General features: G+C 59.0%; 119 protein-coding genes, 1 tRNA gene and 6 pseudogenes (1 of these 126 running past the window's edge). 57 read left to right on the top strand and 69 right to left on the bottom strand.

The window, feature by feature from the left end; translation table 11 throughout:
• The 3 genes and pseudogenes from GE543_RS27925 to GE543_RS15085 all read right to left on the bottom strand — a co-directional run.
• Positions 1–137 (bottom strand): annotated as a pseudogene (locus GE543_RS27925) (HAMP domain-containing protein) (its annotated part extends 34 nt beyond the left edge of the window); the annotation flags it as partial.
• A 1,167-nt stretch (positions 138–1,304) separates the two neighbouring features.
• Positions 1,305–2,141 (bottom strand): DUF1206 domain-containing protein, encoded by an 837-nt coding sequence (locus GE543_RS15090; protein ID WP_003423890.1) that lies wholly within the window; start codon positions 2,139–2,141, stop codon positions 1,305–1,307.
• Positions 2,142–2,249: 108 nt separating this feature from the next.
• Positions 2,250–3,350, bottom strand: coding sequence for an SMP-30/gluconolactonase/LRE family protein (locus tag GE543_RS15085; protein ID WP_153221771.1), 1,101 nt, complete (start codon positions 3,348–3,350; stop codon positions 2,250–2,252).
• Positions 3,351–3,540: 190 nt separating this feature from the next.
• On the opposite strand from GE543_RS15085, the gene GE543_RS15080 reads away from it, so the two are divergent.
• The 3 genes from GE543_RS15080 to GE543_RS15070 all read left to right on the top strand — a co-directional run bounded on the left by GE543_RS15080 (position 3,541) and on the right by GE543_RS15070 (position 5,456).
• Positions 3,541–3,912, top strand: coding sequence for a hypothetical protein (locus GE543_RS15080; RefSeq protein WP_004410727.1), 372 nt, complete (start codon positions 3,541–3,543; stop codon positions 3,910–3,912).
• A 2-nt stretch (positions 3,913–3,914) separates the two neighbouring features.
• Positions 3,915–4,097, top strand: a complete 183-nt coding sequence (locus tag GE543_RS15075) for a DUF1289 domain-containing protein (RefSeq protein ID WP_003315517.1) — start codon at positions 3,915–3,917, stop codon at positions 4,095–4,097.
• 105 nt (positions 4,098–4,202) lie between these two features.
• Positions 4,203–5,456 (top strand): MFS transporter, encoded by a 1,254-nt coding sequence (locus GE543_RS15070; protein WP_004410725.1) that lies wholly within the window; start codon positions 4,203–4,205, stop codon positions 5,454–5,456.
• Positions 5,457–5,462: 6 nt separating this feature from the next.
• On the opposite strand, the gene GE543_RS15065 is transcribed toward GE543_RS15070, so the two are convergent.
• The gene (locus GE543_RS15065) at positions 5,463–6,212 is read right to left on the bottom strand and encodes a carbon-nitrogen hydrolase family protein (RefSeq protein WP_153221770.1); all 750 of its coding nucleotides are present in this window, start codon (positions 6,210–6,212) and stop codon (positions 5,463–5,465) included.
• A 161-nt stretch (positions 6,213–6,373) separates the two neighbouring features.
• Between GE543_RS15065 and GE543_RS15060 the strand changes: the two genes are divergently transcribed.
• From GE543_RS15060 to GE543_RS27915, 11 genes and pseudogenes are all read left to right on the top strand, one after another.
• Positions 6,374–7,675: an Nramp family divalent metal transporter gene (locus GE543_RS15060; protein ID WP_100072004.1), complete on the top strand. Its 1,302-nt coding sequence runs from the start codon at positions 6,374–6,376 to the stop codon at positions 7,673–7,675.
• 184 nt (positions 7,676–7,859) lie between these two features.
• Positions 7,860–9,971 carry a TonB-dependent siderophore receptor gene (locus GE543_RS15055; RefSeq protein WP_153221769.1) on the top strand — a complete coding sequence of 704 codons (2,112 nt, stop codon included), beginning with the start codon at positions 7,860–7,862 and terminating at the stop codon, positions 9,969–9,971.
• Positions 9,972–10,024: 53 nt separating this feature from the next.
• On the top strand, positions 10,025–10,753 hold the full coding sequence (locus GE543_RS15050; RefSeq protein WP_153221768.1) for a DUF4198 domain-containing protein: 729 nt from the start codon (positions 10,025–10,027) through the stop codon (positions 10,751–10,753).
• A 277-nt stretch (positions 10,754–11,030) separates the two neighbouring features.
• Complete coding sequence (gene purU, locus GE543_RS15045) at positions 11,031–11,897, top strand: formyltetrahydrofolate deformylase (protein ID WP_003346974.1); 867 nt, start codon at positions 11,031–11,033, stop codon at positions 11,895–11,897.
• The gene (gene folD / locus GE543_RS15040) at positions 11,894–12,796 is read left to right on the top strand and encodes a bifunctional methylenetetrahydrofolate dehydrogenase/methenyltetrahydrofolate cyclohydrolase FolD (protein ID WP_153221767.1); all 903 of its coding nucleotides are present in this window, start codon (positions 11,894–11,896) and stop codon (positions 12,794–12,796) included. Before purU ends, folD begins: the two co-directional genes overlap by 4 nt.
• Complete coding sequence (locus GE543_RS15035; protein WP_003423862.1) at positions 12,778–14,019, top strand: FAD-dependent oxidoreductase; 1,242 nt, start codon at positions 12,778–12,780, stop codon at positions 14,017–14,019. The genes folD and GE543_RS15035 overlap by 19 nt, the downstream gene beginning before the upstream one ends.
• A gap of 13 nt (positions 14,020–14,032) precedes the next feature.
• Positions 14,033–14,338 carry a sarcosine oxidase subunit delta gene (locus GE543_RS15030; protein WP_003396121.1) on the top strand — a complete coding sequence of 102 codons (306 nt, stop codon included), beginning with the start codon at positions 14,033–14,035 and terminating at the stop codon, positions 14,336–14,338.
• A complete protein-coding gene (locus tag GE543_RS15025) occupies positions 14,335–17,241 on the top strand; it encodes a 2Fe-2S iron-sulfur cluster-binding protein (protein WP_153221766.1) in 2,907 nt (968 codons plus the stop codon). Before GE543_RS15030 ends, GE543_RS15025 begins: the two co-directional genes overlap by 4 nt.
• 3 nt (positions 17,242–17,244) lie before the next feature.
• Positions 17,245–17,817 carry a sarcosine oxidase subunit gamma gene (locus GE543_RS15020; RefSeq protein ID WP_153221765.1) on the top strand — a complete coding sequence of 191 codons (573 nt, stop codon included), beginning with the start codon at positions 17,245–17,247 and terminating at the stop codon, positions 17,815–17,817.
• Between the two features lie 214 nt (positions 17,818–18,031).
• Positions 18,032–19,114 (top strand): annotated as a pseudogene (locus tag GE543_RS27920) (cache domain-containing protein); the annotation flags it as partial.
• A gap of 90 nt (positions 19,115–19,204) precedes the next feature.
• Positions 19,205–19,972 carry a methyl-accepting chemotaxis protein gene (locus GE543_RS27915; RefSeq protein WP_370683535.1) on the top strand — a complete coding sequence of 256 codons (768 nt, stop codon included), beginning with the start codon at positions 19,205–19,207 and terminating at the stop codon, positions 19,970–19,972.
• 104 nt (positions 19,973–20,076) lie between these two features.
• Here GE543_RS27915 and GE543_RS15010 read toward each other — a convergent pair.
• A pseudogene (locus GE543_RS15010) lies at positions 20,077–20,967 on the bottom strand (LysR family transcriptional regulator).
• A 108-nt stretch (positions 20,968–21,075) separates the two neighbouring features.
• Between GE543_RS15010 and GE543_RS15005 the strand changes: the two are divergent.
• Both GE543_RS15005 and GE543_RS15000 read left to right on the top strand, forming a co-directional pair.
• Complete coding sequence (locus GE543_RS15005) at positions 21,076–21,951, top strand: MBL fold metallo-hydrolase (RefSeq protein ID WP_153221763.1); 876 nt, start codon at positions 21,076–21,078, stop codon at positions 21,949–21,951.
• A gap of 122 nt (positions 21,952–22,073) precedes the next feature.
• Positions 22,074–22,472, top strand: a complete 399-nt coding sequence (locus tag GE543_RS15000; RefSeq protein WP_003319635.1) for a hypothetical protein — start codon at positions 22,074–22,076, stop codon at positions 22,470–22,472.
• A gap of 87 nt (positions 22,473–22,559) precedes the next feature.
• Here the strand turns inward: GE543_RS15000 and GE543_RS27475 are convergent, their stop codons facing one another.
• From GE543_RS27475 to GE543_RS27905, 4 genes and pseudogenes are all read right to left on the bottom strand, one after another.
• Complete coding sequence (locus GE543_RS27475; protein ID WP_003315538.1) at positions 22,560–22,685, bottom strand: hypothetical protein; 126 nt, start codon at positions 22,683–22,685, stop codon at positions 22,560–22,562.
• Between the two features lie 55 nt (positions 22,686–22,740).
• Complete coding sequence (locus GE543_RS14990) at positions 22,741–24,228, bottom strand: chemotaxis protein CheW (RefSeq protein ID WP_153221762.1); 1,488 nt, start codon at positions 24,226–24,228, stop codon at positions 22,741–22,743.
• A pseudogene (locus tag GE543_RS27910) lies at positions 24,225–24,692 on the bottom strand (methyl-accepting chemotaxis protein); the annotation flags it as partial. The pseudogene GE543_RS27910 and the gene GE543_RS14990, both read right to left, overlap by 4 nt.
• 207 nt (positions 24,693–24,899) lie before the next feature.
• A pseudogene (locus GE543_RS27905) lies at positions 24,900–26,264 on the bottom strand (PAS domain S-box protein); the annotation flags it as partial.
• Positions 26,265–27,188: 924 nt separating this feature from the next.
• Between GE543_RS27905 and GE543_RS14980 the strand changes: the two are divergent.
• The 3 genes from GE543_RS14980 to GE543_RS14970 all read left to right on the top strand — a co-directional run bounded on the left by GE543_RS14980 (position 27,189) and on the right by GE543_RS14970 (position 30,542).
• Positions 27,189–28,535: an LLM class flavin-dependent oxidoreductase gene (locus GE543_RS14980; RefSeq protein ID WP_004410692.1), complete on the top strand. Its 1,347-nt coding sequence runs from the start codon at positions 27,189–27,191 to the stop codon at positions 28,533–28,535.
• Positions 28,532–29,491, top strand: a complete 960-nt coding sequence (locus GE543_RS14975) for a D-isomer specific 2-hydroxyacid dehydrogenase family protein (RefSeq protein WP_153221760.1) — start codon at positions 28,532–28,534, stop codon at positions 29,489–29,491. Before GE543_RS14980 ends, GE543_RS14975 begins: the two co-directional genes overlap by 4 nt.
• A gap of 76 nt (positions 29,492–29,567) precedes the next feature.
• Positions 29,568–30,542, top strand: coding sequence for an aliphatic sulfonate ABC transporter substrate-binding protein (locus GE543_RS14970; RefSeq protein WP_004410690.1), 975 nt, complete (start codon positions 29,568–29,570; stop codon positions 30,540–30,542).
• A gap of 60 nt (positions 30,543–30,602) precedes the next feature.
• Here GE543_RS14970 and GE543_RS14965 read toward each other — a convergent pair whose 3' ends face one another.
• The 3 genes from GE543_RS14965 to GE543_RS14955 all read right to left on the bottom strand — a co-directional run bounded on the left by GE543_RS14965 (position 30,603) and on the right by GE543_RS14955 (position 34,138).
• The gene (locus GE543_RS14965) at positions 30,603–32,138 is read right to left on the bottom strand and encodes an amidase (protein WP_153221759.1); all 1,536 of its coding nucleotides are present in this window, start codon (positions 32,136–32,138) and stop codon (positions 30,603–30,605) included.
• 222 nt (positions 32,139–32,360) lie between these two features.
• Positions 32,361–32,993 (bottom strand): ANTAR domain-containing response regulator, encoded by a 633-nt coding sequence (locus GE543_RS14960; protein WP_003407311.1) that lies wholly within the window; start codon positions 32,991–32,993, stop codon positions 32,361–32,363.
• Positions 32,990–34,138, bottom strand: a complete 1,149-nt coding sequence (locus GE543_RS14955; RefSeq protein ID WP_003407312.1) for a transporter substrate-binding domain-containing protein — start codon at positions 34,136–34,138, stop codon at positions 32,990–32,992. Before GE543_RS14955 ends, GE543_RS14960 begins: the two co-directional genes overlap by 4 nt.
• Positions 34,139–34,979: 841 nt before the next feature.
• Here GE543_RS14955 and urtA point away from each other — a divergent pair.
• From urtA to GE543_RS14900, 11 genes are all read left to right on the top strand, one after another.
• Entirely contained in the window at positions 34,980–36,161 is a 1,182-nt protein-coding gene (gene urtA / locus GE543_RS14950) for an urea ABC transporter substrate-binding protein (protein ID WP_153221757.1), read from the top strand.
• A gap of 66 nt (positions 36,162–36,227) precedes the next feature.
• Entirely contained in the window at positions 36,228–37,130 is a 903-nt protein-coding gene (gene urtB, locus GE543_RS14945) for an urea ABC transporter permease subunit UrtB (RefSeq protein ID WP_003407314.1), read from the top strand.
• 1 nt (position 37,131) lies between these two features.
• Entirely contained in the window at positions 37,132–38,274 is a 1,143-nt protein-coding gene (urtC, locus tag GE543_RS14940) for an urea ABC transporter permease subunit UrtC (RefSeq protein ID WP_153221755.1), read from the top strand.
• Positions 38,271–39,008: an urea ABC transporter ATP-binding protein UrtD gene (gene urtD / locus GE543_RS14935; RefSeq protein ID WP_153221753.1), complete on the top strand. Its 738-nt coding sequence runs from the start codon at positions 38,271–38,273 to the stop codon at positions 39,006–39,008. Before urtC ends, urtD begins: the two co-directional genes overlap by 4 nt.
• A gap of 2 nt (positions 39,009–39,010) precedes the next feature.
• Positions 39,011–39,700 carry an urea ABC transporter ATP-binding subunit UrtE gene (gene urtE, locus GE543_RS14930; protein ID WP_003432976.1) on the top strand — a complete coding sequence of 230 codons (690 nt, stop codon included), beginning with the start codon at positions 39,011–39,013 and terminating at the stop codon, positions 39,698–39,700.
• A 22-nt stretch (positions 39,701–39,722) separates the two neighbouring features.
• A complete protein-coding gene (ureE, locus tag GE543_RS14925) occupies positions 39,723–40,163 on the top strand; it encodes an urease accessory protein UreE (RefSeq protein ID WP_153221752.1) in 441 nt (146 codons plus the stop codon).
• A complete protein-coding gene (locus GE543_RS14920; protein ID WP_153221750.1) occupies positions 40,160–40,891 on the top strand; it encodes an urease accessory protein UreF in 732 nt (243 codons plus the stop codon). Before ureE ends, GE543_RS14920 begins: the two co-directional genes overlap by 4 nt.
• A gap of 33 nt (positions 40,892–40,924) precedes the next feature.
• Complete coding sequence (locus GE543_RS14915; RefSeq protein WP_046235907.1) at positions 40,925–41,620, top strand: urease subunit beta; 696 nt, start codon at positions 40,925–40,927, stop codon at positions 41,618–41,620.
• Positions 41,621–41,623: 3 nt separating this feature from the next.
• On the top strand, positions 41,624–43,336 hold the full coding sequence (gene ureC, locus GE543_RS14910; protein ID WP_153221748.1) for an urease subunit alpha: 1,713 nt from the start codon (positions 41,624–41,626) through the stop codon (positions 43,334–43,336).
• Between the two features lie 27 nt (positions 43,337–43,363).
• On the top strand, positions 43,364–44,035 hold the full coding sequence (gene ureG / locus GE543_RS14905; RefSeq protein WP_153221746.1) for an urease accessory protein UreG: 672 nt from the start codon (positions 43,364–43,366) through the stop codon (positions 44,033–44,035).
• On the top strand, positions 44,032–44,889 hold the full coding sequence (locus GE543_RS14900; RefSeq protein ID WP_060409724.1) for an urease accessory protein UreD: 858 nt from the start codon (positions 44,032–44,034) through the stop codon (positions 44,887–44,889). The genes ureG and GE543_RS14900 overlap by 4 nt, the downstream gene beginning before the upstream one ends.
• A 225-nt stretch (positions 44,890–45,114) precedes the next feature.
• On the opposite strand, the gene GE543_RS14895 is transcribed toward GE543_RS14900, so the two are convergent.
• The 3 genes from GE543_RS14895 to GE543_RS14885 form a co-directional block, all read right to left on the bottom strand.
• The gene (locus GE543_RS14895) at positions 45,115–48,228 is read right to left on the bottom strand and encodes an efflux RND transporter permease subunit (RefSeq protein WP_060409725.1); all 3,114 of its coding nucleotides are present in this window, start codon (positions 48,226–48,228) and stop codon (positions 45,115–45,117) included.
• The gene (locus tag GE543_RS14890) at positions 48,225–49,328 is read right to left on the bottom strand and encodes an efflux RND transporter periplasmic adaptor subunit (RefSeq protein WP_011267493.1); all 1,104 of its coding nucleotides are present in this window, start codon (positions 49,326–49,328) and stop codon (positions 48,225–48,227) included. The genes GE543_RS14895 and GE543_RS14890 overlap by 4 nt, the downstream gene beginning before the upstream one ends.
• A gap of 77 nt (positions 49,329–49,405) precedes the next feature.
• Positions 49,406–50,020 (bottom strand): TetR/AcrR family transcriptional regulator, encoded by a 615-nt coding sequence (locus GE543_RS14885; RefSeq protein ID WP_024641382.1) that lies wholly within the window; start codon positions 50,018–50,020, stop codon positions 49,406–49,408.
• An 87-nt stretch (positions 50,021–50,107) separates the two neighbouring features.
• Between GE543_RS14885 and GE543_RS14880 the strand changes: the two genes are divergently transcribed.
• Complete coding sequence (locus GE543_RS14880) at positions 50,108–51,580, top strand: efflux transporter outer membrane subunit (RefSeq protein WP_058399461.1); 1,473 nt, start codon at positions 50,108–50,110, stop codon at positions 51,578–51,580.
• Between the two features lie 38 nt (positions 51,581–51,618).
• On the opposite strand, the gene GE543_RS14875 is transcribed toward GE543_RS14880, so the two are convergent.
• On the bottom strand, positions 51,619–52,710 hold the full coding sequence (locus GE543_RS14875) for an NADH:flavin oxidoreductase/NADH oxidase (protein ID WP_024641380.1): 1,092 nt from the start codon (positions 52,708–52,710) through the stop codon (positions 51,619–51,621).
• A 59-nt stretch (positions 52,711–52,769) separates the two neighbouring features.
• Here GE543_RS14875 and GE543_RS14870 point away from each other — a divergent pair, with 59 nt between their 5' ends.
• A complete protein-coding gene (locus GE543_RS14870; protein ID WP_024641379.1) occupies positions 52,770–53,105 on the top strand; it encodes a helix-turn-helix transcriptional regulator in 336 nt (111 codons plus the stop codon).
• 198 nt (positions 53,106–53,303) lie between these two features.
• On the opposite strand, the gene GE543_RS14865 is transcribed toward GE543_RS14870, so the two are convergent.
• The 12 genes from GE543_RS14865 to GE543_RS14810 form a co-directional block, all read right to left on the bottom strand.
• Positions 53,304–53,936, bottom strand: coding sequence for a methyl-accepting chemotaxis protein (locus tag GE543_RS14865; protein ID WP_024641378.1), 633 nt, complete (start codon positions 53,934–53,936; stop codon positions 53,304–53,306).
• Between the two features lie 9 nt (positions 53,937–53,945).
• Entirely contained in the window at positions 53,946–54,446 is a 501-nt protein-coding gene (locus GE543_RS14860; protein WP_024641377.1) for a phage tail tube protein, read from the bottom strand.
• 63 nt (positions 54,447–54,509) lie between these two features.
• Entirely contained in the window at positions 54,510–54,878 is a 369-nt protein-coding gene (locus tag GE543_RS14855; protein ID WP_058822654.1) for a DUF3168 domain-containing protein, read from the bottom strand.
• Complete coding sequence (locus GE543_RS14850) at positions 54,878–55,363, bottom strand: HK97-gp10 family putative phage morphogenesis protein (protein WP_058822655.1); 486 nt, start codon at positions 55,361–55,363, stop codon at positions 54,878–54,880. Before GE543_RS14850 ends, GE543_RS14855 begins: the two co-directional genes overlap by 1 nt.
• Entirely contained in the window at positions 55,356–55,694 is a 339-nt protein-coding gene (locus GE543_RS14845) for a phage head closure protein (RefSeq protein WP_046832802.1), read from the bottom strand. The genes GE543_RS14850 and GE543_RS14845 overlap by 8 nt, the downstream gene beginning before the upstream one ends.
• On the bottom strand, positions 55,694–56,143 hold the full coding sequence (locus GE543_RS14840) for a head-tail connector protein (protein WP_032607791.1): 450 nt from the start codon (positions 56,141–56,143) through the stop codon (positions 55,694–55,696). Before GE543_RS14840 ends, GE543_RS14845 begins: the two co-directional genes overlap by 1 nt.
• Positions 56,028–57,185 carry a phage major capsid protein gene (locus GE543_RS27470; RefSeq protein WP_256664767.1) on the bottom strand — a complete coding sequence of 386 codons (1,158 nt, stop codon included), beginning with the start codon at positions 57,183–57,185 and terminating at the stop codon, positions 56,028–56,030. Before GE543_RS27470 ends, GE543_RS14840 begins: the two co-directional genes overlap by 116 nt.
• The gene (locus tag GE543_RS27900; RefSeq protein WP_080392446.1) at positions 57,186–57,494 is read right to left on the bottom strand and encodes a phage terminase small subunit P27 family; all 309 of its coding nucleotides are present in this window, start codon (positions 57,492–57,494) and stop codon (positions 57,186–57,188) included. It lies immediately after the preceding gene.
• Positions 57,495–57,503: 9 nt separating this feature from the next.
• Positions 57,504–57,671 carry a hypothetical protein gene (locus tag GE543_RS27895; protein ID WP_235595631.1) on the bottom strand — a complete coding sequence of 56 codons (168 nt, stop codon included), beginning with the start codon at positions 57,669–57,671 and terminating at the stop codon, positions 57,504–57,506.
• A gap of 167 nt (positions 57,672–57,838) precedes the next feature.
• The gene (locus GE543_RS14820; RefSeq protein ID WP_024639056.1) at positions 57,839–58,234 is read right to left on the bottom strand and encodes an HNH endonuclease; all 396 of its coding nucleotides are present in this window, start codon (positions 58,232–58,234) and stop codon (positions 57,839–57,841) included.
• A complete protein-coding gene (locus GE543_RS14815; protein ID WP_024639055.1) occupies positions 58,225–58,584 on the bottom strand; it encodes a hypothetical protein in 360 nt (119 codons plus the stop codon). Before GE543_RS14815 ends, GE543_RS14820 begins: the two co-directional genes overlap by 10 nt.
• Positions 58,585–59,049: 465 nt before the next feature.
• On the bottom strand, positions 59,050–59,448 hold the full coding sequence (locus tag GE543_RS14810) for a hypothetical protein (protein ID WP_152532979.1): 399 nt from the start codon (positions 59,446–59,448) through the stop codon (positions 59,050–59,052).
• A gap of 81 nt (positions 59,449–59,529) precedes the next feature.
• On the opposite strand from GE543_RS14810, the pseudogene GE543_RS27890 reads away from it, so the two are divergent.
• Together GE543_RS27890 and GE543_RS27885 are read left to right on the top strand one after the other, a co-directional pair.
• Positions 59,530–60,300 (top strand): annotated as a pseudogene (locus GE543_RS27890) (MCP four helix bundle domain-containing protein); the annotation flags it as partial.
• Complete coding sequence (locus GE543_RS27885; protein WP_371834300.1) at positions 60,274–61,155, top strand: methyl-accepting chemotaxis protein; 882 nt, start codon at positions 60,274–60,276, stop codon at positions 61,153–61,155. The pseudogene GE543_RS27890 and the gene GE543_RS27885, both read left to right, overlap by 27 nt.
• A 28-nt stretch (positions 61,156–61,183) precedes the next feature.
• Here the strand turns inward: GE543_RS27885 and GE543_RS14800 are convergent, their stop codons facing one another.
• The 7 genes from GE543_RS14800 to GE543_RS14770 all read right to left on the bottom strand — a co-directional run bounded on the left by GE543_RS14800 (position 61,184) and on the right by GE543_RS14770 (position 64,870).
• Positions 61,184–61,603 carry a hypothetical protein gene (locus GE543_RS14800; RefSeq protein WP_024639052.1) on the bottom strand — a complete coding sequence of 140 codons (420 nt, stop codon included), beginning with the start codon at positions 61,601–61,603 and terminating at the stop codon, positions 61,184–61,186.
• Complete coding sequence (locus GE543_RS14795) at positions 61,600–61,923, bottom strand: phage holin, lambda family (protein ID WP_024639051.1); 324 nt, start codon at positions 61,921–61,923, stop codon at positions 61,600–61,602. Before GE543_RS14795 ends, GE543_RS14800 begins: the two co-directional genes overlap by 4 nt.
• Before the next feature lie 98 nt (positions 61,924–62,021).
• Positions 62,022–62,531 carry a hypothetical protein gene (locus GE543_RS14790; RefSeq protein WP_024639050.1) on the bottom strand — a complete coding sequence of 170 codons (510 nt, stop codon included), beginning with the start codon at positions 62,529–62,531 and terminating at the stop codon, positions 62,022–62,024.
• Positions 62,532–62,651: 120 nt separating this feature from the next.
• Positions 62,652–63,038 carry an antiterminator Q family protein gene (locus GE543_RS14785; protein ID WP_024639049.1) on the bottom strand — a complete coding sequence of 129 codons (387 nt, stop codon included), beginning with the start codon at positions 63,036–63,038 and terminating at the stop codon, positions 62,652–62,654.
• A 2-nt stretch (positions 63,039–63,040) separates the two neighbouring features.
• Positions 63,041–63,361 carry a hypothetical protein gene (locus tag GE543_RS14780; RefSeq protein ID WP_024639048.1) on the bottom strand — a complete coding sequence of 107 codons (321 nt, stop codon included), beginning with the start codon at positions 63,359–63,361 and terminating at the stop codon, positions 63,041–63,043.
• A complete protein-coding gene (locus GE543_RS14775) occupies positions 63,358–63,573 on the bottom strand; it encodes a hypothetical protein (protein ID WP_024639047.1) in 216 nt (71 codons plus the stop codon). The genes GE543_RS14780 and GE543_RS14775 overlap by 4 nt, the downstream gene beginning before the upstream one ends.
• Positions 63,574–63,589: 16 nt before the next feature.
• Positions 63,590–64,870, bottom strand: a complete 1,281-nt coding sequence (locus tag GE543_RS14770; RefSeq protein ID WP_058822656.1) for a site-specific integrase — start codon at positions 64,868–64,870, stop codon at positions 63,590–63,592.
• A 734-nt stretch (positions 64,871–65,604) separates the two neighbouring features.
• On the opposite strand from GE543_RS14770, the gene GE543_RS14765 reads away from it, so the two are divergent.
• From GE543_RS14765 to GE543_RS14755, 3 genes are read left to right on the top strand one after another with little or no spacing between them, the layout of a single operon-like run.
• Entirely contained in the window at positions 65,605–65,943 is a 339-nt protein-coding gene (locus GE543_RS14765; protein ID WP_024639031.1) for a hypothetical protein, read from the top strand.
• Complete coding sequence (locus tag GE543_RS14760; RefSeq protein ID WP_058822657.1) at positions 65,943–66,530, top strand: hypothetical protein; 588 nt, start codon at positions 65,943–65,945, stop codon at positions 66,528–66,530. The genes GE543_RS14765 and GE543_RS14760 overlap by 1 nt, the downstream gene beginning before the upstream one ends.
• Positions 66,527–66,805: a hypothetical protein gene (locus GE543_RS14755; RefSeq protein ID WP_024639029.1), complete on the top strand. Its 279-nt coding sequence runs from the start codon at positions 66,527–66,529 to the stop codon at positions 66,803–66,805. Before GE543_RS14760 ends, GE543_RS14755 begins: the two co-directional genes overlap by 4 nt.
• A gap of 26 nt (positions 66,806–66,831) precedes the next feature.
• Here GE543_RS14755 and GE543_RS14750 read toward each other — a convergent pair whose 3' ends face one another.
• Entirely contained in the window at positions 66,832–67,026 is a 195-nt protein-coding gene (locus GE543_RS14750; protein ID WP_024639028.1) for a hypothetical protein, read from the bottom strand.
• A 107-nt stretch (positions 67,027–67,133) separates the two neighbouring features.
• Here GE543_RS14750 and GE543_RS14745 point away from each other — a divergent pair, with 107 nt between their 5' ends.
• Entirely contained in the window at positions 67,134–67,541 is a 408-nt protein-coding gene (locus tag GE543_RS14745) for a hypothetical protein (protein ID WP_024639027.1), read from the top strand.
• A gap of 92 nt (positions 67,542–67,633) precedes the next feature.
• Positions 67,634–68,410 carry a DUF2786 domain-containing protein gene (locus tag GE543_RS14740; protein ID WP_024641930.1) on the top strand — a complete coding sequence of 259 codons (777 nt, stop codon included), beginning with the start codon at positions 67,634–67,636 and terminating at the stop codon, positions 68,408–68,410.
• A 68-nt stretch (positions 68,411–68,478) separates the two neighbouring features.
• Here the strand turns inward: GE543_RS14740 and GE543_RS14735 are convergent, their stop codons facing one another.
• Both GE543_RS14735 and GE543_RS14730 read right to left on the bottom strand, forming a co-directional pair.
• Positions 68,479–68,667 carry a hypothetical protein gene (locus GE543_RS14735; RefSeq protein ID WP_024639025.1) on the bottom strand — a complete coding sequence of 63 codons (189 nt, stop codon included), beginning with the start codon at positions 68,665–68,667 and terminating at the stop codon, positions 68,479–68,481.
• A gap of 758 nt (positions 68,668–69,425) precedes the next feature.
• Positions 69,426–69,665: a hypothetical protein gene (locus tag GE543_RS14730; protein ID WP_080267047.1), complete on the bottom strand. Its 240-nt coding sequence runs from the start codon at positions 69,663–69,665 to the stop codon at positions 69,426–69,428.
• Between the two features lie 277 nt (positions 69,666–69,942).
• Between GE543_RS14730 and GE543_RS14725 the strand changes: the two genes are divergently transcribed.
• Complete coding sequence (locus GE543_RS14725; RefSeq protein WP_024641929.1) at positions 69,943–70,587, top strand: hypothetical protein; 645 nt, start codon at positions 69,943–69,945, stop codon at positions 70,585–70,587.
• A 39-nt stretch (positions 70,588–70,626) separates the two neighbouring features.
• On the opposite strand, the gene GE543_RS14720 is transcribed toward GE543_RS14725, so the two are convergent.
• Both GE543_RS14720 and GE543_RS14715 read right to left on the bottom strand, forming a co-directional pair.
• Positions 70,627–70,845 carry a hypothetical protein gene (locus GE543_RS14720; RefSeq protein ID WP_024641928.1) on the bottom strand — a complete coding sequence of 73 codons (219 nt, stop codon included), beginning with the start codon at positions 70,843–70,845 and terminating at the stop codon, positions 70,627–70,629.
• Between the two features lie 384 nt (positions 70,846–71,229).
• Positions 71,230–71,442 (bottom strand): hypothetical protein, encoded by a 213-nt coding sequence (locus tag GE543_RS14715; protein WP_058823047.1) that lies wholly within the window; start codon positions 71,440–71,442, stop codon positions 71,230–71,232.
• Positions 71,443–71,566: 124 nt separating this feature from the next.
• On the opposite strand from GE543_RS14715, the gene GE543_RS14710 reads away from it, so the two are divergent.
• From GE543_RS14710 to GE543_RS14695, 4 genes are all read left to right on the top strand, one after another.
• Positions 71,567–72,064: a hypothetical protein gene (locus tag GE543_RS14710; protein ID WP_060400720.1), complete on the top strand. Its 498-nt coding sequence runs from the start codon at positions 71,567–71,569 to the stop codon at positions 72,062–72,064.
• An 84-nt stretch (positions 72,065–72,148) separates the two neighbouring features.
• A complete protein-coding gene (locus GE543_RS14705; RefSeq protein WP_024641927.1) occupies positions 72,149–72,340 on the top strand; it encodes a hypothetical protein in 192 nt (63 codons plus the stop codon).
• A 38-nt stretch (positions 72,341–72,378) separates the two neighbouring features.
• A complete protein-coding gene (locus GE543_RS14700; RefSeq protein WP_024641926.1) occupies positions 72,379–72,591 on the top strand; it encodes a hypothetical protein in 213 nt (70 codons plus the stop codon).
• Positions 72,591–73,703 carry a tyrosine-type recombinase/integrase gene (locus GE543_RS14695; protein ID WP_024641925.1) on the top strand — a complete coding sequence of 371 codons (1,113 nt, stop codon included), beginning with the start codon at positions 72,591–72,593 and terminating at the stop codon, positions 73,701–73,703. Before GE543_RS14700 ends, GE543_RS14695 begins: the two co-directional genes overlap by 1 nt.
• Positions 73,704–73,791: 88 nt before the next feature.
• On the opposite strand, the gene GE543_RS14690 is transcribed toward GE543_RS14695, so the two are convergent.
• The 9 genes from GE543_RS14690 to thrS all read right to left on the bottom strand — a co-directional run bounded on the left by GE543_RS14690 (position 73,792) and on the right by thrS (position 81,241).
• Positions 73,792–73,868, bottom strand: a tRNA-Pro gene (locus GE543_RS14690).
• 88 nt (positions 73,869–73,956) lie between these two features.
• A complete protein-coding gene (locus GE543_RS14685; RefSeq protein ID WP_004408375.1) occupies positions 73,957–74,313 on the bottom strand; it encodes a MerR family transcriptional regulator in 357 nt (118 codons plus the stop codon).
• Entirely contained in the window at positions 74,294–74,596 is a 303-nt protein-coding gene (gene ihfA, locus GE543_RS14680; protein ID WP_002553164.1) for an integration host factor subunit alpha, read from the bottom strand. The genes GE543_RS14685 and ihfA overlap by 20 nt, the downstream gene beginning before the upstream one ends.
• A gap of 3 nt (positions 74,597–74,599) precedes the next feature.
• Complete coding sequence (gene pheT, locus GE543_RS14675; RefSeq protein ID WP_060400722.1) at positions 74,600–76,978, bottom strand: phenylalanine--tRNA ligase subunit beta; 2,379 nt, start codon at positions 76,976–76,978, stop codon at positions 74,600–74,602.
• A gap of 27 nt (positions 76,979–77,005) precedes the next feature.
• The gene (pheS, locus tag GE543_RS14670) at positions 77,006–78,022 is read right to left on the bottom strand and encodes a phenylalanine--tRNA ligase subunit alpha (RefSeq protein ID WP_003367019.1); all 1,017 of its coding nucleotides are present in this window, start codon (positions 78,020–78,022) and stop codon (positions 77,006–77,008) included.
• 104 nt (positions 78,023–78,126) lie between these two features.
• Positions 78,127–78,483 (bottom strand): 50S ribosomal protein L20, encoded by a 357-nt coding sequence (rplT, locus tag GE543_RS14665; protein WP_002553161.1) that lies wholly within the window; start codon positions 78,481–78,483, stop codon positions 78,127–78,129.
• 29 nt (positions 78,484–78,512) lie between these two features.
• Positions 78,513–78,707 (bottom strand): 50S ribosomal protein L35, encoded by a 195-nt coding sequence (gene rpmI, locus GE543_RS14660; RefSeq protein WP_002553160.1) that lies wholly within the window; start codon positions 78,705–78,707, stop codon positions 78,513–78,515.
• Between the two features lie 60 nt (positions 78,708–78,767).
• Positions 78,768–79,319: a translation initiation factor IF-3 gene (infC, locus tag GE543_RS14655; protein WP_170846037.1), complete on the bottom strand. Its 552-nt coding sequence runs from the start codon at positions 79,317–79,319 to the stop codon at positions 78,768–78,770.
• Entirely contained in the window at positions 79,319–81,241 is a 1,923-nt protein-coding gene (thrS, locus tag GE543_RS14650; RefSeq protein WP_004408427.1) for a threonine--tRNA ligase, read from the bottom strand. The genes infC and thrS overlap by 1 nt, the downstream gene beginning before the upstream one ends.
• Positions 81,242–81,590: 349 nt before the next feature.
• Here thrS and GE543_RS14645 point away from each other — a divergent pair, with 349 nt between their 5' ends.
• Both GE543_RS14645 and GE543_RS14640 read left to right on the top strand, forming a co-directional pair.
• Positions 81,591–81,896: a hypothetical protein gene (locus GE543_RS14645; protein ID WP_011267469.1), complete on the top strand. Its 306-nt coding sequence runs from the start codon at positions 81,591–81,593 to the stop codon at positions 81,894–81,896.
• Positions 81,897–82,191: 295 nt separating this feature from the next.
• A complete protein-coding gene (locus tag GE543_RS14640; protein WP_003315566.1) occupies positions 82,192–82,404 on the top strand; it encodes a cold-shock protein in 213 nt (70 codons plus the stop codon).
• Between the two features lie 63 nt (positions 82,405–82,467).
• Here GE543_RS14640 and GE543_RS14635 read toward each other — a convergent pair whose 3' ends face one another.
• A complete protein-coding gene (locus tag GE543_RS14635) occupies positions 82,468–82,809 on the bottom strand; it encodes a lipoprotein (RefSeq protein ID WP_011267468.1) in 342 nt (113 codons plus the stop codon).
• 309 nt (positions 82,810–83,118) lie between these two features.
• Here GE543_RS14635 and GE543_RS14630 point away from each other — a divergent pair, with 309 nt between their 5' ends.
• Positions 83,119–83,313, top strand: a complete 195-nt coding sequence (locus GE543_RS14630) for a hypothetical protein (RefSeq protein WP_011267467.1) — start codon at positions 83,119–83,121, stop codon at positions 83,311–83,313.
• A gap of 22 nt (positions 83,314–83,335) precedes the next feature.
• On the opposite strand, the gene GE543_RS14625 is transcribed toward GE543_RS14630, so the two are convergent.
• The 8 genes from GE543_RS14625 to GE543_RS14590 all read right to left on the bottom strand — a co-directional run bounded on the left by GE543_RS14625 (position 83,336) and on the right by GE543_RS14590 (position 90,728).
• Positions 83,336–84,361 carry a nucleoside hydrolase gene (locus GE543_RS14625; RefSeq protein ID WP_153221745.1) on the bottom strand — a complete coding sequence of 342 codons (1,026 nt, stop codon included), beginning with the start codon at positions 84,359–84,361 and terminating at the stop codon, positions 83,336–83,338.
• A gap of 23 nt (positions 84,362–84,384) precedes the next feature.
• Entirely contained in the window at positions 84,385–84,789 is a 405-nt protein-coding gene (gene rbsD / locus GE543_RS14620) for a D-ribose pyranase (protein ID WP_003320864.1), read from the bottom strand.
• Complete coding sequence (gene rbsK, locus GE543_RS14615; RefSeq protein WP_153221743.1) at positions 84,786–85,706, bottom strand: ribokinase; 921 nt, start codon at positions 85,704–85,706, stop codon at positions 84,786–84,788. The genes rbsD and rbsK overlap by 4 nt, the downstream gene beginning before the upstream one ends.
• Positions 85,707–85,736: 30 nt before the next feature.
• On the bottom strand, positions 85,737–86,753 hold the full coding sequence (locus GE543_RS14610; protein WP_153221741.1) for a LacI family DNA-binding transcriptional regulator: 1,017 nt from the start codon (positions 86,751–86,753) through the stop codon (positions 85,737–85,739).
• A gap of 1 nt (position 86,754) precedes the next feature.
• A complete protein-coding gene (locus GE543_RS14605) occupies positions 86,755–87,747 on the bottom strand; it encodes an ABC transporter permease (protein ID WP_003416223.1) in 993 nt (330 codons plus the stop codon).
• Positions 87,744–89,297, bottom strand: a complete 1,554-nt coding sequence (locus GE543_RS14600) for a sugar ABC transporter ATP-binding protein (RefSeq protein WP_153221739.1) — start codon at positions 89,295–89,297, stop codon at positions 87,744–87,746. The genes GE543_RS14605 and GE543_RS14600 overlap by 4 nt, the downstream gene beginning before the upstream one ends.
• Positions 89,298–89,350: 53 nt before the next feature.
• Positions 89,351–90,310: a sugar ABC transporter substrate-binding protein gene (locus GE543_RS14595; protein ID WP_153221738.1), complete on the bottom strand. Its 960-nt coding sequence runs from the start codon at positions 90,308–90,310 to the stop codon at positions 89,351–89,353.
• A 193-nt stretch (positions 90,311–90,503) separates the two neighbouring features.
• Positions 90,504–90,728 (bottom strand): YgdI/YgdR family lipoprotein, encoded by a 225-nt coding sequence (locus GE543_RS14590; protein ID WP_003315580.1) that lies wholly within the window; start codon positions 90,726–90,728, stop codon positions 90,504–90,506.
• 139 nt (positions 90,729–90,867) lie between these two features.
• Here GE543_RS14590 and GE543_RS14585 point away from each other — a divergent pair, with 139 nt between their 5' ends.
• From GE543_RS14585 to GE543_RS14575, 3 genes are all read left to right on the top strand, one after another.
• Positions 90,868–91,119, top strand: a complete 252-nt coding sequence (locus GE543_RS14585; protein ID WP_003416220.1) for a DUF1654 domain-containing protein — start codon at positions 90,868–90,870, stop codon at positions 91,117–91,119.
• 4 nt (positions 91,120–91,123) lie between these two features.
• Complete coding sequence (locus GE543_RS14580) at positions 91,124–91,825, top strand: endonuclease (protein WP_003416219.1); 702 nt, start codon at positions 91,124–91,126, stop codon at positions 91,823–91,825.
• 223 nt (positions 91,826–92,048) lie between these two features.
• Positions 92,049–92,285, top strand: a complete 237-nt coding sequence (locus GE543_RS14575; protein ID WP_032698234.1) for a DUF6555 family protein — start codon at positions 92,049–92,051, stop codon at positions 92,283–92,285.
• A gap of 74 nt (positions 92,286–92,359) precedes the next feature.
• Here the strand turns inward: GE543_RS14575 and map are convergent, their stop codons facing one another.
• The 4 genes from map to GE543_RS14555 form a co-directional block, all read right to left on the bottom strand.
• Positions 92,360–93,151: a type I methionyl aminopeptidase gene (map, locus tag GE543_RS14570; RefSeq protein ID WP_153221736.1), complete on the bottom strand. Its 792-nt coding sequence runs from the start codon at positions 93,149–93,151 to the stop codon at positions 92,360–92,362.
• Positions 93,148–93,405 carry a ParD-like family protein gene (locus tag GE543_RS14565; protein WP_003346037.1) on the bottom strand — a complete coding sequence of 86 codons (258 nt, stop codon included), beginning with the start codon at positions 93,403–93,405 and terminating at the stop codon, positions 93,148–93,150. The genes map and GE543_RS14565 overlap by 4 nt, the downstream gene beginning before the upstream one ends.
• An 87-nt stretch (positions 93,406–93,492) precedes the next feature.
• Complete coding sequence (locus GE543_RS14560) at positions 93,493–93,690, bottom strand: hypothetical protein (RefSeq protein ID WP_003416217.1); 198 nt, start codon at positions 93,688–93,690, stop codon at positions 93,493–93,495.
• Positions 93,691–93,791: 101 nt separating this feature from the next.
• A complete protein-coding gene (locus GE543_RS14555) occupies positions 93,792–94,823 on the bottom strand; it encodes an Ldh family oxidoreductase (RefSeq protein WP_153221735.1) in 1,032 nt (343 codons plus the stop codon).
• Positions 94,824–95,094: 271 nt separating this feature from the next.
• Between GE543_RS14555 and GE543_RS14550 the strand changes: the two genes are divergently transcribed.
• Together GE543_RS14550 and GE543_RS14545 are read left to right on the top strand one after the other, a co-directional pair.
• Positions 95,095–96,123 (top strand): FecR family protein, encoded by a 1,029-nt coding sequence (locus GE543_RS14550; RefSeq protein ID WP_153221734.1) that lies wholly within the window; start codon positions 95,095–95,097, stop codon positions 96,121–96,123.
• A 225-nt stretch (positions 96,124–96,348) separates the two neighbouring features.
• A complete protein-coding gene (locus tag GE543_RS14545; protein WP_003416214.1) occupies positions 96,349–96,741 on the top strand; it encodes a hypothetical protein in 393 nt (130 codons plus the stop codon).
• A 33-nt stretch (positions 96,742–96,774) separates the two neighbouring features.
• On the opposite strand, the gene GE543_RS14540 is transcribed toward GE543_RS14545, so the two are convergent.
• Positions 96,775–96,963, bottom strand: a complete 189-nt coding sequence (locus GE543_RS14540) for a hypothetical protein (protein WP_003393013.1) — start codon at positions 96,961–96,963, stop codon at positions 96,775–96,777.
• 244 nt (positions 96,964–97,207) lie between these two features.
• Here GE543_RS14540 and GE543_RS14535 point away from each other — a divergent pair, with 244 nt between their 5' ends.
• A complete protein-coding gene (locus tag GE543_RS14535) occupies positions 97,208–99,016 on the top strand; it encodes a monovalent cation:proton antiporter-2 (CPA2) family protein (protein WP_153221733.1) in 1,809 nt (602 codons plus the stop codon).
• 37 nt (positions 99,017–99,053) lie between these two features.
• Here the strand turns inward: GE543_RS14535 and GE543_RS14530 are convergent, their stop codons facing one another.
• The 3 genes from GE543_RS14530 to moaB form a co-directional block, all read right to left on the bottom strand.
• Positions 99,054–99,980, bottom strand: coding sequence for a glycosyltransferase family 2 protein (locus tag GE543_RS14530; RefSeq protein WP_153221732.1), 927 nt, complete (start codon positions 99,978–99,980; stop codon positions 99,054–99,056).
• A gap of 89 nt (positions 99,981–100,069) precedes the next feature.
• Entirely contained in the window at positions 100,070–101,281 is a 1,212-nt protein-coding gene (glp, locus tag GE543_RS14525; protein WP_046269857.1) for a gephyrin-like molybdotransferase Glp, read from the bottom strand.
• A gap of 6 nt (positions 101,282–101,287) precedes the next feature.
• The gene (gene moaB / locus GE543_RS14520; protein WP_002553131.1) at positions 101,288–101,827 is read right to left on the bottom strand and encodes a molybdenum cofactor biosynthesis protein B; all 540 of its coding nucleotides are present in this window, start codon (positions 101,825–101,827) and stop codon (positions 101,288–101,290) included.
• 75 nt (positions 101,828–101,902) lie between these two features.
• Between moaB and mobA the strand changes: the two genes are divergently transcribed.
• On the top strand, positions 101,903–102,508 hold the full coding sequence (gene mobA / locus GE543_RS14515) for a molybdenum cofactor guanylyltransferase MobA (protein WP_153221731.1): 606 nt from the start codon (positions 101,903–101,905) through the stop codon (positions 102,506–102,508).
• A 96-nt stretch (positions 102,509–102,604) separates the two neighbouring features.
• Positions 102,605–102,829, top strand: coding sequence for a YgdI/YgdR family lipoprotein (locus GE543_RS14510; RefSeq protein WP_003315600.1), 225 nt, complete (start codon positions 102,605–102,607; stop codon positions 102,827–102,829).
• Positions 102,830–102,906: 77 nt separating this feature from the next.
• Here GE543_RS14510 and GE543_RS14505 read toward each other — a convergent pair whose 3' ends face one another.
• Positions 102,907–103,797: a pseudouridine synthase gene (locus GE543_RS14505; protein WP_057405613.1), complete on the bottom strand. Its 891-nt coding sequence runs from the start codon at positions 103,795–103,797 to the stop codon at positions 102,907–102,909.
• A gap of 184 nt (positions 103,798–103,981) precedes the next feature.
• Here GE543_RS14505 and GE543_RS14500 point away from each other — a divergent pair, with 184 nt between their 5' ends.
• Positions 103,982–104,836: a shikimate dehydrogenase gene (locus GE543_RS14500; protein ID WP_153221730.1), complete on the top strand. Its 855-nt coding sequence runs from the start codon at positions 103,982–103,984 to the stop codon at positions 104,834–104,836.
• A gap of 3 nt (positions 104,837–104,839) precedes the next feature.
• On the opposite strand, the gene GE543_RS14495 is transcribed toward GE543_RS14500, so the two are convergent.
• Positions 104,840–105,496 (bottom strand): TetR/AcrR family transcriptional regulator, encoded by a 657-nt coding sequence (locus GE543_RS14495; RefSeq protein WP_003416207.1) that lies wholly within the window; start codon positions 105,494–105,496, stop codon positions 104,840–104,842.
• Between the two features lie 107 nt (positions 105,497–105,603).
• Positions 105,604–107,511: a 3-dehydroshikimate dehydratase QuiC gene (gene quiC / locus GE543_RS14490; RefSeq protein WP_003433018.1), complete on the bottom strand. Its 1,908-nt coding sequence runs from the start codon at positions 107,509–107,511 to the stop codon at positions 105,604–105,606.
• Between the two features lie 617 nt (positions 107,512–108,128).
• Between quiC and GE543_RS14485 the strand changes: the two genes are divergently transcribed.
• Positions 108,129–109,457, top strand: a complete 1,329-nt coding sequence (locus GE543_RS14485) for an MFS transporter (RefSeq protein ID WP_153221729.1) — start codon at positions 108,129–108,131, stop codon at positions 109,455–109,457.
• Positions 109,458–109,793: the final 336 nt, after the last annotated feature.

Here is a 109,793-nt window from a genome sequence, read left to right as displayed (position 1 = left end):
CCAAACTCATCGCGGCGGCTGACGTCGAAACGTACCCGCATGTCGCCACTGGTGAGCGTCTTCAAAACCTCGCGAAACGCAGCCAGAGGGCGACGCAGGCTGAAGGCGACCCATGTGCCGATGATCGCTGCCGCCATGACGGCCAGCAGGCAGGCGATCAGCAACAGGCTGAGGCTTGTGGCAATGGTCGAGTCCGCCCCGGCCTTGGCCTCGTTGGCCACCGCCAGTGACTGATTGCCGAACTCGCCAATCTTGCCCAGCGTTGCCTGAAGACGGGTTTCCGCTGCCTGGCGCTGTTTGTCGACCTGCTCGGCGAGTGCCGCTTCCTGCCTGTAGGCCTGATAAACGCCGTCGCTGCCGGTCAGATCGTTAAGCAGGCGGTTGACCATCACGCCGGCAATCCGGCCAGCACGCGGGTCGGCTGCGATGAGCTCCCGTGTGCGGGTGCTGATCACCTCATCCTGCAGGTTGAGCACGCGCTGCAAGGTCTGAATATTCGGTGTGGCGGCATGGGCAGCCAGACCGTCGTAGGATTTGCCGACCTCCAGTAGCAGCTTTTCCCCCGCTGCCACCGTCTCGGCGGAGCCGGCGTTGCGCTCGCGGGCAATATAGTCACGAAGATAACCGGTCAGTTGCGCGCCCTGACTGCTGCTGTAGCCCTGTAACACTCGACTCTGAAGTGCCTGCAGAACGTGCTGGCGGTGGCTGGCGATCAGGGTCTGCGCCTGCTCGGCATAAGCAGCACTCAGTTGGCGTTGCTGGTTCAGGTTGTCGCGCAGTTCGGCACGATCGCCAATATAGGCAGGCGTGCTATCAAGCAGCTGATTGAACCGGGTCATGCTGTCGTTGAAGGGCTGTTTGCCATCGTCGATCTGTTTGGGATCAGTACTGACCAGAATCCCGAGCAATGCCTGGTTGGCGCGCAGCACATGCACGTAAAGCTCGCTCGCCGCCCTGCTCAACGGTGCGGACTGCCCTGTAATAACGCTGATCCGATCACTTATGGAATGGGTGCTTTGATAGCTGATACCTGCCATGGCGAGCAGCAGTACCACCAGCACAGCAAATCCACCGATCACTCGCTGAAGAATGGTCATGGCTATCCTCTTTTATTTTTATTGCGCTGAATCTGATCCGGGCCCGCGTGGAGAACGTCAGTCCGGAAAATGATCGCAACACTAAAGAGAATGTCGGCCGCGCCAAGGGCGACTTGAGACGTAGATCACATTATTTTTACTGGCAGGCGCCACTAAAGGACTGCCTGACCTGAGACGTCACGCAGCCCTCTGCCAGAATACGGGCGATCAGCGGAAATGACGCGCCACAGCCTCCGGCGCATCAGGCACGTCCATATTGATCCGGCGCCAGGCCGCCTGGGCGAAGCTGTACACCGAAAACGCAATCAGCCCAAGTGCCACGATCAGCAATACCAGGCCGCCTGCGGGCAGATCCTGCAAACCGTTGAGCGCATCTTTCATGCCAGGCGGGTGCATGGCCTGATAACTGGAACCGCTGACCGCCAGTAACACGGCGATTTCGATGAACGCCACGCCGCGGGCGATCAGGCCGAAGCGCGAGACAGGACGCACGTATTTCATGACGTCTTCGTCGGCCTCGAAATACTTCTCGAAGGACGCCTTGTAGCCCTTGATTATGTGCACAATGCCCAGCCCCAGGGGCACCAGGGCGACCACATAGACCAGCAGATTGGAATGATCCCAGGACAAAATGGCTGCCAGCAGGTCCTTGGCCTGCCCGCCGTCCGATGAGCCGCCGGAGCTCTTCAGCCCACTGACCAGCAGGCCCAGGGCAAAGAACGCCAGTGCGCCGTACGTAAAGCCGCCCACCAAAAGGCCGCCGCGAATCACCAGCCCCTTGAATTCGCGGCCATGGTGGTCAACGTCCCGGGTAGCCTGCAAGACACGCCATGCCGCGAACGCCAGCAGGCCGACGATCACCACCCCGACCAGAACACCGCCGAAAGGCTGGCTCAACAGCGCTTCAAGACTGCTGTGGCTGTCGGCCGGCTGCGAGGAGCCCTGCGCCGCCAGTACCGCGAACAGACCGATAATCAGATAAACAACACCACGGGCGGCATAACCGCCTCGTGCAAGTAGAACAAGGCCGCGTTGCGCCGACATAAATAACTATCCCTGAAAGTAATTACAGGAACAGACCGGGCACGGCCCGAGGGGTTCGACCCGATTGACGACGCGTCGTGTCATGCGCCGTCATCGGGTCACGCGCCGTCAGGCAAACGTAGCACCGCGCGCGTTCACGAACACCGAATAAAGCGAATGGCTGCTGGCCATGAACAGCCGATTGCCCTCTCGCCCGCCGAAGCAGATATTGGCGCAGCGTTCGGGCAGGCTGATGTGGCCGATGGCCTTGCCTTGAGGGTTGAACACTCGCACGCCGTCGAGTTTCTCCATATCCGCTTTGGGATCACCGTTACCGCCCCAGCCGCACCACAGATTGCCGCTCTCGTCGCACTTGATGCCGTCTATCGCCGCGTAGTCCAGGCCTTCGACAAGCTTGCGCCGCTCGCCCAGCGTGCCATCTTCCTTGACCGCTATAGCCCAGATAAGGCCATTGGGTTTGGCCCGCCCTTCGACCACATACAAGGTTTTCTCGTCCGGCGAAAAGCACAGGCCGTTCGGACCTGCCAGATCATCGATCACTCTGGAGACCTTGCCGTTCGAGGGGTCTATGCGATAGACGCCGAAAGGTTGCTCCTGCTTGACCTTTTGACCTTCGTAGTTGCTTTCGGCCTGGAAGGTGGGATCGGTGAACCAGATAGACCCATCACGTTTGCAGGCGATGTCGTTGGGCGAATTGAAAGGTTTGCCCTCGAAGCTGTCGGCCAGCACGGTGATCCGCCCGTTGTACTCGGTACGCGTTACCCGCCGCCCCTCATTGGTCGTGCTGGAGCCCTCACAAACCAGCAGCCTGCCCTGACGGTCGCGACACATGCCATTGGAAAAGTTCGAGTGCTCGCGGTACACCGACAGCTCACCCGTCACCTCGTCCCAGCGCATGATGCGATTATTGGCGATATCGCTGACCAGCAAGTAGCGCCCGTCACCGATCCACACCGGCCCTTCGGCCCAGCGCATGCCGCTGGCCAGCTTCTCGACGCTGGCATTGAATATTCGTATGTCGGTAAAGCTGTCATCCAGCACACGGACCAAAGGGTCGGGGTAGCGTTGGGTCAGCGGCTGAGCGCTGGAAAGACGCGGCAATGCGCCGATGGCGGCAACGGTTGCGGAAACGGCCAGTGACTGCTTGAGAAAGCCCCTGCGGCTGTGATCGGGTGTATTGCCTGACGATGAGAATTCCATGATGAGCATCCATTATCTTTATTATAGGAAAAGCGCCCGCCTTGCGGCCGCACGTCATCCTACAAGATACCGCTGGATGGCTTGAATAATGGCCGTGTGCGATCAGACTTCGCCTGCAGATATACCGTCTCCCATGCTTCGACACACACTCGCGATAAGGTATCTTGCGCCACTCCTTTTCAACGACCCAAGGCCCCCCATGCCATCCAGCAAACGCGAACAGGCCCACACAGATCGGCGTCTGGTGAGCGCACTGACGAACGCCTGCGAGACCGCCAAGGCCGAGATGCCGGGTTTCTGCTGGCTGACTCATGAAGTCGATTACGCAGCATTCCCGGCCAGCCTGCAGGTGGTGTGGGTGTTTGATACGCTGGCTGACAAGAACGCTGCGCTGCAGCGCGGGTTGGACAAGCGCATGATCGGTCTCACGGTAGAGGCACTTGACGATGCTCAGGTCAGCCTGTCGAATGCAGCGGCGCATGTGCATGTCGACTGCGAAGAGCAGTGCCTGCGCGAGAACGCGGGCGACTGGCAGCAGCGCATCAAACGCAAATACGCCAGACGAGGTTGAGCATGGCCAAGGACATCGAAAACCCGTGCATTTCCGTGTGCCAGCTCAGCGGCGATCTGTGCGTGAGCTGCGGGCGTACCAAGGACGATATTCGCAAGTGGAAGCGTATGAAACGGCCTGAAAAGATGGCAGCCGTGCAACGCGCGACCCAGCGACTGAAAAGCCTGCAGAAAAAGAGCATTTGAAGCCTAAATTTCATCTTGGGTGCGGAAACTTCTTTAAAACGGCCCGGGTCAGTATTACCCGTGACTCGGTTGCCTGGAGTCGGACGAATTACAGGAACTTCACTCTTGGTCAGTCATGCAGATCGCCGCAACACCCTTTCACTGGACAGTCTGAATTTCTTCCTTGCCGATGTGCGCGATGGCCTGGGACCGTATCTGGCGATCTATCTACTGGCGGTGCACAAATGGGACCCGGCCAGCATCGGCGTGGTGATGACCATTGCCGGCATTGCCGGGCTGCTGACCCAGACACCTGCCGGGGCGCTGATCGACCGCACGCCCTACAAGCGCGCCATGATCGGCGTGGCGGCCTTGTTGGTGACGCTGAGTTGCCTGATTCTGCCCTTTACTTCGTCTTTTTCCGTGGTCGCCCTGACCCAGGCGTTGAGCAGCATTGCGGCCTCGGTATTTGCACCGGCCATCGCGGCCATTTCGCTGGGCATCACCGGGCCCAAAGCGTTTACCCGCCGTACCGGGCGCAACGAAACGTTCAATCACGCAGGTAATGCCTGCGCAGCCCTTCTGGCTGGCGGCTTCGCCTATCTATTCGGCCCTATCGCGGTGTTTTACCTGATGGCGGCCATGGCGCTGGCGAGCATTGTCGCGGTCAGCTTCGTTTCCGCAGATGCCATCGATCACGACGTGGCTCGGGGTTTCGACGCCAGCCACGACGTCAGTGGTCATCAACCGTCAGGCCTTTCTGCGCTGTTGAGCAATAAACCGCTGCTGATGTTCGGTATCTGCTGCGCGCTGTTCCATCTGGCCAATGCGGCAATGCTGCCGCTGGTGAGTCAGAAGCTGTCACAGATCAACATGCAGATGGCCACACCGCTGACCTCGGCGTGCATCGTCGCGGCCCAACTGGTGATGGTGCCTGCCGCGCTGCTGGTAGGCATGAAAGCGGATGTCTGGGGGCGCAAGCCGCTGCTGCTGGCCGGCTTTCTGTTCTTGCCGATTCGCGGTGTGCTGTACACCCTTTCCGATGATCCCTATTGGCTGGTGGCGGTGCAGATGCTCGACGGCATCGGCGCTGGCCTATTCGGTGCCCTGTTCCCATTGATGGTCAAGGACCTCACTCAAGGCAGCGGGCGTTTCAACGTGAGTCTGGGTGCGCTGTCCACGCTGTTCGGACTGGGTGCAGCGCTGAGCAACAGCCTGGCGGGTTTTGTCGTGCATGCAGCAGGTTACAGCGCGGCATTTCTGACCCTCGCCGGTGTAGCAGCGGTAGCGTTCTGTCTGTTGTGGCTGGCTGTGCCAGAGACCCTTTCGCGCTCGCATAACGAAACCGGGCTCAAACCGGACAATGCAGTAGGCGCGTGAAACGTCTTAGCCCACTGTAACTGCTCTGACCCGCCAGCCCTCGCGCTGGCGAGTCGCGACTACCAGACCACCTCCTTCACCCTCCATCCCGCCAACCCAACGCCCTGCCTCGTCCCACAGACCACTGCGCCCCGCCGACTGCCAGCCGCCAGTCGGCCCGCCATGATTGGCCATCAACACCGGCAGCGAGTGGCGGCGGGCATGCCCCGAAAGCAGTCCGGCATCGTATTCATAGCCTCCCGGCGAGATCAGCACACTGGCTGCGTACACCCAGGATCCGCCTTGCGCCATGCGTTGCGCGTGCTCGGCGTGGGCGAAGTCTGCACACACGCACAGACCGATCCGCTGCTGATCAACTGGCAGATAGCAGTCCTCGCTGCCGGCACTGAACACGACGTCTTCGCCGGGGTGCAGGTGTTGCTTGGCATAGGCGATGACATCGCCCCCGGCGGTGAAGGTCAATGCGCCGATCAGGACACTGTCGCTCGGCCCCCTGAGTGGCACGCCAACGGTGGTCGTCAATTGCAATTTCACAGCAAGTGCCGCGAGCGGCGCCAAACGTGCATCGTCGGCAAGCAAGGCGAGTTCGCGAGCCAGATCCGGCTCGTAGCCTGTCAGTGACAACTCGGGAAACAGCAAGTAACTGGCGCCCAACTCAGATGCCTGTTGCATGAACGCCGAATGCCCGGAGAGATTGTGTTCGATATCTCCCCGCGCAGAGCAGAATTGGGCAGCGGCGAGTATTGGAAACATCATTGGCTCTCCAGGGAAAACGAGATTGGCAGACGCAAGCTTAGCCCGCGCCGCATCTGGTTCACACATAGTTACATTTTTACCAACGACCCATGTTGTATGACGTCTTATCTTGTCTGGCAGTGACTGACATCTCATTACAATAAAAAACGGAGATTCACCGCATGCCGCAAACCCCGTCTCTGAAAGAAACGGCCACGCCAGTAGCCGAACCTCGTCTCAAGAAATTTGCAAAATTATTGGGGCCCGGCATCATTGCCGTGCTGTCCTGGCTGGGCGCGGGCGATCTGATCACCTCATCGGTTGCAGGCGCCAGTTATGGCTACGCCATGATGTGGGTACTGGCGATTTCGCTGTTGCTCAGGTTCCTGATCGTCAACATCATCGCCCGCTTCCAGCTCTGCAATAACCAGGGCATGACCATCCTCCAGGGTTACGCGCAACTGCACCCGCTATTCGCCTGGTTCATGCTTGGCTACGCATTGCTCATGGGACATTTGATCAACGCCTACATGATCAAGGGTGCTGGCGAGGCGCTTGCCATGCTGCTGCACATCGACCAGCCACTGCTCTGCTCCGTCGCAGTGGTGATTGCCGTGTGGCTGTTGGTGGGGCGCAATATCTACGCAATGATCGAAGGCGTGATGAAGGTGCTGCTGGCCATCATGACCCTGGCGTTTCTGACCCTGGCGATCATGTCCGGGCCCGATGTCACCGGCATCATCAAGGGCACCATCGGCTTCAGTATTCCGCCTGATGAAGGCGTACACGGCGCGCTGCTGGTGGCGGTCTCGGTGATCGGCGCCGTGGCGGGGTCGATCGCCAACTTCGTCCACCCTTACGTGATGCGTGAAAAAGGCTGGACCGGCCCAGAGCACAAGCGCATCCAGCGCAACGATCTGCTGTTCGCGGTGATCGTCGGCATCATCATCAACCTGGCCATCTGGGTGGTGGGCGTCGAAATCCTGCGGCCCAACGGTATTCAGGTCAACACCCTGGCGGACCTGGGCAAGGCGCTGGAGATCTTCTTCGGCCCGCTGGGCTGGTACATCTTCTTCATCGGCGTGTTCGCCACGCTGTTCGCCAGTATTTCCGGCAAGACCACAGCCTTTCCGATGCTGATCACCGATGCCTTCCAGCACATCCAGCCCAAGCGCCGCGAACGCTACGGCAAAGTGTTCCACAACGATCCGATGCACCGCTGGTTCATGCTGTTCATTCTGGTCACCCCGCTGATCTGGTCGCTGCCCGGCATGCCGGACTTCGTGACCCTGACGCTGGGCGTCAATGCGCTGAATATCATCGGGTTGCCTGTCATCTCGCTGGGGCTGCTGATCATGTCCAATCAGAAGTCACTGCTGAGCAAGGAATACCGCAACAACTGGTTCGAAAACATCGCGCTGACCTTCGCCACCGGACTGGCGTTGTGGGTGGCGTTTCAACTCGGGACAGAGTTGCTGGCGTAAGTGATCAAGGTCCATTTCCTCAACGGAAATGGACCTCGCGCGTGCTCCCCGATCTCACCTGAATCCCGAGCCTCAACGCCAGAATGCCTGCTGATAGACGCAACGGTTACATCTCCCTTGAACAAACAACAATAATTCTCAAAGGAGATGTTATATTGTATCTATTATTATCAGGAAGTCTCACATGTCGTCTCGTAGAATCGCGTCTCTGGCAGGCTTGGCAATCGGAGTTTTGGGCAATACGGGATACGCGGAGGAAGGCCCGCAGACCATTGAACTGGAAAGCGTCAATGTCACTTCCGACTATCAGTACGAGACGGCGACCAGCCCGGCCCAGGGCTACCGCGCCACCCGCTCGGCCACGGCCACCAAGACAGACACCGCCATCGCGGATATCCCGCAGTCGATCAGCGTAGTACCTGCTTCAGTGCTCAAGGACCTTGGCAGCAACAATGTCGAGCGCGCGCTGGATTTTGCCGGCGGCGTGTCGAAGCAGAATAACTTCGGCGGGCTGACGCTTTACGAGTACAGCATCCGCGGCTTTACCACTTCCGAGTTTTACAAGGACGGCTTCAGCGCCAACCGCGGCTACCCTGCAACGCCGGATGCCGCAAATATCGAGCGCATCGAAGTGCTGAAAGGCCCCGCCGCCAGCCTGTACGGGCGTGGCGATCCGGGCGGCACGGTCAACATCGTCACCAAGAAACCCCAGCGTGACGCCTTTACCACCTTGCAGACCAGCGCAGGCAGTTGGGATCGCTATCGCACCGCGCTGGACGTCAACACGCCGCTGGATGAAGAAGGCACTCTGCTTTCGCGGGTCAATCTGGCGGTAGAAGACAACAACAGCTTTCGTGACCATGTAGAGAGCAAACGGGTGTTTGTCGCCCCGTCCTTCAGCTGGCAATTGAACCCTGACACCCGTCTGCTGGTGGAAACCGAGTTCGTGCGCCACACATCGACGTTCGATCGAGGTGTGGTCGCCCCCAACAACAAGTGGAGTGGCGTGTCGCGCTCGACCTTCCTCGGCGAGCCGGACGATGACATCGATAACGACAACAACATGGTCCAGTTCGCCCTGGACCACCAGCTCAACGATGTCTGGTCACTGCGTCTGGCCAGCCATTACAAACAGGGCGAGATGTCGGGTTTCGCCAGCGAGGCGCGCCCGCTGAACGCCGACGGGCACACTGTCAATCGCCGTTACCGGGAGCGCGACAACAACTGGCATGACAGCATCACCCAGTTGGAGTTACGCGGCCGTTTCGGTGGCCTGGGCGTCGAGCACGAGGTGCTGATCGGCACCGAGTACGAGAACTATCGCAAGAACGAACGCGTCACGACCATCGCCGGCAGCCCCTACGCCATCGACATCTACAACCCGGTCTATGGCCAGCCGAAACCCGCCGGCGCACGCTCCGGTACTGATTTCTACGAGCATGTCGAAAGCCGCGCGCTGAACCTGCAGGACCAGCTTGTCTTTACCGACAAGCTGCGCGGCATGATCGGGGCTCGCTACGAGCACTTCGATCAGCAGGTCGATGACTTCACCACCAACGCCACCTCCGGACAGCGCCAGGACGCTTTCACTCAGCGCGCCGGGCTGCTTTATCAACTCACACCGCAGGTCGGCCTGTTCGCCAACGCCTCCACCTCGTTCAAGCCCAACAATGGCCTGGATGCCGTCGGCAAAACCTTCGACCCGGAACAAGGCGTCGGCTACGAAGTCGGGATCAAGAGCGAACTGTTCGACGATCGCCTGAGCACCACCCTCGCCGCCTTTCATATCGAAAAGGAAAACGTTCTCGCGCTGGATCCGGGCACCGACACCAATCGCGCGGTGGGCAAAGCTCGCAGCCAGGGTTTCGACCTGCAGTTTACCGGGCAGGTCAGCGAAGCCATTCGGGTCATCGGTGCGTTCGCCTACATTGACGCCGAAGTGACCAAGGGCGATCAGAACATCCCCACCGGCAGTCGCATCCTCGGTGTCGCCAAACGCAGCGGCAGCCTGCTGGGCGTCTATGAGTTTCAGGAAGGCGCGTTGCGCGGCTCGGACGTGGGCGCGGCGTACACCTACGTGGGCGACCGCTCGGGGCAGTCAGGCGCTGACTTCGAGCTGCCGGCCTACCAGACCGTAGACCTGCTGGCGCATTACAAAGCCAGCGACAACGTCACAGTAGGTCTGAACCTGAACAACATTTTCGATGAAAAATACTACGAGCGCTCCTACAGCAATTACTGGGTCGCGCCTGGCGAACCGCGCAACGTTACGGTCAGCCTGACCCTCAGCCTCTGACGCCCATGGCAACCCGGATCAATACACTCCGTTCACAACAACAAGGACGCATCATGCTTTCAAGCAAACCTTTCCTGGCCCTGGGCCTGCTCGGCGCTTTGTTCGCCAGTCACGTCAATGCGCACGGTCTGTGGACCGAACAGCGTCGCGGCAATATCGAAGTGGTCTACGGTCATGGCGCGGAAGACAATGCCTTCAAGGCACAGAAAGTCAGCGGTGCGTGGGCCTACGACCTGCAGGGCAAAATGATCCCGGTGACGGTACAACGTCTTGAAGACCACGCGCGTCTGGTGCCGCTCAAGCCGCCTGCGGTCATGAGCGTTGCGCTGGATAACGGCATGTGGACGCGCGACGCCGAAAAGAAATGGATCAATGAGGGACGCAGCAAAGTGCCCAATGGCACCGACTCCATCCACACCTTCAAATACAGCGTGGCCATTTACGCCGAAGGCGCGCACCTGCCAGCGTTCAACAAGTTGAATTTCGTGATCGTGCCGCAGACCGACCCGTTGAAAGTCGGCGCAGGCAAACCACTGCCGGTTCGCGTACTGATCGACGGCAAACCCGCCGCCGGTATCAAGCTGATCGGCGATTACCGCAGTGCACCGGACGTCGTCAGCGCCGAAACCGATGCACAAGGTCTGGCCAGCGTCATCGTGCGTAATGAGGGGCTGAATATCATCGCGGCCGAGGTCACGCTGCCGGTCAAGGACAACGCCGACATCGCCGAACGCGGCTTGTTTACCTCGCTGACGTTTGTCGGTGAGGCGCATCACGAGTAGCCCCCCCTTCCTGCTTCCGGAAAACGCCTGCCGCAGGCGTTTTCTGTCTATAAGTGCGTGAACCTGAGCTGCCCTCCTCCAAACCTCTCCACCCGAAATATTCCCTTTAGTAAACAAAGTTTCCAGAAAGCTCTGGACGCTGGATTTCCTTTCGCCTATAAAACAGCATTCAAGAATATTAAATTCCTGTAGAGAATTTTATTCATCGACGAAACACCTCTGCATTTGACCTTTTTCGCCCTGCGCCGAACTGCCGCCACCCTTCAGAGGACACGCCATGCAACACGAGAAGAACCATTTCATCCTGAAGATCAGCTGCCCGGCGACCTCCGGCATTGTCGCGGCGGTGACCTCCTACCTGGCTGGCAACAGCTGCTACATCGGTGAAATGGCCCAGTTTGACGATGAGTACAGCGGCACTTTTTTCATGCGTGCAGTGTTTCGTTTCAACGATGGTCATGAGGGCGACATCCAGCAGTTGAAAGCCGGCTTCGACGCGGTGGCCAACGACTTTGCCATGCAATGGGAGCTGCATGACACGCGCCGGCCGATGCGTGTGCTGCTGATGGTCAGCAAGTTCGATCACTGCCTGACCGACCTGCTGTACCGCTACCACAAGGGCGAAATGGACATGACCATCACCGCCATCGTCTCCAATCACCTGGATTTGCGACCGATGGCCGAACGTGAGGGTATTCGCTTCATCTATCTGCCCGTGACCAGGGAAACCAAGGCCGCGCAGGAAGCCGCGCTGATGAAGGTGGTCGATGAAACCGGGACCGAGCTGGTGGTGCTGGCGCGCTACATGCAGATTCTCTCCGACGACCTGTGCCAGCAACTGGCGGGCCGGGCGATCAATATCCACCACTCGTTTCTGCCGGGTTTCAAAGGCGCCAAGCCCTACCACCAGGCTTACGAGCGCGGTGTGAAGCTGATCGGTGCCACCGCGCATTACGTCACCAGCGACCTGGACGAAGGTCCGATCATCGAGCAGGAAGTGCAGCGCGTCGATCACGTCTACCTGCCTGCCGACCTGGTCGCGGCGGGACGCAATAACGAAACCATCGCGCTGTCGCGGGCAGTCAAATACCACCTGGAGCACCGCGTGTTTCTCAACACGGATCGAACGGTGGTGTTCCGATGAGCGCACACATCATCGACGGCAAGGCCGCCGCCGCTCGCGTTCTGCAGCAGGTCAGACACGACGTGAACACCTTGAAGGCCGAAGGCATCGAACCGGCGCTGGCCGTAATCCTGGTCGGTAACGACGCGGCCAGTGAGGTCTACGTACGCAACAAGATCCTGCGCGCCGAGGAAGCCGGCATTCGCTCGCTGGAACACCGCCTGCCGGCCGACAGCAGCCAGGCCCGCTTACTGGCGCTGATTGCCGAGCTGAACGCCGACAACACGGTACACGGCATTCTCCTGCAACTGCCCTTGCCCGCTCACCTAGAAGAAACCCGCGTCCTGCAGGCTATCGATCCGGGCAAGGACGTAGACGGCTTTCACAGTGAAAACGTCGGTGGGCTTAGCCAGGGGCGCAACGTACTGACGCCCTGCACGCCCAGCGGCTGCCTGCACTTGCTCGAAGAAACCTGCGGCGATCTGAGCGGCAAGCATGCGGTGGTGATCGGGCGTTCCAACATCGTCGGCAAACCCATGGCCGCTCTGCTGCTGCAAGCGCATTGCTCGGTGACGGTGGTGCATTCGCGCAGTCACGACGCCAGGGCCTTGTGTCAGTTGGCCGACATCGTCGTGGCGGCGGTTGGCCGCCCGCGTCTGATCGATGCCAGCTGGCTCAAGCGTGGCGCGGTGGTGATCGACGTCGGCATCAACCGCATCGAGGACCATGGCCGCAGCCGCCTGGTGGGCGATGTCGATTTCGCCAGCGCCACCGAAGTCGCTGCTGCCATCACGCCCGTTCCCGGCGGAGTCGGCCCGATGACTATCGCCTTTCTGATGAAAAACACCGTGACTGCTGCCCGTCAGCAGGCCCACGCGCAACGCAGCCAATCGGAGGCCGTATGCCTTTCAACCTGTTGAAATACGGGCTCAGTTCGGAGTACCCGGTCGAGGTAGATCTGCCTGCGCCGAAGGAACTGAAGTCCTCCTACGACGTGGTGATCATCGGCGGCGGCGGGCATGGCCTGGCCACCGCCTACTACCTGTCGAAATACCACGGCATCACCAATATTGCCGTGCTGGAAAAAGGTTACCTGGGCGGCGGCAATACAGCGCGCAACACGGCGGTGATCCGCTCCAATTACCTGACCAGCGAAGGCGTGAAGTTCTATGCCGAGTCGGTGAAGATGTTTCAGGGCCTGTCCAACGAGTTCGACTTCAACATCATGTACTCCGAGCGCGGCCAACTGACCCTTGCGCATACCGACGCCACGGTCCGGTCGTTCCGCCAGCGCGCCGAGGTCAACAAGCATTTCGGCGGCCGCACCGAGATGATCGACCGCCAGCAGATCCGTGAACTGGTGCCGAGCCTCAATCTGGACCCCGGCCATCTGCCGGTGCTGGCAGGCCTGTGGCATATAGACGGTGGCACCGCCCGGCATGACGCGGTCGCCTGGGGCTACGCCAAGCAGGCGGCCAAGCGTGGTGTGGAGATTCATCAACTGACCGAAGTGCAGGAACTGGTGATCGAGAACGGCACCATTAAGGCGGTGAAGACCAATCGCGGCACCATCCAGTGCGGTTGCGCCGTGCAGGCGGTGGCAGGCATGAGTTCGCAGATGATGAAGAAGGCCGGGATTCGCTCGCCGATCCAGACCTTCCCGCTGCAAGCGATGGTCACTCAACCTTTCAAACCCTTCCTCGACCCGCTGGTGAGTTCGTCCGCCCTGCACTGCTATGTGCAGCAGACCAGCCGTGGCGAAGTGGTGTTTGGCGGTGGCTCTGATCCCTACCCGTTGTTCAACAGCCGCTCGACGCTGGACCTCAAGGAAAGCCTGCTGGCCCACGCCATCGAGATGTTTCCGTTTCTGGCCAACGCCAAACTGATGCGCCAATGGGCCGGGATCACCGACATGACCCCGGATTACAGCCCGATCATGGGCCTTTCCCCGGTCAGGAATTACTACCTGGATGCGGGCTGGGGCACCTGGGGCTTCAAGGCCACGCCGATCTGCGGCAAGACCATGGCCGAACTGGTGGCCAGCGGCGGCAAGGTGCCCGAGTTGATCAGGCCGTTCGCGCTCGAACGCTTCTCGACCTTTCAGCAAGTCAACGAAATGGGCGCAACAGCGGCCAGCCACTGACGGAGAGCGACACATGAAAATCATGACCTGCCCGCTCAACGGGCCGCGCAACATCAGCGAGTTCACCTACGGCGGGGAATTCAAACACATGCCCGACCCGCAGACCTGCAGCGATGCCGAGTGGGCCGATTACGTGTTCAACAGTGAGGACACGCTGGGCGTGGTGCGCGAGTGGTGGATGCACAATCCCTCCAGCTACTGGTTCCTGGCCGAGCGCCACACCGGCAGCGACGAGATCATCCGCACCTTCGATCCACGCGAACTATTTACCGCACGTATCGACTTCGCCCCTCTCGCCTCCAAGGAGATCGCAGGATGACCACCCCCGCCCGCCTGCCCGCGCCCATGGGCCTGCTGATCGATCGCAACCAGCCGCTCACGTTCAGCTTCGATGGCAAAACCTATCAGGGCCTGCAGGGCGACAGCATCGCCAGTGCCCTGCTGGCCAACGGTCGCTTCCTGCTTTCACGGTCGTTCAAGTACCACCGCCCGCGCGGTCCGCTGACCATGGCCGGACAGGACGCAAACAGCCTGATCCAGTTGCCTCACGAGCCCAACGTAATGGCCGACACCGTTGCGCTGCAGGAAGGCTTGCAGGCCATCGGGCAGAACTTCAACGGCTCACTGGACAACGACCGGGACGCGTACCTGGGCAAGTTCTCGAAGTTCATGCCGGTGGGTTTCTACTACCGTTCGTTTTACAAGCCCAAGGGCATGTGGAAAGTCTGGGAGCCGATCATTCGCAAGAAGGCCGGCCTTGGCGTGCTGGACCTGACCTTCCAGCCCGAGTACTACGACAAGGCCTACCTGTTCACGGATCTGGCGGTGATCGGCGCGGGACCTGCCGGCTTGCAGGCAGCACTGAGTGCTGCCAATGCCGGCGCCAAGGTATTGCTGATCGAACAGCAGCCGATCCTCGGCGGTTCGCTGGCGTATGCCCGCTTTGATGTCGAAGGCCTGCGTGCCGAACAGCTGCGGCGTGAACTGGTCGCTGCGGTAGAAGCACATGACAATATCCAGGTGCTCAAGCACGCGACCTGCAATGCCTGGTTCACCGACAACTACCTGCCGGTGATTCAGGGCAAGCGTTTGTACAAGGTGCGCGCCACGCACTGTCTGGTGTGCAGTGGCTCGTTCGATCAGCCGGTGATTTTCCGCAACAACGACCTCCCCGGCGTCATGCTGACCAGCGCCGTACAGCGGATGATCAAGTTGTACGCCGTCAAGCCTGGCAAACGCGCGGTGGTGCTGACCGGCAATGATGACGGTTACCTCGCCGCACTGGATTTGCACGATCAGGGCGTCGACGTGGTCGCGGTTGCCGATATGCGCAGCGGCCCGTCGGACCGCACGCTGCGGCTTGCGCTGGAGAAGCGCGGCATCGTCTGCCACGTGAACACAACGGTCTATGAAGCGCTGCATGAGAAAGGCATGCGCCATGTCAGCGGCGCCGAGCTGCGCAAGATCACCGGCCAGGGCCAGGTGGCGAACAGCGGTTCGCGTGTCGACTGCGACCTGCTTTGCATGTCCGGCGGCTACATGCCGGTCTACCAGTTGTTGTGTCAGGCCGGCGGCAAGCTGGCCTATGACGATCAACAGGCCGAATTCGCGATCAGCAGCCTGCCGCAGAACCTGGGCATCGCGGGCTCGGTCAACGGTTACCACGCGCTGGACAATGTACTGGCCGATGCCGCGCATGCCGCCGCCAGCGTGGTCACGGCACTGGGCCTGACCTCGGCTGAAAGCCCTGCCCCGCTGCGCAGTGAAGCGCAGGTCAACTTCGCCTGGCCGATCTTCCCGCACCCTGACGGCAAGGATTTTGTCGACTTCGACGAAGACCTTCAGGTACGCGATATCGTCAATGCCACGCGCATCGGCTACCGCGACATCCAGTTGGTAAAACGCTATTCCACGGTAGGCATGGGCCCGTCGCAAGGTCGCCACTCGGCACTGCCGACGGCACGACTGGTGGCTGCCTCGACCCAGCGCAGCATCAGTGAAACCGGCGTGACCACGGCCCGGCCGCCCTTCGAAGCAGAGAAACTGGCACACGTTGCAGGCCGTGCCTTCGATCCGTATCGGCAGACGCCCATGCACCAGCGTCATGTGCAGGCAGGCGCGAAAATGATGCCGGCCGGGATCTGGCAGCGTCCCGCGTTCTACGGCAACCCCTCGCAACGCGATGCCTGCATGCAGCAGGAAGCGCTGCACGTGCGCAACAAGGTCGGCATCATCGACGTGTCGACACTCGGCGGCCTGGATGTGCGCGGCCCCGACGCCGCCGAACTGCTCAACCGCCTGTACACCTTCGCCTTTCTCAAACAGCCGGTGGGACGTTCGCGTTATGCGCTGATGACCAACGAGCAAGGCGTGGTCATCGACGACGGCGTTTGCGCGCGCTTTGCCGAACAGCATTTCTACGTCACCGCCACCACCAGCGGCGTGGATCGCATTTATCAGCAGATGCTCAAGTGGAATGCCCAGTGGCGTCTGAACGTGGACATCACCAACGTCACGGCGGCCATCGCTGCGGTCAACGTGGCGGGTCCGGATTCGCGCAAGGTGCTGGAGCAGGTCTGTACCGACCTTGATCTGTCTGCCGCAGGTTTCCCTTATCTTGGCGTGCGCCTGGGCACGGTTGCCGGCATCAAGGCGCGGCTGTTGCGGGTCGGCTTCGTCGGCGAACTGGGCTACGAGATCCACGTCCCCGCTCGTCACGCGCTCAGGCTCTGGGATGCACTTGTCGAGGCTGGCAAGGCCTTTGACATGCGTCCGTTCGGCGTGGAGACGCAACGCCTGTTACGTCTGGAAAAAGGCCACGTCATCATCAGTCAGGACACCGATGGCATGACCCATCCGGCCGAAATCGACATGGGTTGGGCTGTCAGCCGCAGCAAGCCTTTCTTCGTCGGCCGCCGCTCGGTGGACATCCTCGAAGCCCAGCCGCAGAAGCGCAAGCTGGTTGGCTTCACCCTGCCCAAGGCCAGCCCGCTGCCGCTTGAGGGGCATCTGGTGCTCAAAGGCCCGGACATCAGTGGCAACGTGACGTCCTGCGAGTACTCCTCGACCCTGGGCATGATCATCGGCATGGCCTATGCCGCGTTCGACCAGAGCACACCCGGCCAGCAGATTCCGATCCGCGTCGAAGATGGCGTGGTGGTTCAGGCAACCGTCGTGAAACTGCCGTTCTTCGACCCTGAAAACCAGCGCCAGGAGCTCTGACCCATGACCAGCCTTATCCGGAACAGCCCTGTCGGCGCCAACCCGCGCGCCTTGTGCACGCTGCAAGACCTGACCGATCGACCACGCGTGGGATTTCGCGGCACGCAAAGCGCTGACTACCTCACGGCACGCGGTTTCAGCCTGCCCGAGGCACCGAACCGCGCCGTCACACAGGCGGACGGCAGCCATGTCGCACGCCTTTCGCAGACCGAATACCTGCTGTTGGGCAGCCCGCTGGATGGCGGGCAGCGCATCGCCGATGAAGAAGCTCGCTGGGAGCTGGACCACAGCGCCAACTACCTGCTGCCTCGCGAAGACAGCCATGCCTGGCTGCAATTGAGTGGCGCGTGCATCGCCCAGGTGATGGCCAAACTGTGTGGTGTGGATCTGCGTCCCGAAGCGTTTGCGCCAGGTTCGGTGGCGCAGACTTCGGCAGCGCGCATCAATGTGATCGTCATCAACCTCGGCGCGCAGGCCGAACCCTGTTTCCAGATCCTCTTCGATCGGGCCTCATTAGCTTACTTCAAGGACGCAATGCTGGATGCCATGACCGAGTTTGGGGGACGCCTCTCATGAACAACGGGTTATTGCTCCGGTGAATAAAGGCCGTTTCGTGCTCATGAACGACAACAAGTGTCTGTTACCGCCAAGCCGCCTAAAGAATGCTGGCAAAAAGTCGTTGACCTCTTGGTAGACCATAAGAGCGACCCTCAGCTCATCGCCCCGGGTCGCAGACTGCATCCATGCAGCGCCCAACACTTGCGGCAGTAACGGACATCCCGGAGCTCAAATGAATATCAAACAGAAATTGACGTGGGCGTTCGCAGTCATTGCGTGCTTGCCCATATTAGTCGTCGCCGCCATCGTGGTGGTGAACCTGCGCGACAAGGCGACCAGTGATTTCGTGGACGGCAGCGCACGCGAGATTCGCCAGGTCGACAATGCCATGCAACTGTTTTTCGACGGCATTACGCAGAACGTCAATTACATCGCAGCGCACCCATTGATCGCCGGGGCGAGCGACGATTTTCGCAGCTACATGGGCACAACGCCTACCGCGCAGTCCGAGAATGACAGGCAGGCGACCGAGCTGTTCGCCAATATCGCCAAGGCCCACCCGGCCTACTCCTACGTCTCTTATGGCCTGATCAACGGCAGCTACATCATGACGCCGGAAGACCCGAAAATGAGTAACTACGACCCGCGTGTGCGGCCGTGGTACAAGACGGCGATGGCCAATGCCGGCAAGACTGTGCGCAGCGACGCCTATTACTGGGCCAACGACGACGCGGTACTGGTCAGCACCATCCGGGCGATTCCCAACAAACTGGGCAACCCTGGCGGCGTGGTCAATATCGACGTATCGCTCAAGCAACTGACCAACATCGTCAAGCAGATCAAACTGGGCGACAGCGGCTATCTGATGCTGATGGAAAAGAACGGCACCGTGCTGGTCGATCCGAAACAGCCCGAACACAACTTCAAGAAACTGGGAGAACTGGGCGACGGCTTCAGCGAGCTGGCGAAAACCGCCAGTGGGCTGGCCGAGGTGACACTCAACGGCGAGCGTTACATGGCCAATGTGTACCCGTCAGAGCAACTGGGCTGGAACTTCATAGGCCTGATCAAACAGGACGAAGTAATGGCCTCGGCCACACGCCTGACCTGGTTGATTGGCATCATCGCGGTGGTGCTGGCGGTGGTCTTTGCAATTGTCGGTGCCAGTTTCGCCCGCGTTATCGTGCGTCCGATCCACAGTGTTTCCAGTGGTCTGGAAGGCATCGCGGGCGGTGAAGGCGACCTGACCCAGAACCTAGCCGTGCGCGGCAAGGATGAAACCGCGCAGCTGGCGGGCTGGTTCAACAAGTTCCTGACCGCGATCCGCAGCCTGATCCAGCACATCGGCCAGGCGGCCGGGAAGATTCTCGAAGCCTCACACAGTTCGACACGTGTCTCCAACGACATGGCTGAAGCCGCTGGCCGGCAGCGCGAAGCAGTGGACATGGTCTCCACGGCGTTTCATGAAATGGTCGCCACCTCCAATGAAGTCGCGCGCTCCTGCAGCCAGGCCGCCGACTCGGCCGACAACGGTCAGCAACAGGCGCGTGAAGGTCAGCGGCAGATCGATGAGGCGGTGCGCAGCGTCGACCAGCTCAGCGAGGAGCTGACCCGCTCGGCCAAGGACATGACGCAACTGGAAAAGGACAGCGCAGGCATTCAGTCGATCCTCAACACCATCCGCTCGATTGCCGAGCAGACCAACCTGCTGGCGCTCAACGCCGCCATCGAGGCAGCACGTGCAGGCGAACAGGGTCGCGGCTTTGCCGTGGTAGCCGACGAAGTCCGCGCACTGGCCAAACGCACCTCGGACTCGACCGCCGAAATCGACAACCTGCTGGGCAACCTGGCCAAACGCACTGCCTCGGTGGCGCAACAGATGCATGCCAGCCTCGACGTGTCGCAGCAATCGGTGACCAAGATCGGACAGGCACGCAGCAGCTTCGGGCAGATCCGCGAGTCAGTGGATGTGATTCGCGACATGAACACCCAGATCGCAACCGCCGCCGAGGAACAGCATCAGGTGGCCGAAGACATCAACCGGCACATCAGCCAGATCCATGGCGATGCGCAGTTGATCGCCGAGCTCTCGGACTCGGCCCGCGCGGATTCCAGAAGCCTGGAGATGCTGTCCAGCGAACTGGACGGCCTGGTGCGCAAGTTCAAGACCTGATGATGCACACACGGAGCGTGGGAACGATGGGCGTCTGTGCGTACCCTATCGTGCCCATGCTCCGCGTGTTCTGGACGCTCTGAGCCCTGTCCACAGCAGGAGATCTAATCTCCGTCCCTCTCAAACCATTCAGTCAGAAAATCCAGAAAAGTGCGCAGCGTTGCTGACTGATGGTGCCTTGAGGTGTAGATCGCGTGTATCCCCAAAGCCCGTGGCTGGTACTCCGGCATCAGGGCGATCAGCTTGCCGCTTGCAATTAACGGCGCCGCCGAATGCACAGGCTGCAGACTGATACCGGCGCCCGCCACTGCGGCCTCCAGCAGCACCACTGAATCGTTGGCACTCAGGTTGCCGCCGACCGGCACACTGAGCGGCAGTTGCTGGCGGGTGAACTCCCAAAGGCTTTTGCCGAAGTACGAATAGGTCAGGCAGTTGTGGGCAGGCAGTTCCTGCGGCCTGGACGGCGTGCCGTGCATGGCGAGATAGGCTGGAGAAGCACACACCACCGAATCGCATTGCCCCAGCGGACGGGCAATGACATTGGGGTCCAGCTGATTGGTGATGCGGATCGCCAGATCGATTCGCTCGCTGACCAGATCCACGGCCTCGTTGCCGATAAGCAGGTCTGCCGAGGTGCCGGGATAACGGCGCAGGTAAGCCGTCACCGCGGGTGCCAGAACGGCCAGCGCCAGTGACTGCGAACAGGCGATGCGCAGCATGCCGCGTGGCTCCTCGATTTGCGTATCGGCCGCCAGCGGCACCGCGTCGGCCAGCTAGACCAGTTGCTGACACCGCAACAAGGTCACTTGCCCTGGTGCGGTCAAGCCGAGCTTGCGCGTGGTCCGGTGCAGCAGTCGCGCTCCGGCCCAGCTCTCCATCTGCGCCAGATAACGTGTGACCATTGCCCGAGACATGTCCAGCGCCTCGGCGGCGGCTATGAGGCTGCCCCTGTCGTTGATAGCGATGAATACCCGTGCCGCTATGATCCGATCCACGATTCGTCCGATATAAGCAATCAATAGTTGCCAATACTGCGGCTTTTGTTTCATCTAAGGCAACATAAGATAACGACCTCAGTCCTGCCCGAACGAAGGTCGTACCCCATGTTGCGTAAATCCCTGCTTGCCCTGTCCTTCGCTGCTCTGTTCCCTCTCGCAGCCCAGGCCGCCGCCCCCCTGGCAATCGAAGTGTATAACCCGGCTGAAAAAGCCGTCTTCCCGGTGTCATCCGAACTGATCACCGGCAAGCATGACGCGGTGCTTATCGATGCGCAGTTCCAGCGCAACGACGCCGAGGCCCTGGTGCAAAAGATCAAGGCCAGCGGCAAGCAACTTACCACCGTCTATATCAGCCACAGCGACCCGGACTACTACTTCGGTCTGGACGTCATCAAAGCCGCGTTCCCCGAGGCGAAGATCGTCGCCAGCGCACCTACCGTGAAGGCGATCAAGGCGTCGATGCAGGGCAAACTCGCGTACTGGGGCCCGATTCTCAAGGACAATGCGCCAGCCAGCCTGGTTGTGCCGGAAGTGCTCAAGGGCGACCACCTGACGCTTGAAGGCCAACCGTTGCAGATCAAAGGCCTTAACGGCCCGGCGCCCGAGCGCAGCTACGTATGGATTCCCTCCCTCAAGGCAGTGGTCGGCGGTGTCGTGGTCTCCAGCGGTATTCATGTCTGGGTCGCTGACACGCAAAGCACGAAATCGCGTCAGGACTGGCTCGCGACACTCAAAGGCATCGAGGCGCTGAAACCGGCCACCGTGATTCCGGGTCATTACCTGGGCGAGGTCCCGTCAGGCACCCAGGCTGTGACGTTTACCGCCGACTACCTGAAGTCCTTCGAAGAGCAGGCCGCCAAGGCCAAGGATTCCGCCGCCCTGATCGACGCCATGCACAAAGCATGGCCGCAACTGGCCGAACCGGCTTCGCTGGAGATGAGCGCAAAAGTCATCAAGGGCGAGATGAAGTGGCCAAATTGATCCGGCACCTGTAAGGCCCCGGCGGAGCGCTGCGAATATCAGCAGGGGCCAGGCTTTTACCTGCGCGGCGCACATGCACTCAGCTATGGTCAGACGCCCATATCAGTCGCTATGCTGCGCCCATGAACGCCCCTCTGAAAATCCGTAACCCCTGCCCGCCCGGCGCTTGCGACTGCAAGCGCGAGCTGCTGGACGCGGAAGATGCAGACCTGCGGATTCTGCTGCTGTCCCGCGATGCGGAAAAAACCCTGCTGGATCGCCTGGAGCGTATCGACAGTCTGGAAGATCTGGAGCACATGCAGCACAAGATTTTTCAGCAACTGGGCGTGCGTGTCGACGTCGCGCCTGGCTTCAACGAAGTGCGCACCATGCGCGGCATCAGCATTGTCGTCGAGGAAAAGGTCGGGCTGTGTCGCAAGACGCGTCAATCGATACCTGCCGCCATCCGCCGCGCCCTGGAAGCACGTCCACAGATCGCCTATCAGTTGCTCAACGCCAACGACCTGCTGCGCGACGCGTGAGTCGAGACAAAGCCCAGTCAGGCTTTCAGAAACGACAACGCCCGGCCTGAATAGACCGGGCGTCACGTGAACACTACCGCAAGCTGATCAACAAACCCCAGGCGGGATACCGTCCTTGTTGAAGTCTTTCAGGCGTTCCTTTTCTTCGGGCGTCGAGTGCGCGGGCACATCGCTTTGCGGTTCCGGTTTTTTCTCGTCTTTCTTGTCAGTCATGGTCGTTGACTCCGCTGGTGGACACTCAAATAAGGCCACGCGCGGAGCATTCGGTTCAGACTGATTGCACAGTGCGGCGCTGATCGACGTTGCATTCCAGTTGTCTGGCCAGGCCCTGCAGATCGAGCAGGGTCGCACGCCAGCTGCGCTCCTGACTGCCGACGCTGACCAGCGAACGGACCCGGTCATTGACCGAAATGCCCTTGCCGGCACTGGCTTGCCAGCCTTGTTCCAGCATGGCCGGATCGAACTGATTGAACGCGTCGATTGCATCGACGCGGTTCACTGCAAAACCGAAGCACAGCCGCTCGCCACGCACGATCAATACACGCGTTGCTTCGGCCTGGACCTGTGCGCCTTCGCCCAACAGGCTGCTCAGGCAGATCAGCGGTACCTGCTCGCCGCGCAGATTGAACTGCCCCAGCAAATGCGTTTCCGGCTGCGACAGGCCGATGAGTTGCTGCGGCATGCTCATGATTTCCACGATCTGGCTCAACGGTGCGACGAAGCGGGTCGGCGCGTCGAACAGCAGGCAGGCGTGGCGCAGCATGGCCTTGGTCACATCGTGCGAGGCCTGGGCAGGTTTGACGTCGTGCTGATAAACCTGGGTGTAGCTTTTGACTTCCGGGCGCTGCAGCAGCATCGGATGATCAAGCAACAAGGCCTGCTGCCCCTCCTCCAGGTTCATTACTCCGGCCAGCAGCTCTGGATGCGGCAGGCCATAGCCCGGCGCCGCCAACAGGCTGTCCGGATCCTGACGCTGAATGGCAACCATGCGGTCGTAGCCAAACCCGCACACCCGCCCGTCCGGCGCAGTCAACAGCAGCAACTGCGGCTTGGACGTCTGACGCTGATGATCCAGGCCAAGCACTTCGGACAGATTGAGCGCCGGGACCTTGGTGCCACGCACCGAGGTGACGCCGAAGCAGCAGTCACTGGCAAAATCCGACGCCGTGATCTCGGGATCGTCCACCAACTCGGTCACAACGCTGGCATCGATACAGAAGTTGCGGCCATCACACTCGAACACCAGGTAATGCAGCAAGCGACTCTTGGCGGCCAGCGCCTCATCCTTGAGCACTTGCGCGTTGGGGTCGGCAGCGAACAGTACGCCTGGCAAACCACTCATGAAGGCAAGATCGAGCTTGTAGATCATCCGTGACTCTTCAGCGCCGAGCAGCAGAGAGGGCAGCAAGCCGACACCGCTGCCCGCTGGTCCCAGTGGACTGAACTGAGAATCACGGGCCTTGAGAATGTCGCACACAGCGTCAATCGCCAGCCCGAGGTATCCACCGCCGTACTTGAGCATCGCCACCAGTGGCGTCGGCGAAGACATATCGCCGCCCTCCGCCAATTGAGCCCGCAGGTCGACCAATGGCACCGGTTTGCCACGCAAGGTAAACACCCCACGCAGCGCTCCCCGTGTCAATGGATGGGGATGCAGATCAGCAGGCCAGTGCACGGCCTCCATCAACGCATCGGCAACCACCGCCAGATACACACCGTTGATCTGCACGACGCCATAGGCATTCAGGCTGCTCATGCAGGTTGTCCGATGGATACCTTGTTCAGAGTTTCGGTGTAGCCGGTCAGGTTGGCTTTATGCAGCTCGACGATCAGGGTCTCGACTTCCTGCGCCGACAGGCGTTGCTTCTCTGTCGCCGTGTTGATCCCGTCGATCGCCTGGGTGGTCTGCATCACGCCTTCCACGATGTGTTCAAAGGCTTCGCCGGCACTGCGCGAAATTTCGTTGCCCGACTCGATCCGGCTGACGGTTTCCAGAATCAGCTTGTTGATTTCCTTGGTCGCACGCGAGGACTTCTCGGCCAGCTTGCGCACCTCGTCGGCGACTACCGAAAAGCCCAGGCCATGTTCACCGGCCCTGGCCGCTTCGATGGCCGCGTTGAAAGCCAGCATGTTGGTCTGGCTGGCGATCTCGCTGATCACTTGAATGATGTCCTGAATGCCCTCGGCGGACTTGGCAATCATGCCCATTGCGTCGGACGCCTTGACCAGCGTCTGCGAACCGGAACTGGCCTGCTCACGCGTCATTCTGGCCAGATCGGTGGCCGTCTCGGTACTTTGCGCCACATAGGAAATGGCGTTCATCAGTGCTTTTACCGACTCGCCCATGGCGCGGGTCTTGGCCTCTATCGCCTGTTCCATCTCAACCTGACGGGTAATGTCAGTGGCGAATTTCACCACTTTGAACGGCAAGCCGTCGTGGTCGAAAATCGGGCTGTACGTCGCCTGAATCCAGATTTTCTGCCCGTATTTGCTGACACGCATGAAGCGCCCGGAATAGAACTCGCCCTGCCCCAGCCCGTGCCAGAATTCACGGTACTCGGTGCCGCGCACGTATTCTTCCTCACAGAAGATACGGTGATGCTTGCCTTTGATTTCCAGCAGGCCATAACCCAGCGCTTTGAGAAAGTTGGCATTGGCGGTGATGATGTTGCCGGCCATGTCGAATTCGATGACGGCCTGGGCGCGGTCGATGGCATTCACCTTGCCCTGGTCCTCGACGCTGGTTTCCTTGCCCACAGTCACGTCGAGCGCGAATTTGACGATCTTGTAGGGTTTGCCCTGCGCATCGAAAATCGGGTTGTAGGTCGCCTGAATCCAGATCTCCTTACCGTCCTTGCGCTTGCGCTTGTACTCGTTGGCGTCGTACTCGCCGCGCCCCAGCTTCTCCCAGAGCTCACGATACTGCAGGCTGCTGACAAATTCTTCGGAGCAGAACATACGGTGGTGTTCACCGACGATTTCATCGAGCTCGTAGCCGAATACCGCCAGAAAATTGCGGTTGGCGTGCAGCACCTTGCCCGTCAGATCGAATTCGATCACCGCCTGGGAGCGCTCGATGGCCGTCACCTTGCCCGCGGACTCAGCCTGACGAATGCGGCTCTCGGTCACATCGTTGGCGAACTTCACGACCTTGTAAGGACGACCATCCGGGTCGAAGATCGGGTTGTAAGTGGCGCTGATCCACAGCTCGCGACCGTTCTTGCCGATGCGCTTGTATTCGCCGGAGTCATACTCGCCACGTTCGAGCTTGGCCCAGAAGGCCCGATAGGCCGGGCTGTTCAGGTAGTCGTCTTCGCAGAACATGCGATGGTGCTGGCCCTGAATCTCGTCCAGACGATAGCCCAGGACCTTGAGAAAGTTTTCGTTGGCGTTGAGCACGCGACCGTTCAGGTCGAATTCGATAATGCCCTGCGAACGATCAATGGCCGCAACCTTGCCTTCGTACTCGGCATTGGACTTGCGTTGCGCAGTCACGTCCGTGGCGAACTTCACGACCTTGAACGGATTGCCCTGCTCGTCGAACACCGGGTTATAAGTCGCCTGCAACCAGATCTCGCGCCCGTTCTTGCCCAGGCGCTTGTACTGACCTTCGTCGAAAGCGCCCTTGCCCAGTTTTTCCCAAAACGTTGCATATTCGACGCTAGACGCATGTTCCGGCGTGCAGAACATACGGTGATGCCGACCCTGGACCTCATCCAGCCGATAACCGACGCAATCCAGAAAATTGGTGTTGGCCCGCAGGATATTGCCTTCAAGATCGAACTCGATCATCGCCTGGGAACGGTCAATGGCCGTCATCAGCGAGTGAAGATCAAGTTCCAGCCCGGCCTTGTCCCTGGGGGTGCTTTCAATTGTGGTCGACATGTGGAAATACTCTACGAGTAAGCATCTATGGAAGTATTGTTATGAAGCGCCGGTTTCCGCGAGCCCTGTCAGACACAGCGATGTGTGGACTATGGAGGCTGCCGATCAAGCCGGTTAATCGTCTTTCTCAATGCCGTCCATAGCGCAAACTGCAGTTCATCAGCGCCGGATGGAATGACCGACTCCACTTGGCAGGTAGCTGTAGCATTAACATCGGCATCAAACGGAACAGCTTTAGGGCAGCTATTTCGCTATCACACGGACAGACTGCCGTTCGTCAGCGAAGAGCGCTTCGAACACCACGCCTTTATCGACGTCGAACACCTCTTGTTCATCAGGCATAAAACCAGATGACAAGAATGACAGCGCCAGTCCAGCCCAGGGTCAGCAAGAAGGAAAGTCCAGCAAGACGCGGATCCATAGAACTCCTGTTCTAGAAGGCTTGGGTAGGCTGAGGGCTGCATACGTAGGCCTGTATCGGCCGGATCACCGACATATCAATTATTTTCGTCACTTTGAAACACTGTAGACGTGCAGGTTTTGCCCTGGATCAATGTTTGTTCGTTGCGACCCGGTCAGGTACTTGAGTAAGGCGTCGGCCAGATATTTCACGAACAGATAATCAGGCCCGGGACATGGCGTGCGAAGGGAAATCCTTAAAATTCAAATAACGCATAATTTCTAAATTAATAATTATTTAATTTAATAATAAACCTATAACAAAAAAGAATTTCACGGCAGTTTTTTATAGGAATACCGTAATCCCATTACCGACCCCTTTCTCCAGGCGGAGGTGAATCTACCTTCCTCATCACGCCCGGGGCACACTTCATGAGCAAACAACGACACCTTAAACTTGGCGCCATGGTCCACGGGGTCGGCCATGGCTGGGGCGAATGGCGCCACCCGCAAGCGCTGGCCAACGCCAGTGTGAATTTAGGGTTTTATCAGCAACAGACCCACCTGGCAGAAGCGGCCCGATTCGATTTTGTGTTCATTGCCGACAGCCTGCACATTCACGAGAAATCCAGTCCTCACTACCTGAATCGCTTCGAGCCCTTGACCATTCTGTCCGCACTCGCAGCCACCACCCGGCACATCGGTCTGGTAGCGACGGTCACGGTCAGTTACACAGAGCCCTTCCAGGTCGCCCGCCAGTTTGCCTCACTGGACCACATCAGCGGCGGCCGGGCTGGCTGGAACGTGGTGACGTCGTGGCTGAGTGGCACCGCCGATAACTTCAGCAAGGGCGAACACCCGCCACATGCGGTGCGCTACCGAATTGCCAAAGAGCATATCGAAGTGGTCAAGGGCCTTTGGGATTCCTGGGAAGACGACGCTTTCGCCTACGACAAGCAGAAAGGCGAGTTCTTCACGCCAGGCAAACTGCACGCGCTGAACCACAAGGGCGAATTTTTCTCGGTGAAAGGCCCGCTCAACATCGCCCGGTCGAAGCAGGGTCAACCGGTGATTTTTCAGGCAGGCACTTCCGAGGCCGGGCGTAACTTCGCCGCTCAGAATTCGGATGCGATCTTTGTCCACGCCGAGAGCTTCGATGAAGCACGCGCCTACTATCAGGACCTGAAACAGAGAGCTGGCGGCTTTGGCCGAGATCCCCACGCGCTGTCGATTCTGCCGGGTATTCGCCCGATTGTCGGGCGTGATGAGGCCGAGGTGGAGAGCCGCTATCGCCAGGCCGTGGAGCTGGTGACGATCGAAGATGCCATTGTCGCCCTTGGCCGCCCCTTCAATGATCACGATTTCAGCCAGTACCCACTGGACGAACCCTTCCCGGAACTAGGTGATCTGGGCTCCAACAGCCAGAAAGGCGGTTCGGACCGGATCAAGCAACTGGCCAGAGACGAAGGCCTGAGCCTGCGTGAGGTCGCCCTGCGCTTCTCCCTGCCCCGACGCGACTTCGTCGGCACGCCCGATCAGGTTGCCGACGCGATACAGACATGGTTCGAGGCAGGCGCAGCCGATGGCTTCATCATCAACAGCGTCCTGCCGGACGGTTTGCAGTATTTCACTGAACAGGTGGTGCCGGTGCTGCAGCAGCGCGGACTGTTCCGCACCGAATACACCGGCAATACGCTGCGTGACAATCTCGGTCTTGAAATACCGGCCAATCGTCATGCAAAGGCTGTCGCCCATCAATCAGACGAGGCTGTGGCATGACTCGACTCGTGATAGCCAGCCAACTGGATGATGACTTCAATCAGGTCATCAGCGAGCGGCTTGCAGTGACCCATCCAGAAGCCAGGGTCATCGGCGTACCGGCCGGCGTGCCGAGCGACCTGACCGGCGAGGTCAGCATTCTGCTGGCGCGCCCTATCAATGTGCGTGGTTATGAAGCCCCTGCCTCGCCGCCTCCGGGCTGGCCCTATGGCCTGAAATGGATTCAGGTGGTGTCTTCGGGCATCGACTTCTATCCCGGCTGGCTGTTCGACGGCCCGCCGGTCAGCACCTCGCGGGGCAGCGCAGCAGAAAACATTGCCGAGTTCTCGTTGGCCGCCATTTTCGCTGCTGCCAAACACTTGCCGGACATCTGGGTGCATGACTCGCAATGGAATTTCACTGCACTGACACCGCTCAAGGGCACTACGCTCGGGATTCTCGGCTTCGGCGCCATCGGTCGCAGCCTGGCCGGTAAAGCGCTGGCACTGGGCATCACCGTCGTGGCGTTGCGGCAGAGCCAGACGCCGTTCGAGGTTGATGGCGTCGAAAGCGCGCGCGACATTCACGAGCTTTTTTCCCGCGCCGACCATCTGGTACTGGCCGCACCTCTGACACCTGCCACACGGCACATCGTCAACGCCGACGTACTGAACAGCGCCAAACCCGGCCTGCACCTGATCAACATCGCCCGTGGTGGCCTGCTTGACCATGAGGCGCTGCTCAAGGCGCTCGATAGGGGAACCATTGGCCTAGCCTCGCTGGACGTCACTGAACCCGAGCCCCTGCCGGACGGTCATCTCCTGTATGCACACCCCAGAGTACGCCTGTCACCCCACACCTCGGCGATCTCCAGCAACAGCCGCCACGAAATAGCCGACAGCTTTCTGGCCAACCTTGACCGTTTTCTCAGCGGGCAGGCCTTGCAGAATCAGGCTGATCGCCAGCGCGGCTACTGACACAGATCATCCTCATTGCGCTGCGTGGGGATACCACTCCTGACACTCAGCGTCACCTTCAAATACCGAGCGTGCCATGCCCAAACCGATAAAAAACACACAAACCGGCTATCGTCGTCCGCTGCTGGCAGGTCTGCTCGCGGCGTTGGCCTTGTGCATCACCTTCCCTGCCGAAGCGCAGGAAACGCTGCGAATCGGTTACCAGAAATCGTCGACGCTGATCACCCTGCTGAAAACACAGGGCATTCTGGAAAAAGCCCTCGCGCCGCAAAACGTCACCGTCACCTGGCATGAGTTTCCGAGTGGCCTGCCGCTGCTAGAGGCTTTGAACATCGGCAACGTGGATATCAGCGCGGATGTGGCGGACACCGTACCGATCTTCGCCCAGGCAGCGCAGGCCCGGCTGACCTACTTTGCCCAGGAAGCGGCCTCGCCTTCCGCGCAGGCGATCATCGTCCATAAAAACTCGCCCGTGCAGCAGTTATCGGATCTGAAAGGCAAAAAGGTCGCGGTCACCAAGGCGGCGGGTTCTCACTATCTGCTGATCGCAGCATTGAAAAAGGCCGGTCTGACATTTTCCGATATTCAGCCCGCCTACCTGTCGCCCGCCGACGGCCGCGCGGCCTTCGAGAACAATAAAGTTGACGCCTGGGTCACCTGGGAACCCTTCCTGACCAGCGCCCAACGGCAATTGCCGACGCGCACTCTGGCTGACGGCAAGGGATTGTCCAGCTACAAGCGTTATTACCTGACCGGCACCGGCTACGCCAAGGACCACCCACAAGTGCTCAGCGTGGTTTACGAGCAGTTGCACAAGGCAGGCATCTGGCTCAAGGCCAATCCACGCGAAGCAGCGCAGCTACTGAGCCCTTTGTGGGGCAATCTGGATATCGAAACGGTTGAAATCGCCAACAGCCATCGGACTTATCAGATCCAGCCAGTCACGCACGATCAATTGGACGAACAACAGCATATCGCCGAAGCCTTCTTCGCTGCCGGCCTGCTGCCCAAGGCGGTGGATGCGCAGGATGTGGAGGTGTGGAAGCCTTGAGGAATGAAGGGGCACACCCGCTCGCATGGAGCGAGTATGCCCCTCGATCAGTCTCCGGACTCAAACACCCGGAGGCGTGGGAAACGTTCCGCGGGCGGTTTCATAAGCCTGCGCGACACGCAACGCCAGGGCATCCTTGAAGCGCGGCGCGACGATCATCATGGCGACCGGCAGTCCGTCGGCCAGACCGGCCGGGACTGACGTGGCCGGGTGGCCGGTCAGGTCGAACGGTGCGGTGTTGGCCAGCATGTTCAACGCGCTATGCACGTACTCTTCAATCGGCGCGTCGGCGGCGGTCAGTGTGGTGGCCACGAACGGCATGGTCGGCATGACCAGCACGTCGAACTGCTTGAAGGCTTCATCGTATTGACGGGTGAGCTCCGGCACCAGCATCCGCGCCTTGGCGTAGTACGCACCGTGCAGGTTTTTCAGGCTGTAATGCCCGGTCAGCGCCACGGCACGCACGCTGCTGGATAACGCATTGGCGTGTTCGCGACGCTTGGCGCCGAAGTAACTCATGATCTCGGGGTCGTAATAGCCGTCGACATTCATGCCATAACCGTTGCCTTGCAGCATCTGGTACGCCGCGCCATCGGTGGCGATGACATTCCACATGTCCAGTGCCACCCCGCGATGCCACGGCGCACTGGCGTCACCGACCGTCGCACCGAGACTTTCCAGTTGCGCCACGGCGGCGCGAACCAGTGCGTCAACCTGCGGCTCGGACATGCCGGGAATCGCGAAGCCTTCACGCAGCAGGCCTATTTTCAGGCCTGCAACGCCTTGATCGAGGGTCGCGACGCAACTGACGGCTGGCGGGTTTTTCTGTCTTGAATCGAGCCCGTCGGCGCCGGCGATCACATCGAGCATGATCGCGCAGTCGCGCACGTTGTTGGCCATCGGGCCGACATGGTCGATGGTCCGTTCAATCGGGAAGGCGCCGGTGTAAGGCACCAGGCTGTAGGTGGGTTTGTGTCCGACGATGCCGCTCCAGGCCGACGGCATGCGGATCGACCCACCCTGGTCGCCACCGATGGCCATGTCCACTTCCTGCAGCGCGACCAGCACGGCGCTGCCGCTGGATGAACCACCTGCGTTGCGGGTCAGGTCCCAGGGGTTTTTCACCGCGCCGGTGGCCGAGGTAAAACTGGCTCCAGAGAAACACAGGTCTTCGCACACCGACTTGCCGATGACCGTCGCACCCGCAGCCAGCAGGCGCTTGACCACCGTGGCGTCTTCGGACGGCACGTAACCGTCAAGGCTCAGCGAGCCATTGGCCATGGGCACACCGGCCACCGATACGTTGTCCTTGATAACCACCGTTCTGCCTGCCAGCGGGCCACTGGCAGCACCGGCAATGTGGGTCTTGACGTACCAGGCCCCGTACAGGTTCTCGGCCGCAGCCGGTTTGCTGTGTTCGCGCAGCGGCGCAGGCTGGGCAACATGGGCAGCGTACAGGGCATCGATGGCTTCGTAGGAACCCAGAGTTTCGTCTGCAAGACTGAGGAACGACTCCATCTGACTGTCTGACAGGTCGTAGCCATGGTCCTGGGCGGCAATCAGAAAGTCGGCTTTGCTGGGGCGTTTTACGGACATGGTGTTCTCCAGATAACGGTAAGGACAGCCCGGGTTCAGGCAGTCATTGACTGGAGCCGCCTGCGCAGGGGCGCACAGGCCTGGGCTCGATCCGGAGGACGTCGTTGTCCACGCCGGTCGCCACGCGGTGTTCCATACCTGCCGGGTCAGGGCGTATGGCAACCTTCCGCGCAGAAGAGGATCAGGCGTGGCGCCCGACACTCGAAGCTTGTCTGCAACCTATCAGGAACAGGCTTGTTGAAACAGTTCATGGGCCTTGACCAGCGCCTCGGCGATTTTTTCCACCGGCTCACGCTTGGCCATCGCCTGATCACGCAACGCGTTGTAGGCGTCCGTTTCAGACAGGCCCTTGGTTTCCATCAGGATGATCTTGGCCTGCTGCACGGTGCGCATGACCGCCATGCGCCCTTCCAGGCGCTTGACGTGCTTTTCCCGTTCCCGCGTCTTGCGGGCCTGGCTGAGGGTGATGGCCAGAGCGGTCAGCAGGCCGAACGAGCGGACCGGCGACGGAATCACCGAACAGGCGTTGAGCTGCACCAGCGCCTCGACAATGATCGGGTTTTCATAGGCGATTACCGGAATGATCGGTGGCGTCGAGTGGTGCAGCAGCCAAGGCGTGTTGGTCGACAGACTCTCCGGCGATACCGCCAGCACGATCACGTCAGCCTCGCTGTGCAGACGCTCGGGGATCGGCCACTGCACCCGCACCTGACAACCGATGCGCTGCAACTGAGCGATCAGGTTGCGACCGTCTTCGTCATCGGGATGCATCACCAGCACGCTGATATCGCGCAGGTCCTTGATGCCGCCTGCGCTGTCGTTGCGCAAACGTTTCTTGGCGGCACGCAGGGTCATGGACGCCTCCCGGTCAGGCTGGACCAGCCATTGAAGTCAGGCGCCACCGCATAAGGGTCGGGCTTCAGCGCTTTCTGACTTTCGTAAAGGATGTCGAACTGCCCGTCGGCATTGGCACGGCCGATCCGCGAGTACAGGTAGGTATGGTGGTTGTGTTCATCGATACGCACCCGTCCCTGAGGCGCGTCGTATTCCAGACCGCGCATGGTCTGCAACACACTCTCCACGTCGGTACTGCCTGCACGGGCGATCGCCTTGGCCAGCAGATGGACCTGAAAGTAAGCGGCCTCCCAGCAGCGGTCGGTCACCTGATGCTGGCCAAACATTTCCCGGTACTGGGCGATGCACTGGCGATTGAGCGGCGTGTCGATCGACTGGAAATAGGTCGCTGCCGAAATGTGCCCGGTGCCCAGATGGACGCCCATCTGCTGAATATCGGTTTCGCTGGTAGTGACACTGGCAATCGGCATGACCGCTGGGTCGAAACCGGCATCAGCGTAGGCCTGATACAGGTGGGCCATGGTGTCGCCGACCACTGTCGAAAAGATGAACGAGGGTTTCAGCTCTCTGGCCTTGACCATGAGTCTGGCGAAGTCCTCTGCCCTGGCGTTTTTCAGTGGCAAGTAGTATTCGCCCAGCTTGCTGCCGCCCCGTTCGTAAAGCAGGTCGCTCATCAACCGGTTGGTTTCGTACGGGTAGACGTACTCCGAGCCGATCATCAGCACGCGACTGCCGAAGTGATCGAACATGTAGCTGCCCAGTGGCACCGCGTTGTGGTTCGGCGTGGCGCCGGTGTAGATGATGTTGCGCGAATACTCGAAGCCCTCGTAGTACACCGGATAAAGCAGCAATGCGTTGTAGCGTTCGACGACAGGCAGTACGGCCTTGCGTGCCGCCGAGGTGTAGCAACCGAAGAAAAACCGCAGGTTCTCTTCGCGAATCAGCGATTCGACATGCATGGCAAACAGTGCAGGCGTGGAATCCGGATTGCGGGTGATCAGTTCCAGAGGACGCCCATTCACGCCCCCGGCGGCATTGATCTGATGAATTGCAAACTGTGCGCCGCGCATTGTTGAACACTCACCGGCAGCGGTGACGCCGGTATTGGAAAACAGACCTCCTATGCGGATCGACGGGTCAGTCATGCCTATAAACCTTTCACGTGAGATGAGACGCCCGCAGGTGGCCGGGAGCCTGAAAAGAAGACTGAGCGAATAACCGTGGATTCAACGGTGGCTCTCAGGCGGTTGTGCCTGGGGCTGGCGTGACGGCAGTGTCAGGACCAGTCGTGCGAGGGGCCTTCCACACCTGCCGAGAATGGGCGTGTGGCAAGAGACCCTGCGAGGGTGTCGGGCAGGCTCATGCAGGGAGCGGGCCATGCGTGACGAGGCGCATCAGGGGGAAGCGAATTCGTTAGCGAAGACGGCCATGCATTCGTGGGGTTTAGGTCGCCTCGAAGATTGCCTTCGCGAACAAGTTCGCTCCTACAAAGGCGCGAAACTCAGTAGCTATCGCCCCCAAACCTTTGTTGCGAAGACGGCTGCGCATTCTTGGGGTTTAGGTCGCCTCGAACATTGCCTTCGCGAACAAGTTCGCTCCTGCAAAAGCACAATATCTCAGTGTATGCATCAGTACATATCGCGAGGAAAAGGGACTTTTGCATCACGCTTTTGGTGCGTAGAAGCGCTGCTCGCGCCAAAGCGGCGCATGTCGGTGTGTGCGTGCAATTAATGCAGGGATGCTCTGCCTCAGGGTTTGGAAACGCGCGCCAACAGCCGTTTCGCCAGTTGGCATTGCCCTTGCTAAGTTCCTCCTGAGACATCGCGCCAGCTGTTTGCCCTACGCCCCTCTCGGCAAGTAGGGAGACACCTCGCGTACGACTGGATCGGACGCAGTTGTCCCGCCAGATTCGGCACAAAAGCCTGACCTCCCGCCCATTGATTTGGCCGGGACGTCGGGCTTTTTTCATTCCTGGGAGATAAGTGAATGCACAACGACAAACGCCGTTTGATCAAGCATGCTCTGTTGCTGGGTGCGATCAGCCTGCTGCCGTTTTCCCTGATCGGTCAGGCGCAGGCGGACGAGACTGTGAAAGTCGGCATCATCCACTCGCTGACCGGCACCATGGCCATCAGTGAAGCCTCGGTGGTCGACGCAGAAAAACTGGCCATCGAAGAGATCAACGCCAGTGGCGGCGTGATGGGCAAAACCATCGAGCCGATCGTCGAGGACGGTGCCAGCGACTGGCCGACCTTCGCCGAGAAGGCACGCAAACTGCTGGAAAACGACCACGTTGCGGTCACCTTTGGCGCGTTCACCTCGGCCTCGCGCAAAGCGGTACTGCCGGTCTTCGAGCGCAACAAGGGCCTGCTCTACTACCCGACCTTCTATGAAGGGCTGGAGAAATCCCCGGCCATTATCTACACCGGTGCCGAAGCGTCGCAGCAGACCCTGGCGGCCGTTACCTGGCTGATGGCCAACAAGGGCAAAAGCGTCTATCTGGTCGGTTCCGACTACATCTGGCCACGCACCACCAACAAGCTGGCACGGGCGTCGGTGACCAAACAGGGCGGCTCCATCGTCGGCGAAGACTATCTGCCGCTGGGCGCCATCGAGTTTTCCTCGGTGATCAACAAGATCAAGGCGGCCAAGCCGGACATCGTGCTGTCGACCATCGTCGGCGGCTCCAACGTAGCGTTCTACAAACAGCTCAAGGCCGCGGGTATCGACAGCAGTAACCAGACGCTGATGGGGCTGGCGATCACCGAAGAGGAAGTCACCGGCATCGGTGCGGAAAACCTCGTCGGCTTCCTGACCTGCATGAGCTATTTCCAGAGCCTGAAAAACCCGGTCAACGAGAAATTCGTCCAGGCGTTCAAAACGCGCTATGGGCAGCAGCGCGTCGTCGGTGATCCGATGGCAGCGGCGTACACCGCGGTGTACCTGTGGAAAAAGGCCGCCGAGAAAGCAGGCAGTTTCGACGTGCCGAAAGTGATCGCCGCATCCTCGGAACTGACCCTCGATGCGCCTGAAGGCGAGATCAAGGTGCACAAGGACAACCACCACCTGTGGAAGCGTGCGCGCATCGGCACCCTCAATGCACAGGGCCAGGTCGACGTGATCTACGAGTCGGCACCGATCGAGCCCAACCCCTTTCCGAAACTCTGATCCCGGCCCGGGCGCGATCCGCTTCGCGCCCACTTTCGTCAATGTGCAGCAACAGGTAGCGACGGCATGACTCTCGATACGCTGGTAATGCAAGTCTTCAGCGGGTTCTCGCTGTTTTCCGTGCTAGTGCTGATGGCACTCGGGCTGACCATCGTGTTCGGTCTGATGGGCGTGATCAACATGGCGCACGGCGAACTGATGGCGATGGGCTCATACATGACCTACGTCACCTCCGTGGTGTTTCAGCGCTACTTTCCCGAGCTCATGGGCTGGTATTTCATCATCGCCATCGGGATGGCCTTTGTGGTGACCTTTGCCTTCGGCCTCCTGCTGGAACGCTGCTTCATCCGCTTCATGTACAACCGACCGCTCGACACCCTGCTGGCGACCTGGGGACTGTCTCTGGTCCTGCAGCAGCTGTTCCGCCAGGTCTTCGGCCCCAAGGAAGTCAGCGTGCCCACCGTGCAATGGTTGCAGGGCGCATGGAAAATCAGCGATGGGCTGGAGCTGCCCCTCAACCGGATTTTCATCATCGGTCTGACCTTCGTGATTGCCGCTGCGGTGTTCCTGTTTCTCTACCGCAGTCGCTGGGGCCTGCGCATTCGCGCCGTGACCCAGAACCGCGCCATGGCCGGTGCAGCCGGGATCAATACCGCGCGGGTCGACTCGGTGACCTTCGCGCTGGGCTGTGGCCTTGCGGGCATTGCTGGCAGTTCGTTCACCATGCTTGCGTCCACTGGCCCGGTCAGCGGTCAGCAGTACCTGGTGGACACCTTTATCGTCGTCGTGTTCGGCGGTGTGGAAAGCTTGCTGGGCACCTTCCTGTCGGCGTTCGCCATCGGCCAGACCCAGGTTTCGCTGGAATACCTGACCACCGGTTCCATGGCCAAGGCGATCACCCTGCTGGTGGTCATCGTGCTGCTGTTCTTCCGCCCCAACGGCCTGTTCGCCACGAAAGTGAGACGTTGAGATGAATGACATGACTGAAAAGCCGATGCTCCGGCCGCAGGCCACAGTGCCGGGCGCAGGCAAGCCAGCGGGTGGCTGGTTGACGCTGATCGAGCGCTACAGCCTGACCTGGCTGTCGCTGCTGTTGCTGGTGGCGTTACCCCTGATACTGGGTGATTTTCGCCTCGGTCTGGCCGGCAAATACCTGAGCCTGGCGTTCTGCGCAGTGGGCATGGTGATGATCTGGGGCTACGGCGGCATCCTCAGCCTCGGCCAAGGGATTTTCTTCGGCCTGGGCAGCTACATGATGGCGATGTACCTCAAACTCGAAGCCACTGCCACGGACGAAGCGGCCAGCGCCCTCGCCGCTTTCTACGGCTCGGCACTGCCGGACTTCATGATCTGGAACAGCGTCGAAGCCCTGCCCTGGTGGTGGAAGCCGTTCGAGTCGGCGACCTTTACCCTGGCCGCGATCCTGATCCTGCCTGCACTGCTGGCGTTTCTGTTCAGTTATGCCTACTTCAAAAAGCGCGTGGGCGGCGTGTACTTCTCGATCATTACCCTGTCACTGGCCTCGATCATGTCGATCATGATCATCGGCCAACAGGGCTACACCGGCGGCGTCAATGGCCTGACCGATTTCAAGACGGCCTTCGGCCTGAGCCTGCAGACGCCCCAGACGCCCTGGATTCTCTACCTGATCACCACACTGTTGCTGCTGGCCAGCGTCGCGATGTGCGGGTTCATCCTGCGCAGCCGCCTGGGCAAAGTGATCGTGGCGATCCGTGATCGCGAAGACCGGGTGCGCTTCTCGGGCTACAACACTGCGCTGTTCAAGGCCTTCATCTTTGCCGTGGCCGCACTGATTTCCGCGCTGGGCGGGGTGATGTTCACCTTGCAGGTCGGCCTCGCGTCGCCCTCGCTGGTGGGCATCATTCCGTCCACCGAGATCGTCATCTACGCCGCACTGGGTGGGCGCCTCTCGCTGGTGGGTGCGGTGTACGGCACGCTGCTGGTCGGTACGGCCAAAACCTGGCTGTCGGAAAACTTCGTCAGTTTCTGGCAGTACTTCATCGGTTTCCTGTTCATGGCCGTGGTGCTGTTCCTGCCCACCGGGCTGGCCGGGCTGCTGCAGCGCCTGAACAACAAGGAGACGCAGTCATGAGCGCGATGTTACTGAGCGTCGAAGACCTGACCGTGTCATTCGACGGTTTCAAGGCGGTCGACAACCTCAATTTCTATGTCGAGGAAAACCAGGTGCATGTGGTGATCGGGCCCAATGGCGCGGGCAAGACCACCCTGCTCGACATGATTTGCGGCAAGACCCGCCCGAGTGCCGGCAGCATCCGCTTCAAGGACCTGCAACTGGCCAATATGATCGAGTACCAGATCACCCGCGCAGGCGTGGGCCGCAAGTTTCAGAACCCGTCGGTCTACGAAGACCTCACCGTGCGCGAAAACCTCGACATTTCCTCGCCGGACAAGCGCGGCATCTTCAACTGCCTGTTCGCCGGAAAGAATGCGGCGCTGAATGCCGAAATCGATCAGACCGCCGAAATGATCTTTCTCAAGGACCAGCTGGGACGCAAGGCCGGGCTGTTGTCCCACGGCCAGAAACAGTGGCTGGAGATCGGCATGCTGTTGATGCAGCGCCCGGAACTGCTGCTGCTCGACGAGCCCGTTGCCGGCATGAGCGCAGGCGAGCGGGAGAAAACCGCTGGCCTGCTCAAGCTCATCGCCAAGGGTCGCGCGATGGTGATCATCGAGCACGATATGGAGTTCGTGAAATCGGTGGCCGACAAGGTCACCGTCCTGCATCAGGGCAAGACCCTGGCCTACGGCTCGATGGATCAGGTGCAAAACGATCCTCGCGTCATTGACGTCTACCTGGGGTACTGAACATGCTGAATGTCTCTCACCTCAATGTGTATTACGGCGACAGTCACGTGTTGCGTGACCTCAGCCTGGAGCTGGCGGCAGGCGAGTCACTCGCGGTCATGGGCCGCAACGGCATGGGCAAGACCACGCTGCTCAGAAGCCTGGTCGGCATGTTACCGACGCGCAGCGGCAGCATCACCCTCGCCGGGCAGGAACTGACCGGCAGCAAGAGCTACGAGCGGGTCGCCGCCGGGGTCGGTTTCGTGCCTCAGGGGCGGATGATCTTCCCCTACCTGAGTGTCGAGGAAAACATCCTGACCGGCATGCAGGGTGCGCCCGCCGCGCCGATTCCCGACTACATCTTCGAGTACTTTCCGGTGCTGTTCGAGATGCGCCGACGCAAGGGCGGCAACCTGTCCGGCGGTCAGCAGCAACAGCTGGCCATCGCCCGAGCGCTGGTCTCCAACCCCAAGGTGTTGATCCTCGATGAGCCCACCGAAGGCATCCAGCCGTCGATCATCAAAGACATCGCCAAAGCCCTCAACCTGCTGAAAAAGGAGCGCGGGTTTTCGCTGATTGTTTCCGAGCAGGTGCTGTCGTTCGCCATGGCGGTGGCAGACCGCTACCTGATCATCGAAAAAGGCGAATTCGTGCACAGCGAAGTCCGCGAGACCGTCGACCGCGAGCGCATCCTGCGCTACCTGACAATCTGAACAACGCACAGGAGCCATCGCCATGCTGATACTCGACCGCATTCTGGGCCAGGCCAGCGACCCTGCCCTCGCCGACCGCTTGCATGACCTGAGCCACGCCGGTCAGGTCGAAACCCTGAGCCTGTCGGGCAGTGACATTCAGCGCCATCGCCTGCGTCTGGCCAGCGACCGGGGCACCGACTGCGCAATCCGCCTGGAACGCCACCAACAGCTGCGCAACGGCTCGGTGCTGATGCTCGACAATCAACGCGCCATCGTCGTACAAATGCAGGATCAGCAATACCTCGACTTGCAGCCACGCGACGCAGCCGCCGCGCTGGAACTGGGTTATTTCGCCGGCAACATGCACTGGGCGGTGCGCTTTGCCGGAGACACCTTGCAGATCCCGCTCAACGGCCCGGAAGCTGACTACCTCGAGCGTCTGGCGCCCATGCTCGCGGACGGCCGGGTGCAGCGCGCATGAATGCCTCGAGCAGCCTGTTGCTGGCCCTGCAGCAGGCCGACAGTTTCTTTCCCGGCGGCGCAGTAGCGTGGTCATGGGGTCTGGAAACGCTGGTCGCTGACGGGCACCTCGGCCACGGCGAAATCGTCGCGCCACCACGTCGGCAACGGACTGTTCGCCATAGCCGCAGTGCCGAAGTGCATGGCTTCGTCGAGGGCCAGTTGCGCCATCGCTGGAACAGTTTTGATCGGGTGTTTCTGCTCGCCGCCTGGCACGCGGCTGATGACCCGCCGGCGTTGATGGCGCTGGACGCCCAGATCGAAGCGTTGACCCTGGCCGAGGAACTGCGTCAGGGCTCACGACGTGTCGGCCAGGCATTGCTGGGCGTGCATGTCGCGCTGGGCACATCGGGCGCGGCGTCCTATCAACAGCAGATTCTTACAGGCAACACACCGGGCCATCTGCCCGTGGTGCAGGGCCTGCTCTGGAATCACCTGGGCATGCACCGCGATCACTCCCAGCTGGCTTCCGCGCACGCTTTGTGTACCGGGCTGGTCAGCGCCGCCGTGCGGCTCGGGGTCATGGGCCACATCGATGCGCAACGGGTGCTGACCGATATTCAACCGCTGATCACCGAACTGCTGGCGCAGGAGCCGCCGTCGCCGGACGACGCATGCGGCTTTACCCCCATGGGCGAAATCGCCGTGATGCGCCACGAAACCCAGGACCTGCGCCTGTTTGCCAATTGACCGGCCTTCTACTGACAGCTCTGGAGCCCCCTCATGTTGCTGACCCCTACCGAACTTGAACGACTCACGCTGTACACCGCTGCCGAGCTGTCACGCAAACGCCGCAGCAAGGGCCTGCGCCTGAACTTCCCGGAAGCTTCGGCACTGATCGCTGACGAAATCCTCGAAGGCGCGCGTGAGGGCCGCAGCGTCGCCGAGCTGATCGGTTTCGGCTCGACGATCCTCAACACCGATGACGTGATGCCAGGGGTCGCCGACCTGCTGCCGGTGCTGCAGGTCGAGGGCACGTTTCCGGACGGCACCAAACTGGTCACTGTGCATCAACCGATCCGGCCGGGCCGACTGCCGCTGGCGGTCATGCCCACACCAGGGGAGATCCTTTCACCTGACGGCGATATCCACCTGAATGGCGACCGCCCGACCGCCACCCTGCGCGCGATCAATACCGGCGACCGGCCGGTGCAGATCGGCAGTCACTATCACTTTTTCGAGGTCAACAAGGCGCTGGATTTCCCGCGTGAAAGTGCCTTCGGCATGCACCTGGATATTCCCGCAGGCACGGCGGTGCGCTTCGAACCCGGCGAGCTGCGCGAAGTGCAACTGGTGCAGTTTGGCGGAACTGGCGACATCCACGGCTTCAGTGGCCTGACCAATGGCAACCTGCACGATCCGGCCTGCAAGCTCGCAGCGCTGAAGCGTGCCCGCGCCCAATACTTCAAGGGAGCCTGAGGCATGGCAACGATGACGCGCAAGGAATACGCCGCCATGTACGGCCCCACGACTGGCGATGCCGTGCGCCTGGGCGACACCTCGTTGCTGGCCGAAGTCGAGTTCGACCACTCGGTGCCCGGCGATGAGTGCCTGCACGGCGGTGGCAAGACGCTGCGTGACGGCATGGGCCTGATGCCCGGGCATGACAGCGCTGACGGCGCCCTCGATATGCTGATCTGCAACGCGCTGATCATCGACCCGGTGATCGGCATCGTCAAAGGCGACATCGGTATCAAGGACGGCAAGATTGTCGCCATTGGCAAGGCCGGCAACCCGCAGATCATGGACGGCGTACACCCGCAATTGATCTGCGGCGTCTCCACGACCGTACGCGATGCCGAGGGCCTGATCGTCACCCCCGGCGGTATCGACGTGCATGTGCATTTCGACTCCGCGCAACTCTGCGATCACGCGCTGGCGGCAGGTTTGACCACACTGATCGGCGGCTCGCTGGGGCCGATCACGGTCGGCATCGATTGTGGCGGGGAGTGGAACGTCGGCAAGATGCTGCAGGCTGCCGAAGCCTGGCCGATCAACTTCGGTTTTCTGGGACGCGGCAATTCCAGCAAGCCCGAATCGCTGCTCGGGCAACTGCGTGGCGGTTGCCTGGGACTGAAGATTCACGAGGACTGGGGCGCCATGCCGGCAGTGATCGACACCTGCCTGAAAGTTGCCGACGAATACGACTTTCAGGTGCAGTTGCACACCGACACGCTCAATGAATCCGGGTTTCTCGAAGACACGCTGGCGGCCATTGGCGACCGCACCATTCACATGTACCACACTGAGGGTGCAGGCGGCGGGCATGCGCCGGACATCATCAGCGTCGCCGGAAAAAGCAACTGCATCCCTTCCTCGACCAACCCGACCAACCCCTACACCGTGAACACGTTCGACGAGCATCTGGACATGATCATGGTCTGCCACCACCTCAATCCGGATGTGCCGGAAGACGTGGCGTTCGCCGAATCGCGAGTGCGCCCGCAGACCATCGCCGCCGAGGACATCCTGCACGACACCGGCGCCATTTCGATCCTGGGCTCCGACAGTCAAGGCATGGGCCGTATCAACGAGGTGATCTGCCGGACCTGGCAACTGGCGTCGAAAATGAAAGACCAACGCGGTCGCCTGCCGGAAGAAACCACGGCACTGGGCGATAACGAACGGATCAAGCGTTACATCGCCAAATACACCATCAACGCCGCGCGGGTATTCGGCATCGACAGCTACATCGGCTCTCTGGAGCCCGGCAAGCTGGCCGATCTGGTGCTCTGGCGGCCGGCCTTCTTCGGCATCAAGCCGGAGCTGGTGGTCAAGGGCGGCTTCATCGTGCACGCCGTGATGGGTGATTCCGCCGCCTCGCTGTACACCTGCGAACCCTTGGTGATGCGCCCGCAATGGGGCGCGTTTGGCGAGGCCAAACAGGCGCTGTCGGTCAACTTCGTCAATCGTCTTGCCGTCGAGGCCGACACCGCCGCGCGACTGGGGCTCAAGAAGCAACTGCTGCCCGCGTTCGGCACTCGCACCCTGCGCAAGTCCGACATGCTGCACAACGATGCCTGCCCGGACATCCGCGTCGATCCGCAGACTTTCGATGTGTACGCCGACGGCGAGCGCCTGCACTGCGAGCCGGTCAGCGAAGTGCCACTCGCGCAGCGCTACATGCTGCGTTGAAACCATCTCCGCACAGGAAACCCGCCAATGAACCAAACCACGAATGCTCCCGCTCCATCTTCCGAACATGCCGCTGCCCACCCGCATCCCGGCGCAGCGCGTGTCGGCATCGGCGGGCCGGTCGGCTCGGGCAAGACACGTCTGCTGGAACAACTGATCCCGCGCTTCATCGCACGAGGCACCGAGCTGGCGATCATCACCAATGACCTTGCCACCCGTGAGGATGCCGAGCGTGTGCAGCGCAGCGGACTGATCGACCCGCAGCGGGTTCGCGCGGTGGAAACCGGTGCCTGCCCGCACACGGCCATTCGTGAAGACCCGACCCTCAACCTGCAAATGGCCGATGAGCTGGAAGCGCGCTTCGGTAATCTTGATCTGGTGCTGATCGAATCCGGCGGCGACAACCTGGCCTCGACCTTTTCGCTGGATCTGGTGGACTACTGGATTTTCGTCATCGATGTGGCAGGCGGCGACGATATCCCGCGCAAACGCGGCCCCGGCGTGCTGAGCTGCGACCTGCTGGTGGTCAATAAATATGACCTGGCGCCCTATGTGGGTGTCGACCTGCCGCGCATGCGGCGCGAGTCAGCGCAAGCGCGCAACGGCCAGCCGGTGCTGTTTACCAACTGCAACACCGGCGAAGGCGTCGACGCGGTGGTGGACGCGATAAGCCGTGCCGTGTTGTTCGACCGCACATGAACGCCCATCAATCGTCACTGCCCGCACAGACGAAAAGCACGGCACATATCGCCTTCAGCAAAGCGCCTTCCGGGGACAGTTATGTGTCTCGTCAGGAGGTCGGCTACCCCTTCCATCTGGGGCGTACCCTGACCCTGCCGCAGGACCCGCCCGGCATGGCGGCGGTCTACCTGCAATCGTGCTCGGGAGGCCTGTTCGCCGGGGAACAACTGCACCTGCATCTGCACGCGGGGCCAGGTACACAAGTGCACGTCAGCACCGGCGCTGCGACGGTCGCGCACAGCATGCTAGAACAATCGGCGCGGCAGACCGTGACGCTGGTCGCCGAAGCCGATGCGCTGCTGGAGTACCTGCCGATGGCGACCATTCTGTTTCCACAGACACGACTGCACAGCCGGGTGGACGTGACATTGCACCCCGGCGCACGGGTGCTGCTGTGTGATGCATTCTGCCTGCATACACCTCTAGGCAGCGAAGGACTGCCCGACTTTTACCGCGCCGATCTGCAGGTCTACAGCCCGGCCGGAAAACTGTTGGCCGGTGACCGACTGGCAATGACCGGCGCAGACCTGCAACGCCGACTGCCCGGCGTAAGCGGACAACGGCAAGCCTTGGCAACGTTCATGCTGGTGGGTCAGGGTTTACCGGTAGAGGATTTGAAACGGACGTTACGCGAGGCGTTACACGACGTTGCCGATAGCTACCAGGGCGTCAGCGCATTGCCGAACGATTGCGGCGTGTCCGTACGCGTGATGAGCGCCGATGCAGTGGCGTTGCGTAATGCGCTGCATCTGGCCTGGGCGTGCGTTCGGCAGCAATTGACAGGACTTGCGCCGCGGGTGCGGCGCAAGTGAGCAGCCAGGCCGTTGCAGAGCACTTTCCAGGCTCAAACGACTTACGGCTTGCCTTCCCAGCGCCGAAAGAGAACGCTGGCATTGACCCCGCCAAATCCGGTAAGGCGAGATTACTATCAGCAGGACGAGCGGATCTTGCAACGCCAGCACCGAACGAATGTGCGGCAGTCGATTTTGTAGAACTGATCGCAAAGCCACTCCGCCTTTAAGCGTAACGATTCATGATCAGATTCTCTTCATCTCTGTGCCAGTTGAGGCATGACTGCTGGAATTTCGGGGTAGCGATCCTCTGTCCGGACGGATTTTGAACCAGATCGAATACATCGCTGGCAGGAAGACCAGCGTCATGACAGTCCCGCCGAGAGTGCCTCCGATCAGCGTGTAGGCAAGCGTGCCCCAGAACACCGAATGGGTCAGAGGAATGAACGCCAGGATCGCCGCCAGTGCCGTGAGCAGCACCGGGCGTGCGCGCTGTACGGTCGCTTCAACCACCGCATGAAACGGGTCGAGCCCTTGCTTTTCGTTATGGTCGATTTGCCCGATCAGGATCAAGGTATTGCGCATCAGAATGCCGGACAGCGCGATCAGCCCGACCAGGGCGTTGATACCGAACGGCTGATTGAACAGAAGCAGTGTCGGTACAACACCGATCAACCCGAGCGGCGCGGTGAAAAACACCATCATCATCGCCGACATCGAACGCACTTGAAGGATGATGATCAGCAAGGTGACGGCAATCATGATCGGAAACAGCGGCGCCAATGCCACAGTGGCCTTTGCCGACTCCTCTATCGATCCGGCCTGCTCGATCCGATAGCCCTGCGGAAGACTGTCGATGATCGGCTGCAGTGCTTTCATGATCCCGGCGGAGACATCCGGCGGTTGCAGATCTTGCGCAATATCACCGCGCACGGTGATGGTCGGCACACGATCTCTACGGCGCAGAATCGGGTCTTCCATGCGCACTTCGACCACTCCGGCCTGCGACAAAGGAATACGCTGACCGGCAGCCCCCACCAGCGTAAAACCCTCGATCTTCGCAGGGTCCAGGCGGATGTCACCTGCCGCCCTGCCCATCACGTCCACTGAACGGATATCTTCGCGGACAGACGTGACAGGGATACCTGAGAGCAGGAACTGCAATTGCCGGGCAACTGCGCTCGAGGTCAGCCCGACGGCCTGCAAACGGTCCTGATCCAGAGAGAAATGCAGCGTGGGCACCCGTGTTCCCCAATCGCTGTTGACGGTACGCATCATCGGACTCGCCGCCATCACGGTTTCGACCCGCGTGGCGATCTCGCGCAATGTGTCAGGGGCTGGCCCGCTCACGCGATACGCCACGGGAAACGGTGAGTAAGGACCGAACACGAGCTGTGTGACCCGGACCCGGGCTTCAGGTGCAAGCCCGTCAGCAACAGCCTGACGAATCCGCAGCTTGAGCGCCTCACGTGCTTCCTGGCTTTCAGTCAGTACAACGATCTTTGCAAACGACGGGTCGGGCAGCTCCGGCGCCATTGCCAGATAAAAGCGTGGCGAGCCCTGGCCGATGTAGGACGTGACGATCTTCGCGGCATCCTGCTTGTGCAGCCACGCCTCGACCTTGGCGGTGGTGGCGCTGGTCTGCTCGATGGACGTGCCATAGGGCATCTGCACTTCGATCAGTACTTCCGGGCGATCGGAGGTCGGGAAGAATTGTTTCTTGACTGCCCCCATTCCGAGAATCGCCACCACAAATGCAGCGATCACCGCACCCGCCACCCACCACTTCCTGGCAATGACATGGGCCAGAGCCCGTCTGAAACGATTGTAATGCGCCGTGTCGTAGATGGCGGCGTGTCCGCCTTCAACCGGCTTGATTTCCGGCAGCATCTTCACCCCCAGATAAGGTGTGAAGACCACTGCAACTATCCAGGAAGCAATCAGGGCGATGCCGACAATCCAGAACATGTTGCTGGTGTACTCGCCGGCAGTCGACTGCGCAAAGCCATTGGGCATGAAGCCGACAGCGGTCACCAGGGTACCGGCAAGCATGGGCGCCGCTGTGTGGCTCCAGGCATAGGCTGACGCCTTGATCCGGTCGTAGCCCTCCTCCATCTTCACCACCATCATTTCGATGGCAATGATTGCGTCGTCCACCAACAGGCCCAGCGCCAGGATCAGTGATCCCAAGGTAATACGATCGAAGTTCTTGCCCGTCGCTTCCATCACGACGAAGACCATGGCCAGCGGTACGGCTGCAGCGACCACCACACCGACTCGCCAGCCCATGCTGAGAAAGCACACCAGCATCACCACAAGCAAGGCGACGAAGAATTTGATCATGAACTCGTCAACGGCCGAACCGATGTTCACCGACTGGTCAGTGACCTTGGAAAGCGTCACTCCCAATGGCATGCCTTGGTTGATTCTGACCGTTTCTGCGTCCAGCGCCTTGCCCAGGTCCAGACCGTTCCAACCGTCGCGCATCACGATGCCCAGCAACAGGGCCGGCTCACCCTGATTGCGGACCAGAAAGGTCGCGGGGTCTTCATAGCCGCGCTCCACTGTCGCCACATCCTGAAGCTTCAGCGTTTTACCCCGCGCCACAATCGGCGTGTTGCGGATGTTCTCAAGCGTGTCGAAGGCACCGTCAAGACGCAGAAACACCTGCGGTCCGCTGGTTTCAATCGAACCGGCAGGCGTCAGGACGTTCTGGTCGTTGAGCGCCGAAAAAATGTCCTGAGGAGCGATACCCAACGTTGCCAGCCGCTCATGGGAGAACGACACGAAAATTCGTTCGGCTTGCTCGCCGATGATATTGATCTTCTTCACGCCCGGCACATGCAGCAGACGCTGGCGCAGTGACTCGGCATCGCGTACCAGCAGTCGCTGCGGCTCACCTTTGGCTTTCAACGCAAACAGCGCAAAGGTCACATCCGAGAATTCATCATTGACCATCGGACCAATGACCCCTGCGGGCAATGACTTCGCGGCATCACTGAGTTTCTTGCGCGCCTGATAAAACTCTTCCTGCACCTGAGAAGGTGGCGTCTTGTCTTGGAATGAAACCATAGTGAATGCCAGACCTGGCCGGGTGTAGGTCTCGCTACGGTCGTACCACTTCAATTCCTGCATACGTTTTTCAAGCGGCTCGGCGACCTGATCCTGCATCTCCTGAGCGGTTGCGCCAGGCCACGCAGAAATAACGGTCATTTGCTTGACGGTGAAAGGCGGATCTTCCGCACGCCCCAGTTTGAAAAATGAAAGCGTACCGGCCACGCCGATCAAAATAATCAGAAACAGCGTGATGGCGCGTTCGCGAACGGCCAGTGCAGAAAGGTTGAAGCGTCCCGGATTCATGGTTGCGCCTCAGCGGTGATACCACCCTGCTGCACGCGCACTTGCTCACCGTCGTGAAGTAAATGCGTGCCCAATGCCACGACCTGCTCACCGGCCTCGAGACCACCACTCACGTTTGCCGAATCGTCACTCACACCCAGCAGCTGTACGGCGCGCCAGGTGACTTGTGCAGGCGTACCTGCAATGACCCAGACACCTGGGCCTCGACCGGGGTCATGCAGAGCGGCAATGGGTATCGCCAGCGACTGCCGGGCAGGCTTGCCAGCGGCGATATCGAGGGACACCGTTGACCCCAGAGGCGCACTGACGTTTGAGCCTTCAAGCACATACCTGGCTTCAAACGTACGCGTCAGCGGGTCTGCGGCGTCAGAGAGCAGCCGCAACCTTGCCGGTATGACGCGCGCACTGTCGCCATACAGTCTGGCCTCAGCCCGATCACCCATCGCCGGCCGCAAGGTTTCAGGCAGATGGACAATGGCTTCGCGTGGCCCGGCCTTTGCCAGCCTGACCACGGGCTGGCCTGCGCTGACGACCTGCCCAGGCTCGACCAAAGTGTCGACCACCACGCCGTCGGCGTCCGCCAGTAAGACGGCGTACCCGCTTGCGTTACGTGCCACGCTGGCCTGCGCTTGTGCAGCATTCAGTTCTGCCTTGGCGGTGTCGGCCAGGGATTTGATCCTGTCGTAAGCGGAAGCGGATATCGCACCAGCGACGACCAGGTCACGGTTGCGCGCTTCGTCATCGGCGGTCTGCCTGGCGCGCGCCACAGCAGCGGCAACCGCCTGCTGTTGGGCCTGAGCCTGAAGACCAAGGTCAACGGGATCCAGGCGCATCAGCGGCTCACCGCGCTTGACGGTCTGGCCGGTATCAACCAGGCGCTCGAGCACCTTCCCGGAAACCCGAAACCCCAGTTCGCTCTGAACCCGAGCGACCACAACCCCGGTGAACGAACGGGAAGCTTGGTCAGCACTTGCAACAGTGGCCGCCCTTACCAGAGGCGGCTGGGTACGTGGATCGCGCACGCCGGATGACTCGCTGCACGCAGCCAGGAAGAGAGGCAATAACAACAAGACGGTAGTGTTGGGTCTGGACAGGAGCATGGGATCCCTTACTTGAAATCAAGTGAGCAGGGAAACGATTCTCCGTAAAGTGACCAAATTAGTCAACGGTCACAAATTCAGGGTGCCAGACTTCGCAGTATCAACGCCGACAGATGGACCGGGGCCGTCGACACGATGTCGAGGTTGTATTGCAATTGCACCGGGTTGATGTACGGACGCATGACCAGATGAATGGCCTGAACGGCCTCATCCAGAGGTGTCTTGCGCTCGAACTCTCCGGACTCCCTGCCCTCAAGAACGATTTGCTGGATGAGCTGGCGAATACGTTCGTCGTGCGCGGCAGCAGAAGGCCACTGATCACGGCCTGCGACAGCGGCTATGTCATACAGCTTCCGGTCGTGAAAAAACAGATCGCTACCCGCCTCCACAAGCGAGCGGAACAGGCGCCGCAGCCTCTCGGAGGCTGTTGGCGCGTCGCTGATGGCCGAGTTCACCAGCGCCATGATCATCGCCAGCCGGTTCGAGCAGATCACTTCGCCGATAGCTTGCTTGGAGTCAAAGAACTTGTAGATGTAGGCCTTGGAAAAACCAATGGCCTTGGCCAGATCGGAGACCGTGGTTTTCTCATAGCCGTAGTGGCCGAAATGCTGTGTTGCCGCTTCGACAACCTGGTCGCGAACGCTGTGGTCGGAGGGACCGCGCATTGGCGATGTCTTGATTTGATTAGTCATGTTTCCAGCTTAGCTATGTGAACACTCGTTGACAACAAGTGACCAAATCGTAATATAGTCACGACCTGATCACCTCAAGGAATTTCCATGCGCCCGATTTGTACTTATGTACTGGTCATGAGCACCGGCCTGCTGTCGGGCTGCGCCGTGGGTCCGGATTACCAGCGCCCGGATGCGCCCCTGGCTGACCGCTATCTGACTCAGCCACGTGGCGCTGCGAATATTACCGCGCATCCGCCGGTCAGTGCCGCGTGGTGGGACGGTTTTGATGATCCGTTACTGAGCAGCTTCGTGTCACGCGCACTGGCGCAGAATCTCGATCTCGCTCAAGCCAGCGCGCAACTGGCTCAGGCACGCGCCGGAGCAGATGCGGCAACCGCCGCCCTGCTCCCGTCGGGCAACATTGATGCACAGACGGCGCGGGCTCATCAATCGGTAGAGACTCTGCTCGGCCAGGTGCTGAACTCGGCACCTGGCTACGATCGTTATGGCAATTCCTATGAAGCCAATCTGACCGCAAGCTGGGAGCTGGATGTTTTTGGCGGTTTGAGACGCAGCCGACAGGCTGCACTGGCTGAATACCAGGCTTCGCAGGCAGGTGTTGCGGCTGCGAGGCTCGCTGTGGCAGCCCGGACCGCCGATACCTACATAACCATCCGTGGTCTGCAAGCCAGGCTGGCGATCACAAACCGACAGGTTAAAACTCGGCAAGACCTGCTGGAAAAAGTCCAGCTCCTTCATGAGCGTGGTCTGTCGCCTGAATATGAAGTCCGTCAGATCGAAGCTGAGCTTTTACAGGTGCAGGCAACAGTGCCGATTCTGCAAACAGGTCTCGACGCTGCCATGAACGCGCTTGACGTGGTGCTGGGCGTACCACCTGGAACTCATCGGGGCTCTCTGGCTGAAACAGGTCGAATCCCACACGCACCCGAGCTGACGTCGATAGGGACGCCAGCCGATCTCCTCCGTCGCAGACCTGATCTGATCGTGGCCGAGCGGCGCCTCGCCGCGTCGAACGCGCGTATCGGCGTGGCGATCAGCGAGTATTACCCCAAACTCTCACTCAGCGCATTGCTGGGCAGCGCCACAGCCGTGTCGAGCGGCAATCTGTTTACCGGTGGTGCCAGTCAGTCAGCAGGTATTTTGGGGCTTCGCTGGAGGCTTTTTGATTTCGGCCGGGTGGACGCCCGGATCAGTCAAGCCAAAGGACAAGAGGCAGAGGCTCTGGCGGCTTATCGACAGTCAGTTTTGCGCGCCACTGAGGACGTTGAAAATGCTTTTTCTTCGTTGGCCAGTCGCGAAACTCAAGCTGCAATGCTGGGTAAAGGCGAAACTGCACTTGCTTCAGCCCGGCAATCGTCATTCGCAAGCTATAGCAAAGGTGCCGCCAGCTTGATCGAGGTGCTGCGCGCCGACGAGAAAATGCTGCAGGTCGCTGACGCCAAGGCGCAGGCCCAGGTCGAATCCGCGCAGGCGGCGGTCGCCGTATTCAAAGCGCTGGGTGGTGGTTGGCAAATGCCTCCCACCACTTCATCTGACGAGAAGATGCATACACTGTAGGCGCCACCAAAGAGTGCATCCTTTCAGATCAGGCTTACTCAGCGATAACGTTCAAGCCAGTGAGCGTAAGGTGCAGGCAAGGTCCAGGCCGATTTTTCAACGCCCAGTTCTTTCGCTGCGAAGTAGGCCCAATGAGGGTCGGCCAGATGTGCACGACCAATCGAGACCAGATCGAGCTGGCCTGACTTGACCGCTTCTTCAGCGAGCTTGGGCTCGCCAAAACCCCAGGCGCTGGTCACGGGAATGTCCGCCTCACGACGCACACGCTCGGCGATCGGCCCCATGAACGCAGGCCCCCACGGAATGTTGGCGTCCGGGGTGCTGAAACCGACGCTGACGCTCAACAGATCCAGCCCGCCAGCCTTGAAGCGGCGCGCCAGTTCGATCGACTCTGCCAGAGTCTGCTCGTCGCGACCGTCGTATTCGATCACGCCAAAACGTGCGGTCAGCGGCAGGTTCTCAGGCCAGACTTCACGCACTGCAGCCAGGGTTTCCAGCAGGAAACGGCTACGGTTATCGAAGCTGCCGCCGTACTCATCGGTGCGCTGGTTGGAGTGCTCGGAGAAGAAGCTCTGCCCCAGATAACCGTGGGCAAAATGCAGCTCGATCCATTCAAAGCCGGCATCGCGTGCGCGACGCGCAGCATCGACGAAGTTCTGGCGAACACGCGCGATATCGTCCAGGGTCATGGCGCGCGGGACTTTCGGCAGGTTGGCACCGAACGCGATGGCGGACGGCGCGATGGTGTCCCAGCCGCGCGAATCGGACGCCGCGATATGGTCATCGCCTTCCCATGGACGATTGGCGCTGGCCTTGCGACCGGCGTGAGCAATCTGAATACCCGGTACGCACCCTGCGGCCTTGATGGCTTTGACGACAGGCACGAATGCCTGCGCCTGTTCGTCATTCCAGATACCGGTGCAACCGGGGGTAATACGCCCTTCCGGCGCAACGGCGGTAGCTTCGACCACCAACAGACCCGCACCACCGCGTGCCATGCTGGCCAGATGCACGTGGTGCCAGTCGTTGATAACACCTTCGGTTGCCGAGTACTGGCACATCGGAGGAATGGCGATTCGGTTGCGCAGCGTGACGTCTTTCAGTTTGAAGGGTTCGAACAATGCAGACATTGGAAAGCTCCCGTAGGCCAGATGACTTTTGATTTCAGTTGTTCGATGGTAATCGAACTATGGCAATAAACGGAAGCCTTGATATCATCCCCACCATGCGAACCTTCCAACACCCCGATCCTGAAGACCTCACACTCGAACGCTTACTCTATGCCTTGAGTGATCCCGTTCGCATGGGAATCGTGCGCTGCCTGGCCGGCGTTGCAGAGGCCACCTGCGGCGAACTGGACGGCGGACGCCCCAAATCCAGCATGTCCCATCACTTCCGCGTGCTGCGCGACGCCGGGCTTGTACAGACGCGCAATGTTGGCACCACGCACATGAACTCGCTTCGCAAACAGGTGCTTGAGAGCCGTTTCCCGGGTCTGCTGGACAGTATTCTGGCTCAGCATTGACGTAAAAAATCGTCAGCCCTGAGAGAATCCGCGCTGCCATTTCATTGCATGAATTTCGATGCGCTGCTCGGGATCGTCATCCAGCGCATCAAAGGTTAGGCGCGTTTTTTGAATATGCAAAAAAACCGGTATCAGCGCTTCGACTAATACCGGGGGTTTCAGCAGGGTGATCCTGCTGACGAGATGCGTCTTCAGACCTTAAAGCCGAAACTTGCCCACTTCCGTCTGCAGACTGGTAGCGAGGTTCTTCAGGCCGCCGCTGGTCTTGAGCAATTCCTGAACCGATATGTTGTTCTGTTCAGCCATTTGCGCGGAGCGCTCGACGCTACGTGCGACATCCTGGCTCGCTGCGGTTTGCTCACGCAGCGCGAAGGATATCTGGTCGACCACTTGCAGAACCTTGCCCGAACTGTCGCGAATCTCGATGATCGCTTGACCGGCGGTGCCCGCCATTTCGACGCCTTCGTTCACTTCCTGAACGCCGCTACGCATGCTCTCGACGGTTTCCCGTACACCCGCCTGAATTTTCTCGATCATCCCGGCGATTTCCTTGGTGGACTTGCCGGTGTTCTGCGCCAGCAGGCGCACTTCGTCGGCAACCACTGCGAAGCCACGGCCTTCGTCGCAGATACTTGCGGCAATTCGGCCCGCGTGAACCTGTACCTTGCCAGCGGCGGATAGCGCATCGTTGATCGCCGTCTGAAACCCAAGCGGCCTGACGTAGACCGTGGCGACGATTTCCTTTTCGCCCTGCTGCCATCTGATTTCTTTCTCAACGGGGCGGCCGGTAAACGCACCGACGCCGCGCAAGCTTTCAAGACTTAATTTCATCGCGATGCCTTATGCGTTAGCCGACTTGCGAATCCAGGCGGAGCCGCCGGAGCGCTGGATGGTGCCCGCAGTCTTCACGACTGTGTTTCCTGCGAAGTCGAATGGGAAGTCGGCGACATAGCCGTCGAACACGAACCAGGTGCGTGTCGGTGGCAACACGAAATCATCGCCATCCGCATTTAAGGTGGGCTTGATATCGAAGCCATCAGCCCAGCCAACGACCCACGACGTATTTTCGACCGAGTCATCCTCGGAAAGCTGGTAAAGCCGGACGTGCGAGGCGTTTTTCGGATCAGCGTCTACTGAGAACGAAGCCTGTCCAGGCGTACGCAAGCCGCGCAGGTATCGCCTTACCTTGTCACTCAGGCACGTAATTTCAACTTGGTCTGCTGGGTTGCCGCCGGGGTTGAACGCTGTAATGCATTCCACCTCGATTACCTCCAGCTTTGTCGGGTCTGCGGTTGTAGGCACCAGCGCATACATCTGTGTGCCTTGAGTCAAAATCGCCATGATTTTCTCCAAATGACGGGCATAAAAAAACCCGCACATGGCGGGCTGAAAAGTTGGTTGGGACTACCTGAGCACTATCCAGTCGACATCGAAGCTCGACCGGTACAACTTTGTTTCGGCGTCTTTGCTCTCGCCACCCCAGCGGACCACGTAAGCTTGCAGCTCAATGGCGTTGCTGATTGCAGCTGTCACAGCCCTCGCGTCGCTGCCCGTGGCGGCATACACGTCGACTTGCAGCGTGAAGCTGTCAGCATCAGGACGGCCGGCGAGGTAGTTTTCTGGACTGCCGGTGATGAGTTGCCAGACTGCATACGGCTTCGCCACGCCTTCAGGTGCATCATCGAACGGATAGAGCCTGGTGGGGCTGACGCCGAGTAGTTCCGTCACGCCTGCGTCAGCAGCGCATACCGCGAATATGGGTGCATATGACATCACGCCACCCCTGCGGCCTTGGCCGCTCTTTTAATCGCGCGGTCAATGGCCTTCTCGTATTCAGTGATGAATGTGTTGGTTGCCTCGGCTATGTTGTCGGCCAAGGCTTTTCGCGCGAATGGATCCGCCCGCATTTTTGAAGTGCCGAATTCGATGAGGCGCCAATGAGGCGTCGCAGCGTTCGCAGATTTGTCGCCGCCCTTCTTGAGGACAGCGCCTTGCAGAACACCAACCCGGAAACCCAGGTCACCGCTCGACTTGAACAATTTCCCGTTCCAGCGAAGCGCGACGTTGTCCGCGATGGATCGGCCTGTTTCAGGGTCGTCTATCCGCTGCGCGCCTTCTTTCATCTTGTTGGCCACCAGTTGGGCAGCCTTACGCAGCGCCGACCGACCGCCCTTACGCTTCATGTCCTGAGTGATCGATTCGAGTTTTCCGACGAGAGAGTCAATACCCTCCAGTTGGAAATCCACTGAGTCAGCCATCGTTGACCCCCTTGGCCACCAAGATGGTGAGATAGTCCAGCCCCGAATCTGGATCGGGCAAAGGCGGGCCTTTGATGTCGTAGGTATCCCCCCGGTACAGGATTCGCATCGTCGGTAGCACACCGGCTCGGTAGCGGATCACCATCCGCGCGGTGGCCTCCGACTGGCTGGCCTGGGCAGCAATGAAATCCCTGGCGCTCAGCGGCTCGACCGCTGCGGGCACCTTGTCCCAAACCGTTTGCCAGCTCTCCAGCTCTTCACCGGTTTTAGGGTCCTGCAGTCTGCCCAACGCCTGGAACGTGATGCGATGACGAAGTCGACCGGCGCGCATTACACGCCCATCCCGATGCGGTATGGCATAAGTAGCGACTTGGAGGCCAGTGGCAGCTCCGAGGCAATAGTGCCGATTACCACTTCCTCGCGGTTGGCGAAGAGGTTGCCCAGCTTGAGCAGGCATGCTGCCTGTATGGCCTTGTTGATCACAATGCCGAAGTCGTCCATATCTATCTGCTCAAAGCTTTCAGACAATGACTGGCGAGCGCGCTCGCGAAGACGGCAGCGAATGTCAGAGTTTTCTGGGTCATCGGCCAACTCCAGCGCAGCCCGGTAGGCAGCTCTCGCGGCTTGAGTGCGCTGAATGATTTCAGCCTTCACCTTATCGAGATCAGCCTGATCGGCATAGAAACGGCGCTGCAAAAACTGCATAACAGCCTCCTCCGCCGCGCCCAGAAGTTCCTCCACGAGCAGCTGATCCTCGGATTCTGCGTGCAGGTGATGCATGGCCGTTTCTATACTGATGAAGGGCCAAGCGAATCCGGTCAATGCGCTGCTCGCCGGTTACCGTCCAGCCAGCTGGAGACGCGTATTGGTTTGCAACCGGAACGAGCCCTTGCAGATTTGCACCGGCACCGCTGCCGTACAGCAACTGAGTCTCTTCAGCGAGCAGCAACCCATAGCGAGCGCGCGCATCGATGTAGCTCTGCAAAGCCTTTGCGTCATCCAGAATCTGACGCGAGGCTTTGAACAGATGGGCGATGGTACGAACCGACGCCGTGATCAAGGCGGTCTCGATTTCGGAATACGGTTTTGCAGAGCCCTCCGGTACGGTCGCGGCATTGTTTGTAAAGCCTGTTTCGCGGACATACTCAAGGGAGCCCGCCTCAGTCTCGCCGGGTGCAATCAAATCTCGAATGGTGGCCCGACGCATGCCCGGCAGCGCGGCAGTGTCCAGGCGCTCCGTGGCCACCAACCGGCTGAAGTCAGACGGGACGTTCATGTTTGAGGCGTTGACCTCAATACCCGCCGCCTTAATCAGATTGGGCGACTTGGTCACCATCAGCTTCGCGGGCCTGAACACTTCCCATGCCTGCTTCTCGGTCGTAGCGCCTGAATAGACTTCGGCGCCGTACTCATCATCAGCAACGAACATGCAGATGCCTACGCCACCGGCTACGACTGACTTGCCATTCTTGCGCGGCACTTCCCAATAGCTTTCACGGAACCTGCGGTGCCCCCCCTTCTTTTTGACCCAACCATACGTTACGGCTAGCCCAAACAGCTGCCACCCCTCGAGCGTGATGCGTTGACGCTTGAAAGCCCACTCGCCCTTGGTATGTGGCAGCAACTGCATCAGCTTGAGCTTTTTCTCAGCCTTCGCCGGATCGAACTTGAATCTGAACCCGCGCTTGCGGCTGGCTGCCATTTCATCGAAATGGCGCTGCACTGCCTGATGGATGTAGCGACAAGCTGGCACTTTCCCACGTAGCAGAGACCTACCCCACACCATCGCTTTATCAACGTTGGGGTGGGCGGACTTGGCCATTCAGGATCTCAATAGTTCGGCGAATTCGTTGGTCTCTTTTTCCTTGTTTCCTCCGATCAGACGTGTGCGGCTGGCTGGGTCAAGGCCGAGCATCGACCCGAACGTCACCATTTGCCGCATCGTTTCGTTCGCGGCGGTCAGTGCCGGGTTTTTCATCGGTCCGCCGGTGGCACCAGTAACCACGATGCCGTGGGTCTGGACTGATTCCTGCGCCATCCGCCAGTTGTCGTATGCAACGCAGAACGCTTCGACGTTGTGTAAATCAGTTATCGCGACCACGTTTTCGCGCAGAAGCTCGGGAACAATCATCTTCCACATCTACGAAGCGCGGTCGCTGAGCCATTCGGGCGGATCAACATTTGTGATCTTCGAAAAAGCGGGCTCGGCCTTGTTCAGCGCGCGTTTGCCCGGATTTCCGGCTAGTGCTTTCTTGGCGGTCGGCTTGGGTTTGCGACCACGGCCGGCGACCGTGGCGGTACCTCCCATCGCGCAACTCCAGAATTTTTAATTTCGCGGGTGTAAAAAAACGATTGAGGGCGCGGTCTAGAAGCGAAAGGGCCCAGACTTTTGACCCTCCCCCACCGCACCAGACTGGTGCGCGCACCATATCGGTGCATTTTCGTGAAACCTGACGAGAATCGTTCTCGTTTCTGTCAGCGAGGCCGGGCAGCCTGGGTGTTGCCCCATCCGCCGTCCTCTGCCGCCGTCTTCGTGCTGTGGCATGGATGACACATGGCCTGCCAGTTGGATCGATCCCAGAACAGGTCCATGTCACCCTTGTGAGGAACGATGTGATCAACGTCTGTCGACGCTGTGACACGTCCAACGCGCTCGCACTCTACGCAGAGCGGATGCTTAGCCAAGAAGCCCTTGCGCGCCTGTTGCCACTTGTAGCTGTAGCCGCGCTGGCTGCTGGTCTCGCGTTGCTTCTCCCGCTGCTTCACTTCGAACTGCTTGCCTACATCCTTATGGGCGTCACAGTACCTAGGGTTGCGGGTCAAGGTGTTGCAGCCCTGGGCATTGCATGGTTTCTGCGGCCTCAACGGCATGGTGTACCGTCCAGGTAAGTCTGGGGCGGTGCATCAGGGTCTTCTGGCTCTTCTTCACTCAGTGCGTCGATCAGCAGCGTCTGTTGCTCTGTCATCAGCCGAAGCAGTTCTGTCTGCTTGCGCATCTCTTCAAGGATCGCAGCACCGTTCGGCTGCAGAGCCACCTGAATGCCAGGTTGACTTACCAGCAAGTTGCACCCAATCCGCTGAGCAAATGGCTCAAGGCTCTTGGTCACTCGTTCGTGCTGAAGGACTGTCATAGGTTTCTCTGGGTAGATCACCAGTAGATCGCCCTTGCTCGGTGTCAGCTTTTGTATCTGGCTTAGCAATGAGTTGCTGTGCTCGTTCATATGCCACCTTGCTCCACTTCTTGAACTACTAACGCCGAAAGGCACACCCAATGCATCTCGCCACCAACCCCCGCAAGAAACCTGTTTGCGGTCAGATTGATACCGTTCGGCGGGATTCCTTGACAACCGCTCAAGCCGAGAAAGTATGTGCCGATATAAGATTTTTGAAGCTTGGCAAGATAGCTCAGGAGGAGCCATGCCCGACTTGGACCAAATAATTAATAACCATCAAATACTCTCAGACACAGTCCTAAAGCTGAAGGCTATATACGCTTCAGAAGACCCGGTAGTTGTTGGGCTTTTGGAAAAACTTAATGACTCATTAGTTGCGCAGCACGAATGCATGACCCGTTTATATGAGCTATCCATTCTGAACGCTAATTTGGCCGAAAATTCGCAGCCCGTATTATGCTTGGTAAACTCGAATAGACGTTCGATTTTTTAAGCGTTTGCTTCCTTGGAATATCACTTTGATTTGCTACGTTGTATCTGCGCATCCACTTGGTCAGCACAGGTATCCAGCAGGTTGATGACGCGATTTTTCAACGCCCAAAGATCGCCATTCAGGGCTAGCTCGTCGTCGCTTTCACTTACCCGCTCACACGGGACCATTTCCGGCGCTTCCAGTCTTACAGATGTCGTCTTAATCGCCACTGGCTGCGGACTTGCCGCGCAGGCCGTTAGGCAGAGGCTGAGGCTGAGGAGTCCAGGCAAAATCAGTCTTTCTGTTGACTCTGAGCGTATCAACGGTCTTTTGTGGCTAAAAAAACGGCCCTTCAGCCCCCGAGCAATCCGATGGAACAAAGGGCGCCGCAAAGGCTGCGAAACTAGGGAAGGGCTGCGACCTTCAAAGGTGTTTTTCATGGATTGCCTCTCAAGTTTAAGCCCATCTGGCAGATACATTCGTAAAGCCCAACTCACAGTACATTACACAGGGATGACTTCATGAACTTTAGATCCTTTCGCATAGCTCCCAGAGCAGCTATTGCCTTTTCTATTATTACGGTTTTCGTACTGTTACTGGGCGCCTTTGCCTTCGAGCAAATACGCGACCTTAGATCGACTCAACAGACTCTCGAGAACGACTGGTTACCTAGCATTCAAAAGGCAGACGATATTCAGATAGCATTGCTTCATACTCGACTGGAAGGTATCCGCTTACTTGCGTCGACAGACTCCGAAGTGTTCGACACTACAGCAGAGGCAATAAAAAGAAATCGTGATGAACTCAATACGCTCACAGATTACTACAGACGATATTTAATTTCTGAAGAACAAGAAAAAGCACGATTTGAAGAAGCGTCCACACTGATGAAGCAATACCTTGACGGGTTAGACCATTTGGTTGGACTCGCCCGAGCAGATCGGGATGCTGCTATTGAGTACGCCAATGGTCCTCAAGCAGATAACGCCAAAAACTACCAGATTAAACTTACAGCCCTGCGCGATGTAAACTCCGAAGGTGTGAAAGAATCTGGTGAGCACTCTGCTGTCGTATACGAGCACAGCCTTAAAGTCATGTTGTTTATAGTCATCACTTCCCTTTTGGTCACAATTTTACTTGCTTGGAGACTTACAAAAAGCATGTCTAGCCCCATAGGAGATTGCCTGGGTGTCGCTGAGGCCATAGCTAGAGGTGAATTGAATCGCTCCATCAACGTGTCTGGAAAAGATGAAGCCGCCGGTTTGATGCAAGCCCTCAAACAAATGCAAGAAAATCTTAGGCAGACGATTCAGGGTATCGTGAATTCTTCTGCTGAACTGACATCGTCAGCCACGCAGATGCAAACAGTCACCGACAAAGCTGGTTTAACTCAAGAACAGCAAAACGGCCAAATCGATCAAGCAGCCACGGCCGTTACCCAGATGAGCGCTGCCGTTGAAGAGGTGGCACGGAATGCAACATCCACATCTGAGTCGGCACGCGAATCGAGTCACGCGGCAAAACTTGGAAATAGTAAGGTGACTCAGACACTGGACGCTATGAAGCAACTCACTTCTCAGGTGGAAATTACCTCAGAACAAGTACAAGATGTTGCGGACCAGGCCCAGAATATTGCTGAAGTCGTCAGCGTAATTCAAGCGATCGCCGGTCAAACCAACCTGCTTGCATTGAACGCTGCCATTGAGGCAGCACGAGCTGGAGAGCAAGGCAGAGGCTTTGCTGTTGTAGCTGATGAGGTTCGTGCGCTAGCCCAACGCACGCAGGAATCGACTAAAAAAATCGAAAGCATGATCATTGCTATCCAAGAAGGTACTAAGGGCGCTGTGAGCTCGATGCAAACAAGTACATCTCAGGCACATGCTACGTACGACATAGCTCAGGAAGCGGGTAAAGCATTACAAGAAATTATGGACGCCGTACAACTTATTGAGGAGCGCAACATGCAAATTGCTACAGCCTCAGAAGAACAGGCCTATGTAGCAAGGGAGGTGGACCGCAACTTAATAAGCATTCGAGACCTATCTGGCGAAACTGAAAAAGGTACACACCACATAATGAGCGCAAGTAAGAAAATGTCAGGTTTGGCCGTCGACCTCGACGGCATGGTGAGAAAGTTTACACTTTAAGCTTGACTAAAAAATCATGTATCCTGACCTAATCGAGTTGAATTAGGTCAGGCGCCAAGACGGTATTAGCATCCTTGGCACTCATGTCTTTACCACCACTGGTCGCGGGCTTGCCGCGCAGACCGTCAGGCAAAGGCTGATCAGCCCACTTACGAACAGCCGGGCTCTTACGCTTGAGGTCTTCAAAGTCTTTCCTCGCCTGTCGAGCCTTGTCTTCGCTGGCCTTGAGGCGCTGCTGTAGATCGGCCAGGTAGTTGGCATTACGCTTCGCCTCAGCCTGGAGCGTGGTGATTGTCTTCTGGCTTTCGGTATTGGCGTCGGTTGCATCCTTGGCGGACTTCGTTTGCAGCGTTACCTGCCCTTCCAGCGCGATGACGCGATACTGCTGGATACTAACGAGCAGCAGGGCAACAAGGCCGATGATGATTGCAGCGGCAATAGTCTTCATACGGAATCCACCTTGCGGCCAATGAATCGGGTCACCAACTCGCGTATGGCCGTAACGCCGAGAAAGCCGATGGTTCCACCAGCGGCAACAGACAGACTGGGCGGCCATGTCATCCACTCTATCAAGCTTGAAGCAACCAAGCTGAGGGCACCGCAGATCAACGCTTCAAAGAAGATCCGGCGTTTGCTGGTTTCTTTGGCGTCATAGAGGATGCGAAGTAGAGAGACGACGATGGCCATAATCATGCCCTGCCACAGTGGGTTTGAAATGGCCGCCACGATCCTGGCCCACGTATCTGGTTTGTCAGGCATGGTGCGCATCCGGTCTCAACCCTTTCGGGATCTACAAAACAAAAAACTCCAGCAATCGCTGGGCTAACGATGAAAGTTATGCCGTGAATAAACTCACCAAAAGGCCATTACCTCGTTGCACTACGGGCCTTAGCGATCGCTCGATTAAACATTTCATCAAACAAAGGATGCATATCATAAATACCGACGTCGAAAGATGTTTCATCGTCGAGAAAAACTGTAACACCCGTTTCTGATCGCTCCATATGGAGCTGAAACAAGAGGATGCCCTGCTCAAGACCAGTAGAGTCTGGGTCGAAGTTTAGACGAATGACAAATTGGATTTGTGAACTGGATACTCGAGGAAAAGCCGTGCGCGTAACACTTTTAAATCTGCCTTGCTCATCGAGCACACCAATCGCAATAGCGGGCTGATTCTGCTCATCGATTAGATTGGAATTGGTTTCGGACAAACCAAGGTACTTCGCAAACTCTTTGCGCAATGTCAAAGCGGTACCACGTAAGCTTTTAAGATCCTGGTCATCATCTTCCGAGGACTTTCGATATGCGTTGGCGATTTGTAAAAAAATTTCGTCATCGTCTTGCTCCGCGATTTGAGCAATCACAATGCCACACATGGGCACCACATCCAACAAAAAGCCCAGCGTTTGGCCGGACTAAATTATGAGTGGTGCCGCGCTGGTACAGCTGAACACCGTGCAATGAAAACAGGTGTTTATCAGGCCTGAAAGAACTTTCTACGCAGCTGCGCAAAAATCTCCCAAAGCACCGTCAACCCATGCCACCCCTTGGCGGATTATTTCGCGCGCGGACCGCTCCGACATCTTGTGAGACTCAGCGATTCGGACCATCGTCCACTTGAAGCCGAAGTACCACCAGATGAAATCGCCCATCTGCTGGTTGCGCGCGATCAGCCTTGCGATAGCTGCATCAACAAGCATTGCCGTGTCGTCGGTGATGACATAACTCGTTGCAGTTGGCTCTGGTGCGCACTGGTTCATCAACGCTGCCAGCGGAGAGACATAGCGCGGTACGCCCATGCCAGACATACGCCAGGAGCCCCAGTTTTCCAGCAGGTATTCGGTATCGCCCAACGGCTTGTCGACATATGTACGTTTTTTCACGGTCAATCCCCTGTGTAATTCGATCCACCGGCACCGCGGCGGTTGTTCTGGTTATAAATGGCGGCAGGTCCAGTCATCTGATCCTGGCGCTTCAACTGTTCGATCTGTCGGTCAGCGGCCTGCAGGCGCATGCTCAACTGCGTCACCAGCTCTTCCAAGGGCAGCGCATCGCCTGTCTCGGCGGCGACCCAACCCGAAGCGTTGCAGTGCACGCATGCCATTTCGTGGAAAACGCCCTTGATCACAGCACGGCCTCGGCAGGCCGGGCACTGAGCCAAGTCAAGTTGGGCTGCGCGGAAAGATGGCCCGTGACTCATCTTCACTGATCAGCCTCCGGCGCTATAGCCCTCAATGCCACCCAAAGGTTTTCGCCGTGGACTGGATTGCCGTGCTTGTCCATAACGCCAATCCGCAAGGGGGCCGAATAACGGCGGCCGCTGCATTCATAAATCGGGCTACTGTCGGCGGCGCTCTCACCCTCAACCAGCGTGGCGACCTGGCCTGTAAACAACACGTTTGCGATTAATTCGGCCATTTTTAAACCTCGCCTTTTATGGATTCGTGATCGCGCTGGAAGCCGCGCCGGTATTGGCCTCGGCGGCATTCTGCGAATTTTCGTTTCTAGTCAGGGTCGAGCGGTGAATGCGGTTAAAGCCTTTCCCGTCTAACCATTCGTGCCACTTGTTCAGCGCGTCACGCTTGAGCAGTTCGGCTGAGGTGTGGATATAGGTCTGCACGTTGCGGGTCAGCGTGTGGTTCACCAACATCTCGCCGATCAGGAAGTCGACGCCCAGATCAGTCCAGCCGGTCCGGGCCACTTTGCGAAGGTCGTGGCTCGTCCACTCACCCTTGCCCAGGCGAGCGAACACGGCACATGCCTGGCTGTCGCTAATCGGCCCACGGTTGCGAGCCGGGAACATGTAGGCACCCTTGTAGCCCTTCGACGACTGCCAGCCCCGATACCGCTCCAGCAGCGCGCAGGCTTGATGGGTCAGCGGTAGCCGGTGCTCACAGCGGGTCTTGGTGTTCTCGGCAGGAATGAACCATTCGCCCTGCTCACCCACCGTCAGGTGCGACCATCGGGCCTGCCTTGTCTCGCCAGCACGCGTGCCGTGACACAGCATCATCAAGGCCAGCATGCAGTCCTGCGGGTGCTGGTCGAATCCAGCAGCAAGGTCACCAAGCACCTCCTCCAGCTGAACGGCCCGCAGCCGCGATGGTTTCGGCAGGATGCGGGCCTTGGTGAAGTCGGTGAATTTGAAACCGGCGACTGGGTTCTGGGCGATCAGGCGCAGCTTTTCGGCCTGTCGGAACGCGACCACCAGCACGCCCCACATCAACCGGACGTAGGAGAGCGACATTTCGGCCTGCATGGGCCACATGACCAGCTTGTCCAAGGTGGAACGGTCCACATCGGCAATGAGCAGGTCGGACAGGCGCGGCTGGAGGTGGCAGGTGATAATCGAAGTGTTCGTGGCACGGCGCTTTGCCGAAAGGCTGCGTTCGGTGGACTGGCGAACCATGAACCATTCCAGCAACTGGCCAACGGTCTGCAGTGTGCCGGCTGCGGCAGAAGCCTTGGGGTCAGTCGCGAGGCGTTCCCGAATCTTCGGCAGTGCGTTGATCAGACCTTTCACAGGTAGCTCTGGGAAACCGGCGATCTTCTCCCACTTCTTGCCCACCACCAAGTGCCAGGTGCCACGCTCACGATTCTGATGAAACCGGAAGTAGACGCCCGGATAACGAGCATCGCGCAGGTCGCGCACATCTGAATTCGCTGCCTGCCGGCGGATTTCCGCATCCGAGAACGAAGTAAGCAGGGTCTGGCTCATGCGGCCAAGCGGCTGTCGGTCGCTATGTTCAAGCTCGGAGTGAATCGCCAGACAGCGATGATCGCCGAGGCCATGCGCCGTCAGATCATTTCCCCGCTTTGCCTGTTGTTCATGTCGGTGATCGTTCTGCACGCAGTATTCGACAACGAGGCAATGAGGCGAGACCGGCGCGCCCCGGACGCGCCCCGTAGAGGTGCTTACGAAACGAAGATCACCCGCAAGGGTTCCGAGAAAATCCGGCCGGTAGCAGCTATCTGCTAATCACTGCCGCAGAAAAAAGTACATCTAGGTTTAAGCACTAACTGACTACTCGCCCACCAACTCCCAAGCAACGTAATGCGCGTTTGAATGGAACGACCATCTGATCCAATTTGCACCGCAACACCTGCATGTCTGCGGAAGGCCGTTACGCCCCTCATGTCGCAATGTCATGCCAGACCGCTCCATGCGGTCCATATCAGATGTGTGCACCTCTGAAGAGTTTGCAGCCAAAAGCAGCTTACACGGTTCGCAGAGCATACGTTCTTGTCCAGTACAGATATGAAGTGATGAACCAAGGATACATCCACCGAAAGCTTGAGCCCATACCTGGAATCTACAGCCGAGCCCGGGCATTTGACTTCGCCTCTACCTTCAAAACCACAACGACCGCATCGGCAGGTGCCAGGCCAGTCTCACGGCTGGGTTCGATCACCCGCGCCTGTCATCTGACCAATGCGGTCAAGGAGCCTCATATGCATCAGACAATCAGCCAGCGTCGTGCAATCCTCGAAGGCCTGCGCCAACGCTGTACCCTTTCCACTGCCGAGTTTTACGACAAGGTCGGCCGCAAGAACCCGGCAGCTCTACCGCGCTTCACGGTCGTGCCGAACGGCAATAACGAGTTCGGCATCGTCGAGCGCTCGACAGGTAATGTATGCGGCGTGCATCGCGGCCACAGCGTCGCTTGCAAGGCCGCTGATCAACTGGAAGCCCAGCCTGTACGTCAGCGGTCGTTCGCCACTCACATGCTGCGCTGGACTGCTGCCATCGCCACCGGCATCGCGTTGTTCGCCCTGTACGGTGCCAGCTAATGATCAGTCCAGAGCTGAGCACGATTCAGCAAAAAGCGCCGGAAGCCGAAGAGCTGGCAGCGCAAGTCGCGGAGTTTCTGGCGAACGGCGGCGTGATCGAAACCAAAAAGGGCTTTCCGCTGAAGCCCGCGGCAAAAAAATACGGCCGGATGAGCCCGCCGGTCGCACGACCGCCAGCACCTCGTCGGCGGACTAAAGAAGCAATGCAGGCCGCAGCGCCCCAAGACGTAATTCAAGACCGCTGCAACGCCCGCGCCGAGCAGGTCGAAGTCGTCCGCAAGCTTGCCGAGACGATGACGATCACCGATGTCATGCGCGAAACCAGCCTGAGCATCTACAGGCTTCGGAAGATGGCTCGCGTGCATGGCTTCGAATTCAAGGCGTTCAGCCCGGCTTCGAACCTCATTCCTTATCAACACGATCCGGTGGCTGACGCATTGAACGTGGTCCGGATCAAAGCCGCACGCGATCGCGGCATATCGCAGAAGGCCGCCGTCGCTGAACTCGGAATGAGCAACACGATGATCAATCGGCTGATTCGTGAATTCGACATCGACTACCCGCTGCAAGGGCCAAGCGCGCAATGAAGCGTCCGCCGAAGACCCAGGCGCAGCACTCCAAAGACTACCGGGATCGAAAGAAGGCTGAGGCGGAAAGGCTCGGGATTGAGAAGGTAACCATCAGCTTGGCGTCCGGCGTGAAGGCCGGCATGTCAGCGGCGATGAAGCGCAACGGAATCAACAGCCCGCAGGAAGCTTGGCAGAACCTGGGGCTGTACTTCATGCACGCCAGCGCTGCCGAGCAGGACCGAATGCTTGGAACTGACGCGTCAGATAAACAGAAATCAACGAAATCGTCATAGCCATCGCCGGACACGGAGGTCATCAATCAGCGTAAGCGTGAGGCAATGTATTCAAGGTACTTCACCGCCTCAGACTTCTGGTCTGGCCCGAGAGGACCGTCACGTCCTAACAGCGTACTTTGGGCCTTTTTTATCAGATAATCTTTTGGCGCCCCTGAAGTGCTGTTCAAAACAGCGATCAATAAGTGTTCCAGTGCATCCGTTTGCGCCTGATTGCTCATTTCTAAAGCTCCACGACCCGGCCCTATGCCGGTCATCATCTATAGCTCACCCCCAACCTATTTGCCACCACCGGACACGGAGGGCGGCTCCTGACTGGAGATAATCCATGGTCCACAACTGCGCATACGTCCGGCAGCACTATCAGGTGCCCGCCGAGGTAGGTCGTCGTGTCATCGCCTACGGCAAGCCCGGCATCATCCTGGCTGATCGCGGCCACTACATCGGCGTGGTGCTGGATGAAGATCCGAAGAAGCGGATCAGAAACTACCACCCTACGCACGAGGTTCAGTACGGCGAAATGGCAGAGAAGCTGCCTCTCAAGGAATACCAGGTCATCACGGCCAAAAACTTCGACTGGTTCGATGTTGTGCACGATATCGGAGACGCTCGGCACTACGTTGAGCGTGTCTGGGCAGCAACGCCTAGTCAGGCCAAGTACCAAGCCTTCAAGCGCTTGGAAGACTGCTTCGACAGCGGCAAAGCAATGTGCTTTTTCAAGGTCCGACTCGCCTAACCCACCCTCACCTATTGGGCTGAACGCCTCGGCAGGCGGGCGGCTGTCCTTAACCAATTAAACGACTCACGCCACCCCGGCGAGGATGAACTATGTCCGAAAATACCATTGACCCTAAAAAGCTCGAGCGGGCTATCCGCAAGATCAAGCATTGCCTAGCGCTTTCGCAAAGCTCGAACGAGAACGAAGCAGCGACGGCGATGCGCCAGGCGCAGGCGTTGATGCGTAAATACCACCTCAGCGAAACGGACGTAAAGGTCAGCGACGTTGGTGAGGCTGAATCCTCGATGTCGCGAGCCACGCGCCGCCCGTTATGGGATCAACAACTGAGTTCCGTGGTGGCCAAGGTTTTCAACGTCAAGACCCTGCGTTATACCCACTGGTGCGAGACCAAAAAGAACCGCGTCGAGCGTGCGAAGTTTGTGGGGGTGAGCCCTGCCCAGCACATCGCCCTGTATGCGTACGAAACTCTTCTTGCGAAGCTGACGCAGGCTCGGAACGCGTACGTTTCCGGGGTACGTGCCGGCAAGCTCCGGAGCAACTATTCCGCCCCCACTGCCGGTGATCACTTCGCCATAGCCTGGGTGTTCGCGGTTGAGAGCAAGTTGCAAGAGCTTGTGCCGCGTGGTGAAGACCCGACAATGCCAGGACACCAAAGCGCAGGACAGGGGCTGGTAGCAGTAGAAGCCCAGCACCAAGCGCTGATCGATAGCTACCTCGCAGATAAGCAGATCGGCAAGGCCAGGAAGGTCAGAGAGGCAGAGCTCGACCTCAACGCCCAGATCGCCGGAATGCTGGCCGGCGCAAAGATCGACCTGCATGCAAGACTAGCCAATGGTGCCGAGCATGCACAAGCCATATGCTCATAGCAGAAGTGATTGGAGGTCGCTTTGATCAGCATACAGTGAGTTGCGACATTTCTTCATAGGTCTAGGCATCAGCCCTGTGGAGCGTGAATATGGCTGCTCCACGCCTCAAAGGCGCTAATCTGGAGTTTTGCGGCATCATCCCATTGCGCTCCGCAAACCTCTTTAGCAACAACCAGCATCATCATTTTGGCGGTAGTTGCGTCAACTTGGAGGAGAAGTTCGTGACACCTAAATCGGTACTCATCAGAATCGCGCATGAAATCTACCCAGCGACGCGCGTGACCAGGAGCTCCGGACTTCTCGTTCGCGTCTGGCTAACAGACTGCTCTTATGCTGAATAATTCCGCCAACGATCCGATTTCAGTCTAGGAAGACGCTATTTTTTGAGTGACAAATTGATTTTTCCGACAGACAAAGGCTCAGCGGGGCGTGACTCGAGCCAGACCTTAGCCTTTTCCATCCCCCAAGCAGAGGCCTGAGTCATCGTCTGGCCCAAGCAAGTGTCAAAGGACTCCTCGAACAACATTGCTCCATTTGGGCTGTAAATCCCGATAAAGAGCTGTATTGAACCCGCGCTCGACATCCTAACTTGGACGTTTGCCGTGCCTCGATCCTGCAAGCACAGCTCGCTGGATCGGGAATGAAGGAGCGGGTCTGCCCATTCCCAGAACACTTGGCCTCTTACTCTCATAGCGCCCCCCCAAGCATTCAAGCGGGCGATTATGCATCCTTTGGGAACTAATACATACCCCATTCACAAAATTCAAAAGGAACGGCCGTCATAACTCAAAAAATCCGCTCAAGCGTTACAGCATATGTAATGTGCCAGGCAGTCTGGACAACCCACTGCTAACACTCATCCCCATCAATTCAATGTTAGCCGCGTGTGCAGCAAGGCCGAAGTCATGCCCGAGAAAAGGTTAATAGACTCCGTCAAAGTCATTCGTGATGTTTGGACGCTTTCACTATAAAACCGCAAAGTATTAGTTTGCGGTTACTGTATCAGTCGGATGCTTTAGCCGCGTGGGCAAGGAAGGCCAGTGTCATCACACGCAGTATTGATTTTCAAACCTGATTTTAAACGTAAAGCTACTTGCACAGGCACAGCTTTGGAGTCGCCGATATTGCTATTATCCGAAGCCTGTACTGGAGCATATTTTTCAGTCGCAGCAGGAGCGGTTTGTGTGCGGGCGTGTGCAAAGGCCATGCCTTGCGAGCCCAGCACCGTGAAAGTAGTCAGTACAAGCCCTTTCAGAACAGCTTTCTTTGTAATACTCATGATATTTCCTCTAATAACCAATGGTTCGACAGTATTTGTGCAACGACTTATATGTGGCATAACAGACCAGCTGCTATGGATACAATGTACAGACTTTGTGACAATAGATGTATCACACCAGAGGTGAATAAAGTTTCATTTGTAAGGATGCTATTGAATTAGCCCGCCCCTCTACGCTCTCACCCCCGAATCGCCCAAATCAAACCATATCAATTAACTCAATGTCAGCCGCGTGTGCGGCAAGGACGAAGTCATGTCTGAAATAAAGGAACGGCCGATCCTGTTCAGTGCGCCGATGGTGCGCGCCATCATGTCAGGCCAGAAGACAGTCACGCGGCGGGCGCTCAAGGTGCAACCGCACATTGATGCGAGCGGTAATTTCTGCGTAGGTGGGGCCAACTATGGGCAAGACATTTACGGCAAACCGGTGACAAAAGACTTTGTCAGTAGTAACTGCCCGCACGGAAAAACCGGTGACCGACTATGGGTGCGAGAGGCTTGGCAGGCTGACGCGCAGGTGGATGCGATCGCGCCGCGAGAGCTGAGCCACGGCGAGCCGATCCAGTACCCGGCAGATGGTTCCTCAAGGCAAACCGGATGCTCGATGATCACGCCGGGGAAAACTCGGCCATCCATCCACATGCCGCGCTGGGCAAGCCGCATCCTGCTGGAGATAACTGACGTACGCGTTGAGCGCCTGCAAGCCATTTCCCGCAGCGACATCCGGGCGGAAGGATTGGAATGCCCTCCAGAACTGGCGAGTGACGACGTATCGCCCAATTATCGCGACTGGTATCCCGCTGCATGGCAGGAGCTGTGGGAATCAATCAACGGTGCCGACTCGTGGCATAGCAACCCATGGGTCTGGGTTGTCGAATTCAAGCCGGTGACACCATGACAGGCTGCCAAGCACTAGAACAAGCCGGCGTCAACGACGTCAGCCTATGCTAAGCAACCGCGCTGGCGGTTTCTCATCAGCTTTCCGGTAGAGATATTGACGCCATTCCATAAAGGCGCTCTGCTGACGCGAGCATGCATCCCTCCACTGCTCACCACCGACCTGCCCCACATGCAGGGCCATCATTATTTCAGTGGCCTTGTCTAGCTCGCCCACTAAATCATGTGCGTTGGTTGTATCGAAATAATTGGTGTTCATAAAGATCCATTTTAATTATTGGCTATCAATCGACTAGCCGTCTCCTTGATCGTGCTCGGGCCCTGACGAGCGGTAGAAATACAAAACCCAGCTCGAAACGTTAAGCACGTCCACTCTCCCACCAAAACATTTACAGCCTGCCGGTAATCGGCGGGCGGAGACCTGTCATGTCCGAAAGAATCCCCTGCGTCGAGTACGACGCCGCAGCCATTAGTTGCAATAGCGGTTTCCTGGTTCTGCACTCTATCTGCCATGGCGGTCCTGACGGCTGCCATTTCTGCGGCGCGCCAGGAAGCATGCCCATGTGTCTGCGTGAAGACCTTCCGCCTCACCTGATGCGGGACGACGGTACGCCGCTCGGCTGGCCTGACAAATCAAACCGCCCTACATAATCGTAAAGATCAGCTCTCCCCTGTCAGTCATCGCCATGCCGTACTTGAGCCTGCCCAGGTACTGCTCGTGCATTGAGTAGACCTGGTCATTGATGATTCTGAAAATGAGGGTCCTGCTCGACCATATGTTGCCGTCAGCGCCGCGCTGACCCAGCTTGGCGTTATACGGCCCGTAAACCTCGTTCGTGGCTGTGATGCATTCCATGACCTCTCCTTGGTGCCGTCCCAGCTCCTGCTGGCTGCATGGACCATAGCAGTGATCGATAGCGCCTGCCGGATATTCCCTTTCAATTGTCAGCCTGCCGGTGATCGGCGGGCGAGGTATTTCTATGGCTAGTCCAAAGCATCACACGCGTGAAGCAATCATCAACGCCCTGCCTGACATTGCTGTGCAGCTCCCACTCGACTGCGAGCTGGTTGTGGTAGCTGTCCGTCCAGGCAGCCACGACTTCGACCTGGTCCTGCCTTCTCCGGAAGCGAACCTGAACAACGCTCTTGATGCTCTCCGGCGAAACGGCCTGAGCATTGACGGAGACAACGCGTACAAACGCGATCTTCTGGATGCGGCAGTGGGCGCGATGGGGTTTGGCTTTCAAGGCACGAATCCACCGCCTTCCGGTCACTGGGGCCAGCGCTTCTATGACATTGGCCGCGCAGAGGTTGAGCTGCGTGAAGAGCTGGTCGCTGCACTCAAGCTCACCCGCGAAAATCTCCGGACATGCCAGGCGACCATTCACCTTCGAGGCGGCTTCGATCCCGGCTACATCAACGATGCGCAGGCAGCCATCAAAGTGGCTGACGCAGTGCTGAGCAAGACCCCTCAATAACACCTTCCTCTACCCAGAGCCTGCCGGTGATCGGCGGGCGGAGACGTGCCCATGAAAGTAGAAATGAGCGGCGCCGGAATCACGATGGCTTTCGCCCACCCCAGCGCGATCAAGTGTCCCAAGTGCGATTACAAAGGGCATGGCCAGCTGACACCTCGATATCGAACTTACTGCCCGGTTTGTTTCGACGAGTTCATTCGCCAGAACGTACCTGAGGTGGTCCCCGACCCCGAAGGCAAGCCATTCGACCCAAACAGCCAGATCGCCTATCTATAACCCCCTTCCGCCGCCCAGCGCGGCCCGGAGCCTAGAAAATGAGAAAAGAACTGATCAAGATCAGTGAGTTTCAGCGTCGGCGCTGGGGCGAGAACGGTACGCCGCCATGCCCCCAAGCGATACGAAATCACATCCGTAACGGCCAACTGCCAGGTGAGCAAATCGGCAAGCTCTGGTATATCGACTGGACCGCCTACAACAAAGCAGCAGGTAATGACCTGATCGCGATGGTATTGAAAGGAGCTGCATGATGGTCCCCCGGCCGCGCAACAAATCAAACAAGGGCCTGCCCCAGAATCTGTACATGGACGACCGGCGCGGAACCTATCGGTATCGCAGGCCGACTGACGGCAAGTGGTTTCAGTTTGGGACCGACCGAATCAAAGCGGTCGACGCGGCCAAGCAACTGAATCTGGCATTCATGCAGGGGGCCGATCTGGTGGAAACGGTACTGGGCGTGACCTCTGAATCGTTTACAGGCTTCCTTGATCACTATGAAGCAACCGTACTGCCGCCGAGGGAGCTGGCGAAAGGAACGCTTCAGCTGTACGCGGTTCACTTTCGGAGATTCCGGAAAGCGTTCGAAGGCAAGGCCGTGGATCAGATCAGCATCCGCATGGTTGCCGTGATGCTCGACGACTTGACGCCGCGTACAGCGAATCAGTGCCGAGCCCTGCTCATCGACATATTCAACCACGCTGCAGCTAAAGGCTTGTGCCCGGATAATCCTGCGGCCAGCACCATCAACCGAATCGAAAAGAAACAGCGCAAGCGCCATACCGTCGAGGGCCTGAAACTGATTCGCGAAAAGTCGCCGGCCTGGCTACGGAACGCGATCGATCTGGCACTGATCACAGCGCAGCGCCGAACCGACATTTTGGACATGAAGTTTGAGGACGTGCGGGAAGGCTTTCTGTATGTCATCCAGCAGAAGACGGCCAAGGCCAGTGACGCAGCCTGGATTCGATTCCGAGTGACGCCAGAGTTGCAGGCGGTCATCAGTCGGTGCCGGGACAACGTGGCTTCGCCCTATCTCGTTCACCGGCGCCCGGAGCGCCTGAAGCAAAAGCAGGCCCAGACCAAGGACCACTGGACGAAGATCGAAGAGCGATATTTGACACGCGCGTTCAAGGCAGCGCGAGAGGATGCTGGGTGCTACGCGGATTGGAGTGACGACGAAATGCCGGGCTTTCATGAAGTGCGGGCGCTATCACTGCACCTATACAAGAAAGCCGGAAAGGACGGGCAAAAGATCGCAGGGCATGCGAGCGAGGATATGACGAAAAACTACCAGAAAGACCACGCCGAAATCGTCTGGTCAGAGGCAGTTCCCGACCTCGATATCAGCCAGTTTTCGAATTAGTTTTGCGCAAGTTTTGCGCGGGTTTTGCGCATGCCGGAAATTAAAAAGGGGACCAGCACCGTAAGTGACTGATCCCCTTAACAAAATATGGTCGGGACGGAGTGATTCGAACACTCGACCCCTAGCACCCCATGCTAGTGCGCTACCGGACTGCGCTACGCCCCGACTAGGCGTGTATCTGTTTTGCAACGTGCGAAAACGTTGAGGAATATACCCTAAGCATTTGAATTTTGGAAGTATCCTGACTGCTCAATTACGCCTTGAGCATGACGAGTACGTCTTCCAGCTCCGCAATCATCTCGCGAATCATCTGCTTGTACTGCTGGGTGTCATCCTTTGGTTCACCGGCGGTAAGACGAAGTCGGGCGCCACCGATGGTGAAGCCCTGATCGTATAGCAGGCCGCGGATCTGGCGGATCATCAGCACGTCCTGGCGCTGATAATACCGACGGTTTCCGCGTCGCTTGACGGGGTTGAGTTGAGGAAACTCCTGCTCCCAATAACGCAGAACGTGCGGTTTTACCGCGCAGAGCTCGCTGACCTCACCGATGGTGAAGTAGCGTTTGCCGGGGATCGGCGGCAGCTCGTCGTTATGACTTGGTTCCAGCATATGCCTCAACTCGGGCCTTCAGCTTCTGCCCTGGACGAAAGGTGACCACACGGCGCGCCGTAATCGGAATCTCTTCACCGGTCTTGGGATTTCTCCCAGGCCGCTGGCGCTTGTCTCGAAGGTCGAAGTTGCCGAAACCTGACAACTTCACCTGCTCGTTATCTTCCAGAGCGTGCCTGATTTCTTCAAAAAACAGTTCGACCAGTTCCTTGGCTTCCCGTTTATTCAGGCCCAGCTCTTCGTACAGACGTTCGGCCATCTCAGCTTTCGTCAGAGCCCCCATACGCTACTTCCTTAACGTGGCGTTTAACCTCTCCTCAAGCGAGGTGAGGATAGCAAGTGTCGTTGCGTTTACCTCATCGTCATTAAGAGTGCGTGATGGATGCTGCCAGGTCAAGCCGACTGCAAGGCTTTTTCTATGCGGATCAATGCCTTTACCCTGGTAAACATCAAATAACCTGAGGTCTGTGAGCCACTCGCCTGCATTTTCACGAATAACGTCCAGAACCGCACTGGCCGAAACATCTCGATCGGCCAGCAGCGCCAGGTCGCGGCGCACTTCGGGGAAGCGCGACAGCTCGTGGAATTTCGGCAGACGGCCGGTCGACACTTCCGCCAGAACCAGCTCGAAAACAAACACCGGACGATCCAGACCCAGGGTTTTCGACAGTTCCGGGTGAATGGCGCCCAGGAAACCGACCTCACGGCCATCACGCTCGATGCGCGCCGTCTGGCCTGGGTGCAAGGCAGGATGCTGACCCGGCGTGAAGGTGAACTCGCCCAGTGCACCGGCAAAGCCCAGAACCGCTTCAACGTCAGCCTTGACGTCGAAGAAATCGACTGCATCACGACCTTGCGCCCAGCCTTCCGGCAGGCGGCTGCCGCAGACAACGCCCGCCAGCATGGGCTCTTGCTTCAAGCCATCGAGCTGACCGACGAAGCGCAGGCCGCTTTCGAACATCCGCACGCGGTCCTGCTGGCGGTTGAGGTTGTGCTGCAGCGCCTTGACCAGACCCGGCCACAACGAGGCACGCATGGCCGCCATGTCATTGGAGATCGGGTTGGCCAGCAGCAAGGGCTTGGCGCCCGGCGAGAACAGCTCGAACCATTTCGGGTCGATGAAGCTGTAGGTGATCGCTTCCTGATAACCGCGGGCAACCAGCAGGCGGCGCAGCTCAGGCAGATCGCCCCTGGCTTCGGCCTTGGCCTGAGGAGCCAGACGGGCCTGTGGATAGCGGACCGGCAGACGGTTGTAGCCGTAAAGACGTGCCAGCTCTTCGATCAGGTCGACTTCAAGGCTGATGTCGAAACGATGACTTGGCACTTCGACACGCCATTGCCCATCGGCTTCGGCAGTCACAGCCAGACCGAGACCTTTCAGCAGGCGTTCGATTTCAGCGTTTTCGATCACCAGACCGAGCATCTGCTCGACGCGGCTGGCGCGCAGCGTAACCGGGGCGATCGACGGCAAATGCTGCTCGCTGACCACTTCGATCACGGGGCCGGCTTCGCCACCGGTGATTTCCAGCAGCAGGCCAGTGGCCCGCTCCATGGCTTCACGGGCCAGTTGCCAGTCCACACCACGCTCGTAGCGGTGCGAAGCGTCGGTATGCAAGCCATAGGAACGCGCCTTGCCGGCCACCGAAATGGTGTCGAAGAACGCGCTTTCCAGGAAAATATCGCGAGTACCGGCAGTCACACCGCTGTGCTCGCCACCCATGACACCGGCGATTGCCAGCGCGCGCTGGTGATCGGCAATGACCAGCGTGTCGGCACGCAGGCTGACTTCCTGGCCGTCGAGCAGAACGAGCTTCTCGCCCTCCTCGGCCATACGCACACGAATCCCGCCGTTGATTTCGGCCAGATCGAACGCATGCAGAGGCTGACCCAGTTCCAGCATCACGTAGTTGGTGATGTCGACAGCGGCATCGATGCTGCGCACGTCGGAACGACGCAGACGCTCGACCATCCACAGCGGGGTCGGACGCGACAGGTCGACGTTGCGGATCACACGGCCCAGGTAGCGCGGGCATGCAGCCGGCGCCAGCACTTCGACCGGGCGCACTTCATCGTGTACAGCGCTGACAGCAGCGACCTGCGGACGGGTGACCTCAGCGGCGTAAAGCGCACCGACTTCACGCGCCAGACCGGCCACCGACAGGCAGTCGCCACGGTTCGGGGTCAGGTCGACCTCGATGCTGGCATCGTCCAGGCTCAGATAGACACGAATGTCCTGACCGACTGGCGCATCGGCTGCCAGCTCCATCAAGCCATCATTGCCCTCGCCGGCCTGCAACTCGGCAGCCGAACACAACATGCCGTTGGACTCGACGCCGCGCAGCTTGGCTTTCTTGATCTTGAAGTCGCCCGGAAGCTCGGCGCCGATCATGGCGAATGGAATTTTCAGGCCCGGACGCACGTTTGGCGCGCCACAGACGACCTGAAAGGTTTCGCTGCCATTGCTGACCTGACACACACGCAACTTGTCGGCATCGGGGTGTTGCTCGGTGCTCAGCACCTCCCCCACTACCACGCCGCTGAAAACGCCGGCGGCCAGCGTCACGCTGTCAACCTCAAGACCGGCCATCGACAGACGAGCAACCAGCTCGTCGCGGGAAACCTGCGGGCTTACCCAGCCGCGCAGCCATTGTTCACTGAATTTCATCCTGCTCTCCTGATGGGTTCGTACGACTTAGCGAAATTGCGCGAGGAACCGCAAATCGTTGTCGAAGAACAGGCGCAAATCATTGACGCCGTAACGCAGCATGGCCAGACGCTCTACGCCCATGCCGAACGCAAAGCCCTGAAACTCTTCAGGATCGATGCCGGACATGCGCAGCACGTTCGGGTGGACCATGCCGCACCCCATGACTTCAAGCCAGCCGGTCTGTTTGCAGACGCGGCAGCCCTTGCCACTGCACATCACGCATTCCATATCCACTTCCGCCGAGGGCTCGGTGAACGGGAAATACGAAGGACGGAAGCGCACGGCCAGCTCTTTCTCGAAGAACACACGCAGGAATTCTTCGATGGTGCCTTTCAGATCGGCAAAATTGATGTCGCGATCGACCAGCAGGCCTTCGATCTGGTGGAACATCGGCGAGTGGGTGATATCCGAGTCGCTACGGTACACACGGCCTGGGCAGACGATGCGGATCGGCGGCTGCTGCGATTCCATGGTGCGTACCTGTACCGGCGAGGTGTGGGTGCGCAGCAGCATGTTCGCGTTGAAATAGAAGGTGTCGTGCATCGACCGGGCCGGGTGGTGGCCTGGGATGTTGAGCGCCTCGAAGTTGTGGTAATCGTCTTCCACTTCAGGGCCTTCGGCGATGCCGTAGCCGATGTGCGTGAAGAATTGTTCGATACGTTCCAGAGTACGGGTAATCGGGTGCAGACCACCTGAGGTCTGACCGCGGCCCGGCAGGGTCACATCAATGCATTCGGCCGCGAGCCTGGCAGTCAGTTCTGCCTGCTCAAACGATGCCTTGCGTGCATTGAGAACCTCTGTGACACGTTCCTTGGCAACGTTGATCAGCGCTCCGACTTGCGGACGCTCTTCAGCTGGCAGGTTCCCCAGGGTCTTCATCACCTGAGTCAACTCGCCTTTCTTGCCGAGGTAGTGAACCCGGATTTGCTCCAGGGCATTGATATCTTCGGCGCTTTGCACAGCCTCAAGAGCTTGAGAGACCAGCGCGTCCAGGTTTTCCATGTACAGACTCCAGATACAAAATAGGGGAAGAGCTGAAGGCTCTTCCCCTATTTATGACGTTTAACACCGACCCCGGAGAACCGGGGCAAGTGATTGTCGGGGACTTAGGCCAAGGTGGCTTTAGCTTTCTCGACAATCGCAGCAAACGCCGCTTTTTCGTTCACTGCCAGATCAGCCAGAACCTTACGGTCGATCTCGATGGACGCTTTTTTCAGGCCAGCAATGAAACGGCTGTAGGACAGACCGTTAACACGAGCACCAGCGTTGATACGAGCGATCCACAGAGCGCGGAACTGACGTTTTTTCTGACGACGGTCACGGTAGGCGTATTGGCCTGCCTTGATTACCGCTTGCTTGGCAACACGGAATACGCGTGAACGCGCGCCGTAGTAGCCTTTTGCAAGTTTCAGAATTTTTTTGTGACGCTTACGGGCAATGACGCCACGCTTTACACGAGCCATGAGTTACTTCCTCTATATCTTGATCAAAATTAACGAAGGCGCAGCATGCGCTCGACTTTTGCCACGTCAGACGGATGCAGCAAGCTGCTACCGCGCAATTGACGCTTACGCTTTGTCGACATTTTGGTCAGGATGTGGCTCTTGAAAGCGTGCTTGTGCTTGATGCCGTTGGCGGTTTTCAAAAACCGCTTAGCTGCACCACTTTTAGTCTTCATCTTTGGCATGTTCGGATACTCCGCATTCAGTTGATAAATATAACCGCAAGGCCTGCCGTGCCCTGGTGGTTATTTCTTCTTTTTCGGGGCGATGACCATGATCAGCTGGCGTCCTTCCATCTTAGGATGCTGTTCGACGGAACCGTATTCGAGCAGGTCACCTTCAACCCGCTTCAACAGCTCCATACCCAGCTCCTGGTGGGCCATCTCACGACCGCGGAATCTCAACGATACCTTGGCCCTGTCCCCGTCACTCAGGAAACGTACCAGGTTGCGTAGTTTTACCTGGTAATCCCCTTCCTCCGTCCCTGGACGAAACTTGATTTCTTTAACCTGGATCTGCTTCTGGTTCTTCTTCGCTGCAGCAACCTGCTTCTTCTTCTCGAAGATCGATTTGCCGTAATCCATCACACGGCAGACCGGAGGGACTGCGTCGGCAGAAATCTCTACCAGATCCAGCTTCGCCTCTTCGGCAATACGAAGCGCTTCATCAATCGAGACGATGCCAATCTGCTCGCCGTCAGCGCCAATTAAACGAACCTCGCGGGCCGAGATATTTTCATTGATCGGGGCCTTGGGTGCAGCTCGTTTATCTTGTCTCATTTCACGCTTAATAATAATTACTCCGTATCTTGGCGACCACGCCGGGAAACCGCTTGTGCGAGGAATTCAGCGAATTGGGCGACCGGCATCGAACCAAGGTCAGCGCCTTCACGTGTACGCACAGCGACAGTTTGCATTTCAACCTCCCGATCTCCAATCACGAGGAGATAAGGAACCTTGAGCAAAGTATGCTCACGGATTTTAAAGCCGATCTTTTCATTTCTCAAGTCGGACTTGGCACGAAACCCGCTTTCGGCCAGAGTTTTTTCCACTTCGAGGGCAAAATCGGCCTGTTTGTCAGTGATATTCATGATCACTGCCTGGGTAGGCGCCAGCCAGGCCGGAAACGCCCCTTCGTAATGCTCGATCAGAATTCCGATGAACCGCTCGAAGGACCCAAGAATTGCGCGGTGCAACATGACCGGATTCTTGCGACTGTTGTCTTCCGACACGTACTCGGCACTCAAACGGATCGGCAGATTGAAGTCCAGCTGCAAGGTGCCGCACTGCCATACCCGACCGAGACAATCCTTGAGGGAGAACTCGATTTTCGGACCGTAGAACGCGCCCTCGCCCGGCTGCAGGTCGTAAGGCAGACCTGCGCTGTCGAGTGCGGAAGCCAGCGCCGATTCGGCGCGATCCCAAAGCTCGTCGGAGCCTACACGCTTTTCAGGGCGAGTGGACAATTTGAGTTCGATATCCTTGAAACCGAAATCGGCGTAGACGTCCAGCGTGAGCTTGATGAACGCGGCAGACTCGGCCTGCATCTGGTCTTCGGTACAGAAGATGTGCGCATCGTCCTGGGTGAAGCCACGTACACGCATGATGCCGTGCAAGGCACCCGACGGCTCGTTACGATGACAGGCACCGAACTCGGCCAGACGCATCGGCAGCTCGCGGTAGCTCTTCAGGCCCTGATTGAACACTTGCACGTGGCAAGGGCAGTTCATCGGCTTGATCGCGTAGTCGCGGCTTTCGGACTCGGTGGTGAACATGTTGTCGGCGTAGTTGGCCCAGTGCCCGGATTTTTCCCAGAGCGAGCGATCGACCACTTGCGGGGTCTTGATCTCGAGGTAGCCATTCTCACGCTGCACTTTACGCATGTACTGCTCAAGCACCTGATACAGGGTCCAGCCCTGCGGGTGCCAGAAAACCATGCCCGGCGCTTCTTCCTGGGTATGGAACAGGCCGAGACGCTTGCCGATCTTGCGATGGTCGCGTTTTTCGGCTTCTTCGATGCGCTGGATGTAGGCTGCCAGTTGTTTCTTGTCGGCCCAGGCAGTGCCGTAGACGCGCTGCAATTGCTCGTTCTTGGCGTCGCCGCGCCAGTAGGCACCGGACAGCTTGGTCAGCTTGAATGACTTCAGGAAGCGTGTGTTCGGCACGTGCGGACCGCGGCACATGTCGACGTATTCTTCGTGGTAATACAGGCCCATGGCCTGCTCGTTCGGCATGTCTTCGACCAGACGCAGCTTGTAATCTTCGTGACGGGCGGTGAACACCTCGATCACTTCAGCGCGCGGCGTGACTTTCTTGATGACGTCGTAATCTTTTTCGATCAACTGCTGCATGCGCTGTTCGATCGCCGCCATATCGTCAGGCGTGAACGGGCGCTCGTAGGCGATATCGTAATAGAAGCCGTCGTCGATCACCGGGCCGATGACCATTTTTGCAGTCGGATACAACTGCTTGACCGCGTGCCCTACCAGGTGCGCGCAGGAGTGACGGATGATTTCCAGTCCTTCCTGATCCTTGGGGGTGATGATCTGCAGGCTGGCATCGTTTTCGATCAGGTCGCAGGCGTCGACGAGCTTGCCGTCGACCTTGCCGGCGACGGTGGCCTTGGCCAGACCGGCACCGATTGAAAGCGCGACATCGGCTACGGAAACCGCCTGATCGAATGAACGTTGACTGCCGTCGGGAAGAGTAATAGTTGGCATGGCGCCTCCTCTCCTAGTGGTGACCCCTACCAAAGGTCACGTGGGTTGGGATGAGCCAGTACGTGATCCGGTGGTATGCCTGCCTCACAGTGGCAGGAGCCTTGGGGCCAACCTTGAACCGGACCAGATGACTGGAATGTACGAAAAAACCTGCCTGCGCGGCACCGAAAGCCATTGGCCATGGGGCGCTGGAAAATAACAGGACGCGCATCCTAACACAGCCAGGCCGGCCGGGATGCACATCCACGCAAATGAAATGGAATTGGCACGCCGCCTGAACTGGCTGGCTTTATGGGCGTCAGAAACCAGCAAGACCCCGTACGTTTTTTCCAGCAATAAGGAGAACACCATGAAGTTTTCACGCCTGACCAGCCTCCTCGTCTGCAGCGCCGCCCTCATCCCGCTGGGTGCTCACGCTGCGATGGATGGAGCGACACGCACCACTTTCAGTCAGGAATGCGTGGCTGCGGCCAAGAAACAGGGGCTGAATGACAAGACCGCAACGACTCACTGCGAATGCGGAGCGCAACAGGTAGACAGTCACTTCACCGACAAGGAAATAGCCTCGCTCAAGGACACCAAGGCAGCGCCACCCGCTGCATTGACGGCAAAACTGCAAAAACTGGTCGCAGAGAACTGCACAGCGACAAAATAATCATTTTTTTCAGCCGGGGTAAGACGCACGTGCCGAGCACTGATAGCAGTTGGCCCCGGCACTTCTGAAAGCCATGAAAATCATGGCTTTAAGCGCTATTGATACGGCCCTTTCTGTGCTGAGCCTGGCACCTCTGAGGGCGGTTTGCAGAGTATGGTGAACCGCATATACGGGACCTTTACGCAAAGGGCCCACCTTAATAGCTGTTTTTTTGCTCATTTCGACTATGATAGCCCGGTGTGCCCAGTTGGCCTGAGCAGCACGTTACTGAAAATTATGTTTCTGGAGATACACCATGTCTAATCGCCAAACCGGCACCGTAAAATGGTTCAACGATGAAAAAGGCTTCGGCTTTATCACTCCACAAGGTGGCGGTGACGACCTGTTCGTACACTTCAAAGCAATCCAGAGCGACGGTTTCAAAAGCCTGAAAGAAGGCCAGACCGTTACTTTTGTTGCTGCTAAAGGCCAGAAAGGCATGCAGGCAGAAGAAGTTCAGGTGGCCTGATTCACCTGACAAAAAAACCCCGTCACTGACGGGGTTTTTTTATGAGTAAAAGAAAGTACCGGCTCAGCCGCAATTGATCCGGGTGACCTTACCCGAAGCATCGGTATTGACGTTTACCCGCTCGGATCGGTATTCCAGCGTGACCATGTCGTCAGGACCGAGAATGCGCGCATCCTGCGAACCGGAACGGGCGCGGACTTGAGAAAGGAGGTCTATGGACGCCTGCTTGCCAATGGCGAACTGGGCAAGCCCTGCATCACAGCGGCCAGGTATCGCGTTGCTGGCTGGCGCGTCGGCCTTGACGGGCGCTTCAGCACTGGCACTGCTATCAGAAGCCGTACTGCTGCAGCCTGCCATCAATGAAGCCACGACCATAAAACCCAATGTTGCGAATTTCCGGGGCATACACCCTCCTCTGCCAATGAACGTTTCCAGACCTGTCCGACCGCGCCTGGGCGCGTTGGTTGCACGATCAGACCGAGATGCCTTGCGTAACCTGTTGATCTGTCTGGAACGGGAGTCTGCCTTGGCATGAAACAGGACGCGCGAGGAAATCGTCACAAAACGTTTATCGCCGGAGTTCATTGAACCGGGCTATCAGGATCATATGTAAGTAGAAGTGTCAAAATGCGCGCGGGATGGTTTACTGCCAGAGACACAAGCGCCGGGAAGCGAGCAACGTGTGCGTGACCCTTCACTGGAGATCAGACAGACATGACAGCCATAACCCTAGACGCGGACATCAAGGCCAGATGGCCTCAGGGTCACTGCTCGCACAGCCCGGGGAACCCGGAAGAACTGATGATCATCGCAGTCGACCTGCTGATCAAGGAACTGGGCACCGAGGGTGCCCGTGCCTTCATCAGCCAGGTGCTGAGCCGCTATGCCGCGGCGGGACTGCCCGCCTGACACACGGCCTCAGGATGCGGGATTACTTGAGACGCGCCAGACGCTCGGTCAGCAGATCGAAGAACCCCTGAGCGTCGCCGTTCTCGACCCAGAATACGTTCTGCGGCTGCTTGAGTGTGCCGTACCAGTCGGCCACTGTCTGACCGAAACCGATCCCTTCACGCGTGTCCACCGCCACGTTGATCTGCCTTCCGGAAAACAACTCGGGCTTGAGCAGCCAGGCAATCACGCTGGCATCGTGTACCGGTCCGCCGGGCAAACCGTAATGCTCCATGTCCAGCTTGACGTACTCATTGAGAATGCCGTCCACCAGCTTGCCAGCATTGTTGCCCAATGCGGCGATCTGCTTGAGGCGCTGTTCGCTGGTGAGAATCTTGTGGGTCACATCCAGCGGCACGTACGTCAGCTTCACACCACTGGCCAGAACGATCTGCGCGGCGTGCGGGTCGGCGAACAGATTGAATTCGGCAGCCGGGGTGATATTACCGCCGTTGAAATGCGCGCCGCCCATGACCACCACTTCCTTGATGCCCTGGGTGATTTCCGGAGCCTGCACCAGCGCCAGTGCCAGGTTGGTCTGCGGGCCGAGCATGGCGATGGTGATGCTGTGCGGCTTGGCCTTGCTCAGGGTGCGAATCAGGTAATCGACGGCATTGCCTTCGGCCAGCCCCTTGGCGGGTTCATGCACGGGCACACCCGGCAAACCTTCCTGACCGTGAACGTTCTCGGCATAGATCGGTGTACGCACCAGCGGCTTGGGCGCACCGGCATACACAGGCACCTCTTCGCGCCCGGCCCACTCCCGCGCCAGCCTGGCGTTGCGCGAGGTCTTGTCGAGCCGCACATTGCCGGCCACCGTGGTGATAGCCATCACGTTCAGCTCTTCAGGTGACGCCAGCGCCAGCAACAACGCAACGACGTCGTCCGCACCTGGATCGGTATCGATGATCAGATCGCGCTTTTCAGCCGCTTGTGCAGCAGCAGTACCGAGAATGGACAAGAGCAACGCTCCACGAATGAACTGTCTGGAAAACTGTATCAATGTCATATGAAACTCCCTTTCTTGAATAACTAGAAGACGACTCCGGACACCAGCGCCACATTACTGTACGGCTGACATTCTCCGGTACGGATGATTGCCTTGGCCTTGCGACTCAAGACCTTGAGGTCTTCATGGCTTATCCAGCGTTGTTGCCCCAATTGGTCGTCGAGATTCAGGCTTTCGATCACCTGCAGCGCAGGTGGCTTGACCTCGGCCATTTCGCTGGCCAGCACATGGCTTTCAACCTGCATTTCACTCAGCACGACATCCAGCACACTGATGAAATCCGGCACACCGCGGGTCAGCGCGAGGTCGATCAGTTCGACGCCTGCCGGTACTGGCATGCCGGCGTCGACGATCATCAGGATGTCGCCGTGGCCCAGCGATGCAATCACGCGGGACAGGGCAATATTGAGTAGCGGGGTCTTTTTCATAGCGAATTGAATTCCTGTACTTCCTCAAACGTCGGGATGGACGGCTGGGCACCCGCTCGGGTGACGGAGATGGCCGCCGCAGCCTGACCGAAACGAATTGCCTGCAATTCGTCATGGCCTGCGGACAGCGCCGCCGCAAAACCGCCGACAAAGGTATCACCTGCAGCGGTGGTGTCCACGGCCTGCACACGACGCGCTGGAATATGCTCCATGCCAGACGCATTGGCGAGCAGGGTTCCGCGCTCGCCGAGGGTAATGATCACGTTGCGCGCGCCGGCCGTCAGCATCGCCGAAGCCGCGTTTTCAGCGGCCGCCGGTGAGTCAACGTTCACACCGGTCAGGGTCTGCGCTTCGCTTTCGTTGGGTATCAGGTAGTCGATCAGGGCATACCAGTTTGCCGGCAGGGGCTCGCTGGCCGGCGCAGGATTGAGAATGACGGTCTTGCCCAGCGCACGGGCGCGGGCCAGGGTATGGAAAACGGTCTCGGTCGGCACTTCGAGCTGGCAGATGACGATTTGTGAACCCGCCAGCAGCGTGTCGAAGCGCTCGATCAATGCCGGACTGAGCCGACCATTGCCACCGGCCACGATGACAATGGCGTTCTGGCTGTTGGCGTCGACCACGATCGAAGCGATTCCGGTGGGCACGCCCTCAACGACGGTCACCGCCTGGCAATCGATCTGCTCGGCCAGCAGCGCTGCACGCAGTTGCTCGCCGTAGGCATCGGCCCCGACACAACCGATCATCGCCACGCTGGCGCCCAGACGCGCCGCAGCGACCGCCTGATTCGCACCCTTGCCGCCCGGCACGGTGTCGAATGTTTCCCCGCTCAAGGTCTCGCCGGGACGCGGCAGACGCTGGGCGCGGATGACCAGATCCATGTTCAGACTGCCCACTATCACTATTTTTGCTTGCATGGCTCATTAATCCGTTGCTGTACGTGCGCGTCATTCGTTGGACAAAATGTTTGGCGCTGCCGTGGACTCGCGCACCACGACGCTGGGCGTCACAAGTCTTTTTTCGGCAGGAAGCCCATGGGGTGTGGCGATTCTGCTCAGCAGCATTTCTGCAGCGGTTTCGCCCAGTTGCATGATCGACTGCCCCACGGTGGTGAGCGCCGGATAAACGTAGCGACTCATCTGGATATCATCGAAACCGATCACCGACAGGTCCTGAGGCACGCGAATCAAGCGCTCGGCGGCGGCGCGCAGCACACCGATGGCAATCACGTCGTTGCCGGCAAAAATCGCCGTCGGCGGGCGTTCTGCCAGAAGCTGGCACGCGGCCTCATGACCGGCAGAACTGGTGAACTCACTGTGCAGCGCCCATTCGGCCCGGACCTGAACGGACGCCTGCTGCAGGGCGCGCCGATAACCCGCCAGACGCATCTCGGCCACTGTGCTGTGAACTGGCCCGCCGATACAGGCAATGGCGCGATGCCCCAGGTCCAGCAAGTGCCGAGTCGCCAGATAAGCGCCCTGCTCATGGTCGATACGGATCATGTCGGCATCGATACCGTCCAGTTCCCGGTCAACGATCACCAGTGGCGTACGGACCTCGGCAAGTCCGCCTGCAACACCGGCATCACCACCGACCGAAGAGACAATCAGACCGTCCACGCGCTTTTCCAGCAGCACGCGCAGATAACCACGCTGTTTCTCCGGATTGTCATCGGAGTTGCAGAGGATCACACAAAAACCATTGCGCTCGCAGTAATCCTCGATGCCCCGCGCCAACTCGGCGAAGTACGGGTTCATACCGTTGGGAATCAACAGACCGATGGTCGAGGTGGTCTTGGCCTTCAGCGAACGCGCCACTGCACTGGGCACATAATCGAGCTGTGCAATGGCGGCTTCGACCTTGAGCCTGACCGGCTCGCTGACCGGTCGGGTCTTGTTCAACACGTGGGAAACCGTGGTGTACGAGATCCCCGCCAGGGCCGCGACATCCTTGATGGTTGCCATATCAGCCCTGGCGCCGAGCCCGATGGCTGCGATAGGTGTCCAGCACCACAGCGATCACGATCACCGCACCGGTGATGATCCGCTTGGTCGGCTCGGTCGCACCGATCTGCGCCAGGCCTGCTGCCAGCACAGAAATGATCAGCACACCGAAAAAGGTGCTGATGATCGAACCGCGTCCGCCCATCAGGCTGGTGCCGCCGATCACCACGGCCGCAATGACCTGCAGTTCAAGCCCGGCACCGGCATTAGGGTCGGCCGCTTCCAGCCTGGATATCTGGAACAGTGCCGCGACACCGGCCAGCAGCCCCATCAGCGAGAACACCAGAATCTTGTAAGGCTTGGGATTGATACCCGCCAGACGCACGGCCTCTTCGTTGGTGCCGATGCCGATCAGGTAGCGACCGAAAACGGTGCGGGTCAGTACCGCCTGAGCGACGAAGATGATCAGCAACGCGATGATGAAGGACGGCGCAATGCCAAAGGCAATCGGATCGGACAGCCAGGCGAACGAATCACCGATGTAGGCGGTACGCGAATTGGTCATCTGATAGGCCGCACCACGAGCCATTTCCAGCACACCCAGAGACACGATGAACGAAGGAATGCGCCAGGCGACCGTAATCGAGCCGGTGATCGTACCCGCCAGCGTCGCACAGGCGATGCCCAGCAACGCCGCCGGAAACACGCTCCAGCCCCAGCCGAGGATTGCCACACTGACCGCCGAAGCGGCCAGGGCCAGCACCGAGCCGACCGACAGGTCGATGCCGCCGATGATGAGGATCAGCGTCATGCCGACCGACAGCACCATCAGGTCCGGGATCTGGTTAGCCAGCATGCTGAAGGTCTGGTAGGACAGGAAGTGATCGCTGAGCAGCGAGAACAGCACGATCATCACCAGCAACGCACCAGCCAGCCCGATGTAGGTACCGAGGCCAAGGTAGTTGCCGCCGCGACGGACCGGCGCGGTCAGCGTCGGAGAAGGAGTATTTTTCATGAGTCGTTCCTGGGCGCCGCATCATTGAGCAGCGCGTCACGTTTCTGATAACCGGCGAAGGCAGCGGCCAGCAATTGGTCCTGGGTCCAGCTGTCGCGTTCGAACGTGTCGATCAGGCGACCGGCAGACAGCACGCCGATACGATCACAGATCAGCATCAGCTCGCGCAGATCACTGGAAACCACCACCAGCGCCCTGCCCTGACGGGTCAGTTCGGCCAGCAGCGCGTAGATATCGAACTTGGCACCGATGTCGATGCCCCGTGTCGGCTCGTCGAACAGCATCACCGTGCAGTCACGTTCCAGCCAGCGACCGATCACCACCTTCTGCTGATTGCCACCCGACAGCTCGGAGACCAATTGGCCCGGACTGGAGCTGCGAATGCGCATGGCCGCCACCTGGCGCTGCGCCAGTTTCAGCTCATCGTCGCTGTTGACCAAGCCCGCGCGGGAGATCGAATGCATGTTGCCCAGCGCAATGTTGGCGCTGATCGATTGCGACATCAGCAGGCCTTCGCTCTTCCGGTCTTCCGTGATCAGCGCGATACCCTGCTCCACCGCGTCGGATGGCGAGCGAATGCTGACCTTCTGCAGCGGCTTTCCGACTTCAATGTGACCACTGTCGGCAACGTCTGCACCGTAGATCAGGCGCAACAACTCGGTACGCCCGGCACCGATCAGCCCGGAAATACCGAAGATTTCACCTCGACGCACGTCGAAGGACACATCCTCAACCTTGCCGGCGCGACTGATCCCCTTGACCGACAGCGCCACCTCGCCAATCTGCCGGGCGCCCATGTCGATATGCTCGCCGAGCTCACGACCAACCATCAGGGTCACCAGTTGCTCACTGTTGTATCGGGCAATCGGCTCGACACACACCAGCTTGCCATCGCGCAGCACGGCGATGCGCTGGGACACCCTGGCCAGCTCTTCAAGCCGATGGGATATGTAGATGATCGAGACGCCACGTGCCTGCAGTCGGGTGATCTGCTCGAAGAGCATTTCCACTTCGCGCGAGGTGAGCATGGCAGTGGGTTCGTCGAGAATCAGTACGTGACAGTCGCCGATCAGGTTGCGGGCGATCTCGACCATCTGTTGGTGGCCGATCCCCAATTCGCCGACCAGCGTGTCGGGATCAATCGCGTCCAGCCCCACTTGGGCCATGGCCTCGATCGCGCTTTCGCGCAAGCGCTTGCGGTCGATCCAGCCGGCCCTGCGTGGCAGGTCGTGAAGAAACAGATTTTCGGCCACGGTCAGGGTCGGCAGCAGGTTGAGCTCCTGCATGACCATGCGAATGCCGAGTTTTTCGGCCTGGGTACGACTTGCCGGCTGATAAGGCTGGCCCTGGAATTCCATATTTCCGGTGGTAGGCGTTACCAGCCCGCCGATGATTTTCGACAAGGTGCTTTTACCGGCACCGTTTTCCCCGGTCAGGGCCAGCACTTCGCCACGCATCAACGTCAGGTCGACGTCACCGAGTACGGGTTGTGCGTAGGTTTTGCCGATGCCACTGACCGAAAGAACAGCTGTCTGAGCAGACGCTGACATACATTTCTCCCAGCGCCCGTCCTCTGCGGACGGGCACCTTTACACGGCGTGGATCAAGGTTGAGTAACGAGCTGTACCGGCGTTTCGATCACGCCCTTGTCGTTGGTATCGACCTTCTCGCCTTTGACCAGCTTGAGCGCAGCTTCGATGCCGAAGACCGCCTGCTTGGCTGCGTACTGATCGGCTGTGGCCAGAACCCGGCCATCCTTGAGCATCGGCTTGATCGCATTGATGTTGTCGTAGCCCACGACCATGACCTTGCCAGCCTTGCCTGCCGCACGCACTGCAGAGACGGCGCCCAGTGCCATGCTGTCATTGCCGGCCAGCAAGGCTTTCAGGTTCGGGTATTCGTTGAGCATCGCCGAGGCCACAGCATTGCCCTTGTCGATTTCCCAGTTACCGGACTGCGTGGACACCACTTTCATTTTCGCTTCGTCCATGGCGTCCTTGAAACCGGCGGTGCGTTGCTGAGCATTATTGGTGGTCGACACACCTTCGATGATGCCCACCTCGTCGCCAGCGGTCAGTTTCTTGGCCAGATAGTCGCCCACCAGCTTGGCCCCCTTGCGGTTGTCAGGCCCTACGAAGGGGATTTGCAGGTTCTTGCTTTTGAGCACGTCGACATCGAGCTGGTTGTCGATGTTGACGACCTTGATTCCGGCATCGGTGGCTTTCTTGAGCACCGGTACCAGCGCTTTGGAGTCGGCGGGCGCGATCACCAGCGCATTCACGTTGGAGGCGATCATCTGCTCGACGATGCGGATCTGCGCCGACGTGTCGGACTCATCCTTGATCCCGTTGGAGATCAGGTCGAATTCGGTGGCATGTTCTTTCTGGTAGGCCTTGGCACCGTCTTCCATGGTCAGGAAGAACTCGTTGGCCAATGACTTCATGACCAGTGCAACCTTGGGTTTTTCAGGCGCCTGGGCATAGACGGTAGAGAGGGGCATGACTGCCGTGACGGCAGCAAACATGGCGACAGCGAGAAGGCGTCCAGCGAATGGCAGCTTCATGAGTTCATCTCCGATCTTGTGATTATTGTTCGGGCGAACGGCGCAGAATCGATGCCGGGCATCGCCGCGCAAACGTTTGCGAGGAGCGAACTATGGAAAAAGCTGCAGCCTTTGTCAATCCACCGGAAATTAAATCTTCCCGAGCTGCCCGTCCCCGCCAGTGCAGGGAACGAGCGTCACGATCAGTCGGGTTTCACTCTTCAGGTTTGACCGTCGCCACATCATCGGCCTTGATACGGATTGTCTTGCCGGAGATATCCTCGAACTCGTAGAAGCCGTCGCGCGTCTTGGTCTTGGGCATGTCTTTGGTCACGTACTGAGTACCGTTTTGCAGCGTGACGACCGAGGGCGTGGAACAGCCTGCCAGCAGCACAACTGCCGAGGCCAGTAACGGAAATGCCAGTGACTTGATATTCATGCGTGACTCCGGAAACGTCAGGTTTTTTTTTCGAGGCAATAGCGTGCCACTTCGAGCGCTTTATCTTACATAGATGTTGCGAAAGATCCGACACTCAAATACTGTATGCCCGTACAGCAATATTCAGGGACCTTTTTCCGTGGCAAAACAAAGCGCAGCGACCCCCTCCACTCCCGGCCCTTACGAGCGCATGGGCATGCGGGTACAGAAGATCATCAACTCGCCCACCGCGCAGAAATCCAGGGCTGCCCTGCTCTTTCGTCAGCCGGACGAGGCAGAAGACGACTGGGCGCAACTGCTTGAAGAAATAGCCGAGAACGATAATGTCACTCTCGCCTGGCGCGACGACGGTGGCGTGCAAATCTTCTGGACGTTGCCGAAGGAAGACTGACGGCATGACGTTTCGATTTTCCTCACTGCTTTGCACTACCCTGCTCATCACCGCCTCATTCGCCGCCCAGGCACAAGCCCCGCGCACCTTCAGCGAAGCCAAGAAAGTTGCCTGGGGCCTGTATGCGCCGCAGTCGACCGAGTTTTACTGCGGCTGTAAATACACGGGTAATCGGGTCGACCTCGCTGGCTGCGGCTATGTACCACGCAAGAGCGCCAAACGCGCCAGTCGTATTGAATGGGAACACATCGTGCCTGCCTGGCAGATTGGCCACCTGCGCCAATGCTGGCAGAACGGCGGGCGCAAAAACTGCACAAGAACTGACGCGGTCTACAAACGCGCCGAAGCAGACCTGCACAATCTGGTACCCAGTATCGGCGAGGTCAACGGTGACCGCAGCAACTTCAGTTTTGGCTGGATACCCGAGCAAAAGGGCCAGTACGGTTCATGCCTGACCCAGGTGGATTTCAAAGCCAAAAAGGTCATGCCTCGCCCCTCGATACGCGGCATGATCGCGCGCACCTACTTCTACATGAGCAAACAGTACAACTTGCGTCTCTCGCGCCAGGACCAACAGCTCTATCAAGCCTGGGACAAAACCTATCCGCCCCAGGCATGGGAGCGCCAGCGTAACCAGCAGGTCGCTTGTGTCATGGGACGTGGTAATGATTTTGTAGGCCCGGTAGACCTGAAGTCTTGTAAATAACCAAGCTTGATCAAAGGCCGAGCCCTCAAACGGATGGATTGCTCGGCCATTGACTGATGCACTTGAGTGAATCCAAAACCACTCATCGGACAACTGTTAACTCAAGCCATGAACGCTAAGATTCTCGGTCTACTCTCAAGAATCATGGGCGTAATCGGTAAGCTGCTTATCGCGCATACGCCAAAAACAGCCAGGCTGATCATCACATTCGCAGGCAGGGAAGATGAATCATCAAACGGAATTTGAAATTCACTATCAGTTCAATGGCCAACCTTACTGCTTTCTGCATCATGCAAAGCAACTGTGCCAGAGCGACGCATTGCATTGTGCGACCCTGCATGCAGGCGTAGGGACCGTCAGCGGTAATATATCCGCAGGCCCGATGAGCGTCGCAACCTTGCAGGCCAAGCGTTTCGGCGTGACGCAGGTGCATTGGAGAAGGTCTTCGCTACAAGCCTGAAGCATCGTACTCTTCAACACAATAATGGCCTTCGAGAAGGCCATTGTTCGTATGTATTGCCAGCCCCTCCTGGATCAGATGGCGGGATAGTTGCCTGTGCCATCAGGCCACGGCGTGAGCAGCTCGAAACCGGTCGAGGTGACGGCAACCATATGCTCCCACTGCGCAGACAGTGAGAGGTCGCTGGTCAGAACCGTCCAGCCATCCGGCAATGTCCGGGTGCCCGCCCTGCCTGCGTTGATCATCGGCTCGATGGTGAACACCATGCCGGGTTTCAGCCTGAGGCCTTTGCCCTGCGCACCGTAGTGCAGAACCTGCGGCTCTTCATGGTATTTGCGCCCGATGCCGTGTCCACAATATTCGCGCACCACGCTGAAGCCTTCGCGATGAGCGATGCTCTGGATGGCATAACCGATATCACCCAGGGTTGCCCCAGGGCGCACGGCATGGATACCGGCGCGGGTTGCCTCATAAGTCGTCTCGACCAGACGCCTGGCCAGAGGGCTGACCTCACCCACCAGGTACATCCGGCTGGTATCGCCGTACCAGCCATCCTTGATGACCGCGACATCAATGTTGACGATGTCGCCTTCCTTGAGGATATCGGTGGCAGAAGGTATGCCATGACACACCACGGCATTCGGAGAGATGCAGGTGGTCTTGGTAAAACCGTGATAGCCGACGTTCGCGGGAATCACTTTCAGCTCTTTGACGATGTATTCATTGCAGATGTCGTCGAGCGCTTCGGTGCTGACACCAGCCTTGACGTAAGGCGTGATCATCGCAAGCACATCGGCGGCCAGTCTGCCGGCTATGCGCAACTGCACGAGATCCTGTTCGGTCTTGATACCGATAGCGCTGCTCATGAGGCCGCCTTGGACAGGCTGGAAGCTGAAGGCTCCGAGACGTTGAAGTTCGAAGCGGTCAGCACGGTCTCACCGGCATTTTCGAGACGAATCAGCATCTGGCAGATCTCGCTGTAATCCAGCGCCGGGTGCAGTTCAGCGAGCATACCGACACGCATCCAGTGCTCGGCCTGCGCATTGATGGAGCGGCTGAGCGCAACGCTGGCAGAACGCAGATTGGCGTGCATGTTTTCGGAAATTTTTACCAGACCCATGATTCACCTCAAGTTGAATATATGAAGCATATACGTTACGTATACTCACAATCAACCCGAGACGTGCCGTGGCTGCAATCAGCCACGTTATTCCATCGCGCTGGCCTGGCGGTATTCGCCGCCCGCGCGGGCGGCCGCGATGACGATCGACACCTCCGGCTCGTAGGCATTGAACTGGCGCAGTCCGGCCGCCAGCCGGAGAAAATCCTCGCGCTGCATTTCGTTGACTGAAGAGAGCGTACGGTGTTGTTGAGCAATCGGGCTTTGCGCTGACTTAAGGGACATGACAGACCTCATTCGTTCTTTACTGTTCATGCATACAGTATTTTGAACCGCGCGCTGATACAAGACCAGTCGCGACGAATGGTCAGTGATTTTGTAAATGGTCAATGACCCGCCAAGGCCTGCAGACGCTCCAGATCAGCCTCGACGATGCTGATACCGTGCACCATCGATTGCGCGCGTTCGCTATAACGCCGATCCCCCGGCAGACGCTCCTGCCCTGCTCCATGCAGTTGCCGCACAAGCTCCTCGCTGCGCTGTGCAAACGACTGACCACTGCCCTTGTCAGGATCGATGACGATCAGCAACTGACCTGTCCAGGGTGTCTGTGCCCCGGGATGCTTCGACCAGTCGAATTCGAACGAGAAATTGCCCCCTGTCAGCCCCGCAGCCAGCAGCTCGACCATCATCGACAGTGCTGAGCCCTTGTGCCCGCCGAACGGCAACAACGCGCCACCCTCGAGAATGGCGCGCGGCTCTTCAGTGGGCTGGCCGTCGCGATCGACGCCCATGCCTGCCGGCAGCAGTCGACCTTCACGTGCGGCGATCTGTACATCACCGTGGGCGATGGCGCTGGTCGCCAGGTCGAAAACAATGGGTTCGCCGCCTGCACGGGGCGCGGCGAAAGCAATCGGGTTGGTGCCAAACAGGGGCTGGCGCGCACCATGTGGCACAACGCAGGTCATGCTGTTGACCATGCTCAGGGCGACCAGCCCCTGTTCGGCGAAAGGCTCGACATCCGGCCATAACGCAGCGAAGTGATGAGAGTTGCGAATGGCCAGAACCGCAATGCCGGCACTGCGCGCCTTGTCGATCAACAGGGCTCTGGCCGCCGCCAGTGCGGGCTGGGCAAAACCGCCTCCGGCATCGACCCGGACAAACGCAGCGCCGACATCCTCGACCACCGGCACAGCCTTGCCATTCACCCAGCCGCTGGCCAGCGATGACAGATAGCCGGGGATGCGAAAGATGCCATGGCTATGCGAGCCGTCACGCTGGGCGCTGGCGCAGTTCTCGGCAAGCACCTCGGCAACCTCTGCGCTGGTGCCATGGGCGAGGAAGATTCGGCGCAACAGATCTGTCAGTTGCTCAAAGGAAACGGTCCGGGTCGACTGATCGGCAGAATTGGCGCGCATCTAAAACTCCTGTTCATGGCGGTAGATCGAGAACGCTAGCGAGAATTACAAGGCGAAGGCAGGCCCCGAGAGTAGCGCTGCGGGTTGTGCAAAGACACTCCCAAGGGTAATAACCTGATCGCAGCGGGCAGACTGCGACGGGAAGTTTTCAATGAGACCAGCTTGCATTCACCAGAAAATACGCAGCGCCTGGATGGGCAATGGCCTGCAAATGTTCTCTCTGCCTGAAATCAAAGGGTAGAATGCGCCGAAGGTATAGGCCGGAGCGCCCATGAGCGACCCTCTTTTCAGCAATGCAGAACACGACACGATCACCGATGCCGCTGCGCATTGGTGCATGCGCCTGCATGCAGAAGACTGTACCGCCGCCGAACGAAAAGCATTCGAGCAATGGCTGAAGGCCCACCCCCAGCATGCGGTCGAATACAACGCCATGCTCGAGGTCTGGGATATCACCGGACAAATCGAACCGCTCAATCCGGCACCTGTGCGCCAAGCCCAGGCTGAGCGGCCCGATCGCGTTCGGCCTCGTCGCGGTGGACGCTGGGTAAAACTGGCCGCAGCCGCAGCGGTGGTTGCCATGGCGCTGCCGATTACCGGGTACGTCGGCTGGCATCAAGGCTGGCTGCCTGATACCTACGAGACTTACAACGCCGATACCGCCACACGTCTGGTCATGCTCGAGGACGGCAGCCGTGCCGAGCTGAACCTGGGCACCGAGCTGACCTATGCCAATTATCGGGATCGACGCAGCGTCACGCTGAAAAAGGGCGAGGCGTTCTTTGAGGTCAGCCACGACAGCACACACCCCTTTGTGGTCGATGCCGGCGCAGGCAGCATCAGGGTCACCGGCACGCGCTTCAATGTGTGGATGTATCAGGATCAGGTACGCGTGACGCTGGTCGAGGGTTCGGTTCAGATCAACGCTGATCGTGCGCATCCTTCTTCGAGCCACGCCCTCGCCTCCGGCATGCAGGCCACTTACAAGGCGGGCGACGACGCTCCACTGATCAGCCAGACCGAAGCACGCGATACCAGCCTGGCGTGGCGCAATGGCAAACTGATCTTCAATGATCTGCCGCTCAGCCAGGCACTGCCGCTGATCAATCGCTACCTGCAAACACCCATTCTGCTGGCGGACAGCGCCACCGGTGCCATGCGCCTGGGCGGAAGTTACAACACCCACGACCTGTCGAGCCTGCTAGGCTCTCTGCCCAAGGTGTTGCCGGTGTATGTGACGCAGAATCAGAACGGCAACCCGGTACTCAACCGCCGCACCGCCGACACACCGAAAGGCTGATCGCACTCGCAGTCTTGCAGATGCGTAGCCCATTCGGCTGCGCCCATCGTCGGAACAATCCCCTCTCACTCCCGACGATTCTTCATCTAACCTCAAGCGCACCATGCTGCAGCGAGCCTGTACAGACTGGGTCGCGTATTTTTTTCAGTCGATCACTGAGGTTTTGCCGAGCTCGTTCGTCTTAGTAATTGAGAGTGTTTAAAAAGCCTGAAAAGGAGTTTGCGGATGTTCAATCGCCAAGGAATCACGACTCGCACCCTGCTGCGGCAAACCGCAGTGGCTGCGCAGGCACAGTCGCCCGCTCTGGAGACCGAGCGGCCCGGAAACGAGCACATCCGGATGCTTCTGAAAAGCTTTGGCCTGCGCACCAGCCTGGTTAGGCTCAAGGTGCTCGACGCGCTACTGGTCTCGAGCGAAGAAGGCCACCCTCTGGGAGTGCGCGGCGTACACAGCCAGTTGCTCAGGCTCGATGTGCCGCTATCGTTTCTCAGCGTGCGCGAGGTCCTCAAGCGACTGTGCGACGAGGGCGTGATCGACCTCAACGACGACAAGACCTACAGCCTGCATCCCCGCGCCCGGGAATGGCTGGGGGAAGTCGGCAAGGACAGCGCCCGGTAAACCCCGCCTCCTCGTCGCACCGGTCACCAGCGCTTAGCGCTTGACCTTGCGACGCATGATGCCGTTGAGGATCACCACCAGCACCGCCACGCTGATGGCGATGTACTGAAAGGTCTTTTCGGTGATGGCACCGCTGTTTTGCAGATGCGACAAGCCCAGCATGATCGCCAGAACGCCGAGGGCGATCAGAATCGAGTAAATCAAACGCTGCTTGTTGGTCATAACGGTTTCCTGAATGCTCATGAGCCGGCAACTGACGCTGCCTGTTTGCGGGCATATCTTACGCCGATGCGCAACGGATGGCATCGTCACCCTCCCTCTCACTCTCCTGCGCACCCTTTCCTGCACGATCTATCAACGACGTTGATTATCGTCATGCCGCGATGCGCGTTGCCGTGTAAAACTCCCATGCTTTAATACCGCCCCTGCTTCAACAGTGTGTTCAATTATTACCAAGGAGTTTTACATGCCCCATGAAGGCAGCCTGCTGCAGGTCGCAGTGGTATTTCTGCTCGCCGCCGTGCTGACGGTGCCGCTGGCCAAGCGGCTGAAGCTGGGCGCGGTGATCGGTTATTTGTTCGCCGGCGTGATCATCGGCCCTTCGGTACTGGGCCTGATCGGCGATACCGAGAGCGTCAGCCATATTTCCGAACTTGGCGTGGTACTGCTGCTGTTCATCATTGGCCTCGAGCTTTCGCCAAAGCGTTTATGGGTCATGCGCAAATCCGTGTTTGGCGTCGGCATGGCGCAGGTGCTCTTGACCGGCCTGATCATCGGCGGGGTCGCCTTCGCTGCCTTCGGCCAGCCGCTGAACACGGCGGTCATTCTGGGCCTGGGCCTTGCCCTGTCGTCCACGGCCTTCGGCCTGCAGAGCCTGGCGGAACGCAAGCAGCTGAACAGCCCGCACGGCAGGATGGCATTCGCGATTCTGCTGTTTCAGGACATTGCGGCGATCCCGCTGATTGCCATGGTGCCGTTTCTGGCCGGGGCTGACCACGCGATGGACACCGGCGAAAGCATCAACCACGGCCTGCGCGTGCTGGGCAGCATTGCCATCGTGGTGATTGGCGGACGCTATTTGCTGCGCCCGGTGTTCCGTATCGTCGCCAAGACCAAAATCCAGGAAGTCTCGACCGCCACGGCATTGCTGGTGGTGATAGGCACGGCGTGGCTGATGGAACTGGTCGGAGTGTCCATGGCGCTGGGCGCGTTTCTCGCTGGTCTGCTGCTGGCCGACTCCGAGTACCGTCATGAACTGGAAGCACAGATCGAACCGTTCAAGGGATTGCTACTGGGATTGTTCTTTATCAGCGTCGGCATGGGCGCCAACGTCGGCCTGTTGCTCAGCTCGCCGCTGATCGTGCTGGGCCTGACGCTGTTGCTGATCGCGATCAAGCTGCCGATGCTGTTCCTGATCGGTCGCACCCTTGGCGAACTCAACAACCGCAGCGCGTTGCAGTTGGGCCTGGTACTGGCCGCAGGCGGCGAATTTGCCTTTGTGGTGTTCAAGATCGGCAGCGCTCAGGGGCTGTTCGAGGCCGGGCTGTACGACATGCTGGTGTTGACCATCACCTTGTCGATGGCGATCACGCCGTTGCTGTTCATTGCTCTGGCGCGCTGGATCAAACCCAAGGTCAAACCTGTCGAGGTGCCTGAAGAGTACCGCGATATCCAGACCGACAAACCACGGGTGGTGATTGCCGGCATGGGCCGTATGGGGCAGATCGTCGCGCGTATCCTGCGCGCGCAGAAGATTCCTTTCATCGCCCTGGACACAGCCGTCGAGTCCATCGAGTTTTCACGCAGCTTCGGCAATGTCCCGGTCTTCTATGGCGACCCGTTGCGCCCGGAAATATTGCGTGCCGCCAAAGTCGATGAGGCCGAGTTCTTCGTCATCGCGACCGATGATCCCGACACCAACATCAAGACTGCCGAGCTGATCCGCAAGCTGTATCCGCACATGAAGATCATTGCCCGCGCACGTAACCGCCAGCATGTTCATCGGTTGATGGACCTGGGCGCTCACGCGGTTCGCGAAACGTTCTACTCAAGCCTGGAAATGAGTCGCCAGACCCTCATGGGCCTGGGCCTCAGCGAAACACAGGCCGATGCGCGCATCAGTCGCTTCAAGCGTCACGACGAACAGGTGCTGGCCGCTCAGCATGAGGTGTATGACGACGACGCCAAAGTCCTGCAGACCGCCCGCGAAGCCAGGGCCGACCTCGCGCAGCTGTTCGAGGCAGACCGTCTGGACGAAGAAGCCGCGAAAAGCTGACCTGCTCATGCGCCGCAGGCCTGGTCAGCGGCGCAACTCAGGCGTAAGGGCTGTCCCAGTAGCGCGCGTACATGCCGAGCTTCTTCTTCACGCCGCGCGGCAGGCGCTTTTCCTGCCGGCTCAGCTTGTAGGCCAGCAGCTTCAGCGCATTACGCACGAACGACACAGGCCACCAGAGAATTCGCCGGGGACCAAGGAATTTCAGCTCGGACTTGACGTAACGCATGCCCTCACCACCGATGCCGCCAAAGGTTTCGTAGATCCACGCTTCGCGGGCCTGGAACACGCCGATATCGAAGTAACGGCGAAACTCTTCGCGCAAGCTGTAATTGTGCGAATGACGGCATACAGCCGAGCCTTCGTACGCCGCTTTCCAGCCATCGATAAGCATTTTCGCGGTGACGTACATGTCTTCCGAAAGGATCACATGCCGCGGGAAACCGCCAATGGCCCGCAACGCTTCGCCTCGATAGGCCGCAAACGAGTTGGACATGAATGGCGTCTTGATGCCCAGCTTGCCGGCATCGGCGAGGGTCTTGATCTGCGAGGTCGGCGGGTAATTGAACAGCCGTGCATGCTGGGCCAGCAGGTTGGCGTCCTTGTGCGGCAACTGCCGCCCGCACACCGCACCGACCTTCGGGTCGGCGAACGGCAGCAGAAGGTTGGCGATGGCATTGATGTCTTCAACATACGCATCCTGGGTCATGAAGACATACACGTCATAGTCAGGATGCAGATCGACCATCATCTGCCGGGTGCCGCCGTGGTTGAAATCCTTGCTGTCGATGCGCAGCATATTGGCACATCGCGCTTGCGCCAGCTCCAGTGTGCCATCCGAGGAACTGGAGTCCACGATCAGCGTATCGAAGCTGGCAGTCTGCGCAGCCAGTGAATCCAGCAGACGCTCCAGATCCTTGCGTCCGTTGTAGGTCGGGATCACACAAGCCACTCTCAATGGCGCCATAACAATACTCCAGGGCGAAGTCCGGTTGCCCACTGTGTCAGCGTTGTTGAGCGTAGCTCATGCTTACCCGCCCCACCATTCGAATGCACTCAGCCGAGCACTTCACTCAACGGGATGAAGTTGACCCAGTCACCTTCGGCCACGGTCGAGCCTTCACGGACTTCAATCAGACCATCGGCCCACGCGGCGCTGCGCAGTACACCCGAACTCTGATTGCGATACGCCACGGCACGGCCCTGCTCCAGACGGCCGCGCAGGTACTCGCGACGATTGCCAGGACGCGTCCAGACAAACCCGGCGGGCACCGGGAACTGCAAAGGTGCGACGTCGATCACGCCCTGGCGACGCAGCAGGTAAGCCCTGGCCAGCAAGGCAAAAGTGACCAGCGTAGAGGCCGGATTACCCGGCAGACCGATCACCGGCACACCCCGAAAATGCCCGAAGGTCAGCGGTTTGCCAGGCTTGATGGCCAGCTTCCAGAGTGTCAGCTCGCCCTCTTCACGCAATGCGTGGCCGAGGAAATCCGCTTCGCCCACGGATACTCCGCCCGTGGAGAGAATCAGATCGACGCCCTGCAGGTTCGCCAGTGCAGCGCGAGTCTTTTCCAGATCGTCCGGCAGGATGCCTGCATCCACAACCTCGCATTCGAGCCGCTTCAGCCAGCTGCACAGCAACACCCGGTTGCTGTTGTAGATCTGCCCCGGCCCCAACGGCTGACCGGGCTCAATCAACTCGTCGCCCGTGGACAGCACCGCGACCCGTACACGACGAATGACCTCCAGCTCGGCGAGGCCCAGCGAGGCCGCCAGACCGAGTTCGATCGGACCCAGCCGCGTGCCGGCGGCCAGCACGGTATCGCCAACGCGGGTTTCCTGGCCTTGCGGACGAATGTTCTGCCCGGCGCCCAGTGGTTCGTTGAAGCGCACACGCTGATCCGCCAGCACCTCGGCGTTTTCCTGCATCTCGACGCAGTCAGCGCCTTCAGGCATCGGCGCGCCAGTGAAAATACGCGCACAGGTGCCAGGAGCCAGAGGCTCGGGGGCCTGACCGGCGAAGATACGCTGACTGACGGTCAACGGCTCGCCGTGCCAGTCCGCCACACGCAAGGCATAACCGTCCATGGCGCTGTTCGGCCAGGGCGGCAGATCCAGCGTTGAGACCAGATCCACCGCCAGCACCCGGCCTTCGGCATCGGCCAGCGAGACGCGTTGACGCTCGGTGATCGGCGTGGCCTCAGCCATCTTCAACAGACGCGCAATGGCGTCTTCAACAGGCAGCAGGGTTTTCGGCTGGTTGCTCATGAGCACTCAACCACGGGTTGCACAGGGCTCGGCCTGCTTGAGGTGAGGCACAAAGTTGCAAGGCCGGAAACGCGAATCCAGTTGCTGGGCAAGAATGCCATCCCATGCCGTGCGCACCGCATTGGTGGACCCGGGCAGGCAGCACACCAGCGTGCCATTGGACAGGCCGGCCAGCGCGCGGGACTGAATGGTCGAGGTGCCGATGTCCGGCACCGATATCTGCCGGAACAACTCACCGAAACCATCGACCTGCTTGTCCAGCAGGCAAGCAACGGCTTCAGGTGTGCTGTCACGGCCGGTAAAGCCGGTGCCACCGGTGATCAGCACGACCTGCACCTGATCGTCGGCAATCCAGGTCGCTACCTGAGCGCGGATCTTGTACAGGTCATCCTTGAGCAGCACGCGCTCGATCAGGCCGTGGCCTGCGTCGGTCAGGCGATCGACGAACATCTGCCCCGAGGTATCGGTTTCACGGGTACGGGTATCGCTGACGGTCAGTACGGCGATATTAAGGGGTACGAAAGGTGTGTCAGCCTTGGCTTTCATGGCCTCATCCAGTTGTTAAGAAAACAGGCGGGTGTTATATCACAGCCCTCCTTTTGACTGCCCGACGAGTGTTCGATGAATGTTCCTGCCCCACTGCCGCCCTGCTCGATTCTGCTGCTGGCCGGAGGCCGGGGACAGCGCATGGGCGGGCGTGACAAGGGCCTGATCGAGTGGCAGGGCACTGCGCTGATCGAACATCTGCACCGACTGACCCGGCCGCTGACCGACGACCTGATCATTTCCTGCAATCGCAATATCGATCGCTATGCGCGTTACGCCGATCGACTGGTGCAGGACGACGATACCGATTTCAACGGTCCTCTGGCCGGGATCCGCGCCGCACTGCCCCTAGCGCGGCATCGATGGTTGCTGATCCTGCCCTGCGACGCACCTTTGGTCGATGCAGCGTTGCTGCACGCACTGCGTGAAAAAGCCGTTGAATACCCGGAGCGACCGATAATGGTGCGTGAAGGTCAGCACTGGCAGCCGCTTTTAGGTATGATCCCTGTCGCTCACGCCGCAACGCTGGAAGCCGCATGGCAGGCCGGCGAACGCAGCCCGAGACGGGCTCTGGAACCGCTACAACCAGTCGCTCTGCAACTGGAAGCCGGCGATCCACGCCTGGCCAACCTGAACACTCCCTGTCTGTTGACCGGGATCAGTGAAAACCGCAACAAGTGACTGGTCATTGAAGTTGCTGCGGGTGTATACGGAACTTGCTGACGGTGTATCCGTCTGAGAGTTCAGCAAATCAAGAATCCATCTGGAGACACAGTAATGAAACAACGGACCCTTCCCGCTGCCTTCCTGCTTGCACTGAGCATTGCCTCCCTCGCCGGCTGCGCATCGCCCACTGTGATCACCTTGAACGATGGTCGTGAAATCCAGGCTGTCGACACGCCGAAGTACGATGAAGACTCTGGCTTCTACGAGTTCAAGCAACTCGACGGCAAGCAGACCCGCATCAACAAGGATCAGGTACGTACCGTCAAGGATCTGTGATCCGGGCGTCGCGTTACTGATTTGAAAAAACCCGCCGAGTGCGGGTTTTTTTTGCCTGTCATTTCACTGTCCCTGTACTACCAGTCGAGCTGCAACAGGCTCTCGAAGTGGCGCTGCTCGCCATTGAGCGGGTCGACGAAGCGCAAGCTGCTGGCCAGCAGCTTCAAAGGATTCCGATAGTCGTCCACCGGGTCTTTCACCACGTCCGGGTAGAACGGATCGTTGCAGATGGCAGCGCCCAGTGCAGCCATGTGTACACGCAGCTGATGTTTTTTGCCGGTCACCGGATAAAGCCCGTAGCGCCACAATTTATCCTGCCGTTCAAGCACCTCGATCTGCGTACGGGTGTTGCTAGCGCCGACGCCCTCCTGCATGCGAAAGAACGGTTCACCCTCGACCAGACGACTCTCGTGCAGACGCGGAAACGTCAGCTCCGGCAGCGCTGGCGCAATGGCCTGATAAAACTTGTCGATGCGCCGGGTAGGGAACAATGTCTGATAAGCCGAGCGCGTCTGCCGGTTGGCGGAAAACAGCACCAGCCCCGCGGTGTGCCGGTCGATGCGGTGCAGCGGCACCAGATCAGGATTGTCCAGACGATGGATCAGGCGGCGCAGCAAGGTTTGCTCGACATATTCGCCTGCGGGTGTCACCGGGAGAAAGTGCGGCTTGTCAGCCACCACCAGATGCTCGTCGGCGTAGAGGATCGTCTCAACCACGGGGATCGGCGTTTCGTTGGCAACCTCACGAAAGTAGTGAACCCGCAGCCCCTCCCGGTACGCCAGATCAGGCGCGATGGCCTTGCCGTTTTCGTCCAGCACCCGGCCGCGAGCAAACCGATCCAGCCACTGTTCGCGGCTGATGGCCGGAAATTTCGCGCACAGGCAATCGAGCACCGTGGCCCACGAGCCCGGTGGCAGATACAACGTACTGGCTTGCTGCTGTGCGGCGCTGAAGACGGACTCGGACATGCGGGGACTCGAACTCGTGTAAGCCTGAAGCGGCTGGCCGTGGATTATCACTGATTAGTGCGATCACCGCACAACATCGCTGCGTGGTAATCGACTCCTGCCTGCGACACTATTAACCATCTGGTACATTCCGTTTAACACCTGCCGACACCGGGCAGTGACACAAAAACAAGAGACGTATTTTATGACTCATGCTGAAAAACCCTCCATCCTCGCCGGCCTGATCGGCTCGGGCATCCAGGCCTCGCGCACGCCCGCCATGCACGAGCATGAAGGTGATGCGCAAGGCATGCGCTATCTGTATCGGCTGATCGACATCGACGCCCTGCAAGTGGACATCCACGCCCTGCCCCAGCTTCTGGAAGGCGCCCGACAGTGCGGCTTCACCGGCCTGAATATCACCTTCCCGTGCAAGCAGGCGGTCATCCCGTTACTCGATGAGCTGTCCGATGAAGCACGCGGTATCGGCGCGGTGAATACGGTGGTGTTCAAGGACGGCAAGCGCATCGGCCATAACACCGACTGCCTGGGCTTTGCCGAAGGTTTTCAGCGCGGCCTGGACAAGGCCCCACGCCAACAGGTGGTGCAGATGGGTGCAGGTGGCGCGGGCGCTGCCGTGGCTCATGCGCTGCTGAGCGCGGGCATCGAGCGCCTCAGCGTGTTCGAGGTCGAGCCGCAACGCGCCCAGGGGCTGGTGGACAACCTCAACCAGCACTTCGGTGCAGGGCGCGCTCAGGTGGGCATCGACCTGCCTGCGGCGATGGCCGAAGCCGACGGACTGGTCAATACCACGCCGGTCGGCATGACCAAACTGCCAGGCACGCCGTTGCCGGTCGAGTTGCTGCGGCCTGAACTGTGGGTGGCGGAAATCATTTACTTTCCGCTGGAAACCGAATTGCTCAAGCATGCCCGCGCACTGGGATGCCGCACCCTGGATGGCAGCACCATGGCGGTGTTTCAGGCGGTCAAGGCCTTTGAACTGTTCAGTGGCCAGTCCGCCGATGCAGAGCGGATGATGGCGCACTTCCACACGCTGTAAACATCAGCGCTTGAGATAACGCAACACAGCGTCGCAGATCATTGCCTTGTGACGCTGTTTGACCTCCTCGCTCCACAGCTCGATCTGAAAGATTTCGCTGAAGGTATGGCGATTGGAGATCCGGTAGAAGCAGAACGAGCTGATCATCAGGTGCAGGTCCACCGGGTGAACACCGTCACGAAACAGGCCGCTGGCTTCGCCACGACGCAGAATGCCGTCGAGCGCCCTGATGATGTTCTGGCTCTTGGCCTGAATCGATTCGGACTGTTTGACGTTCTCGCCGTTATGGATGTTTTCGATGCACACGATGCGCACGAAATCGACATTGCTGTCGTGGTGGTCGAAGGTGAACTCGACCACGCGATGAATCGCTTCCACCGGCTCGAGTTCGGACAGATTGAGCTGGCTCTCGGTGTTGCGAATCGCGCCGTAGAGTTTTTCCAGCACTTCGACGTACAGCTGCTCCTTGCTGCCGAAGTAGTAATAAATCATCCGTTTCGAGGTTTTGGTGCGTTCGGCAATGGCATCGACGCGCGCCCCCGACAGGCCATGGGCAACAAACTCGGCAACGGCAGCCTGCAGAATGTCTTCGCGGGTCTTTTCCGGATTGTTCTTGCGCCCTTTCGACGCAACGGCAACGGAGTCGTCAGTTGTTTTCATTGTTGGCTCATGACCACGAGTAATGCGCGGAGTATGAAGCCGACCGGCAACCGAGGGAAGCCGCGAGGGCGTCGAACCCTCGCAGCAGCCCTGCAATCGGATTCGCCTTACAGACGTGCCTGACGTGCTGCCACATTGCGCGCCTTGGCCATCGCCGCCAGACGCACCGGGACGTTGGCAGCGCCATACCCTACGTAGCCGTTCTTGCGCTGCAGGATTTCGAAAAAGAAGCGCCCGTCGAACGCATCGGTGTAGACGTGGAACAACTCGCCACCCTGCGCATCGCGGTCATAGAGCACGTTGTAATACGCCAGTTCGCTGAGAAACTCCTCGTCGAAATCGAAGCGCGCCGCCAGGTCATCGTAGTAATTGAGCGGGATGTCCAGCAACGGCACGCCCGCTTCCTTGGCGCGGCTCACTTCGGCGAAGATGTCTTCGCAGGAAAATGCGATGTGGTGCACGCCCGAGCCGCGATAGCTCGACAGCGCATGGGAGATGGCCGTATTGCGATTCTCGGAAATATTCAGCGGCAAGCGCACGGTGCTGCAACGGCTACGCAGCGCACGGCTCTTGACCAGACCGTAGGGGTCGGGCAAGACCACTTCGTCGTCAGCCTCGAAATCCAGAATGCTTTTGTAGAACAGCACCCAACTGTCCAGACTGTCGGCCGGCAGCGCCATGGCCATGTGGTCGATACGCTGCAACCCGCCCTTGGCGACGGCTTGCGGATCGACGACAAAATCGCTGTCGTAAATCGATTCTCCCGGCGCGGCGTTATCCACCAGATAGATCAGGCTGCCGTCAGGCGCGCGGACCGACGGAATCTCCCGCTCGTTGGGGCCGACCAGGCCACGATAGGGCTGGCCCTTGAAGGCACGCGCACGTTCCAGCGACTGATGGCCGTCGTCGACGCGCAAGGCAGTGGCGCACAGCGACGGGCCGTGCGCCTCGAAAAAACTGTGGGCGAAGGAATAGGGTTCGGCATTGAGCACAATCCTGATATCGCCCTGCCCCAGCAGACTGACCGCCTTGGAACGGTGCTGACCCAGCTTGGCAAAGCCCAGCCGTTGCAGCCAGCCCGACAGGCGAGCGCCGTGGCTCTCGTCAACGGCAAACTCGAGGAACTCGACACCATTGTAGGTGCTGGCTGCGGGTGGGTTGAAGAGAATTTCAGGAGCGGCGGCCGGCTCGTCACGCGCCATCAGCTGGCGGGTTTTCTCTTCCAGATAGAGCAGCGAACGCAGGCCGTCCGCGGCATTGGCGCGTGTCGGCGCTGCACGGAAGCCATCGTTGAACACTTCCAGCGACAACGGCCCGGTATAGCCACTGCGCAGGATCGGCGCGAGGAAGCCGGCCAGATCGAATTCACCCTGACCCGGGAAGCAGCGGAAATGGCGGCTCCACTCCAGTACATCCATCGCCAGAAGCGGTGCGTCGGCCATCTGCACGAAGAAGATCTTGTCGCCCGGGATCTGCGCGATAGCGCTCGGATCGCCTTTCAGCGACAGGGTATGGAAACTGTCGAGCAACACGCCAAGCGCCGGGTGGTCAACCTGACGCACCAGGTTCCAGACCTGTTGCCAGGTGTTCACGTGCTTGCCCCAAGCCAGCGCTTCATAACCGACGCGCAGGTTACGGGCACCCGCGCGCTCGGCGAGCAGGCCCAAGTCATCGAGCAGAATGTTTTCGTCGCCCACCGAATCGGCAGACGCATTGCTGCAGACCAGCACCAGATCGGTGCCCAGCTCCTGCATCAGATCGAATTTGCGTTCGGCACGGTCGATATTGCGCTGCAAACGATCACGGCGGCAGCCTTCGAAATCGCGGAACGGCTGAAACAGGGTGATGGCGATGCCCAGGTCGGCACACATTTGCCTGATGTTGCGTGGGCTACCGTCGTAATACAACAAGTCGTTTTCGAAAATCTCGACGCCGTCAAAGCCGGCTGCGGCGATGGCTTCGAGCTTTTCGGGCAGAGTACCGCTCAAGGATACGGTAGCAATTGAACGCTGCATGCTTTTCAGCTCCTGGATGAACGCGACCTGCTTGGGTCGCGACTGGACAGCACCGCATTCCTGGCCTTTCCCGGCCTTATTCAGAGGTGCGAGTAAAGTATTTGCCTGTGAAAATACTACAGCAACATAAAGTGTACGAACCGGTTAGTTTTACGTTCGATTATCGAACAAAAGCCGTTTTACTCAATTGACGCTGTATCTCGCAATGCTCAACATCAGCATCACATTGCAGGATAGACCCGCAGTCCGACATTTTTGATCTTCGCTTCATCAGCAGCAACCCATAACAATTCAAAAAACAGGAACATTGCTCATGTGCACCCTTCTCGCTTTGCTCGCCCGCTCGCCCGTCCGTCTTACCAGACGTCCTGTTCGACGAACCTGCCCGGCCAAAAGCCCGGCCTGGGTACACGTCGCCTGAAACATTCCAACACACTTACGCGGCCCAACCTGTAAATTGTCGGCCCGACGGATCGTTTCGAGGACAGCCTGAGTCTACAGGCCAGTCGAATCACGGTTCTACGACTTCACTTTACCTGCACAACGCCTGCATCGAGTGGACTTCTCAGTCCGACTGTTGCCAGCAGCACAGTCCTGGAACGGATGGTTAGAACATCATGCTTAACACCCAGACCACCCCTGTCGCCCAGGCCGCCCGTGCCGGGATGGGCGAAAAGATCCGCGGCGCACTCGCCGTGGGCAAGACTCGTTGGGGCATGCTCGCCCTGGTGTTCTTCGCCACTACGCTGAACTACATCGACCGGGCCGCGCTCGGCGTCATGCAGCCCATCCTCGCCAAGGAAATGAGCTGGACGGCGATGGACTACGCCAACATCAACTTCTGGTTTCAGGTCGGTTATGCGGTCGGCTTCGTGCTGCAGGGCCGCTTCATCGACAAGGTCGGTGTGAAGCGCGCGTTCTTCCTTGCGGTGCTGCTGTGGAGCCTGGCGACTGGCGCGCACGGCCTTGCCACTTCCGCTGTCGGCTTCATGGTCTGCCGCTTCATTCTGGGCCTGACCGAAGCCGCCAACTACCCGGCCTGTGTGAAGACCACACGCCTGTGGTTCCCTGCCGGTGAGCGCGCGGTGGCCACCGGTATCTTCAACGCCGGCACCAACGTCGGTGCCATGCTGACCCCGGCTCTGCTGCCAGTGATCCTCACGGTCTGGGGCTGGCAGGCCGCCTTCGTGGCGATGGGTTCGCTGGGGCTGCTCTGGGCCATCACCTGGCGCCTGAAGTACTACAACCCCGAAGAGCATCCGACCGTCAGCAAGACCGAGCTGGATTACATCAATCAGGAAGTCGAACCGGCGCCGGTCAAGGTGCCGTTCACCGGCATTCTGAAGATGCGTGGCACATGGGCGTTCGCGCTGGCGTATGCGATTACTGCTCCGGTGTTCTGGTTCTACCTGTACTGGCTGCCGCCGTTCCTCAATCAGCAATACAACCTGGGGATCAGCGTGACGCAGATGGGTATACCGCTGATTCTGATCTGGCTGACGGCTGACTTCGGCAGTGTCGGTGGCGGCATTCTGTCGTCCTGGCTGATTGGTCGTGGCATGCGTGCGACGACTGCGCGGCTGTTGTCGATGCTGATCTTTGCCATCACGATCTGCAGCGTGGTGTTCGCGGCCAATGCCAGTGGGTTGTGGGTGGCGGTACTGGCCATTTCGCTTGCCGTGGGTGCGCATCAGGCCTGGACGGCGAATATCTGGAGCCTAGTGATGGACTACACCCCCAAGCACATGATGAGTACCGTGTTCGGCTTCGGCGGCATGTGTGCGGCCATTGGCGGTATGTTCATGACGCAGATCGTGGGTGCGGTGCTGACCGCCACCAATAACAACTACAACGTGTTGTTCACCATGATCCCGGCGATGTATTTCATTGCCCTGATCTGGATGTACTTCATGGCCCCTCGCAAGGTTCCGACGCTCAGCGAGTAATCGTCTGACACCATCAAAAAGGCCCGGCTCGCTCAGTGACCGGGCCTTTTTGCTATCGTCCCTACGCTCTGCGCAGAGTGACGAGAAGTTTTCTCCCGTATAACTCTCGTTCCTCACGCTCCGCGCGGGAATGCAGTTCATGACGCTCTGCGTCAACAATCTCTGATGCGAAAACAATGTTATGACTTACCCACCATTCGCTGCCAACGAAGTGCTTTTCGAGCGCGATGGTACTGACGACGCAGAGTGCGACGTAAGGGACGGCTGAGTCCTGGCGCTGATCCGGGGGTAGCCTGGCAGGACGCCAGGCTAGCCGCACCGGGCCATGGATGGCGC

It is taken from the genome of Pseudomonas sp. SZ57 (genome assembly GCF_009495975.1).
Classification (GTDB): Bacteria; Pseudomonadota; Gammaproteobacteria; order Pseudomonadales; family Pseudomonadaceae; genus Aquipseudomonas; species Aquipseudomonas syringae.
The sequence above is the reverse complement of the archived record's forward strand: the minus strand, read 5'-3'. Positions and strand labels throughout refer to the sequence as shown.

What these genes read in the sequence shown, in the direction of transcription:
- GE543_RS14625 (WP_153221745.1), bottom strand. Translation starts at nt 84,361, where the DNA reads ATGACATTGATACAGTTTTCCAGACAGTTCATTCGTGGAGCGTTGCTC.
- purU (WP_003346974.1), top strand. Translation starts at nt 11,031, where the DNA reads ATGCAACACGAGAAGAACCATTTCATCCTGAAGATCAGCTGCCCGGCG.
- ureE (WP_153221752.1), top strand. Translation starts at nt 39,723, where the DNA reads ATGCTGATACTCGACCGCATTCTGGGCCAGGCCAGCGACCCTGCCCTC.
- GE543_RS27470 (WP_256664767.1), bottom strand. Translation starts at nt 57,185, where the DNA reads ATGGCCAAGTCCGCCCACCCCAACGTTGATAAAGCGATGGTGTGGGGT.
- moaB (WP_002553131.1), bottom strand. Translation starts at nt 101,827, where the DNA reads ATGAAAGCCAAGGCTGACACACCTTTCGTACCCCTTAATATCGCCGTA.
- mobA (WP_153221731.1), top strand. Translation starts at nt 101,903, where the DNA reads ATGAATGTTCCTGCCCCACTGCCGCCCTGCTCGATTCTGCTGCTGGCC.
- GE543_RS27895 (WP_235595631.1), bottom strand. Translation starts at nt 57,671, where the DNA reads ATGGGAGGTACCGCCACGGTCGCCGGCCGTGGTCGCAAACCCAAGCCG.
- GE543_RS27900 (WP_080392446.1), bottom strand. Translation starts at nt 57,494, where the DNA reads ATGATTGTTCCCGAGCTTCTGCGCGAAAACGTGGTCGCGATAACTGAT.
- GE543_RS14720 (WP_024641928.1), bottom strand. Translation starts at nt 70,845, where the DNA reads ATGAACACCAATTATTTCGATACAACCAACGCACATGATTTAGTGGGC.
- GE543_RS14590 (WP_003315580.1), bottom strand. Translation starts at nt 90,728, where the DNA reads ATGAATATCAAGTCACTGGCATTTCCGTTACTGGCCTCGGCAGTTGTG.
- GE543_RS27885 (WP_371834300.1), top strand. Translation starts at nt 60,274, where the DNA reads ATGCAAGCCCTCAAACAAATGCAAGAAAATCTTAGGCAGACGATTCAG.
- GE543_RS14955 (WP_003407312.1), bottom strand. Translation starts at nt 34,138, where the DNA reads ATGACTGACCCGTCGATCCGCATAGGAGGTCTGTTTTCCAATACCGGC.
- GE543_RS14575 (WP_032698234.1), top strand. Translation starts at nt 92,049, where the DNA reads ATGAATCATCAAACGGAATTTGAAATTCACTATCAGTTCAATGGCCAA.
- GE543_RS14745 (WP_024639027.1), top strand. Translation starts at nt 67,134, where the DNA reads ATGGTCCACAACTGCGCATACGTCCGGCAGCACTATCAGGTGCCCGCC.
- GE543_RS14695 (WP_024641925.1), top strand. Translation starts at nt 72,591, where the DNA reads ATGGTCCCCCGGCCGCGCAACAAATCAAACAAGGGCCTGCCCCAGAAT.
- GE543_RS27475 (WP_003315538.1), bottom strand. Translation starts at nt 22,685, where the DNA reads ATGACTGACAAGAAAGACGAGAAAAAACCGGAACCGCAAAGCGATGTG.
- GE543_RS14635 (WP_011267468.1), bottom strand. Translation starts at nt 82,809, where the DNA reads ATGCCCCGGAAATTCGCAACATTGGGTTTTATGGTCGTGGCTTCATTG.
- urtC (WP_153221755.1), top strand. Translation starts at nt 37,132, where the DNA reads ATGAATGACATGACTGAAAAGCCGATGCTCCGGCCGCAGGCCACAGTG.
- GE543_RS14865 (WP_024641378.1), bottom strand. Translation starts at nt 53,936, where the DNA reads ATGAAATTAAGTCTTGAAAGCTTGCGCGGCGTCGGTGCGTTTACCGGC.
- GE543_RS14530 (WP_153221732.1), bottom strand. Translation starts at nt 99,980, where the DNA reads ATGGCGCCATTGAGAGTGGCTTGTGTGATCCCGACCTACAACGGACGC.
- GE543_RS14900 (WP_060409724.1), top strand. Translation starts at nt 44,032, where the DNA reads ATGAACGCCCATCAATCGTCACTGCCCGCACAGACGAAAAGCACGGCA.
- GE543_RS14990 (WP_153221762.1), bottom strand. Translation starts at nt 24,228, where the DNA reads ATGAGCAGCCTGAATGCCTATGGCGTCGTGCAGATCAACGGTGTGTAT.
- GE543_RS14755 (WP_024639029.1), top strand. Translation starts at nt 66,527, where the DNA reads ATGAAGCGTCCGCCGAAGACCCAGGCGCAGCACTCCAAAGACTACCGG.
- GE543_RS14920 (WP_153221750.1), top strand. Translation starts at nt 40,160, where the DNA reads ATGAATGCCTCGAGCAGCCTGTTGCTGGCCCTGCAGCAGGCCGACAGT.
- ureG (WP_153221746.1), top strand. Translation starts at nt 43,364, where the DNA reads ATGAACCAAACCACGAATGCTCCCGCTCCATCTTCCGAACATGCCGCT.
- map (WP_153221736.1), bottom strand. Translation starts at nt 93,151, where the DNA reads ATGAGCAGCGCTATCGGTATCAAGACCGAACAGGATCTCGTGCAGTTG.
- GE543_RS14740 (WP_024641930.1), top strand. Translation starts at nt 67,634, where the DNA reads ATGTCCGAAAATACCATTGACCCTAAAAAGCTCGAGCGGGCTATCCGC.
- GE543_RS14810 (WP_152532979.1), bottom strand. Translation starts at nt 59,448, where the DNA reads ATGAAAAACACCTTTGAAGGTCGCAGCCCTTCCCTAGTTTCGCAGCCT.
- GE543_RS14605 (WP_003416223.1), bottom strand. Translation starts at nt 87,747, where the DNA reads ATGAAAAATACTCCTTCTCCGACGCTGACCGCGCCGGTCCGTCGCGGC.
- GE543_RS14500 (WP_153221730.1), top strand. Translation starts at nt 103,982, where the DNA reads ATGACTCATGCTGAAAAACCCTCCATCCTCGCCGGCCTGATCGGCTCG.
- GE543_RS15090 (WP_003423890.1), bottom strand. Translation starts at nt 2,141, where the DNA reads ATGTCGGCGCAACGCGGCCTTGTTCTACTTGCACGAGGCGGTTATGCC.
- GE543_RS14645 (WP_011267469.1), top strand. Translation starts at nt 81,591, where the DNA reads ATGAAGTTTTCACGCCTGACCAGCCTCCTCGTCTGCAGCGCCGCCCTC.
- GE543_RS15005 (WP_153221763.1), top strand. Translation starts at nt 21,076, where the DNA reads ATGTTGCGTAAATCCCTGCTTGCCCTGTCCTTCGCTGCTCTGTTCCCT.
- urtB (WP_003407314.1), top strand. Translation starts at nt 36,228, where the DNA reads ATGACTCTCGATACGCTGGTAATGCAAGTCTTCAGCGGGTTCTCGCTG.
- GE543_RS15060 (WP_100072004.1), top strand. Translation starts at nt 6,374, where the DNA reads ATGCCGCAAACCCCGTCTCTGAAAGAAACGGCCACGCCAGTAGCCGAA.
- GE543_RS14610 (WP_153221741.1), bottom strand. Translation starts at nt 86,753, where the DNA reads ATGGCAACCATCAAGGATGTCGCGGCCCTGGCGGGGATCTCGTACACC.
- GE543_RS14705 (WP_024641927.1), top strand. Translation starts at nt 72,149, where the DNA reads ATGGCTTTCGCCCACCCCAGCGCGATCAAGTGTCCCAAGTGCGATTAC.
- GE543_RS14795 (WP_024639051.1), bottom strand. Translation starts at nt 61,923, where the DNA reads ATGCGCACCATGCCTGACAAACCAGATACGTGGGCCAGGATCGTGGCG.
- rbsK (WP_153221743.1), bottom strand. Translation starts at nt 85,706, where the DNA reads ATGCAAGCAAAAATAGTGATAGTGGGCAGTCTGAACATGGATCTGGTC.
- GE543_RS14965 (WP_153221759.1), bottom strand. Translation starts at nt 32,138, where the DNA reads ATGTCCGTAAAACGCCCCAGCAAAGCCGACTTTCTGATTGCCGCCCAG.
- GE543_RS14800 (WP_024639052.1), bottom strand. Translation starts at nt 61,603, where the DNA reads ATGAAGACTATTGCCGCTGCAATCATCATCGGCCTTGTTGCCCTGCTG.
- GE543_RS14765 (WP_024639031.1), top strand. Translation starts at nt 65,605, where the DNA reads ATGCATCAGACAATCAGCCAGCGTCGTGCAATCCTCGAAGGCCTGCGC.
- GE543_RS14510 (WP_003315600.1), top strand. Translation starts at nt 102,605, where the DNA reads ATGAAACAACGGACCCTTCCCGCTGCCTTCCTGCTTGCACTGAGCATT.
- GE543_RS14735 (WP_024639025.1), bottom strand. Translation starts at nt 68,667, where the DNA reads ATGCGCGATTCTGATGAGTACCGATTTAGGTGTCACGAACTTCTCCTC.
- GE543_RS14840 (WP_032607791.1), bottom strand. Translation starts at nt 56,143, where the DNA reads ATGCATCACCTGCACGCAGAATCCGAGGATCAGCTGCTCGTGGAGGAA.
- urtE (WP_003432976.1), top strand. Translation starts at nt 39,011, where the DNA reads ATGCTGAATGTCTCTCACCTCAATGTGTATTACGGCGACAGTCACGTG.
- urtD (WP_153221753.1), top strand. Translation starts at nt 38,271, where the DNA reads ATGAGCGCGATGTTACTGAGCGTCGAAGACCTGACCGTGTCATTCGAC.
- GE543_RS14580 (WP_003416219.1), top strand. Translation starts at nt 91,124, where the DNA reads ATGACGTTTCGATTTTCCTCACTGCTTTGCACTACCCTGCTCATCACC.
- GE543_RS15030 (WP_003396121.1), top strand. Translation starts at nt 14,033, where the DNA reads ATGAAAATCATGACCTGCCCGCTCAACGGGCCGCGCAACATCAGCGAG.
- GE543_RS14550 (WP_153221734.1), top strand. Translation starts at nt 95,095, where the DNA reads ATGAGCGACCCTCTTTTCAGCAATGCAGAACACGACACGATCACCGAT.
- GE543_RS14505 (WP_057405613.1), bottom strand. Translation starts at nt 103,797, where the DNA reads ATGTCCGAGTCCGTCTTCAGCGCCGCACAGCAGCAAGCCAGTACGTTG.
- quiC (WP_003433018.1), bottom strand. Translation starts at nt 107,511, where the DNA reads ATGCAGCGTTCAATTGCTACCGTATCCTTGAGCGGTACTCTGCCCGAA.
- GE543_RS14915 (WP_046235907.1), top strand. Translation starts at nt 40,925, where the DNA reads ATGTTGCTGACCCCTACCGAACTTGAACGACTCACGCTGTACACCGCT.
- GE543_RS14600 (WP_153221739.1), bottom strand. Translation starts at nt 89,297, where the DNA reads ATGTCAGCGTCTGCTCAGACAGCTGTTCTTTCGGTCAGTGGCATCGGC.
- GE543_RS15000 (WP_003319635.1), top strand. Translation starts at nt 22,074, where the DNA reads ATGAACGCCCCTCTGAAAATCCGTAACCCCTGCCCGCCCGGCGCTTGC.
- pheT (WP_060400722.1), bottom strand. Translation starts at nt 76,978, where the DNA reads ATGAAATTCAGTGAACAATGGCTGCGCGGCTGGGTAAGCCCGCAGGTT.
- pheS (WP_003367019.1), bottom strand. Translation starts at nt 78,022, where the DNA reads ATGGAAAACCTGGACGCGCTGGTCTCTCAAGCTCTTGAGGCTGTGCAA.
- GE543_RS14630 (WP_011267467.1), top strand. Translation starts at nt 83,119, where the DNA reads ATGACAGCCATAACCCTAGACGCGGACATCAAGGCCAGATGGCCTCAG.
- GE543_RS14815 (WP_024639055.1), bottom strand. Translation starts at nt 58,584, where the DNA reads ATGAACGAGCACAGCAACTCATTGCTAAGCCAGATACAAAAGCTGACA.
- ihfA (WP_002553164.1), bottom strand. Translation starts at nt 74,596, where the DNA reads ATGGGGGCTCTGACGAAAGCTGAGATGGCCGAACGTCTGTACGAAGAG.
- GE543_RS14595 (WP_153221738.1), bottom strand. Translation starts at nt 90,310, where the DNA reads ATGAAGCTGCCATTCGCTGGACGCCTTCTCGCTGTCGCCATGTTTGCT.
- GE543_RS14640 (WP_003315566.1), top strand. Translation starts at nt 82,192, where the DNA reads ATGTCTAATCGCCAAACCGGCACCGTAAAATGGTTCAACGATGAAAAA.
- GE543_RS14710 (WP_060400720.1), top strand. Translation starts at nt 71,567, where the DNA reads ATGGCTAGTCCAAAGCATCACACGCGTGAAGCAATCATCAACGCCCTG.
- GE543_RS14855 (WP_058822654.1), bottom strand. Translation starts at nt 54,878, where the DNA reads ATGTCATATGCACCCATATTCGCGGTATGCGCTGCTGACGCAGGCGTG.
- GE543_RS14790 (WP_024639050.1), bottom strand. Translation starts at nt 62,531, where the DNA reads ATGTGTGGCATTGTGATTGCTCAAATCGCGGAGCAAGACGATGACGAA.
- GE543_RS14885 (WP_024641382.1), bottom strand. Translation starts at nt 50,020, where the DNA reads ATGACTAATCAAATCAAGACATCGCCAATGCGCGGTCCCTCCGACCAC.
- GE543_RS15065 (WP_153221770.1), bottom strand. Translation starts at nt 6,212, where the DNA reads ATGATGTTTCCAATACTCGCCGCTGCCCAATTCTGCTCTGCGCGGGGA.
- GE543_RS15020 (WP_153221765.1), top strand. Translation starts at nt 17,245, where the DNA reads ATGACCAGCCTTATCCGGAACAGCCCTGTCGGCGCCAACCCGCGCGCC.
- GE543_RS14485 (WP_153221729.1), top strand. Translation starts at nt 108,129, where the DNA reads ATGCTTAACACCCAGACCACCCCTGTCGCCCAGGCCGCCCGTGCCGGG.
- GE543_RS14895 (WP_060409725.1), bottom strand. Translation starts at nt 48,228, where the DNA reads ATGAATCCGGGACGCTTCAACCTTTCTGCACTGGCCGTTCGCGAACGC.
- GE543_RS14700 (WP_024641926.1), top strand. Translation starts at nt 72,379, where the DNA reads ATGAGAAAAGAACTGATCAAGATCAGTGAGTTTCAGCGTCGGCGCTGG.
- GE543_RS14495 (WP_003416207.1), bottom strand. Translation starts at nt 105,496, where the DNA reads ATGAAAACAACTGACGACTCCGTTGCCGTTGCGTCGAAAGGGCGCAAG.
- thrS (WP_004408427.1), bottom strand. Translation starts at nt 81,241, where the DNA reads ATGCCAACTATTACTCTTCCCGACGGCAGTCAACGTTCATTCGATCAG.
- GE543_RS14535 (WP_153221733.1), top strand. Translation starts at nt 97,208, where the DNA reads ATGCCCCATGAAGGCAGCCTGCTGCAGGTCGCAGTGGTATTTCTGCTC.
- GE543_RS27915 (WP_370683535.1), top strand. Translation starts at nt 19,205, where the DNA reads ATGGCTGAAGCCGCTGGCCGGCAGCGCGAAGCAGTGGACATGGTCTCC.
- GE543_RS14850 (WP_058822655.1), bottom strand. Translation starts at nt 55,363, where the DNA reads ATGGCTGACTCAGTGGATTTCCAACTGGAGGGTATTGACTCTCTCGTC.
- GE543_RS14685 (WP_004408375.1), bottom strand. Translation starts at nt 74,313, where the DNA reads ATGCTGGAACCAAGTCATAACGACGAGCTGCCGCCGATCCCCGGCAAA.
- rpmI (WP_002553160.1), bottom strand. Translation starts at nt 78,707, where the DNA reads ATGCCAAAGATGAAGACTAAAAGTGGTGCAGCTAAGCGGTTTTTGAAA.
- GE543_RS14760 (WP_058822657.1), top strand. Translation starts at nt 65,943, where the DNA reads ATGATCAGTCCAGAGCTGAGCACGATTCAGCAAAAAGCGCCGGAAGCC.
- GE543_RS14845 (WP_046832802.1), bottom strand. Translation starts at nt 55,694, where the DNA reads ATGCGCGCCGGTCGACTTCGTCATCGCATCACGTTCCAGGCGTTGGGC.
- GE543_RS15035 (WP_003423862.1), top strand. Translation starts at nt 12,778, where the DNA reads ATGCCTTTCAACCTGTTGAAATACGGGCTCAGTTCGGAGTACCCGGTC.
- GE543_RS15085 (WP_153221771.1), bottom strand. Translation starts at nt 3,350, where the DNA reads ATGCTCATCATGGAATTCTCATCGTCAGGCAATACACCCGATCACAGC.
- GE543_RS14555 (WP_153221735.1), bottom strand. Translation starts at nt 94,823, where the DNA reads ATGCGCGCCAATTCTGCCGATCAGTCGACCCGGACCGTTTCCTTTGAG.
- rbsD (WP_003320864.1), bottom strand. Translation starts at nt 84,789, where the DNA reads ATGAAAAAGACCCCGCTACTCAATATTGCCCTGTCCCGCGTGATTGCA.
- GE543_RS14545 (WP_003416214.1), top strand. Translation starts at nt 96,349, where the DNA reads ATGTTCAATCGCCAAGGAATCACGACTCGCACCCTGCTGCGGCAAACC.
- GE543_RS14560 (WP_003416217.1), bottom strand. Translation starts at nt 93,690, where the DNA reads ATGTCCCTTAAGTCAGCGCAAAGCCCGATTGCTCAACAACACCGTACG.
- GE543_RS14775 (WP_024639047.1), bottom strand. Translation starts at nt 63,573, where the DNA reads ATGGCCGAATTAATCGCAAACGTGTTGTTTACAGGCCAGGTCGCCACG.
- GE543_RS14565 (WP_003346037.1), bottom strand. Translation starts at nt 93,405, where the DNA reads ATGGGTCTGGTAAAAATTTCCGAAAACATGCACGCCAATCTGCGTTCT.
- GE543_RS14980 (WP_004410692.1), top strand. Translation starts at nt 27,189, where the DNA reads ATGAGCAAACAACGACACCTTAAACTTGGCGCCATGGTCCACGGGGTC.
- GE543_RS14970 (WP_004410690.1), top strand. Translation starts at nt 29,568, where the DNA reads ATGCCCAAACCGATAAAAAACACACAAACCGGCTATCGTCGTCCGCTG.
- GE543_RS14875 (WP_024641380.1), bottom strand. Translation starts at nt 52,710, where the DNA reads ATGTCTGCATTGTTCGAACCCTTCAAACTGAAAGACGTCACGCTGCGC.
- glp (WP_046269857.1), bottom strand. Translation starts at nt 101,281, where the DNA reads ATGAGCAACCAGCCGAAAACCCTGCTGCCTGTTGAAGACGCCATTGCG.
- GE543_RS14750 (WP_024639028.1), bottom strand. Translation starts at nt 67,026, where the DNA reads ATGAGCAATCAGGCGCAAACGGATGCACTGGAACACTTATTGATCGCT.
- GE543_RS14890 (WP_011267493.1), bottom strand. Translation starts at nt 49,328, where the DNA reads ATGCTCCTGTCCAGACCCAACACTACCGTCTTGTTGTTATTGCCTCTC.
- GE543_RS15055 (WP_153221769.1), top strand. Translation starts at nt 7,860, where the DNA reads ATGTCGTCTCGTAGAATCGCGTCTCTGGCAGGCTTGGCAATCGGAGTT.
- GE543_RS15050 (WP_153221768.1), top strand. Translation starts at nt 10,025, where the DNA reads ATGCTTTCAAGCAAACCTTTCCTGGCCCTGGGCCTGCTCGGCGCTTTG.
- GE543_RS14960 (WP_003407311.1), bottom strand. Translation starts at nt 32,993, where the DNA reads ATGACCCTGCGTGCCGCCAAGAAACGTTTGCGCAACGACAGCGCAGGC.
- GE543_RS14820 (WP_024639056.1), bottom strand. Translation starts at nt 58,234, where the DNA reads ATGCCGTTGAGGCCGCAGAAACCATGCAATGCCCAGGGCTGCAACACC.
- GE543_RS15075 (WP_003315517.1), top strand. Translation starts at nt 3,915, where the DNA reads ATGGCCAAGGACATCGAAAACCCGTGCATTTCCGTGTGCCAGCTCAGC.
- GE543_RS15080 (WP_004410727.1), top strand. Translation starts at nt 3,541, where the DNA reads ATGCCATCCAGCAAACGCGAACAGGCCCACACAGATCGGCGTCTGGTG.
- folD (WP_153221767.1), top strand. Translation starts at nt 11,894, where the DNA reads ATGAGCGCACACATCATCGACGGCAAGGCCGCCGCCGCTCGCGTTCTG.
- GE543_RS14540 (WP_003393013.1), bottom strand. Translation starts at nt 96,963, where the DNA reads ATGACCAACAAGCAGCGTTTGATTTACTCGATTCTGATCGCCCTCGGC.
- GE543_RS14770 (WP_058822656.1), bottom strand. Translation starts at nt 64,870, where the DNA reads ATGAGCCAGACCCTGCTTACTTCGTTCTCGGATGCGGAAATCCGCCGG.
- ureC (WP_153221748.1), top strand. Translation starts at nt 41,624, where the DNA reads ATGGCAACGATGACGCGCAAGGAATACGCCGCCATGTACGGCCCCACG.
- rplT (WP_002553161.1), bottom strand. Translation starts at nt 78,483, where the DNA reads ATGGCTCGTGTAAAGCGTGGCGTCATTGCCCGTAAGCGTCACAAAAAA.
- GE543_RS14860 (WP_024641377.1), bottom strand. Translation starts at nt 54,446, where the DNA reads ATGGCGATTTTGACTCAAGGCACACAGATGTATGCGCTGGTGCCTACA.
- urtA (WP_153221757.1), top strand. Translation starts at nt 34,980, where the DNA reads ATGCACAACGACAAACGCCGTTTGATCAAGCATGCTCTGTTGCTGGGT.
- GE543_RS14975 (WP_153221760.1), top strand. Translation starts at nt 28,532, where the DNA reads ATGACTCGACTCGTGATAGCCAGCCAACTGGATGATGACTTCAATCAG.
- GE543_RS14725 (WP_024641929.1), top strand. Translation starts at nt 69,943, where the DNA reads ATGTCTGAAATAAAGGAACGGCCGATCCTGTTCAGTGCGCCGATGGTG.
- GE543_RS14870 (WP_024641379.1), top strand. Translation starts at nt 52,770, where the DNA reads ATGGCAATAAACGGAAGCCTTGATATCATCCCCACCATGCGAACCTTC.
- GE543_RS14880 (WP_058399461.1), top strand. Translation starts at nt 50,108, where the DNA reads ATGCGCCCGATTTGTACTTATGTACTGGTCATGAGCACCGGCCTGCTG.
- GE543_RS15025 (WP_153221766.1), top strand. Translation starts at nt 14,335, where the DNA reads ATGACCACCCCCGCCCGCCTGCCCGCGCCCATGGGCCTGCTGATCGAT.
- GE543_RS14715 (WP_058823047.1), bottom strand. Translation starts at nt 71,442, where the DNA reads ATGGAATGCATCACAGCCACGAACGAGGTTTACGGGCCGTATAACGCC.